This window comes from uncultured Gimesia sp. (assembly GCF_963976445.1).
GTDB lineage: Bacteria > Planctomycetota > Planctomycetia > Planctomycetales > Planctomycetaceae > Gimesia.
This window is the reverse complement of sequence record NZ_CAXBKP010000008.1, coordinates 1-115,343: the sequence shown is the minus strand read 5'-3', so window position 1 is coordinate 115,343 and position 115,343 is coordinate 1. Positions and strand designations below refer to the sequence as shown.

Below are 115,343 nucleotides of genomic sequence, written 5' to 3'. Positions count from 1 at the left end.
GCCTCTGGTGCAGATGAATGCGTTGATGGGCTTTGTTTCGAGTGCCCTGGTCAGTTCGATTCTCGGATTGAACCTTGATCGGGAAACCGAAGTGAAAACGTTAGCAGCGTTCAACAAATTGCTCTGGCTGCAGAACGATCTGATCACCCGCCACTATCAAGCAGCTTAACGGCAAGCAGCTTAACGGCAAGCAGCTTAACGGCAAGCAGCATAGAGATTGACTTCAGTTTGGATTACAGCCGGAGATCGACGCAGGCAAGATTTCCGGCTGAATCCCGACAATAGACAAGTCCATTGCATAACACGGGAACAGTCCAGCATTGGTGGTCGAGGACTTTGAACCGGGAAATTTCCTGGTATGAATCGGGTGTCGCTTTGGCGGTCACCAGTGTGCCTTCATCCGACAGAATGATCAGTTTGTCATTTGAGATCAACAGCGAGCCGCAACCGAAGCCGGCTTCGCGCCATTTGATTTTTCCCGTTTCCTGATCGAGGCACGTTAAGCGAACGATGCGTCCCAGGTTCGAGTTGCCATCCATGCCATAATAATGATTTTGATAGAGCACGCTGTTGTTAAAATGATTTTTCAGATCACGATTCGTGTAGCGTGCTTTCAATGTCTGGTTCTCGAAATCCAGTAAGGCACAGCCTTTTCTATAACCGGATGAGATAAAGATGGTCTTGCCATCAATGATCGGCGTGGTCGAGTTGGTATCGAAGGGGGAAGCCCACTCGAACTTCGCGACCTCGGTGCCGTCATCCGCGCGGGCCACTGTCAGACACTCGTTATTCAACAGCGCCAGATAAACAGTCCCCTCTATTTCGAATGCGGCCGGCGTACCATAACCGGGCATGTAGGGCTTCGAGTTCCATATCTCGTTCCCTGTCTTTTTATCGAGGGCCACCAGACGCCCCGCTTCAATGAATAATTTGTCACCCAGAATCAGCGGAGAGCAGGTAAAGCCCCACTCGGGGACTTTCATCTGATAGGCTTTCGTCAGATCTTTCTGCCAGACGATCTTGCCGGTTTCGATCTCAAAACAGATCAGTCTGCCGTCGCGGCTGTTGGTATAAAGGAATTCCCCGTCGATCGTCGGAGTCGCACCCGGGCCACCCGCATTCAGACGACTCACGATCTGTGCCGGATAGGACTGCTTCCAGATTTCTGTTCCGGTTTTGGCATCCAGGCAATAGACGGTTTCGTCGCCTGCTTTGTGCCCCATCGTATAGATGCGGCCATCGGCTGTTGAGATCGAGCTGTAGCCCGTGCCCACATTACCGCGCCAGAGAACTTCGGGCGGTTTGTCCGACCAGTCAGCACGCCAGCCTGTTTCCGCAGAGATCCCGTTATACTCGGGCCCCAGCCAGTGCGGCCACGTGTGTGGCTTCACCGCTTGCTGCTTCACCGTCTGTGCATCGTTGAATGAAACTTCGACAATCTTCGCAGGGGCTGTCTCTTCCTGGGAATTATCCTGCGGCGCAGAACGCATCTTGCCAGCCTGTGGCGTTGTTTCACTGCAACCAGCCTGCAATAGACCTGTAACCAAAAACAGAAATAGAGTGACGGATTTCATTCGTTTTTCCTTAATGGGTGTCACCCTATTATGCACGCCCTTTGCTTATTTGGGAATGTCTACTTTGATTTTGAGGTCGCGCAACTGGTGCGGATCGACTTCAGAGGGGGCACCACTCAGCAGATCGGCGGCTTTCTGCGTCTTGGGGAAGGCGACGACATCGCGGATATTATCGTTCCCACACAGCAACATCACCAGCCGGTCCAGGCCTAAGGCAGCGCCGGCGTGAGGCGGAGCCCCGTATCGTAGTGCCTGCAGTAAAAAGCCAAAGCGTTCTTCTGCTTCCTCTGCCGAAATCCCCATTAAATCGAAGATCTGTTGTTGCACACGCTGATCGTGGACACGCAGACTGCCACTGGCGAGTTCATAACCATTGATGACCAGGTCGTACGATTGCGCCCGCACTTTGGAAGGATCGCTTTCGAGGTACTTCAGATCTTCTTCCACCGGCTGGCAGAACGGATGATGTTCGGCATCCCAGCGTTGTTCTTCTTCATTGAAAGACAGCAATGGGAAATTGATGACCCAGCAGCATTTGAAGTCTTTGGGATCGTACAACTCCAGTTCTTTGCCCAGACGATTTCGCAGTGCAGATAAAGCCGCTGAAGTCACAGCACACTGATCGGCGACGAAAAATAGCAGGTCGCCGACTTCCGCATTCATAGTTTCCATGATCTTCTGTTTGTCGTCATCAGAAAAGAACTTGGCGATCGGCGAGTGCAGGCCTTCGTCGGTGACTTTGAAGAATGCCAGCCCTTTCGCACCATATTCGCCGACGAATTCGGTCAGGCCGTCGATGTCTTTGCGGCTGAAGCGATCGGCGGCACCTTTGGCATTCAGCCCCCGCACGCGACCACCCGATTCGATTGTTTTCTTGAACACGGCGAAGTCACAGTTGGCAGCGATCTCGCCGATGTCTACCAGCTCCAGGCCAAACCGCAAATCGGGTTTGTCAGAACCGTATTTTTCCATCACCACATCATAGTCATAACGTGGCAGAGGCAAAGCAACCTCTTCGTTTCGTAGTTCTTTCAGGATCGTGGCGATTAAGCCGTCAACCAGTGTGAGAATATCTTCCTGATCAACAAACGCCATTTCCAGGTCGATTTGAGTAAATTCCGGCTGGCGATCAGCACGCAGGTCTTCGTCACGAAAACAACGGGCAAGCTGGTAGTAGCGGTCATAACCAGAGATCATCAGGATCTGTTTATAAATCTGGGGCGATTGTGGCAACGCATAAAAGCTGCCTTCGTGTACGCGGCTGGGAACCAGATAGTCGCGGGCACCTTCCGGCGTACTACGGCCCAAAATGGGAGTTTCAATTTCCAGAAACTCGTTCTGATCAAAATAATCGCGGGTCACTTTGGACAGGCGATGTCGTAATTTTAATGCTTCCTGCAGACGCTCACTTCGTAGATCGAGAAAGCGGTAAGTCAAACGCAGCTCTTCGTTGGGCAGTTCTGATGTGCCTGGCTCGAACGGGGGCGTTTTACTTTTATTAAGAACTTTCAGTTCATGCGCCCGTACTTCAATTTTTCCGGTTGCCAGCTTTTCATTCTCGCGATCATCACGTAAGACGACTTCGCCGGTCACCTGGATCACGTCTTCCGCCCGCAGGGAACGTGCCAGCTCATGCATGTCGGCATCACGATCGGGGTTGAACACAATCTGCGTGATGCCATAACGGTCTCGCAGGTCGATGAAAGCCAGACCTCCATGATCGCGGCCTCGGATCACCCAGCCTGCCAGAGTGACTGTTTGCCCAACATGGTCTGTTCTCAGTTCGCCACAAGTATGTGTTCGTAACACCGTAATAAGTCCTTGGTTAGAAAGCTTCTTTTCTAATTCACTATTCGTATCTGCAGATCGTGTGAGGGCGGCGGAATCTTCGCTGGAAAGATTCGAAATCCGTAGCCCGTAACGAGAGAATTGGTCCCTCATCAATCATTTCTTTCGGTATGGTTCAGATCCGTACTGATCAGCCGGGGTTTGCTATCAGCGCCTCAGTTCAAAACAATGGTGCTGATCTTATTGGAGCAGCCTGTTGCTCGCAATGAATAGAACGTCAGAGCACTCGCTCGGTTGGTATCTTTTCGGGGATTTACCGATTATTCAGACCGAGGGTACATCTAACATCCATGTGGGTGGCTTCACGTACACCTATCTGCGGCCGCGGATGCGCCGAAACAGTCCTCGACGCCTTTGTTGCGGAGCGCAGTTGCAGTCATCGCTGGCAGTGGCCGCGGCCGCGGAGGCAGGAATCGGCTCAAGAGCCTTACTCTTTTCTTCGTATGGAGCCGCTGCCACTTTTTTCGCTTTGGTTTGCTGCTTGACCGGTTTTTTTTGCGAGACTTTTTTGGGACTGGCTTTTTTCTTACTGACGTTCAAAAACTGTTTGTAAGCATCAGCGACTTTCCCCTGCTGGGTATTGCCAGAGTGAATGTAGATCCCATACTTCAGATTGAACTTTTCACCCGCATTCAAATGTTTTGGGTCAGCAGGCTGTTTCTTATTCGTATAGGAATGATCGCCAAACGGGCTGATAGTAAACAGACCATAATTACGCACATGGTACCGTGACTTTTTGTAGTTCTGAGGCGAGTCCATCAACGTGACGCCATAGACTTTGCCGTTCAGAGGGCCGTAATAGTCAATCCATTCAGTTGGTTTGCCCCAATTGTCTTTGGTCCCTTTGATGCCCGTGTTGTTCTCCACGCTGCCTTCTTCTTTTTCACGCATTCCGTTTGGCAGACGAATTCCAAACAAGCCTTCTTTGGTGTCCTCAAACACAACCGGCTTAGATCCGGCTTTAAAGGTGATGTTGTAAGTCATCAAGCGGTTGGCATAAATCGAAATGACCGTGTTTTCTGTTACGATCGGCTTCTTATCTTCACCCAACCATTGATTGGTCACCTTCAGCACGGCCGGGTTACCAGAGGCTTTGATGATTTTCACACTGCTGTTTTTGATCTTGCCTTTCTCGGCCCAGAAATCGACTTCATTCACTTCATCGACGGCGACCCAGATCCCCTTGTGATGTGGGTGGTCTTCGGGATCAACCAGCGAGCGGGTGATGACCGTACCATCGGCGGCACGCACAGGAGAGAAAAACGGCTTCGGCAGACTGCCGCCGGTGTTGTAGGTGGTAAAAGGCTTGCCGTCGATAGAAACATTGACTTTCGTCCCTTGTTGCTTCAGTTGAACGGTATCAGCGTTGGCTACGGTAGAGAAGCCGACAAACAGGCAGATTATACTGAACACGATTTTCACGGCGAAAATTCCTCGAAAGTGATCGATCGTAAATGGTTTGCGAATAACGATCGGATATTGTGTGCTGAACAGTGCCACTGCGCCAAGTCGCACAGACAATTTCAGCAGTTTTTTCTTGAACTGAGCTAGAACACAGTTTGCGAACAGGGCTTTTGATCTGTTATTCTAAACAGGTTCCATAATGAGTTACTGCCGGTCATCAGCACAAAGATATAGCCAGAAATAATGAATAAACGACGACGATTGCGAACCACTTCTTCTCTGAAATCCTATCCCGAGAAATCCGCTTCGTTTCGAAGCCACTCCGTTTCGGAGAAAGAACCGGACTGGGAAATTGCACTTTCCGGTGATCTGGGCGAAAAAGAATCCGATCTGGTCTCGCGGCTCGTTGATTTGCCGCGAGGCAGTCGCGGGACGATCTTCTTCGATTCACCAGGCGGGTCTGTCTATTCCGGGCTCACGCTGGCCAGTCTGATCCGACTGCGAAATTTAAACGTGGCTGGCATCGCGCTGGGTGAGTGCTCTTCTGCGGCCATTCTGCCGTTTGCCGCCTGTCAGCATCGTTTCGTCACCAGTTATACCACGCTGTTGTTCCACCCGGTTCGCTGGCAAAGTGAAGATGATGTCCGTTTCGAAGAAGCCGTCGAATGGGCGCGGCACTTTAAAGTCATGGAAACCGACTTTGATCGCCTGCAGGCACAACTGTTCGGCGTCGAACAAAGTCTACTCGATAAATGGACGCACCCGGGAAGATTTGTTTCCGGACAGGAACTGGCTGACGCTGGCCTGGCACAGTTGATCGATCCCTTCTCAACAGAAGACCAATGGAAGATGATTGAGGCAAGATAGCCAGGATTTAAGGGGGCTGTGGTTCCCCTTTTTTTGAAGATCCTGTATTTTGGGAACTGTTGCGCACATCGAAGCGTCTGTCGGTTATCAGACAACACTCGTATCTCTCTGGTCCACGAGTATTTCTGCCGTCTTTTTGAGTTGAAAAGGTGTTCTATGAACCGTTTACCACAGATCAGATATGTCCTGCTTGCGATGACTTTGAGCTTGAGCAGCGCGATAGTGCTGAAAGCCGACGAAGCAAAATCAAAACCGGTCACCGTTTCCAAAATTCTTAAAGTAACCCATCAGATTGAGATTGAAGAATCCTTTCCGCCGAATCTATACGTCAAAGCCATCGGTGAAGTTCCGACCGGCGGTTACACTAACGTCAAACTGGAGCGAGCCATCTATGTCACGCCGCCCAAAGACGGAATTCAGGACTATTTTCTGAAAGCCATCCCCCCCTCAGGGCCAGCAATCACTGTAATCTCTCAAGTCGAAGCGATTGATTTATGGCACGGCTTTCCGGGTTGGGTCAAAGGCATTCGTATGCATGGTGTCAAAGACGGGATTGTTGTGATCAAATTTGAGCCAGATCAGAAGCCCGTGCGTCGCCGATTTACGGGGGGACATGTGGGAGACTTTGCTCATCCTGCTTCTTTTGAGAAAGCATTACAGGCAGCCATCAAAAAACTGAATGAGGCACTTTACGCCGGAGGTGTTAAGGATGCGTCAGTCAAATGGAAAGTGGTGAAGACGTCAGGACAGATCGGTGGCATTGCTGATCTGAATCAGATCACTGTGACGATTGTCGCAGAACGACAGCCAGCCTGGCCTAAAAAGAAACAACCCCAAAGAATACGGCAGCAGAAAAAGCCGGCGGTCAGCAAATAACCGCTTAACCTTTGGGTGCGATCACGCCGGTTTCGGGGCTCGAAGCAGTTGCGTATAACTTCTTCGGAATCCGGCCGGCGAGATAGGCATCGCGGCCCGCTTCGATTCCGTTTTTCATCGCCCGCGCCATACGAACCGGGTCCTGTGCACCGGCAATTCCGGTATTGAGCAACACGCCGTCACAACCCAGTTCCATCGCAATCGTGACATCGCTGGCGGTGCCAACGCCCGCATCCACGATGACGGGGTAATCGGGATCGTTTTCTTTCAGATATTCCAGACAGATCCGAATGTTATTTGGATTCAGAATGCCTTGACCGCTGCCAATCGGACTGCCTGCGGGCATGACGGACGTCGCGCCGGCTTCTTTCAGACGCTTCGCGGTAATCGGATCGTCGGTCGAATAACAGAGGACGGAAAAGCCTTCGTCTACCAGTTGTTTCGTCGCCTCCAATGTCGCCATCGGATCGGGGAGCAACGTTTTGGTGTCGCCCAGCACTTCAATCTTGACCCAGTCGGCGCCCGGGTTTTCCAGACCGCGTAAAATCTCGCGACCCATGCGTGCCACACGGACAGCATCTTCTGCAGAAAAGCAGCCGGCGGTATTGGGGAGAATGGTATATTTATTCAGATCGATGAAATCCAGAATGTTGCGGCCATCCGAATCAATCAGACGTTCCCGCCTGACAGCGACGGTAATTACGTCGGCTCCACTGACTTCCAGGCTTTCCTGCATCAGTTCGTACGTCGTGTACTTTCCGGTTCCCACAATCAAACGTGAGTTCAGATGGTGTGTTCCCAGGATCAGAGACGATTCTGTGCTGCCGATTGTTGCCATAATTCTTATCCACCGCCTACCAGCGTTACTATTTCCAGGCGATCCCCCTCCTGCAGAGTACAGGCGGAATGTTCTTCGCGCGGAATTAAAATTAAATTTCGTTCAACGGCCAGATATTTTGGCTGCAGTCCCAGTTGTGCCAGAAGTTCAGCCACTGTGAACTCTTCGGGAACCTCCTGGGCTTCACCGTTCACTTGAATTTGCACCACTGAGGCTCCTTGGAAATGTGTATCATCTGACGAAGCAAACCGTCACAAAAACAGATCAAAGTAGAAACATTTGACCGTGGGCTTTATGATTGTCTGCCAACAGCGAGTTTAGAAGTGAGACTCCCGATCGTCAAGGAATGGCCGGGATGCCAGAAACACAATTTCAAACGGGTTTTACCGCTTGTTGTCTGAACAAAAGGTATCGGCGAGCTTGTTTAGACGCTGTATTTTAGCTTTCACCTTTTCTTTACAATTCGTTAATATGCTTCTATATAACACAATACAAAACAGAAGTTTGCCACAGCCACCAGGATTCAATACCAGGGATCAGCAAAGATGTCGTGCCTTCGTTTACCACAGTTCCTCTCTTTTTTTGCAGGTTTAGCCATCGTGTCAGCGACCTCATCGCTTCCTGCTGTCGAAATCATTGGTCATCGTGGTGCATCCTATGACGCTCCCGAAAACACATTGGCGTCTGTGAATCTGGCCTGGAAGCGAAATGCAGACGCAGTCGAGATCGATATTTATCTCAGCAAAGATGGCCAGATTGTTGCCTATCATGACAAAACCACCAAACGCATCGGCGGCCGCGATCAGGCTGTAAAAGAACAGACTTTTGCCGAGCTGCAAACGCTAGATGTCGGTGCGTGGAAGAATGCGAAATACAAAGCAGAACGCATTCCGACGCTGACTCAGATTCTGGAGACCATTCCGAAACAGAAACGACTGTTTATTGAAATCAAATGTGGCCCCGAAGTTCTGCCGCGACTAAAACAGGATCTGGCAGCCGCCGGTAAAACGGCTGATCAGACTGCCATCATCGGCTTTGATTACAAAACGATGCAGCAGGCCAAGCAGTTAATGCCCGAGCTGGAAGTCATCTGGGTCTTCAAAGTCAAACAGAACAAAAAAACTGGTAAGTGGGAACACAACGCGGATTACTATATTCAAAAAGCCAAAGCGGCCAACCTGGATGGTCTGGATCTCGGCTATAATCAATTCGTCACCAAAGCGTTCGTTGAACAGGCCAAAGCAGCCGGTTTGCCCGTTTATGTCTGGACGGTCAATAAGGTGGCGGACGCGTTAAAACTGGCTGAAATGGGGGTCGAAGGCATTACCACCGACCGGCCCGGCTATTTAAATTCCGCCCTAAAACAGAATGAATAGCGAGATTTCCCGCGTTCCTCAATCAGTCTCGTATTGATTTAGAGGCACGTTTGTCTGAAAATAGGGGGAAGTCGCCTGACTGAGACGAACTTTTTTCTTAGAGGGATAGATCCCATGCTTTCTCGTTTGATTTCGATTGCCGGATGCGCTCTGCTGGCAGCATCAGCCTTACAGTGCATCAGCGCTGTTGCCGCAGAACCAGAAAAACTTCCTCAGCAAGTCGTTGATTATATTCTCGACCTCGAAAGTGACAGCTATCAAAAGCGTGAAACCGCGACCAAGGCTTTGCCCGAATATGGGGAACTGGTCATTGAGCCGCTATTGAAAGTCACGCGCGGCGACAGCCTCGAAGCCTCTGTCCGCGCGATTCTGGTCATCGAACAGGTTTATGTCACAGGCAAAGAAGCGTCCGTCACTAAGGCAGAAGAGGCCCTCGAATCGCTCACCGGTTCCGCGAACCCTTCTGTCGCCCTCCGTGCAGAAGAAGCCATCGATCGACATTCTGACATTCGAGAAAAACGGGCGATACGCGAAATCAGAAAGCGGGGCGGTACCATCAAATTGTGGACGGCAGAAGAGATCGCCAAATACCCACAGAATGAGAACAATGCCCCAGGGCGAGTACGCTATGTCGCGCTCGGCGCACGCTGGAGCGGCGCCGAACTGGGCCTGCGGTTTATCAAACGGATTCGAAAGTTTGATACCTTCTATTTGATCAAAGGGCATCCGCTGAATGAGCTTGCATTAGACGATTTGAGAAAAGCCATTCCCTCCACCCGCTTCCAGGCACGCGACAGTGATGCAATGCTCGGCATTTCAAGTGGTGACGTCAGTGGCAGGGACGGCTGTCTTGTGGGGGATGTCTCAGAGGGATTAGCGGCACAAAAAGCCGGCATTCGATCGGGCGACCTCATTGTCAAATTCGATGGAAAGGATGTCGAAAGCTTTCAGGGGCTCGTCGATCTGATTGGCAAAAAGTCAGCCGGCGATACCGTGGATGTCGAACTCAAACGAAATGATAAGCTGATGACCTTAAAGGTCACGCTCAGTAGCTGGCTCGATAAATAAACGGGCCGTTTCTCGTGCCAATCGAGTCAACTGGTAGGGGTGGGACCCGTGTGTCCACCCGCGGTATCGACGTAGTTCACACGCAGAAGGCCGAACATTCTAACTGATCCCAACCTATGTGTGATAAAAATCATCCCTTCGCAAGGCGGGCGGACACATGGGTCCGCTCCCTACGAAGCTTACTTTGATGGTTGTACTCTTACTTGTCTGTCTGCACTAAGGCTTGGCTTGCCAACAGTGATTGAATCAGCGACGATTTTTACCCAAAATGCAAGATAATCAGCCGTCCAAATTGATGTGTCATCAATCCAGTTTCTGCTGTTCGGCATTTTCCCGTTCATTGAGCCACTGAGCCATTTCATTGGAAACCAGAAACGCCATCGCTCCGCCACGCGAATCCATTCCCAGAATCGCCATGCGGTCGAAATAGCCGCGAACACTGGTCTGTTTCCCGGTTCCCGTGCAAACATCAACGAGCGAGCCATCAAAGGCGACGCGGGTTTTGATCGCGTTCCAGGCCCGTTCAATGATCGGCGTGTACTGTTTTTCATCGAGCCAGCCTTCCCGGATGCCGCGAATCATCGCAAACGTAATCATGCAGGTGCTGGTCATCTCACGATAACTTTCGGGATGATCAATCACCTGATGCCACATGCCGGTTGGGTCTTGATGCCGGGCGAGTGCTTCCAGATGCAGACGATGCCCGTCAATGAACTCTTGTCGTAGCGGAGAATTCAACGGCAACTCAGAGAGTACCAGTGCCAGACCCAATGCGGGGAAACCGTTTCCGCGTCCCCACGCTGCATCACTGAGCGGTGAATTGCGATAAATGCCATCCGGTCGCTGATCCAGTTTCTGAATGAATCGCCAGTGACGCAAAGCCATTTCGTAATACCGTGGTTCTCCCGTTAAACGGCCGACAACGGCGAGAATCGGGCACGACATGAAAACCGCATCACTCATTTCCACATGATGCGGCATCGATTCACGAAAGTTTCCCTGTTCGTCAAACCCCAAATCCGCAGCCTGTTTGGCGAGCTCCAGATACTGCTGATTGCCGGTCGCTTTGGCCAGTTCGGAAAACAACAGATGCCCGGCGATCACACCGCCTCCTCCGCGGCTGTTGAGTGGGTTCGGATTTTTAGCAAGATACTTCTGCGTGATCTGTTCCACATGAGGCAGTCGGCTCTGGTCGCCCGTCAGTTCGCCGAGACGAATTTGACTGATCAGCGAGACCACAGGCAGGTAGGAAATTCGTCCCAGGTCGTTGCCATACACTTTGGAAAGTTGCGTGGCGACTTGAATCGGCGTACGCTGCAAACGGCGCATCAGTTCCAGCCGCGCTGGAGAAGGACCTTGGAATGGACTATTCTGGATTCCCGTCAACAGAGCCGGAAGAAACGCGGGTGCGTTCTTCGGGGGAACTTCGAGTGCGAGTGCAGGTAAACGTCCTGTCTGCGAAGGTGACTTGTAAGCCAGGCTGGAAACCAGTTCCCAGCCAAACACCGGTCGGACTTGTGGCTGCAGTTGTTTACCCAGTTTCCGCGCCGAGGAAAGGGCGTCAACAGGAATCACCCACTGAAATCGATTTCCTTCCCGCACATCAATCACGAGATCGGGGGCGTGCATACCAATCCAGCGCCACAGATATTCGGTTTCGGGTTTTGTCGGGCTGTGATAAGAGGAACCCAGTGGCGGATAGCCGCGGGTCGGGTTCCCGTGTGATGCATTTTTCGGGCCCCGCTGTAAAACCCAGCCATCCGGATTCGCAATCGGAACCGCTGAGAGTGAGAACTTTTCTCGCAGAGGTTTTGCTGCTTCCGCACCATAAAACCAGTCGACGGCATTAATCACCGCATCGACGGACGACTTCGATCCATCCAGGCCACCAATCAGCAGAATTCGTATTTTCCCGGTATTGAGATCCAGATCCTCTTTTGAAAAAACACAGGGGATCGGGGTTTCTTTTCGGGTCACACCAATGGCGGAGTGAATCAGTGTGGACTGTTTTCGCAAAGGCTGCAAGCGAGTTTCGACGGGCGTTTTGAAATCGATCGACAAATCCGGCTTGCGGGCTTCAATGGGCGCTGCGGAGAGAGAATCGAGCAGAGCCGAATTTAATAAACAGAGTGTCAAACAGGACGTCAGCAGCGAAAATTTCATGGAAGGCAAATTCCGGGCAGGGAGAACAAGCGAGATTCAGATTTCGTAGAATGTACGTGGTAAAGAAACCATTGTAAAACCGCCGCTGACCAAATGCCAGCAGAGAATTCGCCAGTACATCCGTTATAAATCGCGAAATGTGAACCGGTTTCGCGCGCTTTGCTATTACGGTTCGACCCGCACATGCAACCGTGTGGTTGCTGGCACGCCATCTTCGCGGCTGCGTTCCACTTTCACCAGATAATCGCCCGGTTTCTGAAACGTGTGCTGGGTGATCGCGTAACCATCTTCATTCAACGGTTTCACATTACCGTCTGATTTCACACGGACGGTCGGGCTGCCATCACCGAAGTCCCAGATCTCGTTGCCGCTGGTGTTGCCAAACGTACGGACTTTGAACGTGATCGGTTCGCCGACTCTGTTTTTAAGCGAAGGCCAGTAAGAGGCATGAATCCGCGGCACATACAGTTCCATGTTCTTTGGATCGAGCACATGCACTTCAGCGAAATCGTAATCGACGTTGCCCGCTTTGTCGGTGACTTTCAGAATTTCACTATAAGTACCCGGCTGATTGTAGGTGCGATTCACTTCCGGTCCGGTCGCGGTTGTGCCATCGGTAAAGGTCCATTCATAGCTCTGGATGCTGTTGTCGATACTGTAAGATTGTGTTCCTTTCAGAACCGTGGAATCACCGGCTTTGAGAAAATGTTTGCGGCGGCTGTTGGCGATCAGCGGGGGATGATATTGAGTGCGGTACGCTTCCCACAGAAAGGGGTACCCGGCTTGCGTGCCCCATTTTCCCGAAGGTTGGCGGCTCTTGATTTCAAAATGCAGATGCGACCAGCCACCACTGGCGCCTTTCTTGCCAAGCACGCCGATCTCTTCTCCCTGCTTGATTAAACGTCCGGGGCGAATGTGATCGTTGATTTCGTGCAGGTGGCTATAACGGTAATACCAGCCTCGCGCATCCAGCAGATAGACCACGTCATATCGCTGCGCGACCGGCGTATCCTTCTTGTGTCCGTCCAGCACATCATTGCCCGAAGAAACCACAATCGCATCGGTGGCGGCGATGACCTTTGTCAGTTTCTCTGCACCGCCGATATCGAGGCCACTGTGATAATAAATTTTCGGAAGAATTTTCGTGCCACCGTCGACCGGTTCATTGTCATACCAGGTGCGAGTCGCGAACCAGCGTTGATCGACGGGATAGATAAACGAACCGGGTTTGATCAGCGGCGAACCGGCGGGCCAGAAACGGAGACGAGCGTCTTTGTCGAGTCCCCAGAACGCCGGCGTGCCGTTCGAGTTGTAACCGCCGGTAATGGAGCAATCGATCTGCACGCGACCAATTATTTGTGGCAGATTATACATGCCCGATTCGAGTGCAATTGTTTTTCCGTCTACATCCACGGTGACAATCGCACTGCGTACCGCGTTGCGAACCGGATCGCGGGTCTCTTTCAAGTCCAGCAGTTTGACATTGACCTGTGCGCCATTACTGAGCGTGACTGTGGTGGATTCGCCGACATCTAAATCAACAACCCGTACGATTGGTTGTAAGGCTGGTTTTTCTTCAGCAGCTTGAACTGAATAAGAAACAGAACAGACGGCGAAGAAATTCAGTAGCAAAAGACAGAGCACAAAACGCAGGGAGGATTTTTTCATGGCAGGGCTCTCTATTCGTCGGTAGGTCAAAGTCTCAGGAAGTCGAGCGTTTCTGGTCGGCGATCAAGCCGGCGATGAAGCCCGCTTTGAAGCCTGCATTAATATTAACCACGGTTACATTGGCGGCACAAGAGTTTAACATGCCTAACAGTGCCGCGATGCCGCCCAGACTCGCGCCGTAACCGACGCTGGTAGGAACTGCAATCACGGGGCAAGAGACCCAGCCTCCGACGACCGAAGGGAGCGCCCCTTCCATGCCGGCGGCGACAACAATCGCGGATACATTCTGAATACGCGGCAGTTGTTCCTGCAGACGATGCGGGCCCGCGACGCCGACATCCAGGATGAAGTCGGGTTGATAACCCATCCAGATCAAGGTTTCAATGGCCTCTTCCGCCACAGGTTGATCACTGGTGCCCGCGGTCAGAACGGCGATTTCGCCGGCGATGAGTTCTTCATCAGAGGCCGCATCTTGTTTCGGAATACGAATCGTCCGCGCTGTTTGATTGTAAATGGCCTGCGGAAATTGTTTGAGGACCGTTTCCGCCTGTTCTTCCGAAATACGCGTCCCCAGACAACGCTGTTTCGATTCCAGTAACAGTGTAAAGATCTCGACAATCGTGGTCGGCGTCTTACCTTCGCAGTAAATGACTTCGGGGTAACCGCAGCGCGAACTGCGATCCAGATCGATATTGGCTGAAGGCAGAATGGCCGATTTATGATGCTCTTGAACCTGGAACTGTGTCATCGCCTGTTCCACGGAAAGCGCCCCTTCTCGTACCTGCTCAAACAGTTCAGAGAGTTGGTCATCGGACATCAGCGCACCTTAATCGACTTGTGATAAAGAACAGCAGGATGGCCAGCAAACGGCCATCCTGCGAAATTGCTGTTTGTGCTCACGCACTACATTTCATTGTAACACTTCTGAAACGAGTTACTCATCACTCTGTTTCAGACTCGCGAGTACGTTCAAGTCTTCGAGAGTCGTTGTGTCGCCCACACTTTCGCGGCCAGCAGCGATGTCTCTTAACAGACGTCGCATAATTTTACCGCTACGCGTTTTTGGCAGGGCGGCGGCAAAGCGAATCTGATCGGGAGTCGCGACGACACCAATCTGGGTTCGCACGTGTTGTTTTAGTTCCTGCTTGAGTTCTTCGGGACCGTCATCGGTAGTCAAAGTCACAAAGCAGCAAATGCCTTCCCCCTTCATTTCGTGCGGGTAACCCACCACAGCGGCTTCCGCCACTTTCGGATGAGAAACCAGCGCACTTTCCACTTCCATGGTACTCAGACGATGGCCGGATACATTGATCACATCATCGATGCGGCCCATGATCCAGTAGTAACCATCTTCATCGCGGCGGGCACTGTCACCAGCCAGATAGCAACCTGCAATCGTACTGAAGTAAACTTCTTTGAATCGATCGTGATCGCCGTACAAGGTTCGCAGCATATGAGGCCACGGTTGCCGTACTACGAGCAAGCCGCCCTGATTGTCGTCCAGGCTTTCGCCATCGGCACTCACGATATCAGGCACCACGCCGGGCAGGGGAGTTGTACAACTGCCGGGTTTGGTTGCGGTCACGCCGGGCAGTGGGCTCATCATGATGCCGCCGGTTTCTGTCTGCCACCACGTATCGACAATCGGGCAGCGTTCCTGTCCAATGACCGTGTGATACCACATCCAAGATTCAGGATTGATCGGCTCACCCACGGTTCCCAGCAGACGCAGGCTGGAGAGATCGTATTTGTTCGGCCATTCATCGCCCCATTTGATAAACGCGCGAATCGCCGTTGGTGCGGTGTAGAAAATATTGACCTGATATTTTTCGATGATTTCCCAGAAGCGTCCTTCATCGGGCCAGTTGGGGGCGCCTTCATACATCACGGTGGTTGCACCGTTGGCGAGAGGGCCGTAAACGATGTAACTGTGTCCGGTAATCCAGCCGATGTCGGCGGTACACCAGTAGGTATCATCTTCTTTTAGATCGAAGACCCACTGGGACGTCATCATTGTGCCCAGCAGATAACCGCCGGTTGAGTGTTGTACGCCCTTGGGCTTGCCGGTACTTCCCGAAGTATAAAGAATGAATAGCGGGTGTTCGCTGTCGAGTTCGACAGGATCACATTCCGCGGAAGCACCATCCATCAGATCGTGCCACCAGTAATCGCGGTCGGGCACCATGTCGACTTTACAACCGGTGCGACGGTAGACGACGACTTTCTCGACGCTGGGTGATTTTTCCATGCTGTTGTCAACGGCTTCCTTCAGCGGAATATTCTTTCCACGTCGCCAGCCTCCATCAGCGGTAATGACCAGTTTGGCCTGGGCATCGTTGTTACGGTCGGCGATTGCATCGGCACTGAATCCCCCGAAGATGATCGAGTGCGTCGCTCCAATGCGCGAGCAGGCAAGCATGGCGATAGCCAGTTCCGGCACCATCGGCATATAAAGTGTCACACGGTCACCAGTCTCGATGCCCAGTTTTTTCAGGCAGTTCGCAAACTTACAGACTTCACGGTACAGGTCCTGATAACGCAGCACGCGTGAGTCGCCGGGCTCGCCTTCCCAGACGATGGCGGCTTTGTTTTTGCGCCAGCTATCCAGGTGACGGTCGATGCAGTTCACCGACGCATTGATCTTGCCACCCGTGAACCATTTGGTCTCGGGCATTTCTCCTTCGAGAACGTTTTCGTAAGGCTGAGACCATTCCAGTCCCTGTGCCAGGTCGTCCCAGAAGCCAACGGGATCTTCCTTTGCACGGTTCCACAGCTCCTGATACTCTTCCATGCTGGAAATGTTGGCTTGTTCGGCAAACTCGGCTGGTGGCGGAAATGAGCGAGTTTCATGAAGAACACTTTCAATGTTTTCGTTAGCCTGGTCACTCATCGTTGTCATTCCCCTTTAGTTTTATTTGGCGAGCGAAATAAGAACCGAAAAATGGTGATCTACGACCTGATCTCTCAGCCACGCAGAATCGATTCTCTCCCTGTTCTTTCCGTTGAATTATTAAACAATGCTAAGTTAGCGATTTTAGGACACTATTTTTTTGAAGTCAATAAACGGACAATTGCTTCCTATCAGAACCCGAAAGGCCCGTTGATTCAACGTATGTAAGTGTCAAAAGAGGGAAAATCAAGCAGAACGGGGTACTCAAGCTGGTTTAAATCACGGGAAAGTAATTCTGTTTCCCGAATTGGTCTGTTTTCGCACAGAAATGTGAACACTTGATATAAACAGAGTCTGTCAGGTCAAGCAAGCATCGCGGCTCAACTCTGACTCGATTCCAGCAAAGCCCGCGCCCGGTGATAAGCGTCTTTCATCTCGGGAGAGTCCTGTGTGTGGTCGCCACGAAAGACCATCAGCAATCCGAGCCGCGGCTGGTCGCTCACATTCGGGGCGCTGAAATGAATCGTCTGACAGTGATGAATCAGAATGTCCCCTTTCGTTAACAGGGCGACTGAGGCGCTCGCTTCATCCACCGATTCTGTCAGCCCGAACGAATTTCCTTTGACACCAGAGGGCGTGTGCTCCCGCAGACCATCCAGATGAGACCCAGCCAGATATTGCACCGGTCCATTTTCCGGCGTGACATCATCCATCGCGACCCAGACGGTGAGCACATCCGGCGGTTCCTGGCAGAAATACGCGTTGTCCTGATGCGGGGGAACGCCCGAGCCCACTCGCGCCGGCTTGTTGAAGGTTTCCACTCCCTTACAGAGCGGCGTCCCCTTCACCAGCGCGGCGATCAATGTTTGCAGCCGTTCTTCCGCGGGGAGTTGTGCAAAGAAAGGATCGTGAGTGTGCATCCGCCAACAGTTACGAATCGCCTGGCCGTCGGCTTCAAAGACGACATCACTCTCGGGAACGGTGGGAACAACGGCCTGATTATAGTGCTCAATGGCCGCCTTAATTTGAGCGAGTTGCTCTGCCGAATAGAATGCGGGGACATGCACAAAACCTTGTTCGCGATAGTCTTGGACTGTGTCTTCCCAATGCATATCAATACTCCTGTCAGGTCTGATTGATACAAAGTCGTGAAACAGGAAACCTGTTGTTCTTGACGATCAATCTACCTGCATCGACTCAGGATTTCATCATAATAACAGGAGATTGCCAGCAGATTGAATATATTTTCAGGCGTCCTGAAATAGGGGCAGCCAAACTCGGGAGTTGATCGGTAACTTCAGCGACGCATCAGCGTGCGTTGGTTACTTTGCTGGCGGAGCGGGCGGCGGGAAATTTCCTGCCAGTGGCGGATGTCGATTTCATACGGGCCATGCGGACGATCAAAGCCGCCGTAGTCGCGGTAATATTTTTCCAGCTTGCCGATTTTCTGATCGACGCGTAACTCGCCGCGCCGTTGACTCTTCGGCGAACGGCCCCAGACGATTTCCGAACCGCCGGTGGTAATCAAACGGTAAATCAAATCATCCAGAGAAAGCACGGCTGTCGTGCGCGGCGGCGCTTCGATGGAAACAATTTCGAGTTCTTTCCAGTGCGGGCCGAGTGCTTCTGCCAGTTGTGCGGCTCCCGTCACTGTCAGATCACCCCAGAACGTTCCCGCAGGGCCCTCAGGCACCGATTGAATTCCTGTAATGACCGGGTAACGTCGGGCATCGGAAACCGAAAAATCTTCGGGCGGCAGCAGAACACCTTCATTGTCCACCGGAAACATTCCCTGCTTGCCTTCGACCATCGCCGCCGGCTTGCGGAACACGACTTCCACTACTACCGTATTCGTCTTGCGTACCGAAACGACATTCTGCACCCAGGGGTGTTTCTCAAATGCTTCGGCGACTTTCAGGACGAGTCCCTGGTCCAGCAGCGAGACCTGCTCGGGCAGCGGGCCCCGTTTGATGACCTGATCGACAATGTCAATCGGAACATAATGGGGTGGCGCAGGAATCAATGCAAGATCTTTGGTGGCAATCTGATATTCTTCACGCTGCGATAAATCGGGAATGTGCTGTTCGAGTTTCTGGTAGAAAAACAGTCCCGAAGCGATACCCGCCAGCGCCAGTAAAACCTTGGGGCGGAACAGGGCATGCAGCAGACTAGCGGGGCTCAGCGCAAAAGCTTCTTCTTCGAGCTCTTCCTCTTCTTCCTCAATCTCTTCGACCTTTGGTTTCACAGGCCGTTTTTTTCTTGGTTTTTTAGGACTCATACGCTCTTGTTGATGGTGTTAACTTCTGATCAGAAATGAATTTCTTCCCGGACACTGCACGCGAACTTGTTCGCAGCAGTGTCAACACAGAGCGCGCAACCGGGGGCGAGCGCACCGCTCCTCTAGTATGGTTATCGCAATCTCAGACCACTCGAGTTGTGGCGCTCCGCAGAAAAGTCGCGATTCCTCGTCGAAACGAGCCACTTAGTGAGGCTGTATCAATTGTGCGGCTTGTGGGCAGCCTGCGTCAGGCATTCGGCGAGAGCACGTTCGCACAGTTCGCCAAAATCGATGCCCGCTTGCGCGGCTGCTTTCGGGACCAGGCTGTGATCGGTGAATCCGGGGATCGTATTCACTTCCAGAACCCAGGGTTGTTGAAAACGGTCCAGCAGGAGGTCAACACGGACAATGCCCGTCGTACCCAACGCTTCACAGGCATTGACGCCCGTTTTGATGATGGATTGAATCACGTTCGTGGGCAGGTCGAATTCAAACAGGTATTGCGTCGAATCTTCGTGATACTTGGCTTCATAGTCAAAGAAGTCGTGTGGTGTCTGAATCTGGATCAATGGCAAGACCTGACCGTCAACGACGCTGACCGTCCATTCGGTCCCTTTGATGGCAGATTCAAGAATGCCGAACGAGTCATAGTGGAAACATCGTGCCAGTGCCTGCGGCAGTTCTTCGGGAGTTTGTACAATCGAGACGCCTAGACTGGAGCCTTGTGCGTCGGGCTTCACGACGAGGGGATAACCCATACTGCGGGCATGCTGTGCGATGCGCTTGGCATTATCCGATTCGTGAATCAGAACATACGAAGGAGTGTTCACATTGTGTTGAATAAACCGCTCTTTCGAAGCCGACTTACTGAAAGCCAGTTTGGAAGTCGCCGCGTCACAACCGGAATAGGGAATTCCCAGCCGATCCAATGTGGTTTGAATCGTGCCGTCTTCTCCATAGGTTCCGTGTAGTGCGATAAAGACAACATCACAGTCGCCCCAGTCGTAAGTGTCGAGATCGATCAGAGACGGATCGACGGTTTTGACCTGATGCCCGCGTGACGACAACACGTGTGACACTGCCTCGCCACTCTGCAGACTAATTTCGCGTTCAGCCGATTCCCCACCAGACAGAACGACAATCTTCAAAGAGGGAAGGGGGTTGTTTTGTGAATCGGTCATCGGGAAGCCTCCATGCCGCCGGACTCAGTTTAGATCGAGTTTTATAATGAAATATTCGTGATTTACAGTGAATCGGAGAATTCTAGCAATTCAGCACCAATCTGGAAATGTCGATCTTGCACCCAACATTAATATTAAAATAAGAAGTCTGCAAAGTATGGGTTGAGGTGTTATTGGAACAGGCGAATGGTTTTTCTGAGCTGCCGATACGTTTTTTTCCCCAGCGATTCCGGCGCGACTGCGATTTTTGCCTGCCCCGACGAGTGAATCAACGGTTGTTCGGCAGGAGCCTCCAGGGTGACTCGAGCCAGATACGAGGTATTGCTCAATTGTCGTTTGCCCGCGGGATCGAGTTCCGTGGTGATTTCTTCGCGATGAATCAGATTCGGATGTAAGTCTTCAATGTCGATTTCTGCAATTTCCTGAATGGTGCCCTTAAAAATGCTCCCCGGATATTCATCCAGCAGAATGCGCACGGACTGACCAGGAGCGATAAACTCGACATTTTCCTGATCGACAATCAGGCGCGCCTGAAGCTGATTGGGATCGCCGACCGAGCAGAGCCAGGTTCCCCGCTCCAGAAAACAGTTCCGATTTTCCAGATCCAGCGGCGAGCCCGACCAGCTGGAAAGTGAGCCCTTTTCTTGCGAAGCCGGTTTGGGGGGCGCGGGAATCAAGGTGCCAGCGATGGGGGCTTTCAAACTGAGCCGCCGCTGATCTGTCTGCCGTTGCTGGAGTTGCTCTTTCAGATCGACCAGATGCTCTTGCGCAGTGGGGAGTTCCTGGGCGGCTTCCGGATCATCCAGTTGGCGTTTCTTCAGTGTGGAGATGCGGATTTCCTGCTGATTGATCAAGCCTGTCAGCTTGAGAAGGTCCTTCTCGATTTGATCATTCTGCAGTTCGGCAATCAAGGAACCTGGCTTGAGTTCCGTTTGAGCCGCCGCTGCCGTTTTGAGAAAACCGGGAGCCGTCACATACACGGGCTTGGCATCTTTGAGTTCGATCAGTGCGGGGGCGGTGATTCGATGAGGCACGGGAATGAAGATCGCGCCAGCCAGCAGAATCAGGACAATCGCGGTACGAATCAGAAAACGCTGCCAATGAATTTGACCTGCTTTGGAATACGTCTGAATTTCGTTGAGACCGGACTTCAAAGGCACGAGTAACATTCCCATCAGAACAAAGGCTCCCATGACCTGCGCGATGATCTCCAGACCATACGGTTCCAGCACATAATAACAGACGCTCAGAATTACGATTACAATAAACCAGCGATAGATGATCGAGGCAACCCCATACGCAAACAGAAATCGTCGTAGCCGTCGCGGTTCTTTGAGCAGAATATCGGCCTTGTGTCCGAAGAACCAGTGATGCAGTCGGTTGGATACGATCGATTGTGCGCGTTGCCTCAGGTTCGGAACCTCGATCAGGTCCAGCAGGATATAGTATCCATCATAACGCAGCAGGGGGTTACCATTCAGTAACAGGGTACTCACCGAACAGACAAAAACAATGTTCAGACACAAGGAGTGAAACAGGCCCGGATAGGAAAACCACCACAGAAACACACAGACAGACGAGATGACCAGTTCGACAAAGATGCCCGCCGAACTCACCATGATCCGATGCCATTTATTGGGCATCGTCCAGGCGTCACTGACATTGACGTACAGGCAGGGAATGAACGCCAGCAGCATGACACCCATTTCATGACACTCTCCCCCAAACTGTTTGCAGGCGAGCGCATGCCCCAGTTCGTGTACCATTTTTACCAGCGCCAGACTGAAGCCGAGCAGCAGTAGATTCTTTGCTTCAAAAAAGGTCGTGAAGTCGGGCAGTTGTGTGGCCACTGTGTCCACGTGTGTCAAAATTAAAGTGGTCGCAGCGATCATCAGTACGAGTGACGCCAGCAGAAACAGGGGAGTAAAACAGAGCGCCGCCCAAGGCTGCAGCCAGTTTAAAAAACGGTGAGGATCGATGCCGCGAAAACGAATCGCCAACGGGTTCATCCAGCGGGACCGGAGTGCCCGTCGTCGTTTTTCTGTCTGCCGCTCCAGCAGAATTTCACCCTGGCCAATCGCATCGGCGATGATCAGTCCCGACTGATGCAGACGCGATAAAAATCCCTGCAGATGTGATGCATCTAGTTTTTGAGGCAGAAAGCGTTGTTCGTATTGTCGTCGAATCGCCTCGAAGGAAGCACAGCCGTCCAGCTGTTTCAGGATGAAATATTCTTCGTCGCGCAGTTGATAGTATTGCAGCGAGATCGGATCTTTGATGCCCCAATAGGTCGAGCCGCCGAACTGCAACGGCTGGACCTGCAGATCCAATCGCATTCGTAGACGCAGTGCCTGGTTCGAAAAATCTTGTAGGCCGAACGACATGATGGCGGCAGTGGCTTTCTCAATCGAAGGAAGTTTATTTGATGATCAGGGAAGCCCGCATACCCGGTTTGAGCTTCAGCTCCGGGTTTTCAATCTCGGCCCAGACACGTGTCTGGTTATTGACCGGATTGACTTCGGGACTGATAAACGAAACTTTGCCTTTGAATTCGATCTGCTGTTTGGTTCCCGGATTGACGAGCAATACCACGGGCCGATTTTTCAAATCCCGCTCCTGCAGCCGCGACGCATTGATCAGTCCTTCTGCACGCAGACGATCCAGCTTTAAGATTCGCAGGACCGTATCGCCGGGGCGGACCCACTCACCCTCTCTGGTCATAATCTGCACGACCATTCCCGTGATTGGCGAGATCACTTTACGTCGCTGCACGGCCAGCTCTGCAATCCGTTCGGCGTTTCGTTTGAACTCGGCTTCCAGTTTTACGGTCTTGGCTTCTTCGGCCGCCTGTTCAATTTCCAGCTCCGCTTTTTCTGCCGTGAGCTTCAAACGGTCCAGTTCGGTTTTGGAAATGCTCTTGGGGTATTTCTTGATCGAATCTTCCGCCCGCTGCAGTTCCGCTTTCGCCACTTCATATGACTTTTGGGCAAAACGAAGATTCACGTCATTTTCTACTTTGAGAAGCGCCATGTGAAATTCCAGTTTTGCCTGCTGCATTAACAGCACCGCTTCGGTAACTTCAATCTGTGCCAGAACGTCCCCTTTTTGAACTGCCATGCCTTCCTTCACCCGCATTTCATTGAGCTGACCAACTTCGCGCGCGGGCACTTCGACCTGCTCAATTAAGCTGACCAGAACTGAGTCGATGCGCAAGTCGTTTGACCCGGTGGATTGATCATCGGCAGTAACTGGCCCACCAATGGTTAACAAAATCAGGGCACTGGTGGTGAACAAAAAAGTCAAGATTCGCGTTGTGTACATGGCGTTCCATTCCTTGTTACGGGCAGTAGCAGGAATTGATGAAGTTAAAGACAGACCAGAGTCAGGTCATCTAAGCTGTATTTTTCTCGTACTTTATCTCATACCATAACCGTTTTCCAAAGACCATCTTAATTGCGAAGACTCTGCTTGCGCAGCCCGAAACAGGGACGAACGTGCGGAGAACATTGTCAGAATACCCTATTTTTTGCGATCCACAATTGAGAACAGGGCAATGTCTCCGTTAAGATCAAGTTAACAATGCGATTTCGCTTATTGTGGATTATGGAAACTTGTTTGAAACTTTTAATACCAGGTCAATTTTATGGATCAGCGTTCCTTGCAGCATTCGCACCCTTCCGACTCTCGCCGCCACTTCCTGAAAACCGCTGGTAGCGCGGTCGTGGGAAGCTTTTTCGCGCCCGCAATTCTCGGTGCGGAAGACAAAGCCGGTGTCAAGAATCCGGTGCTGGGTGAAGGCGCGTTCCAATACGAGGCGATCCATGGTTGGGGTGACGTTCCCAAACACATTCAGTGGGGCGAAACGCACGGCGTGTGTGTCGACGAAGCCGGCTTGATTTATATCAAACATCGCGCACATTCAAAAACGCCCATGGATGCGATCGTGGTTTTTGACCCTGATGGAAAGTTTGTGCGGTCTTTCGGCAAGGAATATCATGGCGGCGGACATGGCATTGATGTTCGCAAAGAAGGCTCTGAAGAGTTTCTATATCTTTCAGACACGAAACATGGAGTGGTCGCCAAGACGAATCTGAAAGGGGATGTGGTCTGGACGATCGGCCGTCCTGCGGCTCCCGAACATTACAAGGACGACAAAGTTCGCTACAGCCCCACAAACATCGCCTTTGCCCCCGATGGGGGATTTTATGTCGGCGACGGTTATGGCTCGCATTACATCCATAAGTATACGAAAGACGGCAAGTTCGAATTCAGCTGGGGTGGCAGTGGGACCGAGGCCGGCAAGATGAAAACGCCTCATGGTATGTGGCTTGATCAGCGGGATGGCACACCCAAAATCGCCGTCTGCGACCGGGCAAACCACCGTTTGCAATATTTCACTTTGGATGGAAAACACGTGGGTTTTGTCAATACGGTCAGCTTTCCAGCCGATATTGATATTCAGGGTGAGACGATGGTCGTTTCCGATCTCCATGCACGGGTTACCCTGTTTGACAAAAACAACAAAGTCATCACTCATTTAGGTTACAATCAGGACTGGACAAATCGAGTCCTGGATGGCTTTCAAATTCGTAAGCAACCCAAAACCTGGGAAGCCGGGCGATTTATTCACCCACACGATGCCTGTTTTGATCACGATGGCAATCTGTTTGTCACCGAATGGGTCTCAGTCGGTCGAGTCAGTAAGTTGAAAAAGCTCAGCTAACACACGCCTTTGATCAAGAAGTTCAAACCCTCCGTTTTTTCTCTTCACCCCGGTTGGAACCTGATGAATTTTTCTCACGAGTTCGATGAACAGCGTTTCTTCGAAATATGGACAGCGGTACGGGTTGAACGTCCCGTGAATTTTTCTCTGTTCACGTTCGGCGATCAGAAGCTGCCTTATTATCTGGTCTGCGGCGCTTCGGAAGCCGGTTCGACGGTCACGATTCGGAAAGGGGAAGTCAGCGTCACCCGTCCGATGATCATCAGACCCGATCATATGGAACCGGAGTTTAGCAACTTCTTCGAAGAACAGGAAGAAGCCGACTTAGCGGCGTTTCTACTTTCCCGCACCGCCGGCTTTTCGAATCTGAAGTTCTCTAATACCAGCGGCCCCGAACGTATCGTCAGCGACAGTATCGAAGAGGCGGTCGCCAAATTAAACAAGCAGCTTGACGACGAAGAAGAAGAGCACACCGCCATTCTGAGCGCCCCGCCCGGCATGGGGGGCATCGCCATCATGCGCTACGCCGCCGAACGCGTCTGGGAAAGTGCGCCCGGCAACATTCAGGAATTACGCGAACGTGGCTTTTTGAATTGATGCATCTCTTACCGTCTGGCTCATTTTGGAATGCGATTCAACGTGTAATACGCCTGCGGGTGCAATAACGGCTGCCCGTCTTTATTTTTCACGCCGTCGGCAAGCAGTTCATGAACGTAAAGGGGCCGCAGTCCGTTCGTTTTCAATTGGACTCTTAATCCGTCATCCGAGACTGTGATGGCGTCAATCTTCAACTCTTTGTTGAGAATCTCATCACTGCCGTAGGACGAGTGATAGGTGTAGGTATAACTTTTCAGCTTGTAAGACTTCGGGTCGACCGCGGTTTTTAGATCCACGGGTTGTGTGAAAACCAGTGCAAAGCCGTCCGGCTGTGCTCGCATCTCTTTGATTTCAAACGGCGTCTTACCCGTCCAGATCAGACGCTGCAGTCCGTAGGATGCCGTTCCCAGACTGCTCCAGCCGCGATTTGTCAGACCGACAAACACGCTACCGTCGGTTCCCTGATCCATCCGCAAGACCGCTGATGCGAAGCCTTCGCGAAACGGAAAACAGGCGCCCTGGTATTCGCCATCCACTTTTTCCAGGAAGACACGATGCATGGCTGCTTGTGTGAATTCGCCGACAAAAAATTGACCGTCGAACGGACCGAACTTACCGCCGCTGTTATCCAGCATGATGTCCGTCGCCGACTGTCCCGCTTTCTTATACGGAAACCAGACAGCGGGCGGCTTCAGTTGCGGCATGCGTTTGATCGCTTCAGGAAAAGGGAGTCCGTTCGGAATCGTTTTGATGCCCTGAATCGGAGAGCCTTCCAGGTTCATCGAAGCCAGCGCTTCGACATGATGGAAGAACGCTCCTTCGCGCATGTGATGCAGAGTGTTGGTGGCGACCCAGTTGCCTTGCTGATCGGTGTAGAACATGTCACCTTCGCGATTCGCGCCCAGTCCGGAAGGGGAACGCATGCCAGCGCAGACGGGAATCAGTTTGCCCTCGGGCGTGCATTTCATGCCCCAGCCACGCCAGCGACCTTGTGAAAATCCGAGTGTCGGGTCGGTCACAGCTCGTGCTTTGTGTTCCTTCTTGAGCCCCAGGCCGATATTTAAGGTGAGCCACAGATTCCCATCATGGTCGAGTTCGGGGCCGTAGGCGTATTCATGATAGTGGCCTGTCACACCCCAGCCTTTGGCAACGGTCAGATATTCATCGGCGGTCCCGTCGCCATCGGTATCACGAATTCGTGTCAATTCGCTGCGCTGCACAGTATAAAACGCGCCGTCTTTCCAGATCAGTCCCAGCGGTTCATGCAGGGCGGTGGCGAAGCGTTTGTAAGTCACATTCTTCGGAGGCTCGTCATACACGCCATCCAGAATCCAGATTTCCCCTTTCCGAATCGCAACGGCCACACGCTGATCATCGAGTACGGCGAGGCCGCTTACCTCAAGCACCAGATCACCAGACGCGGGTTTCCAGTTCTTTGCCCGCGATTCGGTCTGGGCTTTCGGCGTCATAATCGAAACGAGGCGATAGTAATCGTCTTCGCTCTCGGCGCAGACCCGTTCGGTTCGGGCTAGCGTTGTCGTGACTGTGGCCAGAACCAGCGTCAGCAGGAATAAATGGGACTGTTTTACCATTGGTATGTCACCTCAATTGTGGTGGTTTCAGCAGCGGGAACTGGAATGATCCAGTCGAGTTCGCCCTCAATCTCGCGGAGTTTACTCGTCTTCGGTGACGCGTTCGCAACAGAAACCGTCAAGCCAGCCTGATTCGTCACCGTAGCGGGATGGAACCGTTTCAACGATTTCCCTGTTAAACCGCGGAACCAGAGATTCGTCTGTGCCCCGGAACTGGGGCCGCTTTTGATCTTAATGGTTCGCTTCAGGGATTGCTTTTCCCCGGGGGCGATGCGATCTTCAATCTCATATTGTCCGAAGCGATACAGAAAGGTGGGAACTCCCCCTTTGTCAACGCGATAGCCTTGAAATTGATATTTGTTGTCTTTCGCAGAGAATTCGGGCCACGGCTGGCCTGGTTTATTCAAGAGTGCCAGCGGCGCTCCAGCGGGCAGGAGAACGGGATTTTTGTCCAATGGAATCGCCGGCGGTGCGAAGCGAATAAACCAGGTTCCTTGTGCATCGAGGAACCGTCCTTTCCAGGCGATCGCTGGCCGGACCTGTTCGGCATCAAAGGCGATGTGTACTTTTTCCGGGAAACCCACGGCAATCGCATGCGTTCCCGCCTCCTGCATAAAGGTCCGTAGAATGATCGGCCGCGTTTCAGGAACCAGCTCGTAGTTCTTTGATTTCGCTTCCAGGATTTTTTCCGGCAGCGGCTGTTTTGATCCTGCTTTCAAGTAGGACCAGAGAGACGCGATCTGTCGATCCACGTTGCCGTCGAACAGTGTTTTATTCTGACTTTTTCCATCAGGGAAAAACGTCGGCATGCGAGTGCGAGGTTTCAAGGAAGCCGGATCGAGCAGAAATTCGTGAAACCACTGTGCATGCACACGGTTGGTCACATCACCCAGATCAGTGCCCACCACGCCCGGCATGCTTTCGCCGCGAATCGGATGGCATTGAATGCAGCCGGTCTCCAGCATCACGCGACCTGAAGAGGCCAGCTTGCCATGATCGGGGAAGACTTGTTTATCTGATTGCTGTTTCTGGCTGTTGTCCGCTTGTTCGAAATTCACCGGGAGCGAACCGACAGTTGATTTAGGAAAGACCGGCATACGGGCCTGCATGTGAAATCGCAAATCGCCTTTGCCGCTCAACACTTTCGCCAGCCATTTTTTCTGCAGCTTAAAGCCGATGCCTGTTAGCGTGGGAGGAATCCGGCCTTCATCACCGAGGTCCACACGGCCGACAGTTTCGAAATAAGGCTTGCGATTGAAGCCGACGCCCCCTAGTTTGTCCCGTTCGTGACAGGCATAACAGTTCAGTTGCAGCAATTGAAAGGCCAACTGTTGTTTGGGTTCTGGTTTCTGTTTCTGGGACAGGTGGGCTAATGCCTGTTGAATCGCTGCTTGCTGCTGTTGATCCAAAGGATAGTGAGGCAGGCCTTTCTGGGACTGACCAATGCAGCTTGTCGACGCTTTCGCGTTTAACGTCGCCAGCGGTTTCGCGAACTGTTCTGGTTTCAGGTTTTGTGCCGCATGACAATTCACGCATTGCAATTGAACGAACAGTTTCCGCCCTTCTGCCACCAGAGCGGAATCGTTGTCGGCAGTGTTCTCTGCGGGTTGAGTTTTCTGATCGCGGAGCAGATACGCGGCGATGTCGGCGGCTTCGACCGCTTTCAATTTCAATTGCGGCATGCGGCCTGCGGGGCGCGTCTGTTCCGGATTCAGTAGAAAAAACGTCAATACTTTTCGCGTGTACTTAGCGGGCAGATCACCGTGTGGCACCGATTTGACGGGACGCATTTTCGCCGCCAGGCCCATTTCGATGATATCTTCCGGATCGAGTTGTGCCAGCATTTGATCGGTGGGAGAAATTTTGGTTTCACCGGGCTCGTACGTTTCATCAGGTTCGTGGCAGGCGACGCAGCCGATCTTGTGATACAGCTCCTGCCCCCGTTCGACGTTGCCCTTCTTCCAGAATTCATAAGGCACCGGATTGGCACCGGTCGCTTTGATCGTGGGGAACTCTGTTTGTTGTGACATCAGAAATGCCGATAGTGCTGCAATCGTCTGACGTTTTTCTTCCGCCGGTAAATGCTGCAGCATATCGGGCATGGTGGAGCCCGGTTTGACCGCATGGGGTGCCGTCAGATACTCCTGGAGCCATTGCTGTTGCAGGCGGTTCCCGACGCCCGTCAATCGCGGTCCCCCTTTGGGTGCCAGGTCGGAACGGTCTGTCTGATGGCAGGCGGTACAACTGAGTTCACTCAGTAACAGTTTGCCGCCGACCTGGGGTTCGATTTCTGCGTGCCGGGCAAACCGGTCAAAACCGGAGACAAACGGAGCCGCATCCGTTTCAGCATAGGCAGACGTCCCGGTGAGCAGGAGTAGAATTCCTGACCAACAATATATCAGTGACCGATGCATGATCGAGTTCTTTCTTCGCGAGCAGCCTGGCAGAACGAGTTCTTCATGAATACTAATAACAGTAGAGGATCAATCGATCATAAAGCCGCATTCGACATGAATCAATCCGCTTTTGCGTAGGATTATTGTGTGAATCAGTTGATTCTGGTGGTCCAGGCGATCGTCATGGCTACCCGAATGAGGCATAGAGAAACGGAGAGCGGCCCTTCGTTCGTGAGAGGAGCAAAAAAAACAGGTGATGCATGAAAATAGTGCATCACCTGTTGGCTTGTTTTGAAAGCCGCAAAGCCGTTTCGAAAGAAATCAATGCTGCTTTATTGCATGTCGATATCGAATGTGTTTTCGCCTGCTTTGATTTCGATGCTCAAACCGCTGGTCTTGGGATAATGATATTTTTGCGGAATGTTGGGCATTTCTTTCGGAACTTCGGAGGGAGGCGTGTCTGGGCCAAACGACTTTTCAATCATCGGCGGAACAACACTCACCTGATAGGTTCCCGTCACCAGACCACCGACATTGTTGGTCACGGTATAGGTTCCCTCTTCACTGATTACGGCCTGACCGCCAAAACCTTTTTCGGGGTTGTTAAATTGAACCATGCCTTCTTTGACCGGCTCGCCTTTATAAGTCACTTTTCCCGATAACGACCCGGTAGGGCCGTGTTCTGATGTTCCACCCTGGCAGCCGGGCAGCAGCAAGGCACTCAAAACGAAAATCGGACTGATCATTCTTAAAACAAGCGGCCCCAGCGTCACGAAAATCAGCGTGAACCCAACGGGCGTATCAAATAATTCAATCAGTTTGTGAATTCGATACCGCATCATTTCACACCCCCTCTGAACGGCATCAACAGCGGCTTGCGATCAATCGGGTGATAGCGATGACGTTCGCACTGCGAAATGAAACGATGAAGCTGAAGGATCTGTAGGGCCGTTACAACTGCGGTTCGATTATGGTTGTAATAGAGGCACAACGACTCAAAGGTGATGTCGTCGCAGGTCGCGTCGAAGTGCTCTTTTATCAGCTCGTAAACTCGATAGTTTCTGGGGCTCACAATTCGGATGAAGTGGGGCATATTAACTCTCAGCGCGCAAGGGTAACTGATCAACTCAGAGCGCACACATACGTTAAATTGACTTCCTTGGATATTTTGGATGACCTGGATTCCAGACGGGTCAAAGAATTTCGCGGGTAGTAATCGTGACCACTTTCAGCGGGTCACACGCGGCCGCCATCGGGCGAACTTGGGAATCAAGAACAAAGTGAAGCAATTCACCGTCAAGTGAATTGCTTCCTGCATAAAACTCTATTCTTCTCAATTGAATAGAATATCTTCAAACATGATTAAGGAACAACTGAAACTTCGGCTTCACCTGTTACCTCACAGCTACCACCCAACAGGAGCATTTGATGGGCCTGTAATGGACCTGATTTAGATACCCCCCCCTCCGCACTCACTGTCCCGGTAATAGTATAATAGTCACCGTGAACTGCAGCTGGATCGATGAATGTCACTTCTCCATCAGAAGAAGATGTTAATGACGCTGTCGATGATCCGTTTTTATAAATGGAAAAACTATGCGAAGGGACCCAAAAAAAATCAGGATCATCCGTGAGTGAAATACTCTGTCTGATTTTTAATTTCACTTGTGTCGGAGGTGCGTTAGTTTGCGAATTTTTTAGTGTAAACTTAGCCGAACATATCGCTCTTGTATTACTACCAGTAGAACTTAATATAGCAAGACTACCTTCATAAGTCCCACTATCCAATGCAGCGATCGCTGTGTTGATAGCAAGAGCAGAGACCTGACCATTGGCAACTAAGTCAGGGTTGAACGTCATTTGTGTATTGGAAGACGCTGTGACATAGCCTATTACAGTAGAGGATGTACTCACTGAGCTAGTTAACGCAGCGATCAGGGATTGCTCTCCTGTATCTGAATTGTCCACATCTAGATCGTTGAGATACGGAATACTATTGTATGGAGGAATAGTATTCCATAAGTCGTATCCAATTACAGCGGCTGCCATGTCGTCGACTACCCTTACGTAACTCGTTGGATCTCGTTCAAAATAATATTGTGCGAGAGCGCTTTGAGCACTGGCTAGTTGGACAAAAGTAACAAATAGTGCGGCATAAAATACTTGTTTTGTATTCATCTCAAACTCTTTCCTAAATTAGAATTTTAACAACACGCGAATTCTGAATCATCATTTCAGAAAGAGGGAGTGTTTTTCTCCCAAATCGCTAACAAAAATGGCCCCTATTTGCATGTTCTTCGTTCTTGAGGTCATGTGTTCCCGCGTATTACTCATTCATAGAAAAGCTCTTTAATTGAAATTGTTTCGAGACGGACTACATGCAATGAAACATTCATCAAAGATGATTTCTGAAAGTACTAGGGAGCTCCCTGGGGAATGTAACATCAAAAGCCAAAAGAATGCGGTCAAAATCTAAAGGGGTGTGTACATTATAGTTAACATAAAACGGCATGTTTGTATAGTTTATTCGTGTTTTATTATCCGAAAAAAGCAAATGTTCTGTATGTTTCAGTAGCCTTCGATTTCTGAGATCATTACTAAATCGTCAGGTCTCTCATGCCGGTTTCCCAGTCGTAGCTCAGCTCCACCAGGATCGCGGTCACCAGTCTCAGTAACGATGCCTCTTTGGGCGACATGCCCGCCACGCGGGTACGCCGTCTTAATTCCTTATTCTGACGTTCCAGCATGTTCGTGGTTTGCATCCGCTTTCAGGCCTTCGTGGGCATTACGGACGATCAGCTTCACCCCAGCTCAAAACACACTTCCACAGCCCGAACCGCCAGCGATGTAGCACTAGCTTAGCCTGCTCATCAACGGGAGCTTTCACGCAGTTTATTATTTTGTAAGTTGGTGAGTTCGCGGGGAGTTCAATAGCTTCGGCGATCTCGCAGAGCCTTTGATGGTACTTGTTCTTTCGGTAACCGTCTTCGGCCCAGAGTTTGAACAGGCCGATAACATTGTGGAACACGTCCCAGTTGGGTTCTATGTCATCCACGTGGTTATCGGACTTATGTCAATTTCACTGGTTGGCAGGGGGCGTATTGAGAGAGAAGGGAGCCGGAGGACAGCAAAACCGTGGGCAATATTTTATTAGGAATGCTTATTTAGTCTGCAGGCTGAGAGCACGTTCATCAAGGGCTTTTTGCAGCGCTGCCGAGTAGGCTTTGTACTCTTGATCCAGCTCACTATAAGACTGGCCGGTCAGCTCATCCAGCGTATTCGCGTTATTACGAACGCGGGAGTTGAAGCTGTAAAGCTGTGACATCTGATTGATAAAGGCGTCTCGGTATTCCCCACGTTTGGCGTGCATGAAGAAATGAGACAGCCCGGATGCCTGACTATAGTTGGGGCTGATGTTCGGACTGGTTTGAAAGGCCTGGCGGCCCATGGCGGCGTACGTTTCCAGGGGAACATAATATTCGTCTTCCAGCAGCCGATAGCGGGCCGCGTTGAAGCGGATATGATTCGGGTTGCCGGCTCGAAAAACATTGCCGTCCTTCTCAAACGATTCCATGTAGCAGGCGATGCCTTCAATGGCCCAGAAATGATTTTTCTCGCCGACCTGTCTATTGCTGCGCAGAGAACCGGTTTCATAAAACAGCTGATGCGTGGCTTCGTGATACAGGGTTCCCAAATCGCCTGCTGCATCGGGGCGATGATAAAAGTGCGAGATCCGATCGCCGAACAGGTAGATGCCATGCGTTAGTGCAATTTGCGGAATCTCTTTCTGTAACCGCTGCAAATATTCGTTGCGGGTCCGGTAGTAGTGCATGACGTGTTGAGAATTGTTGTTTCGTCTTTGAAAAGGGTTTCTGGCACCTTCAAATAATTTTCGCAATTGCTCCGGTGTCTTAAAGAAGCCGACGAAGGTTTGATGGAAATAGCGATGAAAATCTTCCATTTCTGTCGCCAGTTTCACACCCATTTCCAGACTGTGATTGGTTTTGATCAGAAAGTGTTCCGTCTTGATTTGCCAGGCATTTCGAAAGTCGCGTCTGATTTCTGCTTCCTGAGCGGCCGACTTCCAGCGACCGTTCACATAACGTTCTCCCCTTTCATAACGGGCGACGTGTGCTGCCGGCAACCAGCCATATTTTTCGTGCCAGACCTGTTTCCGATCCTGCATCTCTTTTTCAAACGGGGTGACCCATGCGTCGCCATTACGTACATAACCCAGGATCAGTCTGACCGAGCGATGGTCTGGGTTATGATAAGCCGTCTCCAGAATCATATCATAGGCATAGCTGGGTAAACCCGCGTGTAATACATTGCGTGAGAAGACAAACAGAGTGTTCGCCTGCTGGTCCTGCAAGTTGCGCAACTTCAATCGCCAGTTACGTTCTGCCGGGGGTAGATTGAGTGGGATTTCCGCACGCACAGCGCTGGGCAGGGAATTCGATTGCGGATCGAAGTCTTCTAGTGCTGTCAGCAATTGGGAAATCGTCTGCAGGCCTTCCAGCTGCTGTTCCTGCTGGCAATTGGCGGCCAACTGTTTCAGTTTGTTTTGAAAGTTGTTTTGCAGGGTTTCGTATTGTCGCTGGTAGGCTTCCCGGGTACGCGGGTTCTGTGCGAAAGTCGGTTGAGACAGGCCAACCATCAAAGTGATGATGAGCAGCCAGTGATACCCGCGGATAAGACCACTCAGTCGTCCTGCGCTAGTCAGTTGCTTCACAACAGAAGCTGCCGACTCGGATCGGAATCGTGAAGGTTGATCTTTCTGGACAGACATGGTTACCGTTTCCCTGATAGATATCTGGCGATGGAAGCGCTGAAACAGGCAGCAAACTTCCTACGTTAATTGTAGGCGAGATTGACATCGGAAAAAAGAATGATTCTATAAATTCAGCCTGAAATCGGGTCAGGGCAACCCTTGTATCCCGGTTACGCCGTGTAATGTGACCCGGTCATGAGCAGGAGCGAACTCGATTTGCTGGGCCACGCTTTGGGTGGGATCGCTGCCCACACGTGAAAACCGGCGGAGGGTTGCCTTGCGATTGCCGAAGGAACGCAACATGTACAGGTCTTTCGATTCATCAAAGCTGATGGTATCGGCGCTGGCACTAAAGGATTGACTCGTCGGAGCCCTTTTATTTTTGACGAGCGCGTTCCCCTCAAATTCTGCATTCCCTTTTGCCAGCATCGAGATAAATTTTTTCTTCTGGCCATTGATTTCATGCTGAATCAGTTTCAGGCTGTTGCTCCGCATCCGGCCGGCATTGGGAGGCAGTTTGTCAGGATCAATAGTGTCTAGTGGACGTTTCACACTGCCGTGGGTAATCTGCACGCGATCATCAAACGTGGTGCTTCGTTGTTCCACATTGCCGGCCATCTTGCCGTTAAAATCGATTCGCGTGTAAGCCCAGCTGTCGGAGTCTGTTTTTTGAGGCCGGTTGGCTTGTGATACGTTGGATTCTGAATTCGATTGGTCTGTATTTTCTCGTCGCCACAAAATCAACCAACCCGGGCCGCGGGCTTCCGCATTCCCGGTTTGCTGATCGACGTTCATTTGCCAGAAGCTGGCGCGGCGGATACCGACCAATCTGTTTTCCAGATACTCGTTGCTTTCCACTTCGACGCCGTCCCGACAGGTGATGAAATGGACGTTGGGTTTTTGATCTTTCGGTTGTTTTTTCGTAAACGAGACGCGGTCGGACAGAATGACTTCCATCTCCTGGCATCGCAGGCGATTGTCTCCCATATTGGTTCTGACTTTGCCGAAGAAATTCGCCGTCAATCCGTCGAAGACCATTTCCTGATCCCAGTGAATTTCCAGAACTTGATCCTGGTCATTTTCTTCTTCCTTGCCGGGTTTCGTCAGGCTGTGTTCCTGAGTAATGCCATCAGCGCCTGATAACAGGCCGGCTGACGACTTTTTACCGCCACGTACCGGCAACAGTAACAGCCCTTTCCCTTCGACCTTAGCTTTGTTTTCCAGGCGGTAAAGAAAAATATTTTCGCCCTCAATCTGGGCCCCCTGTGCGTTGATTTTTGCCGGCTTACCAATCACATGCAGGATCTGGTCGTTCTCACCTTTGTTTTCAATGTGGAGCTGGTTTCCAGTAATGTGTAACGGCTTTTCCGTTTTGCCCTGCAGCTGCTGCACCGAAACATTACCTTGGGTCCAGACCTCTACCACTTCTGCTTTGCCGCGTGTATTTTTCGTCACACGCAATTTCATCAGATCGGCTTTCACGATCACCGGCTCGGGTGGTTCTTCTGGTTTTTGATCATCCATCGAAAACACGGATTTTCTACGAGACGGGAGAACCGTGCGCCCTTCCGGGGAATCCGCTTGTAACCGTTGATTGGTGGGAAGACGCCTTCTTCCGGGATCAGAAAACGGTCCGCTCACATTTCTCGTGCGCGCTTCGCGCGAAGGGATTGTATCGTTAACAGCAAACGCAACCTGTTTGACAGGGGCGCGCCTTAACTGCGGCTGCTGGCTGAGTGGGGCATTGGGAGCCGACTGCGGTGACGTCGCCTGGTCAAACCAGATTTCGAGTCGTTTGGTAGTTCCGCTAAGTTGAGGACTGGAGATGTCCACATCGCGTACCGCAATCATTTTATAGGGATCAAGCTTGCTCTGTACGTCACTGTTGTCAGCACTGTCTTCAGCACTGTCTTCAGCACTGCCGTCAGCAGACGGGTGTTGTTTTTGTTTGAGCGAATCAGACTGTTTCAAGGAAGGTAAATCTCCTTTCAACCACAGTTTGATATTTTGCGCCCGCAGTGCAAATTGTTCGTTGGGCTGTCTGACAATACACTGCTGCTGTAATTCGATCATCTCCAGTTGGGTTTCCGGGTCGATCGATTTTTTCATCAGTTTGGCCCACTGCGCCGCCATCGAAATTTGCCCGGTCTTGGAATCAGTGTGTATGATCCAGCCAGCTCCGTTACAGAGAATCGTTTCCAGGCGGCCCTCTTCATTCTGCTGGACGATAATCTCGGGACATTGGAGTTTCGATGATTGTTGCTTAACACGCACATCGCGTTCGTCTGTGAGGACGATCGTCTTCGTCTGTTCATTATAAGAGAATCGGGTCATCCTGCCTGAAAACTGGTTTTCTTCGGAAATCAGTATGACGTTCGTGCCTGTTGCCACCAGTTCCGCAAATTCCAGTTTGCCACTACTATGGTTGGATGGTCGTCTGTTTTCTGCTTGCTCAGTTACTGTTGCTTCATTCTCTGCATTGGATTCTGCTTTGCGAACGAACTGTAGTTGTAGTTTGTCGCAATCCAGGGTATCAGCCTGGTAGGCATTGGTCGGATGATGTACGCGTACGGTATCTGTGAACGTGCCCTGATTCGTTTCTAAATTAAAGGTGAAACTGCCCGTGCTTTTGACCGTGGCAAAACGTGCGATACCAGTCTCAGAAGCTTTTGCTGCCTCCTCTTTCTTCAATGCCAGTATCATATGGACGTCGCGGCGAAGCACAATTTCACGAATGCCGTCCGCCGCCGGCTTGAGTTCCTTTGGTTTCTCGGCAGACGGAATCAGTTTCATTTCGATGCCACGGGCGCGTCCGCGATGATCTCCGTATGCGAACTGGACTTCATGGTCGCTCCAGATATTCATTGACGATTCGTCATAGAAGAAATTTCGTCCATAAATGATCAGCCCGTTGGGCCCTGTAATTTTTACATCGCCTTCCAGAGAGCCGGCAATCATCCGACCGGGGTCGGTATGTTTGATTCCAAACGGTTGTTCAAACCGGACCAGCGCTTGTTCACTCATCAGGGCAAACGGAGCTTCAGATTCCCCCTTTTTTTTGTCGAACATCAACATGGCAAACGGCTTTAAGCGGGCCGCTTTTTTTTGCTCTTCCTGTTTCCAGCTCTCAGTATAAATGAAGACGTTTTCGTCCTTGAACTGATAGCGGGCATCGGCGGCCCAGGGGATTTCAGGCAGATAGGTCTTGGCCTTTTCGTTACTCCCCGAAGAATGGGCGGGAGACGTGAAGACCTCTTTCGGAAATTCACGTCGAATGATTTTTTCCTTGATGACATGCTGCAGCGCCTGCGCATACACCAGATACGCGCCGGTCAAAGAGAGTGTTGTCACCCAAGTTAACAACAGCCGGTTTGCGATCAGGCGATCGAATAATCCATTCCTGTTATATTGAATGGCTCCGGTCATGGAATTGGAAAAGTCGTTTCTATTGAAAATGAAAGAGTGAAAATGAAAGAGAGGAGTGTCAGAAAGGAAAATCGAAAGCGGGTTAGCCCGCCTGTTTGTCTTCGGTTGGTTCCAGTTGAGGCTGCCAGCCGATGACGTCGGTAATATCGATCAAACCAGCTAAATGCTGACGTTGATCAACGACCGGCAGTTCACTGAGTTTGCGCGTTTTTAACAGCGTGACTGCTGTTTCCAGAGAAGCATCGGATTGAATGGTGGTCGGTTGGGCTGTCATAACTTCAGAGATCGGTCGGTCCAGTTGCACATCGCGGCGTTCTTCCAGCAGTCGGGCAAGGTCACTGTCGGTAAAGATACCTGCGACTCGATCGGAATCATCGACAATAATCACAGCGCCACTGCGACGGCCGGGGCAACTCAAGCTGACAAAAGCTTCGCGGATGGAACTGGTTTCATGTGTCACACGCACTTCGTCTCGCGGACGCATGACTTCATTGATTTGAGTCAGTTTTCGTCCCAGATTTCCTCCGGGATGAAAAGTGGCAAATTGTAGCGGTGTGAATCCGCGGGCTTTGCTGATCACCAGCGATAAGGCATCCCCCATCGCCAGCATCGCAGTCGTTGTTGTGGAAGGTGCCAACTGATGCGGGCCTGCTTCTTCTAAATTTCCCAGGCACAACACAACTTGAGAAGCGCGGCCGAGCGTACTTGTCTTGCGAGCCGTGATGCTGATAGTAGGCAGGTTCATTTTTTGAAAGAGCGGGAGCAGACGCCGTAGCTCTTCTGTTTCACCACTGTTGGAAAGTGCCAGCACGGTATCATCAGAATGCAGGCAGCCCAGGTCGCCGTGAATGGCTTCTGCTGGATGCAGAAAATGGGAACGTGTGCCCGTTGATGAGAGTGTGGCGCAGATTTTTTGTGCGATCAACCCTGCTTTACCCATGCCGGTTAAGATGACAGCTCCCTTGCGGGACAGAATTAAATCGACGGCGTCGCAGAGTTCTGTTCCCAGGGTGTGACCCATCTGGCGCAGCGCATCAGCCTCGCTGAAAATGATATCGCGCGCATCACGTAACTGATCAAATTGGGAAAACTCGATTACCGACCTTACAGGCAGGGAACTCATCACGTCATTCCTTTGTCGCATCCTTGCGGGGAAATTCAGGGGAGCGGGAGTATAAAAGGAGGTCGAAAGCGGGTCAATCCGAAATTAGGGAGATGGAAATGTTGTAAGTGACTGCCTGGAAAAGGTTTAATGAACATGTTTGCCGGAGGTTTGTTTCAGAGAAAGTCAGGAGAATCGTTGCGGCTCCCCTTTCATAGCTGGGATTGTATAAGAAAGCACGAATCGGCTCTCGTATTTTCAAGGAGACCATCTACAATGGATAATCCCTGCCGTACTTTGTAGCAGGTTGTCGTCGAGACGATCTTCGAGTTGTCATGCTGGAAAATGCAGGGTTGTTCGTTTCCACAAATCGAAAACAAAGTGCGAAAAATGAGGCCAGTGGTTGACTCTTAAGTCAATGAAATCAAAGAAGATACGAAGTGTATTCCTTCTGACGTGTATGACGGGCGTCGCAATTCCCCGTTCCCCCAAATCAGTGCCGGAATTGTTTTCGGGGCCGAACGCGTTTCAGAGCGGAATACGTAGCATTCAAAAGTGACAGTAGACGGAACATTATGTTTGTAGATCGAGTTGATATTTATTGTAAAGCGGGCGATGGTGGAGATGGGTCTGCCAGTTTCCGAAGGGAAGCCCATGTGCCGCGCGGTGGTCCGAACGGGGGCGACGGGGGCAAGGGTGGTGATGTTGTCGTCCTGGCTGATGTGAACGTCAATAGCTTAGCCAACATCATCGGCCACAAGCATTGGAATGCCGATCCCGGCGGACGCGGGGCGTCGAATTTGAAGAGCGGGAGATCTGGCCAGGACTTACTCATTATGGTCCCGCCAGGAACGCTGGTATTGGACAGTAAACGTGGGCATCTGTTACGCGATATGAAGAAGAGCGGCGATCGCGTGGTCGTAGCCAAAGGGGGAAATGGGGGCCGCGGCAATCGTCATTTTGCGACCCCGACCCATCAGGCACCTCGCGAGTTTGAAAAGGGAGGCCTGGGAGAACTGCGTGATATTTCACTCGAACTGAAACTGATCGCCGACGTCGGACTGGTCGGGAAACCCAATGCCGGCAAATCAACGTTGCTCAGTCGGCTGTCCAAGGCGCATCCCGAAATTGCAGACTACCCGTTTACCACGAAATATCCTAATTTAGGCCTGGTTCGAGTTGGTTTTGACCATCAATTCGTGATGGCGGATATCCCCGGCCTGATCGAAGGTGCCCATGCAGGCGTGGGGCTGGGTCATGAATTCTTGAGGCATGTCGAGCGAACACGGGTGCTCGTGCACTTGGTCGAACCTTCACCCATGGACCAGACCGATCCGATTCAGAACTACCGTCAGATCAGGGAAGAGATGCGTCTCTATGATCCCACACTGATGGAACGCCCGGAAATTCTTGTGGTCACCAAAAGCGAACTGCCTGATGCGGAACCGATCGCCGAGCTGCTGGAAGAAGAGTTAGGACATCCGGTGATGCAAATCTCTTCTGCTACCGGCAACAATCTCGAAAAACTGGTCCGGATGATTATCAATGAACTGCAAGATCTGGAAGTTGAGGCCTGATCGTGAAGCCGGAGAACCCTTCCCCGTCAGACGATCCTAGTCAGGAACCGGCTTCTCCAGTGCAGGCAGGTGAACCGGCAGAGCCACCGGGAGAAGTTCGGGTTCGTTTTGGTAAATATGGTGCGGCGCTCTTCATGGTGCTGGGGTTTGCCTTTCAGGCGTTTTTCAATGCGACACAGAGCCAGACCCAGCGGATTACCGAGCTGGGAATTCTGATGCTGGTCGGCTTCCTCTTAGGTTGGGTCTTCGCGCGACTTCGTTTCTAAACCTTGCGTCTGCGTCGATTTCTGAATTGTAAAATTTGCATTCCCCTGCGTGATCGGGGCCGCTTTGCAATTTCTACAATCCCGTTTGGGATCAAATTTGACAGCAGTCATTCTTACAATATTTGCAGCAGAAATCTGTAAGCCTTGTGTCTTCTATGGCTTATGGCATCTACTTCTCTGGTTCTGAAAACAAAACGCGTTATTTTCGAACCATTGGCCTCACGTTTGCATTAAGCATCCCTTACCTGACTCACTTTGTTTTGTGTGAATGGAATTCACCGACAATCGATTCAGGCAACAGGAACCTCAGGTTCTTCCAACGATCATATCTCAAAAACCCATTTCGAGTGATCGACCCAAAAACTATCCCGTTACAATCAATTGAGAGTGTGTCAGTCGAAGACCCGCATCTTCGGCTGCAACAATAAGGAACAAGAGGGCATGGAAGCTCAACTTTGTCGCTGTTTCGTTTTATTCCTGGCTGCATTCTTTTCGCTGGGAGCCTCTTACAAAACCTCTAATTTCGTCACCCACGCACCAACGCCGGAAATCGCCAAACAGGTGGGCGATGCTGCTGAGATCTATCGCAAAGAACTGGCCATCACCTGGCTGGGACATGAGCTCCCCAAGTGGTATGCCCCGTGTCCGATTAAAGTCAAAGTCGGCAACTATGGTGCCGGCGGAGCGACTACGTTTTCGTTCGACCGAGGAGAAGTCTTTGGTTGGGACATGCAGATCCAGGGATCACTGGAACGCATCTTGGATTCGGTTCTCCCGCACGAAGTCAATCATACGATCTTCGCCTGCCACTTTCGTCGACCGCTGCCTCGCTGGGCCGACGAAGGGGCAGCGACTATCGTCGAACATGAATCAGAGAAGAAACGCCAACGGTTATTGAATCGTCAGGTGATGGGAACGAATAAACGGATTCCCCTCAGAAGCCTGCTCGCCATGACCGAATATCCTTCGGAAATGCAAAAGGTACTGACACTGTATGCGGAAGGTTATTCCCTGGCCGACTTTCTGCTGCAGACCGGCGGCAAAAAACGCTATCTGATGTTTCTGGAAGACGCCCATAAGAACGGCTGGGATGAAGCCATTGCCAAATTATACAAATACAAAAATGTAGAAGCCCTCGAACAACAATGGGGCAGTTGGATTATGGCAGGCAGCCCGGCATTGAATCTTCCCGCAGGTCAACAACTGGCCGCCAACGCACCCAAACAGCAGCCAGCGACCGAAAACAAGGATTTTGTGATTCGTTCACAGAGTCCTGATGACGGTCCTGATGACGGTCCTGATGACGGTCCTGATGACAGTGAAGATGAATTCGAAACGGCGATGAAAGAGCAAACCGAGTTGGCCAGTCTGGATCAAACTGACCGAGCCAGCCGTAGATCACGGCCGCTTCCCATTAAGTCGCGTATTCCATTCAGTGGACGCCCAACAGAGAGTCATCAAGTCAACGAAACCGTGGCCTTTGCTCCCGAAGCACAGCTAGCATCCCGAACATCGCTGCCACAGGAAAGAGAGCAGTTTGCTCAAGCCCGTCCCCAGACGCGGCGTGCTCCCCAACGTAGAGCACAACAGCAACCCACCGGTCGATATGGTCGCGTTGCCAGTCCTGCACGTGGCATCGATCTGGGTCAGTCGGCTGAAATCGATTTTTAAATCAGTTTGATTGATGTGGCAGAATCGCCACGCGATACGAACGATGATTGGCAGACTCGGTAAACGCAGCCGGGACTTCATCCAGAGAGAAGGCATGTTCGCTGAGTCGCTGAAACGGATACCGGTTCTGATAACGCTCGAGAAAGTTCAATGCGTTTGCCAGGTCGAGATCAATATAATTATGGATGCCTTCCAGCCTGAGTAACTTGCGAATCATTGTTTCTGCTGAGAGCTGAATCGGACGGGCCGGGTAAACCGCACCGACGAGAATCATACGACCGCCTATCGCCAGCGACTCCAGACCGCTTTCCATTACTTCCGGAACGCCTGTCATGTCGAACACGATGTCAACGCCTCGTCCGTCTGTCAGATGTTGAATTTCGGCATGCAGCGGCTGTTCTTTTTTCGCCAGGACCGTGTGAGTCGCGCCAAATTCAAGACTGCGTTTCACACGCGCTGGTTCAATGTCTGCCACAATCACCGATGCAGCGCCTTGCGCATGAGCGACGGCAGAAGCGGTGACTCCCAGCATGCCCGCACCCAAAATCAGTACGGACTGGTTCTGGACTTCACCGGCAAGACGAAAGGCCGCCATCACAGTCGCGGTCGCACAGTTCGCAGGGCTGGCGACCTGGTCGGGCAGTGATTCCGGTACTTTGAAAATCGTCGTCCCTTTGACCAGATGACAATGGCTGGCCAGGCCGCCACTCAAATAATTCTGATCGGTTAAACGCTGATGCCCGTATTTGAACAGTCTCGTACATTTTTGAGTGAGACCGCGGCGACATTGTTCGCAGTCTTTACACGAAACTGCGACGGACCACGTGATGCGATCACCAATTTGAACGGGGCGATCCAGATAATCCCGTATCGGGAGTTCGGAATTCAGGTCAACCACGCGCCCAATCATTTCATGTCCCAGAATGGTCGGGCAGGGGGTAGACCGTGTGCCTTCGTAGGTATGCAGATCACTTCCGCAAATCGTACAGCACAGAATTTCAACCAGAGTTTCTCCCGGTTGCAGTTCGGGTTGTGAAACCACGGTACGCTGTAATGGGGGATCATCGCCCGTCAGGACAATCGAGATACATTGATCGCTCATGATGTGATACGACTTACTATGATCTGGTTAACACGGTCTGAATGAATGGCATTTCAGACAGTGAGAGATTGATTACCACAGAGACACGAAGATTGTGAATCAGTACAGAAAAGTGACCTTTTTTATAAACGCCTTTTTCAAAAACCGAAAGTGTACTTTTATCTGCTGGATATTTTTATGCTGTCTTGCCGGAAGAAATCGCCATAGTATCTAACACCTGTTCAATCTGTTCAACCAGATTCTGCATGTCAGCAGGAACGACATTGCCGATATTTCCGATACGGAAAGTCTCTGCCTGGCTGATTTTTCCCGGGTAGATCACATACCGGCGTTTTTTTAGTTCATCATAAAACTGATTGAAGGAAAAGAGCGGCGAGTCGGGATAATAAAACGAGGTGATAATGGGGGACTGTAATTCGCGCGGCAGAAGCGTTTGCAGCCCCGCCTGTTGCATTGCTGTGACTAACGTCGTTTGGTTCTCCACATAACGTGCATGCCGCTGAGTGATGCCCCCCTCTGCTTCCAATTCTTTCAAAGCCTGCAGGAACGCACACACAACATGCGTGGGGGACGTGTATCTCCATTTTCCACCTTTGTGTTCCATTTCATTCCACTGGTCAAACAGATCCAGACTCAAGGAGCGAGCGTAACCCGCCGTCTGTTCCAGTTTCTTTTGATTGGCGACCACAAATCCAAAACCGGGAACACCCTGAATGCATTTATTGGCCGACGAAATCAGATAATCGACATGGAACGCTTCCATCGAAAGCGGAATCCCGCCGAAGGAAGACATCGCGTCCAGAATATATTCTTTGCCCGCCTCGGCAACGATCTGCCCGATTTCCGCCGCCGGGTTCAACATGCCGGTGGTGGTTTCACAGTGGACCATCGCCACATGCGTGATCGCCGTGTCGTCTGCCAGCGTGGCGCGGATCTGATCGAGATCGGGCGGTGTCGTTTCCGAGTACGAAAGTTCCACAAGTGGAATTTTCAAACAACTGGCAATTTGTGCGATGCGATTTCCGTAGGCACCGTTGGAAATCACCAGCAGTTTTCCGTCAGGCGGAATCACCGAACCGATGGTGGCTTCCACGGCGAAGGTGCCGCTTCCCTGCATCAGGACAGCCGTGTATCCGGGGGCGTTTGTCGCCAGTTGCACCAGCCGTTCGCGAATTTCGACGACGCGCTGGTTGTAGTCAACGTCCCAGGTGGAATAATCGACGCCCATCGCATCACGCACGCTCTTTGTGGTGGTCAGCGGGCCGGGGGTCAGTAATAAATAAGGAATGTCAGCGTCCATATCAGTTCTCGCTTGCTTCAATTTGTTCGATGATTTCAGGAAGTGTCTTCAATGTGGGAATCACAAAGTGTGCCCCTGCGTTTTTTAGTTTTGTTTCTGCGGTTTGCAACACGTTCGCTTTTTGATCGCTGTCCAGCGCTTCAAATTCAGCGACCGTCAGACCGACTTCACTGCCCGTTTGCGTCAAGCCCACGGTCCACGTGCCCGCATTCAAGCCGGCTTCGATGTCGGGAACCGTATCGCCGACTTTCACTACCGACGTGGGAGGAAACACATTCAGTGCTTCCATGTTCCGATAAATCATCCATGGTGCAGGTCGCCCCGCGGGAACTTCGTCGGCACACATAGAAAAATCGGGCGCATATCCCTGTGCTTTGGCTGCTTCCAAAACGGGTTTGGCCACAATGCGCGGATATCCGGTGGTCGAACCGATTTTGATGCCGCGTTCTTTCAGCCGCGAAAGAGTTTCACACAAGCCAGGCACCAGATCGGTATAGTCTTGCGCTTCTTTCACCTGCAGCGGCATAAACGTTTCATAAATGTGTTCGACATCCTCTTCCGACCAGGGGCGTTCGTGGATTGACTTCCACTGGGCGGCGATCTCATCCAGTTGAAACAGGCTGCGAATATGATCCTTTTTATGCAGCCCCATCGGCCCACGCGCCTGAGCGGGTGTCAGTTCGACGCCACAGGCTTTGAAGGCTTTGATGAAGGCAGCAATCGGCGCAAAACAACCATGATCGATTGTTGTTCCCGCCCAGTCGAAAATAACGAGTTGGATTTTGTTGGAGGACATAATGGCTTTCATTCAGTTTGTTTCCAGGGCCTGTTGTTTCAGGACGCGCTGGACATAGGTTAAAAAATACTCAAGTTCCGGTGTTTCATGGCCGGGGATTTTAGCCGCTTCATCATAGGTTCGCAGACGCAGGGAATCTTGGGAGAAGGGGTTCTGTTCGAACACCGCTGATTCCAGTTCATCAAACGGCCCTCCCTGCAACTGGAGACTTAAAACGGAAGCGGGTGACAAGCGAGACGCATATTCCGCGTCTGTCGCACAGCGATAGCGTTTCGCATCGACGTGCAGACGAATCGGTTCGGTCACAGCGGGGGGAAAATATCGAACCAGCCACTGGGCGCCGATGTTTTCATGTAAATCATCAATGCCCTGTGTCGCACAGTCTGCATCGTGTTTATGTAGTAAATGACCGATATCATGCAGGAGCGCGGCCACGACTAACTCTGGAGTTTCGCCTGCCTGCTCGGCAGCAAAAGCGGCTTGCAGCGCATGCTCTGTCTGTGAGACCGCTTCTCCGACGTACATCTCACTTCCTTTTTCACTGAAACGTTTTCGGATTTCCTCAACAATCAGATCAGGTTTCACCTCAGGCATCAGGAGACTCCTTTTCGGGTTCAGATGAGAGTGCTTCTGCCAGATTCATGTCCCGTTCCTGAATCCGCCAGTAGACTGCGCCAGCGATAATCGCCGTACAACAAATGCCGGCCAGACCGCCAAACGCCATCTTCCAGCCGTAATACTGGGCAATCATTCCGATCGTATGACCAGATAAAATCGCACCCAGATAACCGGCGGAATCGACGAGCCCCGCCACCGTCGAGCAGCCACGTTTGCCTCCCAGGTCAATGGCCATCACGCCGGACAGAAACGAATAGGGGGCCATCAGAAAAAAGGCGACCAGTGACAGCAGCGTGAGTGCCAGAACCGGTTTGCCGGAGACATCAATAGTGGCCAGCAAGCTCAGTGCAATTACCAGTAGAATTAAACTGGGAAGCACGACCCGACCATGTCGGCCTCGCAAACGGTCCGAGGTAATTCCCGCCAGTAAAGTCGAACAGCCTCCCACCAGGGGAAACAACATACTGCCGATTGCCGCCTGGCCGATATCAAACTTGGCGACTTCATTCAGAAACGTTGGCGTCCAGAAATTGAATGTCTCCCGCACGAGCGTCAGGCTGAAATTCATGATGCAGATCAACCAGAATAATGGACTGGCAAACAGGGGCTTCAGAACATCTTTGATGGAGATCCGTTCGGCATGATTTCCTTCGGCCCCAAACACATTGGTCGGGTTGGCCTCGGGTTCCTCCAGCCCCACATCATTCGGACTCGACTTTAAAGTGAAAAACACAAAGAGAGTGATTAATGTTAACGAGCCGGCGGCGACAAAAAATACGGTGCGCCAGTTTGCCAGAAAGTCGAGCGAGGAATAGGTCTCTCCCAGCAAGATCAGGCCGCCCAGGTAGAGGCGCGCGAAGGCATCTCCGAACAGAAAGGAGAGCGACAGAACCGCCATCACGGTTGCGTGCCATTTGACGGGATACCAGCGGGACGCCGTCTTCACCAGCGCCACCCAGCCCATGGACTGAAAATACCGGTTACAGGCCCAGACAATGATAAATGCCACGAGGCCTGAAGCCAGACCGAACAGAATCGAAAACACAATCGAGCAAATCATGCCTGTCAGAAATAGCAAGCGGCCGCCGAGGAAGTCGGCCAGATAACCATTGAAGATTTTCCCAATCGCGTACAGCATCACCCCGACGGAAGCCACCGTGCCGATTTGAATTTTTGTGATCCCGATGCCGCCGTATTCTTTCAACAGCAGCGGCGTTGCCACCGCGAGGTTGGAGCGGCAGATATAATAACCGACGTATCCCAGAAACAGACTCGCCAGAGTCATCAGCTGCCAGTTTCGATTCCGATTGTTTGACATCAGGTTTTGCTTTATTAAAGAGAGAGTCGGCCAATATTTTCTTTAGCCAGCCCCGGCCCTGTTGTCATTCCCTTACTGCCGATGCCTGTGACAAGTTGCACGCGATCACTGACATTGTGCTGGAACAGCCCTGCTGACTTTTCCTCAGTATAAATACCACACCAGCGATCTGTGACATGAAAATCCAGATTCACAAACATCTTTCGTGCATAATTGAGAATCAGCGATTCAATTTCCCCAGACAGAAACTCAGTTGGTGGTTCGTCCGTGTATTCATGCGAATCACCGAGAATAAATTCGTTGTTTTCATTTTGGCTGATCCAGATTTGAATTCCCCGATCCAATAATTCCTGAGCGGGCAGCGCCAGCGAAATACCTTGCGAGAACTGGGCGTTCAGAAACGCCGGATAACGCGTCAAGGCGATCGGGGATGCAATGTTCGTTCCCAGCGTACGGTTTTCGGGATTCGACAGCTTGAGCATCTGCAGCTTGCAGTACTGCAGGTTTCCTGCTGTATAGAGTTCCGGATAGAGAGTCTGCAAATCAGCTCCCGAGCAGACAAAAACCTGTTTCGCCTGAAACTGGCTGCCATCAGCGGTGGTAACCTGACTATGACGGGCACTTTCTTTAATCGAGATCGCCGTGGTTTTCGGAAGATAATCACAATCGGATGCAGACGTGATCCAGTTGACGAACGCGCGGAAAAACTGACCCGGATTCAACTGCAGGTCTTGTGGATACAAGAGGCTCCCTTTGCAGAATTCCGGATTCAGACAACAGCTCGTGCGGATTGTTTCTTCCGCGTTCAAAAATTTTGTCGGGCAAAGTGGATCATTCTGTTCTTGTACCAGTCGTTCTAAAAAAGCCGCTTCCTCGTCTGTGTGTGCCAGATATTGGGTTCCCACGCGGCGGAGAGGAATTCCCAGCAACTCGCTTAATTCAGAATAGATCTCGCAGGACGCCAACGCACGTTCGCGCCAGATCCCCGCGGGCATTGCGCTTGGAATGATCAGGCCGAAATTACGAATCGACGCCTGTTGGGGAAACAGATTTCGTTCGATCAACAGGGTTTTGAAGCCCCGGCGCATCGAAAAGAGGGCATGAAACGCGCCCAGCACGCCGCCGCCAATCACAATGACGTCGTATTTCGTTTGAGAGGTGGCTAAAGGCATGATTCGTTCTTGAAACGCGAAATGGGAGAAACAGAGAAATCCATCCTGGCTGTATTCAGACAGCAATAACACACCAAAGAAGTTCGTAGCCTGGCGGAAAAAACAGGAAACTTTCCGCCAGGCTACGGTCAAACTTCATTGTGCATTGAAAAGTATCGGGGTTTCAGGCCAGAATACAATGACAAAACGCGCAGTTAAATTAACAATATTTACATGGCCTTCATGGCTTCTTTACCAAAAACGCACAGAGTTCCTGTAGGATGACCTACAGAGGCACAGGCTTTTTTCAGATTCACGATACAGAACAGGTTGAATAGTGAGGTTTCCCGAACGTCGCAAAATTGCTTTGTTAGTCCAGACTTCCAGCGACTGGAGTCGCCAGGTGATTCAAGGAATTGCCGATTACGCATTCGAACAAGGGGGCTGGGATTTCTGGATTGAGTTCCGGGGATTGAAAGAACAGCTCCAGTTTCCCGCCTCTTGGAATGGTCATGGCACCATTTGTCGGCTGACGGATGCCCGCATCCAGCACTCGATCATCAAGCGGCGCCTGCCTGCGGTGAATGTTTCGTGGTTGGGAAAGCACTCATCCAAAATTCCCAAAGTGGTTTCCGATGAACGAGGCTGTGCGAATCTAGCGGCTTCGTTTTTTCTGGAGAAAGGCTTCCGCTCGTTCGGCTACATCGGTCCCGATCCAACGTTGCATTATCCTGAAACCATCATGCAGGAGTTTCAGACTGCGGTGGAACAGGCAGAGGGAGTCTGTTTTGATTTTCCGTATTATGAATTGACGAAAGAGGCCGACTATCAAAAACAGCAGCAGCGATTGAAACAGTGGCTCTGGGAGCTTCCCAAGCCCGTGGCGCTCTTGGTCTGGACGAGTAAAGTCGGACGTGAGGTGGCGACCGTCTGTGTGAATCATCATCTGGAAATTCCGGATCAGGTTGCCATCCTCAGTATCGAACACGATCCTCTGATGTCGGCACTCTCTCCGGTTCCGCTGTCCTGTATTAACCAGGCGTCGCATGTGGTTGGTTATGAAGCGGCCTCATTACTGGATCAGATGATTCAGGGAAAACCTGCGCCAGACGAGCCGACTCTGATTCCTCCGTTATCGATTGAAGAACGGGCCTCCACCGATACGCTGTTTGCTGCCGACGATCTCGTTCGAGAAGCAATTCAATTCATCCGCCAGCATGCGCATGAAGCCATCCAGGTGTCAGATCTGACTCAACAATTGAATGTCTCCCGTCGGATTCTGGAGCACCGCTTTCAAAAAGCCCTGCATCGATCACCGGCGAGTGAAATTCGTCAGGCGAAATTAAAACGCATCACCAAATTGCTGCAGGAAACCAATTTGCCCATTTCCCAGATCGCCGCTCGCTGTGGCTTTCAGCATCAGGAAGCGATGATTCGCATGTTCGGCAGGCTGATGGGCATGTCGCCGCGGGAATATCGACAGTCGAGTCACGCTCTGAAATAGCCCGTTGAAGTAGAATGCCGTATTCCAATCCGGATTGACCCGTTTGTGAATAGAAACGGCTGTGCTCCAGTGGTACGATCAAGGTAGTTGAGATGACTCTCAAGACGGGCCTTACTGACTGAGGAAGACGACCATGAATCAAATCTGTTACCGGGTGTTGTTGGCTGTTTGCGCGATTGTTCTGTTTACATCTCCCTCGTTCGCTGTGGATGATGATGCGGGTTCGATTTTTATCGAAGGTTATACAAATCTGTTGAGTTATCAACCGGGAGACAAAGTCGCCTTTCATCTTTCCAGTTCGGAGCCGGAATATTCTGTCGAGATCACGCGGCTCGGTCCTGAAAAAAAGACGGTCTTCAAGGAGTCCCGTAAAAATGGTGCCGCATATCCTGTTCCGGAGAATGCATCATCGCATGGCTGTCACTGGCCGGCAGCCTTTCAGCTGACGATCCCCGATTCCTGGCAGAGCGGTTATTATCAAGTCCGCCTGGCGGTCCGCGATCGGGGCGGCAAGTTCATCCAGCGGAATTCCCGAACAGCTGAGACGAATCTATTTTTTATCGTGCGTCCCAAACAGCCGGGCAGTCAGACAAAAATTCTGATTCAACTCAGCACGAATACGTATAACGCTTACAACAACTGGGGAGGCTCCAGCCTTTACAGTTATCATGGCCGGGCGAACCTGCAGGGGCATCGTGTCTCCTTTGATCGTCCGCTGGCCGGACAATTTGGGAACTGGGAATATCCTTTCATCGTCTGGGCCGAAAGCAACGGATATCAACTCGACTACGCCGCCAACAGCGATCTGGAATTACATCCCGAACTGCTGCAACATTATAAACTGGTACTGAGTGTTGGCCACGACGAATACTGGTCGGCACCGATGCGTGACCATCTGGAGAGCTATATCAAGCAGGGAGGCAACGTCGCCTTTTTCAGTGGGAACTCAGTCTGCTGGCAGGTCCGCAGTGAAGAGGGATGTCGCGCGCTGACCTGCTGGAAGCAAGGGTATAACCAGGACCCGCTGTTTCCGGAAGGAGATCATCGTCTGTTATCAACACTCTGGAGTCATCATCTGGTGAATCGCCCCGAGAATCAGTTAACGGGCGTCGGGTTTCTTTATGGCGGCTATCACAAAAGTCATGGTCAGTTCATGGATGGTTCGGGAGCCTATCAAGTGCATCGTCCCAAACATTGGATATTTGAAAAAACGGGCATCAAACAGGGAGACGAATTCGGCGGCAAAGATACCATCGTCGGTTATGAGTGCGACGGTTGCCAGTTTGAAATGAAAGAGGGGCTGCCTGTACCAACATTTAAAGACGGCACGCCACGCACGTTTCAAATTCTCGCTTCCTGTCCTGCGAAATGGGCCCCGGGAGACAGTCTGTGGTATGCCCGGTTTGACAAAGACCGCGTCGGTGCGGCGATACTGGGAATGTATACCAACGGAGGCACCGTCTTCACGGTCGGCAGCACTGACTGGGCGCACGGCTTACGGGGGAAAGATCCGATGGTGCAACAGATCACGAAGAATATTCTGGATCGGTTATCGCAATAAGCGTCAGTTGGGCTGTCGGGCGTCCCAGTCTGTCTTGCAAAAGCGATACAGCACGTGGCGTTTGAGCGGATCGCCATCTTCCAGGGCAGGGTGATCAAAGTTGTCGATATAGGACATACCGATTTTTTCCATCACCCGTCGCGAGGCACGATTGGCGGGAACTGTGAAGGAAACAACCTCGTCCAGATTGCATTCATTGAATCCAAATTCGAGTGCGGCTTGCGCGCCTTCACTGGCATAACCCTGATTCCAGAACGGGACCGCCAGCCGCCAGCCGATTTCGATGCAAGGAGTAAAATAAGCCGTGAACCGGGGAACCGCCAGGCCGATGAAGCCTACGAACTGGGCATCCTCTTTAAGTTCAACGGCCCAGAGACCGAATCCATATTCGTCAAAATGCGTTTTGATACGTTCGACCATCTGCGCAGTCTGTTCGTAAGAGAGTGTTGCAGGAAAATATTGCATCACTTTCGGATCTGCGTTCAGCTTTGCAAAAGGATCCAGGTCGGATTCACACCACTGTCTGAGAATGAGTCGGGAAGTTTCCAATTGCTGTTCCTCTGGGAGGTAAACGTATCTACTTAGTATTGTTTCCATTCATTACGAACCTAACGAGAAAATCCTCAGATTATTACAGAGAATTAAAACAAAATTCAAATTCAAAGTGTGGATTGTAGCGATATGCAATTCTGTCAATGTATCTGGTTAAATATGTAAGCAGCGCTTAAATATCTGATCTGTCGAAAACTCAGTTACTGCATTCATTTTCAGCGATTTTTACACGGACGAATTCAGGAAACCAGAGACCGTTCATGTTGCCAAAAAACAACATTTTGAAACAGCATGCATGCACTGATGCTGATGTAATCAACAGCGGCTGTTTTTAGGAAGCGGGATTAAGCAGACGCACGTTCCCGTTTTATGTCGGAACCGAAGGCTGCATCGAACTCAGTTTGAAAAGCGGTCGAGAATTTGAGCCGCGTAATCGAGTTCGGGGATCAGGCAAGGGTGCTTGTATTGTTCGATACTGCCCCCCAGTTTCTTCTGTCGTTCCTGCGCGAAACGTTGCCAGGTCCCTTTGGCAAGTGGGCAGAGTTGCAGCGGTGCGAGGCGCCCCGATTGGCGCTTCTCTTCATACTCACAATTGGACTGTTGCAGCAGCGTATCAATCTGATTCAGCAACTCGGGCAGTTGTGTTGCAGCCAGAGCAGCCCCCTCTTCAACCAACAGTTGATAATGGGGCGGTTCGTCCCATTTGGGGATCAGTGAATACTGACCAATTTCCAGTGACGTTATCTGAACCGCCTGGCGAACGGAATCGACCACCTGTGATTCCGTAATTTTCTCACCGGTCAGATTAGAAATATGCGCACCCTTATGCAGAAATTCCAGCAGCGGTGTCGCTTGATAAAAGCCCGTACAACGCACGACATCACAGATGTGATAACGATACAGGCCCGACAGTGTCGTGAGGAGAATAAAATAGTTTCGCCCGGTCTCTAGTTGATCGGCGGTGAGCACATTGGTTGACGTCAGCGGGTCTTCATCTTCCGGAACGAATTCGAAAAAGTGTGAGGTGATATCCAATACGCCGGTCGACGTGCCTGACTCTAATGGAATTGTCATGCGGCCTTCACTGGCAGAGAGACCATGATCTCGGATCGGCAAGTCGCCGTAGTAAGGAGTGAGCTGTGACAGATAGGCCCCGGCACTGCCGCCCATCCAGACAGCCAGCAAGGAGAGACCGGGCCAGAACTCGCGCGGATAAAGATGCCCCGTGCGTTCGATAATCGATTCCAGTTCCTTCGCCCGCTGTTTCTGCTTGCGTTGTAAGCGTGGTTTCAGTTTCTGATAAATCGTCGCATCAAGCTCGTCGGCTCCCGTCAGTGTGCCATCGGCGATATCGCGGACCAGTGATTCCCGATGCTGGTCAGTGAATCGTGCCAGATGTAACAGCGTGCTCGGATTCGCCGTCGTGATCATGCCCACGTGGCGGTCGGCCAGCGAGAGACGGATCGCCGTGTAATATTTCAACTGCGCCTGATCAATCTGTGAGACTTCACTGGGAACGGTGTAAAGTAATTTCACAACCGGGCTCTGCATGGCGGCAACCAGCCCGCTGATATTTCCGCAAGGCGTTCCTCCCGGAGTGCGAAACTTATCGAAATTACTCGAGAGTTGAACGATGTTTTGGTATTTGAGTGAAGGGAAATCGTCGTACGCCAGAATGCCCCAGTTCTGCCAGCCCTGACGATAATCTTTGAGAAACGGTTCGGTAATCGGAATGAATTTGGAATCGGAAGTCGTGCCGCTGCTCAGCGTAAACATCAGCAGTCGATTGGCCGTTCCTAATAGTGCCGAAGTCTCACCGTTTTTGACACGATCAATATACGGGCGGAAACGTTCGTAGTCAGAAACCGGAAAGCGGGACTGGAACTCTTCGATCGTGCAGGAGTCGTCCAGGTTCCATTGCCGGCTGAAGTCACTATCGGCATTCAAGCGCAGAATACGGCGCAGCGTTTGTTGCTGGACCTGGCGGCAGTCTTTTGTAAGAGCGAGAAAAGAATGGGCGGCACGACGATAGCGACGTCGTGTGAAAGTGCCTCCGGCAGCCCGTAGCAGATACAGGGCGTGCATTCCTTGCTCCCCGGTTGAATTGTACTGCGCTTAAGTGAAGGGTTGGAGTGAAGGAGAGTTGTCAGAACCAGAGAACTCTCCTTCCCCTTACGCGACCAGACGATTAATCATCTTCGCCGTCTTTCTTCTTTTTCTTCTTCTTGCCGAGCGAAATTTTTTCCACACGAACTTTAGGCAAACCAAGGGCGCCCTGTCCTTCGACCCAGCGATCTTCGAATTTCAATTTTTCAATACGCTCTGCGCGCTTCAATACGTTACGTGCACGAACCAGCGTACTTTTGCTCTTCAAACTTTTGTCGAGTGACACGGTGTCATCCCCTCATAATAGATGTTATTTCGAAGCCAGTCAGTTACTCTAGAAATTGACTGTCAAAATTGGCATAGTGGTGTCTCGTTCGCAAGATGGGCTGAATCAGCCTGCTGGTCAAACGGTCATTGAGCCGTGACGATTTGCGAAGCGACATATGGTAAAAGGAATCGGCTTTGATTGCAACCGCTGCTAAATGAAACCTTTCCGCTGTTTTCCGTGAAATGAGGAAATTCAGCTTCGAAACCAGGACCAAGGGGAGCAGACCATTTCTCTTTACGATACAAATTTCACCTGGATGGACTGGTCGATCGTCGGTTGCTACCTGCTAACTTCGATCGTAATTGGTTTGTGGGCCAATCGTTACGTCGGAAACCTGTCTGATTATCTGGTGGCAGGACGAAAACTCCGTATCAGAATGGCTCTGGCGACAATGACGGGCACCGAACTCGGGCTGGTCACCGTGATGTACATGGCCGAACTCGGTTTTATGCAGCAATATGCTTCTTTGTACCTCGCATTTCTGGAAGCGGGGGCCGTGTTAATCATCGGTCTGACCGGATTTGTCGTCTATCGGCTGCGCGATTCCTCGATCATGACGATCCCGGAATATTACGAAAAACGTTATTCGCAGAAGGTGCGCGTGGTGGGAGCGCTCGTAATGGTGGTTTCCGGCGTGTTGAATATGGGACTCTTTCTGAAAGCCGGTTCCCAGTTCCTGACCGCGATTTCCGGTCTGCAGGATGAAATGTCACTCAAGCTGATCATGACAGGCCTGTTGTTACTCGTGCTGTTCTACACGGTACTCGGAGGCATGGTCTCGGTCGTGATTACCGACCTGATTCAATTTTTGATTCTGGGAACCGGCATGGTGATTGTGACCGGCGTTGTTTTCTGGAGTATTGGCTGGGACGGATTGGCGGCGATTACCACACAACAAAATGGTTACTTCAACCCGTTCAATTCTGAGAATCCGTCGGGGAAAGGGCCGGGCATCGGGTGGTTGCAAATCATCCAGATGACGATCATTATTGGATCGGCGGCCATGCTCTGGCCGACCAGCGCAGCACGAACGCTTTCCTGTCAAAGCGCTGCGGTGGCGCAGAAACTGTATGCACTAAGCTCCGTTTCCTTCCTGGCACGACGTGCCTTGCCGGTGTTCTGGGGTATTGGAACATTCGCGTTTTTCGCTTCACAACCAGAACTCTTCGCGGAATTTGAACACGCGGTCGAAACCAATAGTTCGATTACTTCGTTGTCAGCGATGCCGCTTTTCCTGGCGAAAGTGGTGCCGACCGGATTACTGGGTTTGGTCACCGCGGGTATGATTGCCGCCTTTATGTCGACACACGACAGCTATCTGCTCTGCTGGAGCGGCGTGATTACACAGGACATTGTCGCACCACTGGTTGGTCCCATGAGTCAGCGTTCACGGATTTTAGTCACACGAATTGCTATCTTTGTGATCGGGGCCATGCTGTTGATCTGGGGGCTGTGGTATGAAGTCAGCAGTGACCTCTGGGGTTATCTCGCGGTCACCGGAGCCGTCTATCTTTCGGGTGCCATTCCCACTGTTGTCGGTGGTTTATACTGGAAACGGGGCAGTCAGATCGGCGCACTTGGCGCCATTCTGGGTGGCTTGCTGGGACTCTCGGCGATGGGGCCTTGCGTGACAAGAATTAATCAATGGTTCTCACTGGATGTCAACGGGACCCACCTCACACTGCTGACGTTTCTATTTTCCACTGTTGTTTATGTCGCCGGGTCGCTGGCATTTCCTGATAAAACCACACAACCGAATTCCATCGATTCAGGCACTCCCTCCTGAAGTTAGTGAGAGTAGAACATGTATGTATGGATGACGATCTGGACGATCTTGCTGCTGACCAGTGGTTTGGCATTTCTGGTGGTGCTGGTTTACGTCTCGTTTGGTGTCAAAGCGGAACTCCGTGACACATTAAACGACTTGAAAGCCGACGTGGACGAGTCGCGGGCGCATGAAGAAATTCTGGATCGCCCGATCGAATAGCATGCTCATTTTCAAACGATGTTCATCGAAGTTGATTTTCGTAAACCCCTAAAAATTCTGGATTTCTGAACAATTGACTGGTGAATCGGATACGATCATGCTATTTTTAAATATCAATAGGCAGACTTTCCCGGAATGTGAAGGGGGGGTTCTGTTGTTTAAGTACCAGGAGTCGCGTCTTTATGATGTGCCCTTTTTGTCGTGATGGTGAGACGAAAGTAATTGATTCACGTTTGAGTCAACCTTTTAGTGTGCGCCGACGACGAGAGTGCCTGGCCTGCGGAAAACGCTATACGACTTACGAAAAGATCGAAGAGTCGCCGCTGAAAGTCATCAAGAAAGATGGCGCCCGTGTCCCCTTTGATCGCACCAAGATGGTCAAGGGAATTGAGACCGCCTGCTACAAAAGACCGGTCAGCCCCGATGAAATTGAAGCCATCGTTTCACAGATCGAGGCCGAGATCTATGAGAATTTTGATCGCGAAGTTCCGTCGCGATTTATCGGCGAGCATGTTTCGACTGTTTTGAAAGACGTTGATGGGGTTGCCTTTGTGCGATTCGCGTCGGTCTATCGCAACTTTACCGATGCCAACGATTTCGTGACCGAAGTCCAGCCGATGCTGCGAACCGAAGACTGACACGCGTTTCTGGTCAGGCAAGAATCTCAGGAACCACATTGCCGGCAACACCAGTGACCCGCATGTCGAGTCCCTGAAACTTGAAGGTCAGCCGCTCATGGTCCATGCCGAGCAGATGCAGCAACGTGGCATGAAAATCGTTCACGTGCATCGGGTTTTCCGCAACATGGAATCCAATATCGTCGGTTTTGCCAAATGCAAATCCGCGTTTCACACCGCCGCCTGCCATCCAGACCGTGTAGGCATCTTTATGATGATCGCGGCCGGGTGCTTTGCGGTCTCCCTGCACCATCGGCGTGCGGCCGAACTCAGCGCCCCAGACCACCAGCGTATCATCCAGCAGTCCGCGCTGTTTCAGGTCTTTGATCAGCGCGGTGATCGGCTGGTCGACCTGTTTACATTTCCTTTGAAGGCCTTTGACCAGACTGCCGTGATGGTCCCATCCCTGATCAAACAGTTGCACGAATCGCACGCCGCGCTCGACCAGTCGTCTGGCCAACAGGCAGTTATTCGCGAAGCTGGCTTTGCCCGGCTGGGTGCCATACTGTTCGTGAATGTGCTTCGGCTCGTTGGAAATGTCCATCAGCTCGGGAACGGCCGACTGCATGCGGTAAGCCATTTCATATTGATTAATCCGGGTCGCAATTTCAGGATCGCCGATGTCGGCCAACTGGACTTTGTTTAAATGATTCACGCTGTCAATAATCCGTTTGCGATCTTCACCCGTCATGCCTTTCGGATTCGACAGAAACAGAACCGGATCTCCCGAAGAACGAAATTCGACACCCTGATAGATGCTGGGAAGGAAACCGCTACCCCACAAGCTGTTGCCGGCTCCCGCGACGTTGCCCGTAATCAAAACCACAAAGCCGGGCAGGTTACTGTTTTCCGAACCCAGACCATAATTCACCCAGGATCCCAGAGAAGGGCGACCAAAGCGTGAGAAACCCGTCTGGAAAAACAGTTGTGCGGGAGCGTGATTGAAATGATCGGTTTTCAAGGAATGGATCATGCAGAGTTCATCCGAAACCGAGCCCAGGTGCGGCATCAACTCGGAAATGGAAAGGCCCGCTTCGCCTTGCTGGTTGAAGGCAAACGGACTGCCCATCAGCTTGGGTTGCTCGCGAATGAACGCCAGCCGCAACCCTTTCCAGAGTTTGTCGGGAACCAGTTGACCATCCAGCTCTTGCAGTTTGGGTTTCGCATCGTACAGATCGAGATGCGAGGGCGCTCCTACCATGTGCAGGAAGATTACATTTTTCGCCTTGGGTGTAAAATGCGATTTGCGGGCCGCCATCGGATTGGCGCCAGTGGGAGTTTTCGCCTGCAGATCATTTGCCAGGAGTGAAGTCAACGCAGCGCCGCCGACCCCCATGCCGGCCCGTTGAAAAAATTCACGACGGGTATAATTCAGCAGCTGTTGCAAATGCTCGTTCATGATTAGCCCTTCGTAATTGTTTCATCAAGATTCAACAGGATGTTTGCGACATACAGCCAGGCTGCCATCCGCGTAGCACCGACGCCTTCCGGGCGGTGATCGGCGGAGATCAGTTTTTGAGCCGCCTGTGGATGCTCCTGGAAGTATTTTAATTCCTGCTGAAAGACTTTTGTCAGGTGATCGACTTCCACCTTCTTTGGTTCACGGGCCACACACAGACGAAACGCATAGGCGATTCGTTCGCGGTCACTCAGCTCGGTTTCCATGCCTTTCGTTGCCAGTCGTTTCGCGAGACCAATACCAATTTCCACATAAGCGGGATCATTCAACAGCGTGAGTGCCTGCAGCGGCGTGTTCGTGCGCGAACGATTGATCACACAGGCACCCCGGTCCGGTGCGTCGAAGTTGGTAAAGCTGGGATAAGGGGCACTGCGTCGCCAGATCACGTACACGCCTCTGCGGTAGCGATCTTCTGCAGTCGACGTGAGATACTTGGGGGCATTCCGACCAACGTGCCGCCAAAGTCCCTTCGGTTGCGGCGGGTAAACGGGCGGGCCTCCCATTTTCGTGGAAAGCAGCCCGCTGATCGCCAGGGCATTATCGCGAATACTTTCGGCTGACAAACGGAGTCGGGGGCCGCGGGTATACAGCTTGTTGTAGGGATCGGCTTCTAATAACTCCGGCGTGACTTTCGTCGACTGTTGATAGGTGTCTGACATCACGATCAATTTGTGAATCCGTTTCATCGACCAGTTATGTTCCATGAACTCCACCGCCAGCCAGTCCAGCAGTTCGGGATGCGTTGGTGCATCGCCTTGACTGCCGAAGTCTTCCTGGGTCGCGACAATGCCCTGGCCGAAAAATTGAGACCACCAGCGATTGACGGTCACGCGGGCCACCAGTGGGTTTTCTTTCGCCGCCAGCCATTTCGCAAATTCCAGACGGCTTGGCGTCGCTTTTGTCTTGAGAGGATGCAGGGCGTCCGGCGTTTGCGGTGTGACCTCGGCGCCTTTGCTCAGAAAATCGCCTCGCTTGAAAATGTTGTTCATCCGCGGCTCGGGCATCTCGACCATCACCAGTGTAGAATCTGGTTCAAATGCTTTTAATTCGTGCTTAATTTGATTGAGATCTTTTTCCAGGTCGGCATAGGTTTGATCCTGCTGCTGCTGAAACTGGGTGAGCGATTTGGTCTGTTTGCCCGTTCGCTTTTCGGCTTCCGTTCGTAATATCTTTTGTAAGGCAACGGGGACTTTGGCGCTTTCTTCGCTGTTCTCCAGTAAAGCGAGCGTCGTCTGTTCCCACTCGGACACCGCTTGCGCCAGTGCTTTCTCGCGGGCCTTTAATTGCTTCTGCAGGGCAAGTCGCTCGTTGGTGAGTTCGTCTTTCGTCTTGATTTCTTTGGGGTTCAAAGGTAACGCCAACTTGGGGCCGGTCACTTCAAATGTCACACTTTTACCGACCTGTTTGACTTCCAGCGGCGTGTTGTTGAAGAACGCAAAGATCTGGTAATAGTCCTGCTGTGAGAAGGGGTCGTATTTATGATTGTGACACTGTGCACATTCAAACGTCGTTCCCAGCCAGACCAGACCGGTGGTATTCACCCGGTCAAAGATCTGATTCACGCGGTTCTCTTCTGGGTCGACGCCCGCTTCCACATTACAGGTGGTGCAGCGATGAAAGCCGGTGGCAATTTTCTGGCTGAGTGTGGCTTGGGGAATCAGGTCGCCGGCAATCTGCTGAATCGTAAACTGATCAAAGGGGAGATCCTGATTGATCGAGTTGATCACCCAGTCACGATAGAGCCACATCTCACGCAGCTGGTCCGCCTGAAATCCGTTCGAGTCGGCATAGCGGGCGAGGTCGAGCCATTGACGGGCCCACTTTTCTCCGTAACGCGGCGACTTGAGTAGCGAATCGACATACTTTTCATAGGCGGCCGGTGAAGGATCTTTTTCAAACGCCTGAACATCTTCGGGAGTTGGCGGCAGGCCGATCAAGTCGAGCGAAACACGTCGCAGCAAACGGGCGGGGCTGGCCTGGAGCGCTTGTGTGAGAGGCGGTGTCTGCTGATTCAGTTTTTCGACAACATACGTGTCAATCGGATTATTAATGCGAGCCGATCCCTGGATTTCCGGAACCGGGCTTTTCACGGGTGGCACGTAAGCCCAGTGTTTCGGTGCGTCTGATTCGGTGGGCCAATTCGCGCCCTGATCAATCCACTGTTTTAGAATCTGGATTTCCTGTTTGGTGAGATGCTCGCCGACATCCGCGGGCGGCATCTGTTCTTTTTCATCTTGTGTCGAAACGCGATGGATCAGAATACTCAAGTCACTTTTCCCCACCACAATCGCCGGCTCGCCGGAATCGTTGCGGAGCAGAATGTTTTTGCGGTTCGTTAAACGCAGCCCCCCTTCGCGGGCATCGGGGCCGTGACAGTCCTGACAATATTTGGTAAACAGCGGCCGCACCGATTTTTCAAAATCAACCTGGGGAGCCGTTCCCGGTTTCTGGGCAGGAAGCGGCGCTGCCTGGGTAGCGGACGGGACTGTCAGAATCACCGAGCAAGCCGGAGCAGCCAGAGTGACGATACTTAAAACCGAGAACCCGACGATGAGAGTTCGTGGAACGAAAGAACCATACATACGCGTTCAATCCCTGTCAGGCCGCAACCGTAAGACTGCAATAATCTCGTGGGGTTACCTGGTGAGACAATTGAAAGTATTGCCGGTCCGTCGGAACCGCCGAAATCGGGGGACGGTAGCCAGACACCACTGTCTGACGGGCTGAATTTCGCTGGGAGAGTTTGTGTGGTTGACCTTACTCTAGATCGCATCGCATTTTACCATAGCGTCTCTCAATCTAATAGACTCGGTCCAAATGGCCTTGGAGACGTTACAGTAAAACTAGACACAGTCTAGAGGAGAAAAATCAAGGATTCAGGATAACCGTAATTCGCAGGAATTTCAAGTTTTTCTGTCAAAGCGGCCTAGTTTGATAGCTGGTAAATCGGCGTAACGTGATATCTGTTAATAAGATAGAAAGAGCCCCGTTGGTGCGGGGCTCCGCAGGTTCGACTACGATTTCTTTTTGGGGCGTTTCTTTGCCGGCTTCTTCATCTGTTGCGCCGACTTGCCGGCTTTGAAGATATCGACCGCGCCGTTGTTCTGTTGTGGCTTGCCGGGAGTGGAGCGGCCTTTGTCGGCGTAGCTCTGTAGTAATGTCGTTAATTGTTTGACCACCTCCGGGTGTTCGGCCTGCAGATTCTTCTGTTCTCCCACATCGTTGTTCAAGTCATACAACTGAATCGCCGGGAGATCACTCAGGTTATCCTTACCCGGCTTGGGAAAACTCCAGCCCCCCGAACCCGGACAGAGTTCCAGCTTCCAGTGATCTTTGCGAATCGAAAACGCGCCGCGAATCGAATGATGGACGGCGGCTTCGCGGAGCGGCGTGTCTGCCTTGCCTTCCATCGCTGATAGAATGCTGACACTGTCGACGCCCGCTTCATCGGGAAGCTTCGCACCGACGATGTCCGCCGCGGTGGCCATGAGGTCGGTCAGGCACGTCAATTGATCCGAGTGAGTTCCCGCTTTAATGTGGGCGGGCCAGTTGGCGATGAACGGAACGCGGTGTCCGCCTTCATAGATGTCGGCTTTGTGGCCGCGGAAATGATAACTGGGATGGTGATCTTTGTCGGTGATCTCTTTTAAGTTGGCGGCAGGCGAACAACCATTGTCGGCAGTGAAAATGATCAGCGTATTCTTTTCAATACCTTGCGCTTTGAGGGCACGCATCACCTGGCCGACCGTGTCATCAACCTGCATTACGAAATCACAGTAGGCGTTGATGCCGCTTTTTCCCTGCCATTCGGGCGTGGGTAGAATCGGCGTGTGCGGTGCATTGAGTGGAAAATAAATGAAGAACGGTTTACCCTTTTTCGCAGCAGCGGCCCGTTGATTGATAATCTCTACTGTTTTGTCGGTGGTGCGAGGCAGCACGTCGATGGCTTCAAAGTCTTTGTGCGCGGGCCCATCTCGAAAGAAGGCTTTGGTCACAGTCGGAATGCCCTGACTGCGGTTGTTTTCAATATAAACATAAGGTGGCATGTCGAGCGAAGCGCTGATGCCGAAGAAGTAATCGAAGCCGACGCTGTTCGGTCCATTCTGAATCGGCTGAGAATAATCGACTTCCCAGCCGGGATTGGTTTTTTTGTTATATGATTGTTCGGTCGCGATGCCTCCCTGCTTGAGCGTCCAGTCCATGCCCAGATGCCATTTGCCTACACAGGCAGTATAGTAACCATGCTGCTTCAGCATTTCCGGAACGGTCAACCGGTCGGGTTCAATTAGACGACGGGACAATCCCCAGAGCACGCCACTCTTCAAACGCGAACGCCAGTTGTAGCGGCCCGTCAGAATTCCATAGCGGGTCGGAGTGCAGACGGACGAACTGGAATGGGCGTCGGTAAAAATCATGCCCCCCTGCGCCAGTTGATCCAGATGCGGCGTCGCGATTTTACATTCCGGATTGAGCGCCCGAATGTCACCATAGCCCATATCATCGGCAAGGATGTAAATGATATTCGGGTCGCCTGTCTTCTCAGCCGCAGACACCGTTGTTTGTGGAACGAGGATCAGAGCGAATGCCGCTACAGTCAACACGAGCGTTGTGATTCTCTGAAGCATCGATACTGTTCGTGATTTTAGTTCAAACGAGGGAAGCGCTGTCGCAGCTGGCATGATGTGACCTCTGAGCGAGTAGAGTCTAACGGTTTGTAAAGTGGTTCCCGTTAGTATCAGCGACGTGAACGGTCGGGTCAAGCAAGACCTGACCGGAATCCATTTCGATTGACTGAAAACGATTATGGAAATGCGTTGATTACAGGCCCGGGTCTTGTTTTAGTGAGATCTGCTCTCTTTACAGGCCTTGTGTCGCATCCTGAGATTGTTCTGGGCTCATTTTCGTGCGTGCGATATAATCAGCAGGCGCTCTTCAGTCCAATACTCAGGGAGTGAATTTTACAATGACTGATCAAGAAACAGAATCGAAAAATGAAAAAGAGTTCTGTTCCAGGCGTGTATTTCTTGCTTCTGGAGTATTCGCATTAATCAATGTTCCCATGATTGATTTGCCACTCATACGCTTTCAACAGAGACAGACATCCATTTCTTTTGATGGCCCATTTAAACGGAGAGAAAAATATTTCTTTGACGAAGCGACGCGGAAGAAACTCCCGTTTATTCCAACAAACTTACAAGTGGGCAACAATGACATTGCTATCTGGGGTTATCCTGGAAAGAGGGAACACAGTATTACGATGATTGTAAGCCTGGACTTATATGGCGAAAATGATCATGTGTTATCCAGTCAGAGCGCTCCAATGAGAATGGAATGGAATAAAGGTAAGTTCTTTACCGGGTGTAATGTCCGTTTCCAATTCCCAAAGTCCACACTTTCAAAGGCCCAAAAAGTAACTGTCACATTTTGGGAGTTTCGCTAGACAATTCTGAATGTTCTCGATCACCTGATCCCTTTGTCGTCTTCTTGAAAACACTCAGGTTAATCTTCGCTCAAATCTTCTACGATTTTATCCAAGTAATTTCTTAATTGAGTTTCAGTCATTACAAATTCTGGGCCCATTTCCATCATCATTACACCTTGAATGCGATAAAAAAATTCAGTAGAAGAGTCAACATCCAGTTCTTCATAAATGCCTTGGGCAAATTCCGCAATTCGAACTGGGGCATATCCTTTTTCAATTTCTTTAAGAACATCGTTTTTAAAATCATTTGGTGTATATGCCATCGTAATTCAGTTCCAATTGGCGGGAAATGTGGTGCAATAAATCTTTCACCATTTAATTTAAGAAGTCACTTTTAAGGGACAGATCTCGATTATTCTGGCCCCGATCCCTTTATCGTCTTCGTTCAATAGATTTCGGTTTAATTAGAAGTCATGATTTTGACTGCTTCAGCATCGTTCTTGTTTTTTGCTAAATCAATTGGTGAAATACCATAATTATTATTTTGGTAAGCTAGCTCCGGACTACAGAAGTCGGCTAACAACTTTAAAAATTCATAGGTTCCCTTTGGTTCTCCAACAGCATCCAACAAAGGGGTGTTTCCATTTTGGTCTGCTATCGAAGGGTCCCCACCATTCTCCAGGATTGCTTTCGTTAATTCGGTGTTCTGATAAATGGCACAAAAATGCAGAGGGGTTAGACCTTTCTTAGTTATTGCATTCACGTCGATACCCTTTTTAATTAATTTAAGCCCAATCGGAGTATTGTCATAAGCAATAGCGGAATGTAATAAAGTTGCCCCCAGCTCATCCCGGAGATTAATATCGTCAAGGGAGTTTATGATTTTCAGAGCATCAGATTTCTTGAGTTCAACGGCATGAAATGGATTTGTCGTCATAACTTCAACCTTTATAGTAGTTCTAATTTGAGCCGCATTTAAGTGGGGCTGGTTTCGGATATTCTGGACAGGTCTTTATAGCCCTTTTGTAAAGAAGCATCTAGCTGATTGGCATTGGAATGGTTGCGGGAATTTCAATCGCTCGCCACTGTTGGTTCATGGCGACAACGAGGGCACGTCAAAGCCGAACGGCATCCGCGCACAGTCTGGATCACGCTAAGAGTGTTCGGCCTCAAATTGATCTCATACCTTGCAAAAACGTGATTCTCATTTGGGGAGTCTTTAACCGGGCGATATTCCCAAATTTGACGCGAGCCTGGTTTTCAAACAGGTCACTCAGGATCGTGTCGTCATTGCTTTTTGCGGTAGAACTTCAAATGGATGAAGCACAGCTGTAGTTGGCAAGTCATTGTTGTAGAACAGGTTAGGGGTTTTTGGGGTCGTTTTGATGAGGAAGAAAATGAAACGAAAGCGAAAAAAACAACGCCTGTCACACGGCAACACCTGCTGACTGGCGGGTAACGTATTGGGTTTCATCCATGCTTTCGGTGCATGGCAACCATTACAAGAATGCATTGGAACTATTAGGTGGAAGTGTCCATAATGTATAAAGAGGATTAATGAGTCCACATTAAAAACCGGTATATTTCAACCACAATCCGAGGAGAGACCATGACCACGCCAAGACACTTCGCTCGTGTAATATCGGGCTGTGCGGTGCTCTGCATCGCTACGGTCGCATTCGCTCAGAATCAGCCCCCCCTCATTAAAGATGGCGGGAAACAGGCAGGCGACAAACAGGATATCAGTAAGTGCCCGGTGATGGGCGGACAAAAAAGTCCATCGCAAAGGCACACCGCAGCGGGGGGGATGTCGAATGGGGACTGGTGGCCGAACCAGTTGAATCTGGACATGCTGCATCAGAATTCACGCAAGAGTAATCCTATGGGCGAGGGTTTTAATTACGCTGCTGAGTTCCAGAAACTCGACCTGGCTGCGGTGAAGAAAGACATCAAAGAGTTGATGACCACATCACAGGACTGGTGGCCCGCCGACTACGGACACTATGGTCCGTTATTCATTCGAATGGCCTGGCATAGTGCAGGAACGTATCGCGTCTCTGATGGTCGCGGCGGTGCATCGGATGGCACACAACGCTTCGCACCACTCAACAGTTGGCCCGATAATGCGAACCTGGACAAGGCGCGTCGATTGCTCTGGCCGATTAAACAAAAATACGGCCAGAAGATTTCCTGGGCCGACCTGATGGTCTTAACCGGTAACTGTGCTCTGGAGTCGATGGGGTTCAAGACGTTTGGATTTGCCGGAGGTCGTGAAGATGTCTGGGAGCCACAAAAGGATGTTTACTGGGGACCGGAAAGCGAATGGCTGGGTAGCAAGCGTTACAAAGCAGATAAGAAACTCGATAATCCTCTCGCCGCAACTCAGATGGGTTTGATCTACGTCAATCCGGAAGGCCCGGGTGGCAAGCCGGATCCGCTTGCTGCAGCGCAGGCCATTCGGGAAACCTTTGGTCACATGGCGATGAATGACGAAGAGACTGTGGCGCTGATTGCCGGCGGACACACCTTCGGAAAAGCGCATGGTGCTGCCAGTCCAAAAGGGAACGTGGGTCCCGAACCTGAGGGAGCCGGTCTCGCAGAACAGGGACTTGGCTGGAAGAACAAATATGGAAAAGGTAATGCGGGCGACACGATCACCAGTGGTCTGGAAGGGGCCTGGACATCCACCCCAACCGAGTGGTCAAACGGCTATTTCAATAACCTGTTCGGCTACGAATGGGAACTGACGAAAAGTCCGGCAGGTGCGCAGCAGTGGACTCCGAAAGAGGAATCTGCCAAAGGAACCGTACCGGATGCGCACGATTCATCCAAGTCTCATGCCCCGATGATGTTCACGACCGACATGGCATTGAAGATGGATCCGGCCTATGGAAAAATTTCAAAACGTTTCCATGAAAACCCGGACCAGTTCGCCGCTGCCTTCGCCAAGGCATGGTTCAAGCTGACACACCGGGATATGGGCCCCGTTTCAAAGTGCCTCGGTCCTGAAGTACCTGCAGCACAATTGTGGCAAGACCCCGTTCCGGCTGTTGATCATAAACTGATCAACGCGCAGGATGTCACTGCCCTCAAAGCCGAGATTCTGGCTGCGGACCTGTCGATTCCCCAACTGGTTTCGACCGCGTGGGCATCGGCGTCTACCTTCCGTGGCTCCGACAGTCGTGGTGGTGCCAACGGGGCACGCATTCGCCTCGCCCCACAGAAGGACTGGAAAGTCAATAATCCGGAAGCACTGGCGAAGGTACTGCCGAAGCTGGAGCAAATCCAATCGGATTTCAACAGCGCACAATCCGATGGCAAGCAGGTCTCACTGGCAGACCTGATCGTGCTGGGCGGATGTGCTGCCGTCGAGGAAGCTGCGAAGAAGGCCGGGCACACGGTTCAGGTTCCCTTCGCGCCAGGACGCACCGATGCATCACAGGAAATGACCGACGTCGCGTCCTTCGCCGTGCTGGAACCAAAGGCAGACGGATTTCGTAACTACCAGGATCATGGTCTCGATTTCGATCGACCTGCGGCAGAGATGCTGGTCGATCGATCCAACCTGCTCACGCTGACTGCTCCGGAGATGGCCGTGCTTGTGGGCGGCATGCGGGTACTCGATACGAATGTCGGAGTTCCGGGACTGGGTGTCTTAACCAAGCAACCGGGAACGTTGTCTAATGACTTCTTTGTGAACCTGTTGGACATGAACACGAAGTGGCAGAAGTCTGCCATGTGTGACCACTTCTTCGAAGGTCGGGACAGCAAGACGGGCCAAGTCAAATGGACTGCCAGTTCCGTCGATCTTGTGTTTGGTTCGAACTCACAACTGCGTGCGATCGCAGAAGTGTATGCCAGCGAAGATGGTCAGCAGAAGTTTGTCAATGACTTCGTAGCTGCCTGGAATAAGGTGATGAATCTGGATCGATTCGACCTTGATCCCGCTCTGAAAAAAGGAGCTAAGTCTGTAGCGCTTGGCCAGCGCTGATCTTTTGAGTGAGTGATTGATAAATGACGATTCGAGTGGAAACTCGAGACGGTCAATGAAACGAGCCCCTGGTCTGAGAAATCGGACCAGGGGCTTTTTGTTTCTACATGTGTGGTCATTTAAGGCTTGTTTTGTAGATGTAATTACCGTGTCGTGTGTCACTGTCGGCTGGCCCGACAGTGAGAAAACAGACTCAAACTTGAATCGAAATCACGATTGGACATGCTAACCGTAGCACACAACGCTGATACCTTGTGTGAGTGATTTTACCTCATCCCTTTTTTTATGCCTCTCCTTTTCCGACATCGTCGCATGCTGATTCTGCGAAACTGACAGAAAGATTTCTGAAAGGTGCGAACCGCCGGCGATGGTGCACTGTCTTTCATCGGCAGCCAGCGATTGTGATTTCGTTGGTTCTTAATAATGGGATGCCTTGCGAGTGTGATGGACGCACGGTGGTCTTCTAATCCATAAGACGGGGTTCAACTCCCTGGCGAGGTACTGAGAATATGAGGTCCCTGGAGTGTGCCGGATTCGCACGCGAGCCCGCGAAGCTCGTAGATCAGGTTCAATTCCTGACGGGGGCACTTCACTGACGCTGGAACCTGATGGTCGGGCGGCTGCCTGCAAAGCAGTCGGAACTGGGTTCGACTCCCACTGGCGTCTTAAACCGACCAACTGCCGGCTCGGACTACATCTTTCTGTAAAAAAGAACCCGTGTCTGAGCAAATCCTTCGTTGGAAGGTTGTAATAAAAATCCAACAATTCGTTGGGATAACATGATCACTTTCAAACAGGACCGACTGCCGAACTGGAGTACATGGTTTAGATCCCGGTGGTTGTGGGTTCGAGTCCCACCGGCGCTATTTCACAAAGCGTGTCGCGCCGTAGCTCAAAGGTTAGAGCACCGTAAAAACTCTGGTACACAACTTCGTCGGTCTTTTTTGAAACTGAAATATTGACTTTCTGAGAGGACTACAACGTCACTTTAAACAGGATCGACTGCCGAATGGGAGTACATGACTATTGTGGGTTCGAGCCCCACCAGCGTTCCCTGTTTAAGCATGCCACGCTGTAGCTCAATTGGCAGAGCATTGGAAAAAAACTCTGGTTCAACAACTTCGTCGATCATTTTTTAACAAAACTCACTCGACTGCCGGAGTGGAGTACATGGCAAAGCTGGTTCAAATCCTGCCCGGCCCACTTAACTTTTCAATTTGGTTCGGACCTTGTGATCCGCGCGTGCGACGTCACAGGGAAAACTCTGCCCATTACTTCGTCGAGTGCTGCTTACATGGTTCGACTGCAGTCAACGTTGACTGATCCTGTTTTCGTCGGACCCCTATTTTGAAAGGAGGCTATGATGGCCAACAAAACGTTATTTTCCAGTCGCAAAAGTAACCTGCCACGCGCGAACGCGCGCAACGAAGCGGGAGGCCTGGCATACAAGTTCACACCGAAGCAGGCACTGGCACAGATGGCGGCCACCGGCTGCTTCAACGGCGTGTTCTATGCGAGCGCGCAGAGCCAGCTGGATGAGATACACAAACTGATCGATCAGGTCGATGACAATCGCTTCCTGGCGCAGCTGGCGGTTTACGCGCGTGAGCGTGCCTTCATGAAGGATATGCCGGCGGCGTTGTTGGTGGTTCTGTCGAAGCGGAATACCGAATTGCTGCACCGTGTGTTCGATCGGGTGGTGGACAATGGCCGCGTGCTGCGCACGATGTTCCAGATGATCCGTTCGGGGCAGTTCGGTCGTAGCAGTTTGTCGTCTAGTCTGCAGCGCGCGTATCAACGCTGGCTGAACGAGGCATCGGTGGGTAAGTTGCTGTCAGCTTCGATCGGCAACGATCCGAGTCTGCGCGATGTGTTGCGAATGGCGCGACCAACGCCAAAAGACAATGCGCGACGTGCGCTGTTTGGTTGGCTGACGGGTAAGGAGCTTGAAAAGTGGGCTCCTGCAACGGAAGCTGACCTGCCAGCACAGGTGCAGGCGTTGATCGCATATCGACAGGCAGAAACGGACGCAGCGCAGGCGGAGATTGTGAAAGATCTGTCTGTGCGTTGGGATCTGCTGGCCGATGCGGCCAAAGGTCCGTTGGTCTGGAAGGCGATTGCCCGACAGATGGGACCGCAGGCGCTGCGGATGAACCTTAACACGCTGTTGCGTCACGAGGTGTTCAAAGACAGTGCGCTGGTGGATTACGTGGCCGAACGATTGACGGACGAAAAGGCAATCCGTCGTTCACGGCAGTTTCCGTACCAGTTCCTGGCAGCGTACCTGAATGTGGCGTCGGAAATTCCGCACAAGATCAAAGCAGCCCTGCATACTGCAGCTGAGATCGCCTGCGGTAATGTGCCGGAGTTGGTGGAGCCTGTGGTCATCGGTTTGGATACGTCCTATTCGATGAGTTCGCCTGCGACGGGTTGGCAGGGCCGTGGTGCTGTCAGCAAGATGCGCTGTGTGGATGTGGCGGCGTTGTTTGCGGCGGCCATTCTGCGGCGTAATCCGGACAGCGTGGTGATTCCGTTCGATACCCGGGCGTACGACGTTCGCTTTGATGCGTCCGACTCAATCCTGAGTCTGTCAGAGCGACTGGCGAAGTTCGGCGGCGGCGGAACCGACTGTTCGGTTCCGCTCCGCGAAGCCAATGCACGATTGAGCAAACGCGCGTTTGCCGGTTGTGTGCTGGTGAGCGACAACGAGAGCTGGGTTGGCGCGGGCCACTATGGTTCGACCGGTGTGATGGCCGAGTGGCAGACGTTCGTGAAGAACCAGAGGCGGCTTGGTGTGGTTGATCCGAAGCTGGTTTGTATCGACATCCAGCCTTACGGTTCAACGCAGGCTCCGGAACGAGACGACATCCTGAACATCGGCGGCTTCAGTGACGCCGTGTTCAACGTGGTCTCCTCGTTTGTGGGTAAGGATGCAGGTCGGTTCGTATCGGAGATCGAGTCGATCGAAGTCTGATCGACGGTGTCGTTGAACAGGGGGCTTTTGTGTTTTTCCAGATGTTATTGTTTCACACTTGTTTTATAGTGTATTTACTGTGTTGTGTGCCACTGTCGGCTTGCCCGACAGTGAGAAGACTCACTTTGATTCAACTGTATTTTGACAGTCATTGGAGAGCATTTAAATGATGTTGATTGAAATCACGATGATTATCTCGTCTTTAAGATTAACAAATTACTTACCTTCACCCGAGCAAGGAAAAACCGACCTGAACCATAAAGCGTAATCACTGTTGAGCAAGCCACGGTGTCACCCGACAAGCTAAAAGGATGAGTAGGGCGCATTATTAATGAGACCTGCCTATTATTGTACCCCTACTGAAATCATTCAGTCTAACTCAAGTGATGCTTTATGGATTTGACAAAGCTACAACATGAATTCCTCAAGCAATTGCTGTCTGCGCTGGCAGGTGAGCCGTCGCGACAATTCACGTACGTTACTGAGTGGCTGGGGTATCTTCCGTTTGGGCAATATCACTGGATTGAAGTAGCCGGCCAGGACTTATCAACGACATTTCCAGCGAAGTGGCAGCTCTCTGATCTAGAGACTCTGGAAAGGGCAGGCCACGTGCGTCGGGTCAGCGAGTGGCAAAATCCAAATGACGAACTGCACCGCAAAATTACTTATGAGATTCGAAAAATCTAGCCAGCGGTTCAAGGTGCTACAGCAATCGCTCTGATTAAACCGAACTTGAGACCGAACGCCACAGAAGAGGAACTGATTTTCCGCCAACTGTCCGCAGTGGTGAATGGACAGGAAGCCGTCTTAGCGAACAGAGATCAAAGAGATCTGAGCCTTTTCCAGCTCACTTAGCCCTTTCCTCAGATTTCGCTTGACAATTCATATCCTGTTAAACAAAATTTCACCAGCTCTGCCGATAATGGGTTCTATCGAAATATTTCAGTCTAATTCAAGGTGTTCGCCTAAGATATGACGCAATGTTCGCTACATTCCGTGCTTTTATTTGCCTTGTCTTTTTCCGCTTTGCCGGGTTGTGATCGCATGGAACCTGAGGGTCAGGCTGTTGAACTAATGCAGGAATTCACGTTTTCTCAACTTAAGACTGCCGAGGATGTGCAGCGTGCTGTAGCTGAGGCAACTTCTCACTCTGAAACGATTTTCCTGGTCCACGTCGATTGGGCTTTTATGGTTTTTCAGCGTAAACGTTTTGCTGAATTTGAACGCGACTACAAAACCCGATACCCGAAGAGCGACCTCGCATTTCGCTACATTGACTGCACGCCAGTTACTCAAGGCTACAAACCACTTCGCTCACTGCCCGGCTGGAAAAAACTTGAGGAATTGAAGAATGGGGCGTCCCTCGTTCACGGATATGGAGAACTTGTGTGGTGCAAAAATGGCCGAGTACTGCATGTTGAGAATTCACTAAAATTTGACTCTACAGATGAGCTAATCGCAAAAACCAAATCACTCGGCATGGTCAGTATCGTCGAATAACAATGGCAGGAAAGCGGAGCCGCGAGCGGCTCTGTTAGCTAAAACGTCTGGGATCTTGCAACACATGGACTACGAAATGATCGACCGCGCATTGGGAAGGCTCGGTCAACCACCTCAGCCTCTCGAGACAGGACTTTCACTGACAGAACGTGACGCAATGTTGGTGGAGGCTTTGTGTTTCCCGGAGCGCGCCTTGCCAACGGGAGAGCTGGCCGACTGGGCGATCATACTGATTGAGCTAGGGAAGGAGCCGGCGGTGATTGCTGCCGTAGCCGTAATTGAAGCTGCCCTGAGTGAAGCACCCCCGGAACGTGCGGATGTCGAGTTTGTAGAGAGGGTACTGGCAGAATTACACATCTGGCTGGAGAGTGCGCAATCGGTGGACGACTTGCGACGCCTCGGCGATCTGTGGTGGAGCCTGGTAAGAAACATGCCGCAGTCTGCTCATACGCCACTGGGGGACGCTGCTTTCATGGCCTGGTTTCTCGCGGGATATGACCCCGAGGGTTGGGATGATCCCCCCGAGGACTCCGAGCAGCTTCGCGACTGGCTGGCGGAAGCGGCCCAGAATGTGACGGCTGTTGTAGATGTCTTCAGCCTGATGCAACAAGCCGTAGGACCGGAACGACACGACTTGCTCGTCAAAGGTGTCCGTAGTGCGGTGGAAACATGGCGCGACATGGATTCTGGGATGAGTTGACAATCCGATGTATCCGAGCGGCGAAGTTCACAAAGATGTCATTTCTATTCTGACGATTGGCCCAGTTCATGCCTGACCGGCGTAAGCATCGTGGTTCGCATCCGCAGGATCGGTTGCTGTTTGATCTCGATTCGGAGCCCGTGTTGCGTCAGGCGACCAGTGACCTGAACTGGCTGTTGACCCGCGTGTTCACCCGCTGTATCGAGGTGGTTTGCGTGTTGATGTGCGGAGTTGATTCTGGTTCCATTCCGCGCGTTCTACAAAATGGTATGTCGCCAGGCGGGCGGCCACATAGGGCCGCACCCTACGACAGAACATGCGGGACGTGTTTTATTGTTGTTAGGTGTCGCTCGTTAGTCGACCGGTAAGTCTGGTGCGTACTGAAAGAACTTTGCTTTTGAGCAAAAGGGTGAGGCGGGCAGACCGTCGCGATTATAGAGATGGCAGTGCTGCGGATCGATGGCGCAGGCGTAACGTACTGCCGCGGGATCTTGTACCTGACTGCTGGTGACGACGATGGTTTTTCCGTTGATGATCGCTTCCGCCGGAAACCAATGACCGGAGGCGTCGGCGAGTTCAAAGTGGGATAACGCTTTGTCTGGTGTCTCGCGTGGTGGTAGTAATCCCTCTTTGACGGCGATCATCAGGCCGCTGTCTGCATACGAAAAGTGCACGGTGATTTTTTCATTTTCTATTGTGGCTCGCTGGAACAGGGGGCCACTATAGGGAACTGGTTTTTCATATTCTTCTGCCAGTGCCCAACGTGCGAGACGGTCTCCAACGTCGATTTTGTTAGGGGGATGAATATCTTTGTCGAGCAGATCGATGGTGACCACCATGCCCGTGTGTGGCAGATTACTGCTCAGTCGTTGCTGTTCGCGCAGGTAAGGCCAGCCGGGGCCCGCGCCGCTGCCGGGAAGCTGCACGAAATAAACGGGCAGGCTGTCATCGCCGAGTGCCTTCCGCCAGCCGGTAATCAAGGCCCGCATTTTATGTTGATAATCGCGCGGGTCTTCCCTGTTGCCGCAGTTGGATTCTCCCTGATACCAGATCAGTCCCCGTACGGGAAACTCGGTGATCGGTGCGAGACGCGAATGAAATAAGCGGCCCGGCAGCCAGTTCGCATCGCGGGCATACACGCCGCCGGGTAGTTTCCAGATGCCGCGCAGGTCTTCCTGTTCTCCCAGTTTCAGTTCCTGTTTTAATGTTGGATGAGAGGTAAACGCGTCACGCGGAATGAACGGTTCGATGGGAGTGCCTCCCCGCGATGTGTCGATGACGCCAATCGGGATGCCCAGTTCGTGATGTAGTTTGCGAGCAAAATAGAAAGCAGCCGCCGAAACGTTCGGAGCGGAAGCGGGCGAGCAGGGGACCCAGCCGTTTCGTAACGGCAGGTCAGTTTGTGGAGACGCGGCTTCGTTTTCAGAGATGCGTCGAAATCGAATGGCGGGTAAATTGGCATCTGCGATGTGTTGTTTGGCTTCGGGGATTTTCTGAGCAACCGATCTGACGGTCATCGCCATATTGGACTGGCCACTGGCGTGCCAGACATCGCCGACGACGACATCACGAATGATCAATGACTCCTCGCTACTTTGCACGAAAAGTTCCTGCCCTTTATTGTTGTGTTGCAGGGGCGGTAATTTCACCTGCCAGAGGCCATTGTCGTCAGTAGTCGTGGAAACGGTCTGTCCGTTAAACGTCACGGTGACTGTCTGCCCTTTGTCAGCCCCGCCCCAGACGGGCAGACGTTGATCGCGTTGAAGCACCATGTGATCGCTGAAAATGCCCGAAAGTTTTAATTCGGCCTGTGCAGGAGCGGGGGTTCCTATTCCGATGAGTAGCAGGAGTCCGATCAGAGAATGTCGAAATGGTGTTTGTATCATGGATCGCACTTTCGGGAGTTTTTCTGCTTGACGGGCTGTGATGATTTAAACCTTGTTTTATAGTGTTTTCTCACTGTTGGGCAAGCCAACAGTGACACCTCGACGACAAAGAAATTATTTCCAAGAAGGATGTCAGAAACAGTTGTAAATAAGAAAGTTAGAAATAGCTAGAGTGATATTAATGCCGTAAGGCCATTTGTAATAATGACTTAGTGGTAACAGGGCGGCTGAGAGCCCGGCGTTTGGTATTCACAGCATAACTTCAATCTACCATTGTTTTTATATCAGTCGCGGAGCCGCAATTGACGGTCCCCTGTATCCATCGGTATTGTAGAGTTTGGCGTATGACATGGTGAAGAAGCTGGTAATCGGTCACGGTTACCTCGCGCCGATACTCAACGGACTGGTTTTCGTAAACCAAGAAAAGCCTGCCACTTTGTGTCGTGATCATCACGATGCTGATCCCCCCACGCGAACATCAATGAACTAAAAAGGATACTGGAATGCGACTTTGTCTTGTGATTGCTGCTCTCATTCTGTGCAACTTGCATTCGACTGTGAGGGCTGCTGAGCCTTTCGAACTGAAAAAAAATGAACGCATTGCCGCCGTTGGAAACTCGCTGGCCGAACGGATGAACCTGTTCGGGAATTTCGAGACGCTGATGCAGACGCGCTATCCCGAGAAGCAGATTATTTTCCGCAACTTCGGCTGGCCGGCAGATGAAGTTGGCATTCAGCAACGTCCCAGTAATTACACGAAGATTGACGATCCGCTGGAAGTTTACGGGCCGGAAACGTTTTTCTGTTTCTTTGGTTTCAATGAATCCTTCGCCGGCGATTCGAAAGATAGTCTGGACGCATTCGTCACGAAATATCGCGCGTATATCGCAGAGCAAACCAAACGCTTTACGAAAGAAGGCCGCAAGCCACGTTTCGTGCTGATCAGCCCGATTGCCTTTGAATCAACGGGGGACCCGCTTCATCCAGCGGGAGAAGAAGAAAACAAGAATCTGGCCGCGTATACGGCCACGATTCAAAAACTGGCTGCAGAAGACGGGCATCGCTTCGTGGATCTGTTTACCGATACAAAACCTCTATTCGCAAAAGAACCCGGCAACCAGTTTACTTCAAACGGCGCACATGCCAACGAAGCTGGCGACCGGGTGATTGGGGAAATGCTGGACGCGAGCCTGTTTACCTCGCAGCATCCCTTGGGAACAGGGACGTCGAAATTCGATGCGGTTCGCAAATGGGTGAATGACAAGTCCTGGTTTCACGCGCAAGACTATCGAATGCTGAATGGCTGGTATGTCTACGGCGGTCGTCGCACATGGGATACGGAAACCTTTCCCGGCGAGTATCAAAAGATTCGCAAGATGGTGGCGGTTCGCGATCGGTACATCTGGGAGATGGCCGCCGGTGGTGACGTGCCGAACAAGCCGGACGATTCGAAGACGGGGGAAGTCTTCATTCCCAAAACGATGTTTGGCAGCCGCAGCGAAGGGTTTCGCGAAATGCGTGAACCCAAGGATCTGAAATATCCGACGCCGGAAGAGTCGATCAAGATGATGACGGTTCCCGAGGGCTTCAAGGTCGAATTGTTCGCTTCCGAGCGGGAGTTCCCTGAACTGGCCAATCCGAATCAGATTGCCTTTGATAACAAAGGCGATTTGTGGGTTTCCTGTATGGCGAATTATCCGCAGTGGATGCCCGGTGCAGGCAGACCCAGCGACCGCCTGTTGATCTTTAAAGATACCGACAATGATGGTCGCGCTGATAAATGTATTACGTTCTACGACAAGTTGATTTGCCCGACCGGTTTCGAATTCTGGAACGGTGGGGTGCTGGTGGTTGATGAGCCTCGCATTCTGTTTCTGAAAGATACAGACGGCGACGACAAAGCCGATGTGGTGGAGCAGATTGTGGACGGCATCGCGACCGATGACACACATCATACCGTCGGTGCATGGGAATATTCTCACGGCGGGCTTTTGCATATGCTCGAAGGGGTGGCGCTGTCTACAACACTCGAAACACCACGCGGCGCCTTCCGCAACTCGGGGACGGCCGGCTGTTACACGTTTGATCCACGCAGCCTGAAATTTCGTCACTTCCGAACTCCCGGCTACGGAAACCCGTGGTGCCTGGTATTCGACAAGTGGGGCAATGGAATGGTGGGTGATGGGACAAACGCCAAACAACACTGGACGAGTCCGTTATCCGGCTTGGAAGTCAATACGCGGCGGACACTCGAACCGAACTTTGATAACCAGGGCATGCGTCCTGCCGTCGGGAACGAATTTTTAATCTCGCGGCACCTGCCCGATGCGATGCAGGATCAGTTTATCTATGCCTGCGTGATCAACATGCATGGCATGCCACGCTTCAATCTTCGCGATCAGAAGGAAGGTGCCGGCTTTGAAGGCGAACGTGTTGACGATCTACTCTCGTCAACCGATATGATTTTTCGCCCCGTGGATCCGAAAGTCGGTCCGGACGGAGCCGTCTGGTTTGGTGACTGGTGTAACGCGTTGATTGGTCATATGCAGTATTCGCAACGTGATCCGAATCGCGACCACAAACACGGTCGCGTCTATCGACTGGTCAATACAAAGAAACCGCTGTTGCAGCCGATCACTCAGGCTGGCAAATCGATTGAGGAATTGCTGGAGCAATTGAAGACCTACGAATTGCGGACACGCTATCGTGTTCGTCGTGAACTCTGGGATCGCGACCGGGAGCAGGTGCTGGCGGCTGTCAATCAATGGGTTGATGGTGTGAACGATCCGATGCAGTTGTGCGAAGCGTTGTGGGTTCAGGAAAGTTTTCGTGCGGTCGATACCAAACTGGTCGATCGGATTCTGGCTTCAGACGAATATCGTGCCCGGGCGGCTGCGATTCACGTTCTGGTCAATGAAATGGATCGTCAGCCGAAGCTGAAAGACTACCTCGCGAAAGCGATCAGCGATCCTCATCCGCGCGTGCGTCTGGAAGCGGTTCGCGGTTTGAGTTTCTTCCCCTCGGTTGAAGCGACGCAACTCGCGTTGCAGGCCGCCGACCAGAAACGCGATTACTGGATTGATTACACGCTGGAACACACACTCCACGCACTCAAACCTGCCTGGGAAGCGGCAGAAAAGAAACCGGACTTTCTGGCTGGTTCTTCTGAAGCGGCGAAGAAGTATCTTGCTCACTATAAGAAAATGACCGGTCCCGGTGGTGCGGCGGTGAAACCATTGCAGATTGCTGAGGCTGAAGATGCTTCAGACAGCAAACGTAAAGCGGCCATCAGACAACTGGCGAAATTGCAAGGCGGCAACGCCGATCGGGGTCAAGGCGTGTTTAAGCAGGTCTGCTCGGCCTGTCACAAGGTCGGTGACCTGGGGAAAAAGTTCGGTCCCGATCTCAGCGACATCGGTCAGCGGGTCAGTAAGATTGAAATGATGACGTCCGTCCTGATGCCCAACGATAAGATTTCGAAAGGGTACGAAACCGTCGCGATTCTCACAGAAGAGGGCGAAGTGCATACCGGCTTCATTCTCTCCGAAACCGATGACACGATCTCACTGGGACTTGCCAAAGGGAAAAAAATCGACATCCCGAAAGACCAAATCGATGTGCGCAAGCCGATGAAATCCAGCTCGATGCCTGAAGGCCTGATTAAAACCATCGCCCCGATCGAATTTCTGGATCTGGTCGCGTATCTGTCGAAGCAACGTCAGATTACCGCGGTACAGGATAAAGAGGGTTGGATCAGTGCGCAGCAGAAAACGATCAAGCTGCGGAAGCACAACGGATTCAATGAAATCTCGCGCGGCGCTGCGATCAAATTTGGCGGTAAGTTTGGGAACGGTGGCTGGAACAAAGACGCGTACCTGTTTCTGACGGAAGTTCCCGCGGAGTCGTTTGATTTCGCTTTTCATTCAGACCTGGATACCGATTCGCCGAATGTCACCATTCGACTGGATCAGGATTCTGAAGTCCGTTCCATCTGGCTACGGAATCGGGGCGGCTTGCAGGAACGCGCCAAAGGTCTGACCGTCTGGATTTCGTCCGATGGCACCAACTTCGAAAAAGTCTGGACAGCCGACAAAGTCGCCCCGCAATGGACGATCGAACTGCCTGCAGGAACGCGTGCCAAATACGTCCGACTCGGCCTGGAAGGCAAAGGGACATTCCACCTGCACCAGGCCGCGATCTACGGCAAGTAAGCTGAGCCGCCTTTGAGGGCCTCTTCTAATCTTAAGTGAAAAACACCCTTGGTCTGAGCAATCAGATCAGGGGTGTTTTTGTTTCACTGTTTTCGATATTAATATCACAGGGAATAATTCCTGTCTCAGACTACTAATTTTGTTATGATTGTGGCAGTCTAGCAGAAAAAGGTTCCTAGTATCTTGCCTACGAGCACCATTGTGGTCTTCGGACCATTCATGCACGTGAATAGAAGTTAGAAAGCGAAGAACGATGCTCACACGAGTGGTTTACCCTCATCTGTTTGTTGTTGCGTGCCTGGTTTTGTTGACTGGTTGCAAAGACACTACCACGCCAGTAACAACAACCGCTGACGCGAACTCAGCTCCTGACGAATCGAAATCCAGTAATACGACACGAGCTGATATTCGTCCTCCAAGAGATGAATCGCTATATATTGGTGACTACATTGTTATGGGGGTACCAGACGAAGCGGACACTTGGTCTGGTAGTGAGATGAAACAAGCAGAGGCTGCACTTCTTAGAATATCATTGCAGGAATTCAGTCACCTACCTAGATACCAGAGTGAAAAATCAGGTGAAGTATTCGAACGTCTCACGGCGGATGATAACCTCGACATGTATCGAAACCTTGCCCTGTCAATAGATCAACGAATTCCGGATGCACTGAATTATCTGCAATCAAGCAGTCAGATTTTGGGGCTTTATCTGGAAGCATTCGACCAGCACGCGGTAGGTGGTATTGAAATCGTTGAACTTCGAGGCGCGAGTCTGCGGTTGTGTGTCGTGATTTTGAACTTGTTCAACGAATTCTTACCAACGATTGACAAGGGGGATCCAACCTACCTTGTTCGCATGAATGGTCTAAAACAAATGAGACACGGTACCGCTCTCATGGTCGAAGATCACTTTCAAGTTTTGACAGAATCTCAGATCTACCGCACCTCAGAAATCAAGAGATTGGTAGGGTACATGCAGAATACACTACCAGAAATAATACCCGAACTCTCCGAGGGTAGTCGCTCAAAAATATTGACCCGTTTACATTCACTCTTGGATGATCCGAAGATGCAACATCTGAAACCAGAACTCGGTGCTCTCGTTAGTGCCATCGAGAATTCCACTCAGCCCGACACGTCGCCCTGACGCCTATTTATTGGTCTCAAGTCAATATTACGGTGCGATAAACCCTTCGTCTTGACGTACGCAAAATTGACTGTTAAAAAGTATAGTCTCTTGAAAGCTGTGCAGCAAAGGTGGCAAATGCGGAATGAGGCTCCTTCTATCCGGCATTTCTTTGAATTGTCAAACCCCCGTAGAGCGCTACGAATACGGATCTTTTCATGAATAAACCAAGCGACTTGCAACGAGACGGCAGCATGTCTCGTCGGCAGTTACTACAGTGGGCAGGCTTCGCAGGTGTGGCTGGAATTCTTCCCGGCGGTTGCGCATCCGAAACAGCCGAACAAAACACATCTCCTTCGTTCGATCAATCGATTGCACGCTTCCCGGAGAAAGTACCGATGCACATGATCAATGATCGTGCGCCGCAATTGGAAACACCGCGCGCGTATTTTGCCGAAGATTTGACACCGAATGAAGCGTTTTTTGTCCGCTGGCATTTGCAGCCCATTCCGACCAAAGTCGATTTAAAAACCTGGCGACTGAAAATTGGCGGTCATATCGATAAGCCACTCGCATTATCGATGGACGAGTTACGGAAGATGGAGCCGACCGAGTTGGTTGCCGTCTGCCAATGTTCGGGCAACTCGCGAAAATTCTTCGAACCACGCGTCCCCGGCGGTCAATGGGCTGATGGCGCGATGGGCAATGCACGCTGGAAAGGCGTTAGCGTGCGAGATCTATTGCAGCGGGCGGGGGTCAAAGCGGGCGCCGTCGATACGACATTCAACGGCCTCGATACCGGGCCGCTTCCGGCCACTCCCGACTTTATCAAATCATTGGAAATCGAACATGCGCTGCAACCCGATGTCATCGTCGCATACGAAATGAATGGTAAACCGCTGCCGCTACTGAACGGTTTTCCGGTTCGCTTAGTCGTGCCCGGGTGGTATGCGACGTACTGGGTGAAATCCCTTTGGGAAATCAACGTGTTGCCTGAAAAGTACACCGGCTACTGGATGGCTAAGGCGTACCACGTTCCCGATAATGCAGATGGGTCGGAACAACCGGATGATCATGCCAAGAAGAAGATCCCGATCAGCCTCATGAATGTACGGTCATTGTGGGTGAATCCGAATCCGGAAGCCGCTATGGTCCGGGTTCCGGCTGGCAAGCCGGTTCCATTGGAAGGGATTGCCTTTGATGCAGGGGCGGGGATCAAACAGGTAGAGTTTTCAGCGGATGGAGGGAAGACGTGGACCGCGTCTGCTCTCGAAGCCGACTTGGGGCGTTACTCGTTTCGTCGCTGGCGTGCGAATTGGACTCCTGTCCAACGTGGCAGCTATCGTTTGCTTGTACGCGCAACCAACAATCAGGGCGAGACACAGCCGATGCAGTCCAAGTGGAATACCGGCGGTTATATGCGTAACGTGATTGAAGAAGTGACAGTGGAAGTAAGTTAGTGGAGTGTCATTTTTAAATATTGGGTTGATCGATATTACGAGAGTGCGACAACGGAGCACGTAAACAACACCCTCATCCCTCAATTTCTAGCTTGACAAAGCACTAGCACGACCGAGTATTTACCGGATAAATTAATGGCAGAACCAGAACCAAAATCTGAACAAACCGAGACACATCAGCAGCATCGTGCGCAACGAACCACGGTGATTCTGATCATTGTGCTCGCAATTACAGCCGGCGCGATCTCGTGGTATGGAATTCGCCCTGGTAACGAGATGGTCGTGACCAGCAAATCGTCCGTCATTTCATCCAATAAAGAAGTAGAGACGATTAGAAAAATTCCTCTGGCTTCGATTGCCGTAGATGAAATCAGACTGCCGCATTTTGACCCCATTATGCCGCTGGGACCGCACCGCGATGTGTTCATGACAAATTGTATTACCTGTCATTCGCCGCGTCTTGTCATTGACCAGCCACACTTCCCACAGGAGAAATGGGAAGAGATCGTGAACAAAATGGTCGTGACGTTTGGCGGACATGTTTACAAAAAAGACCAACCAAAGATTGTCGAATATCTCGTTTCGATTCGTGGCAAAACAGAATCTGCTCAGAAGAAACTACAACGACCATGAATATCATCCCCAACGAATCGACAACCGATCTTTTAACGCCGCGCGTTGAAAATGGATTGATTCGAGCCCACGGTTATATGGCGCTGATTATGGTTGTCATCTCCGCGCTGTTTGGCATCGCGGTGTCGATTAAATTTAACTGGCCCGAGTTTCTTGGTGGCTCGTCTGTGATGACATGGGGTCGCCTGCGTTATTGTCACACTCAAGGCATTTTCTTTGGCTGGTTGGGTAACGCGTTTTTGGCGTTTCTCTATTATGCTGTGCCACGACTGGCAATGAAGCCGGTGAGCGGTCGTTCGCTTGGTTGGCTGATGTTTGTTGTCTGGAATTTTGTGATGGTGATTCCCGGCTGGATGTTGATGATGCATGGATTCAGCCAGCCACTGGAATGGGCAGAATTTCCAATCGTCGTCGATATTGTTGTCATCGCTTGCTTTGTACTTCTCAATTTACAGTTTGTGGTGCCGTTTCTGCGAGGAAAACTATCTGACTTGTATGTCTCTGGTTGGTACTTTCTGGGTGCGATCACATTTACCACGTTGGCTTATCCCGTGGGTAATCTGGTTCCTGAATTCGTTCCTGGTGCCCGGGGTGCCAGTTACAGTGGATTATGGATTCATGATTCGATTGGTTTGTGGGTCACACCTCTCGCTGTTGGCATCGCTTATTTTGTGATACCTGCGTCGACGGGCCGGCCGATTTATAGCCACTTTCTATCGATGATCGGATTCTGGCTGCTGTTCTTTGTTTATCCACTGAATGGTACGCATCACTACATTTTTTCCTCGATCCCGATGGAAGCACAAATGGGTGCGATTGTCGCGTCGGTTTATCTGGGGATGGACGTCATTCTTGTCGTGACCAATCAGTTACTCTCGTTGCGGGGTAGTGCGGGCAAGGTTGCCTCGAACGTGGCTTTGCGGTTCATATGGGCGGGCATCGTCATTTATCTCATCGTCAGTTTGCAGGGAGCAGCCCAGGCTTTGATGCCGGTTAACAAACTGGTGCATTTTACCGATTGGGTCATCGCGCATTCGCATCTGGCGCTACTTGGCTTTGCCAGCTTCGTGGCGATTGGGGGGTTGCTGCATGTGTGGAAGGACACGGCAGGTGTTCGATATAGCCCGCGTGCGGCGAACTGGTCTTTCTGGTTGCTGAGCATCGGTTTGTTTTTGATGTTCATCGACCTGACAATCGGTGGGCTCGTACAAGGTCAACTCTGGGAATCTTCGGCTACATGGATGGAGTCAGTCAATGCTTCACGTATTTTCTGGATGACGCGAACGCTGTCATCGATTCCAATACTGGCGGGCTTTATCTGTTTATGCTTGGCGATGACCGTCGGTGAGCGAGTTGGTGCAGGCCAAGCAGAGGATACGTCGGATGAGTCGGTAGAAGCCGTGAATCTTGTGCGACCAGTAGAAGTGCCGGCTGATGTGGCAGGCAAGTTTGCATGGTTGAGGAGTGCTTACGTCCTAACAGGAGTCGCCGGAATTGGTTGTTTTGCGATGTCGTTTTTAGTGTTAGCTGTCTGGCCAAATCAAGAATTGGCTCGAACGATTGCTCAAACCAAACCAGCCTTCGCCGTTCCGATGACAAAGAGTGAACTGCGCGGTCGCGCGATCTACGCACGTGAGGGTTGTGCTTATTGCCATACGCAAATGGTACGCTCAACCGAGTATGATACGCGGCGTTTCGGTCCCGTTAGTCGTGCGTGGGAGACAGAGGATGAGTATCCACAAATGTGGGGTACGCGACGTGTTGGTCCTGACTTGGCACGAGAAACGCGGCGGCGTCCGGCGGACTGGCAACTGACGCATCTCTACAATCCGCGTTATGTCGTTCCTGAATCGATGATGCCAGGTTATCGATGGTTGTTTAAAGGTTCGCCCGACGCACCTACTGAGGACGCACTCAATTTGGTCGCCTACCTGGAGTCGCTTGGTCGCAACGGCGTGCTCGCTGGCCTCGGTCGCAGTCGGCTTGAGTCCACTTCCTCGATTGAACTGACCACTGGCGAAGTCATCGCGGCAGGCAATGCTCATACGGGTGGTTTTGATGAATCACTGATTCCCATGGATCGGGGCCCGGCTCCGATGCTGGCCGGCCAATGGTCAGATCGCGAGAGAGCATCGCTGGCAAATGATGGACACAATTTATTTATCGCGAACTGCTCAGGCTGTCATTCTGACTGCGGTTGTAGTATCGCACCGGGAGCAGCCAGTCTGTTTCCGAAACCAAAAGATTTGACCGTTGTGATGCTGTCTGACAAGCATTTAAGTAGCGTGTTGTGGAATGGGATCGAGGGTTCGTCAATGCCTGCGTGGAACGAACTTCCCTTATCCGACTTACGCGCGCTGGCCGCATTCGTGAATCAAATATCCAAACCAAAATATAAACATCCCCAACCATTGCCGGCTGACGAATTCGTGACTGCGAGAAAACTCTATCGTACACATTGTGCGTTGTGTCACGGCGAGAAGGGGCAAGGGGATGGTATTTCAGCCGCCGCGCTCGCTCCACGACCAACCAGTTTCTATGACGAATTACCGACGGTCAAATATGCGACTGACGCACTCAAAGCTGGTGTTCCCGGCACTGCAATGGTCCACTGGAACGCTAAACTAACCGAAGACGAGCAAGCTTTGTTAGTAGGTTACCTGCGGTCGTTTTACCAGAATGATAAAATGACAAGCAACAGCCCACAGGAGAATTCAAAATGATCGTCAACCTGATTGTCGGCAGCGTGACTGTGTTGATGTTGCTGTTTGTACTCGTCTGGATTTTCTTTCCCGCAACACGCAACTGGTTCGAGCGGCCCAAACACCGCTTCATGGAAACAGAGCAGTTAATGAATCAGAAACGCAAGCTATAAGCTGAGGCAGCCAACCCAGACCCATTGCTGAACAGGCTTTGGCACGCAGCATCCAGCGCGGCTTACCATTCGGCGATGATGCATGGACCGTGCAAACTGTCAAACAACTGGACCTGGAAAGCACCATCAAACCGCGAGGCAGGCCTCGAAAAGCAGAAAGCGGTTCCGGCACATTTTCTGTCTGCGTTAATTTACTTTTCGGAGCATGTCCCAATTGGGAACCTGTAGATTGGGATCGGGATGTGGGGCGTCGACTCCGGATTCGGGAAGGAGAGTACAACAGAGTAAGTTGAGTGTGAATTCTTCCCCCAAGTCCTCTACCAGAGCACTCAATCGCGATCTCCATGCACTATTCAGTTTCAGCCAGCGGCCGGTGGACATGTCCATCACGAAACACATCAACTTGTCATCCCCGGACAAATTGATGTCTGGTCGAAAATCGCCCGGCCCTTCGGCCTCTTCAGAGCTGACATAGTTGGGGATTTCTATTCTCAGTTGTGCATCGGTCACCGTCGGATCACTGGTCAGTGTCGCCACCAGACGTCGTGCCGCTGCCCCCGACAAGAGTGAACCAAAATTTCCGCGATAAATGACCGTTTGGCGATCCTCGAGATGAAAGCTTCTATCTTGGTTTAATCCACCGTGGCAGAGCAAGATGTAGTTGCACATGGAGCCTCCTGTTGTGAAAAGTTCGCTTGGTTCAACGCGCATGATTGATTCTGTCGTCTTAGAAAAACGACCGATTGCCTCTGCATTCTGTCGGGAGGCAACCGGTCTTCAGACAAAACAGTCTCAAAATCACTAGGAGCCAAACCCGCTATCAAACCCTGCAATAAAACCATAAAGCAAAGCATTTTCACCGCTGGGATCAGCGACATCTCCATACATCACTGCCCAGCAAACTGCCTGATTGTTATTCAGATAAGTTTTTCCAGCACTCTTTCCTGTGATACCTTGCCGGGCTTTCATCTGAGCCTTGATGGTTTGAGCCATCTTGGCCGCAGGGTTGTTGGTTGTGGGAATATTATTGCGAGAGAAATAGTCGTTCATTTGAGTGATCGCGGTAGAAATATCACCATTGACATCGAATTTTGCTGCGAAGCCAGCATCGGCCGGTTGTGCAGCAACTTTGGAAAACTGCGTTTGGTAATACTTCGTGACTGAGCTGGTTGCCGCATCCAGGGCCGCCGAGGCAGCCGATTTCGCATCTTCTGGAGTATCCAGTTCTGTGGCAAAATCGATGACAATGGGGGTTCTGGAAACTGGCAAACCAGCCAATGCAAGCATGGCATTCTGCTCGGCATTCGCCTCGCTGGTAAAACTGTCTGCCATTTTCTTCATGGTGGCAATGGTCTGTGGATTATCTCCGATAAACCCCAAAACACTGGACAACACGGGAGCCACGGCCGAGGCTGCTGCTGCGATAAACTGTCCCATCTGAATCTCCTTCTCGCTCGGAAATGTAAAATGAAGCCGGTGGATGCTTCTAAAAATGAACGACGAAACGGTACAAGTCAACGTCGATGAACAAGAGTGTTTATCAACCATGCCAGAATTGAACGCAACGTGCGATCAGAGATTGGTCAGGTCTTGGTTGAGGTGGGAACGAGTCGCGATGAGGGCGAGATCACCCCCTGTGGGTCGATAAATTCAAGCGTCTTATTCGTTTCCAGGCGAGCTCCAGAAGATTTTGTCCCCACCACAAGTGTGGAAGCGAATCCGACCTTCCGCCTGACAGCGGTTGAGTGATTTCACCGTCGCCTGAAGTCGGCGGCGAGGGTCGATTTTGGGATCTGAAGGAAGTGGATCATCAATAAACTCTGGCCAACTCTCTTCCTCGAACACAGTCAGCACTAAAACCTGATTCTGGGCCGGTACGCGAAAACGTTTTACCAGGCGTTCCTCATACCAAAGTTCACGATGATCGGCAGACCAAGTGGGGCAATTGCGATTGCCTGATGGGAGGGGCCGCGATACCAACTCCCGAGAGGAAAGATCTGGGGGAGCGATCTCCTCATTCATCAGGCGTTGAGTGATTTTGATTCCACTTTCTGTTAGTACATAGGCGGCATCCTGAGTGATTGATGTTACGCTTAACCGAGAGAATGAACGTGTCGGATCACCAGGAGCAGTAATCTCCTTACGATGAATGACGAACTTTTTGTGGATCAACCAGCGAATGTCGCTCACCGTTAATCCCATCTCTCGAAGAACCTCATGTTCAATAGCAAACTGCCACACATCGACACCCGAGTCATGCGCGTACTGCAACGATTGAGACAAGGCCGTCAGCGCCTGGAGAACTGATTGACGAGGAATCATCTCAAGAGACTTCATTCCAGGATCGCGAATACCGATCGAGATATCCGCAGGGAAAAAAAGTAAACAGATAGTCACAGAAAGTTATTTGTATAACATTCGATTGTACTGAATACCAGAAGTCTTACTAAAAACCTAGCAACACTTTATGACGCAGTGGGCGGGCACGCAGAATTAACGCCCTAGATTGGCGAGTTTATCACAGAATGGAAACAGCAAAGAGGCCGCGCCAGGTTGGAGGAATCAATCTCCACATGGCGACGGATTTCCGAGGCGCTATGTGATGCGGGAGTTGTCAGACCATGTCACGGATGCGGGATGGGCCGAACATGTCAGTCAGCGACTGACCGACCGAGAAGAACAGGCTTTGGCACGCAGCATCCAGCGCGGCTCACCATTCGGTGATGATGCATGGACCGTGCAAACTGTCAAACAACTGGACCTGGAAAGCACCATCAAACCGCGAGGCAGGCCTCGAAAAACAGAAAACGGTTCCGGCACCTTTTTCTGTCCAGCGATCACAGGCGGCCTAACAGCACCAGAATGATGATGATGATCAACACCAACCCGAGCCCACTACTGGGAGCATAACCCCAGTTGCGGCTGTGTCCCCAGGTGGGAATGACCCCCAGTAACATCAGGATCAAGATAATGATTAAGATCGTTCCCATAAGTGTCGCTCTCCTGTGAATTAGAGTTCATCAGCAAAATATTCTATCGCATTCTTTGCTGTATGATACTCGTCCCAAGCGGCTTGAGAGACGTCACAGCAAACTTGAACAGAGATCAAGTCAAACAGAAAATAATTTTAGTTCTCTTTTGTGAAGGAACAGTTTTCTCGACATTGTGTAATTTTAACTCAGATTGTTGTTCCGTTTGAGGTACCGGCTGAAAAGGTCCCCAACACGAATGACACTGCCGCAGTGCTATTATAGCACGAAGGGAAAAAGTTCCTGACAATTCTTTCTTTCCTCTCAGCGCAACCCTGGTTAATTGAAATACTAAGACCTGATAGTGGAAAGGGACACGGATGCCATTCGGGATTGTTGTTCTTCACTACTGCCGGAAATTCAGCTCGGGTTGTTCGTGGCGATGGGGTATGATTTGCCTTGTGATTTGAAGTCTTAACGGCGGCTCGTGCTTTGTCAAGCTAGAAATTGAGGGTTGGGGGTGTTGTTTACGTGCTCCGTTGTCGCACTCTCGTGATATCTATCAACCCAAATTTGAAAAATAACACTCCACTCGTGCCGAGCCGCTCAGTTTGTGGTAGGTGACCCGCTAACTGCGGGCGGACAAGTGGGTTCCGTCCCGACTATTTTTGTGGATGAATTCATGTTCTGTTTTTGTAAGTCGATCTGTCAGTTTCCTGCTCGCTGCGCTCGGCCCGGATGTGCATCCGGGCCTACCCATGGTTGGAATGCAAATGCAATATTTGTGATGCAGATCATCGTCTGGGGCGTGGGGGCGTCAAGAGGAAAGCAGGTTTTGATGTGGTGCGGACTGTGGTTGAGCCTGTGTCTGATCGGGCGGGGAGTTGACCTGACGGTGTCGGGAATGCGCGGATGTGTGTCGACCCGCATAAAAATGAAGCGTTTCATTTTGAAAAAACGCTCTGAAACAAGCGGGTTTTGTCAGGTGAGTTTGAGACTGGTTTCAGTTCTTCACCTGAACCAGCAGTCTTCTCGCGCGCGACACACAACAGGGGTTATCGCGGGTGGCGTGGGGCGGTCAAGTGCAAATTGTGTACGGACTATTTTCGAAATCCCTGTTGCCTGTGCTGAATTTCGGTGATCCATTTCTGGATTCCTGCCGTTACACTTTGTAGTATATACTTGTATTGTTCTGTTTCGGAAAATGGGATAAACAGGGGAAAAGTCGATTCTCTCTGATTAAAAATAGAGAAAGCCGTTTCTTCCCGTTAGAATATAGACTAAATTCAAGTCCTTATCGTATCACATTTTAAACAGGCCTGAGTCTGACACTTCGGTCAATTCATTTGATGAATCAGCTCCATTTTGAGGAACAACAGCGTGAAATTTTTCTGGGCGTGTCTTTTCGTAATGCTCTGCATTATGGGATTCTCAGCAGATATCCAAGCGCAACGACCTGATCCAGATGGCGGCCGCGAGACTCAAGAGACGAATCGCGTTGTCGCTGTTTCGAATGCAGGAGAATATCCGCCGCTACCGGTCCCCTTTTATCGCGGCAATGATCACCGTTTTGCCAGCTCACAGGGGTTTTATCTTCATTTCTGGAAACTTCTGCTGGTGGTTTTGTTGTTTCTCCTCTGGGCAAAAACATCGTATTGGGTTGATGAAGACAGTCGTGGTTTGAAAACCGATACTGAGTTCTGGAGTTCCATCGTTTTAGTTGCTGGTGGGCTTGGTTTTCTGTTTGTCTTCTGCATGCCCAGCTTTTTGCTTGGCTTTTTTGTTCTGATGTTGGCATATGGCACGCCGCTGGGGATGTATATTCGTGAGCGGAATGCCAAGGTCCCTGCTTCGAGCCGGGTGATGACGCCTGATCATATTCAGAATTTAACCCTGCGTTATCTGGCCCGTATGGGAATTCGGATAGGAGGCACGAAGACACAGCAGGCGGCGGTCGGCCCTGATATCCGCTTTATTGGCAAATCGTCGACGGGGCGAGGAGATGATCCTTCAAGTTCTCGTCGGGTTGAAAATTCACGTGGTTTTCTGGCAGCCAAGGAACTGGTTTATGATGCAGTCATGCGTCGTGCGACTGACGTGCATCTGGAGCCTAAAGAGGATGAAGTGGGTGTGCGGCTGCGTATTGACGGTGTGATGTACCCCACAGAAGGATTTGACCGTTCGATTGGTGACGCGGTACTGAATATTCTCAAAGTGCTTGGTGCGATGGATATTACCGAGAAGCGTCGTCCACAGGACGGCAGTTTCCGCGCCATTATGCCCGATCGCGAAATTGATTTTCGTCTTGCCAGTCAGGGGACCCGGCACGGTGAGAAAATGAGTTTGCGTATTTTGGACCAGACGAATTCGATTGCTTCATTGTCAGAACTGGGAATTCGAAAACAACTGGTCGACAAGCTCTGTTCGATTGTCAAACAGCCGCACGGTCTGTTTTTATGCTGTGGTCCGACGGGTGCCGGTAAATCAACCACGCTGTTTGCTGCTTTGCATGAGATCGACCCTTATCAGCGGAATATCATCACCGTTGAAGATCCGGTCGAATATCGGATTGATAATGTTTCCCAGATTGAGATCAACCAGAAGGCTGGCCAGACATTTGCCGAGTCTTTAAGAAGCATTTTACGTCAAGACCCGGATGTGGTCATGATCGGCGAAATTCGCGATGCCGAGACAGCACGCATCGCCTGTCAGGCAGCGAATACCGGTCATATGGTGTTCTCGACGATCCATGCCAACGATACGTTTACCGCCTTGTATCGGTTGCTTGACCTGGAAGTTGAGGCGTTTATGCTGGCCAGTTCGCTTTCGGCGCTTCTGGCACAACGACTGGCCCGGCGGCTGTGTCCTGAATGTAAGGAAGCATATCAGCCGAATCCGGAGTTTTTGAAGAAAGCGAACCTGCCTCCCGAGAAGGTGAAATGTTTCTACAGGCAGCCTAAAAATCCGGAAATTGTCTGCCCCACTTGTGGTGGCTTGGGATATAAGGGCCGGATCAGTGTTGTCGAACTGCTGGACTTTAACGAGCGGATGCGCGATATGATTCGCGATACAACCGGGATGTCGCAGCTCAAGGCGCAGGCACGAAAGAACGGCATGCTGTATATGAAAGAGGAAGGTCTGCGGCTGGTGGTCAAAGGGGTTACTTCCATCGACGAATTATTGCGGGTTGTGAAGTGAAATCGCGTAAGAGTCATCTTACATCTGAGCTGGTTTTCATTGAGTTATAAACTATTTTGTATTTGATCTGATTCATTCTGGACATCGACTATGATCGACATTTTGTTACTGGCAATCTTAGGGATTGTGACCTGGTGTGTTGCCAGTGAAGGGGCCTGGGGCGCCGCGTTTATCTTTGTCTCTGTGCTGCTCGCCGGGTTGCTGGCGATGAACTATTTCGAACCGCTGGCAACGTTTTTGACCGACAATGTTGCCGATTCTGGCGCCTGGCGCCTGCGTTGGGATAGCATTGCGCTGGTTGGCCTGTTTGTGGGATTTATTTTTCTCTTTCGCGAAATCACGGTTCGGATTGCGCCGACTTATATGCAGGTCCATCCGCTGGTCCATGAATTGGCACGCTGGGGATTTGCAGCGATGACCGGTTACATTGCGATGGCATTTTTGCTGACCGCGTTACACACGGCTCCTTTGCCGCGTGAATTTGCCGGGTTCACTCCTGAACGCGATAACTTTTTTGGAGCCGTCGCCCCTGATCGTCAATGGCTGGGTTTCACACAATATGTTTCTGAAAAATCGATGCGTAATGGTGCGATGGGGCATATTTTTGACGGCCCCGAATATTCTGTTCCGCAGCAGCAAAACAGCATCTGGCCTTCGTTTCCGATTCGTTATGCGACACGCCGAGGACAGGGAGCCGCCGCGGGAGCACCAGCCAAACCCGCTTCAAAAGAGAAAGCAAGCCGCTCTTTTTAGCTCGTTAGACACTCGCGCTGGAACAGATCGACCAGCTGCGGGATGAATCGTTCAAAGGCTCGTGCGCGGTGGCTGAGATGCTGTTTGACAATCGGTGCTAATTCACCGAATGTTTTATGCAGCTCAATGATCTCGAAATAGGGGTCGTAACCAAATCCGTTCTGGCCGCGCGGTGATTCGGTCATGCGACCTCGGCAGCGGGCTTCCACCTGCAGGCAGATCTCGCCTACTGGATTCGAGAGTGCAACATTACAGACATAAGCGGCGGTCCGCTGTGCCAGGGGAACGTTTTCCAGCTCTTGAATCATCTTGGCGTTATTCTGCTCATCGGTGGCATCTGCACCACTGAAGCGGGCGGAATAAATTCCCGGTGCACCGTCCAAAGCGTCGATCATCAAGCCACTGTCTTCGCCAATCGTCCATTGAGAAATCGTGCGTGCGGTCTCTGATGCTTTTTTCGCTGCGTTCTCTGCGAAGCTAGTGCCATCTTCCACGACTTCAGTCGCTTCAGGATAGTCGGCTACACTTTGAATCTGGATGCCATGTGGACTAAGTAGCTCCGAAATTTCGCCTGCTTTATTTTGATTACGACTGGCCAGAACAATGACGGGGTGTTGTGACATGAGCGCGTGGAATTTCTAGAGAACTGATAACAAAAATACCGAGTCAAAGCAGGCGGCGCTCTCGCGCAAAAAAGAAGCCTTCCCGACTTCAGGCACTGTAACAGGCCCGATTGACAGAGGGAAGGCAACCATAAGTATCTGGTTCAGCCGGCTTTGGTTTATCTGGATTTGGGGGTTTGCATCAAAGTTGGTTTGGGATCAAATACCCACGATGCGGCCGGTGGTGACTGCCGCGTTTTACCGGGAATTACGAAGTATTCAGCGGTCATCGTTTCCACGCCCGATTCCGGATGCGGTTTCAATTTTGCACCAAACAGCTTGGCATATTCGGCAAGCCGAGGATCATCTGTCGAATCAAAGGAACCGACGGCTACGATAGAGCGGTATTTTTCATGCAAGACATAAGCGTCGATATTTCGCGGGCTCCCGGCTGGGAAGCCATAACTTTTCGCGTTGCGTAATGCTTTCGCCAGAGTCCAGGCATTTTCTGCTGCCTGATCCAGACTGTTGCTGACTTTCAAGTTGCTGGAGGCGTTCTGGAATCGAGATGTCGCGGTCTTAGTAACGGAGTTACCATAAAATGATGCGATCACCAGAGAATATTTTCCTTTGTTCTTCAGCAGAGAATATTCAATTCCGGAGTTCAGCTTGACGATCAGCGGATCTTGTTTTCTTTGCGCGACTTCCTGTGGAGAGAGTTGCGGGTTGATAGTGAGAAACGCGCCACTTAAGGGACCTGGTTGTCCGGGTGTTTTTTTATAGACGCCGTTTTCGGTCAGCACTTTAGGGTGGAAGTTTTTGACATATTTCAATGTCTTTTGGGCGACCTTGTCCTCATTGTCGGAGTAATTGCCCGCGATCACGGAAATCATGGCGCGTTGTGCTGCATAGCTGCGGCGTTCTTCTCGCCCCAGACGGTCCAGTGTATTAAATCGTTGAATGACTGAGTCCTGGCTAAACGTGTAAGCAGGAATGCCTCGTTTACGGAGTTCGTAAACCAATTCATCGGCTGCATCCTGGGCGCTCAAGCCTTTTGAACGTCGACTTTCAGGAATGTCTCGCAGACTGGCGACCATGATCATCCAGGGGCCGTGCCGTTTGGTGAGTTTGTATTTCTTACCTTTGACGGCTTCAATTCTGGCGTCTGCTTCCGGCAAAACTGCCGTCATGCAGACGACGATTGCGAATGTGATGATCAGACTTTTTTTGAACAGTTGCAGGGTCCGCATATCAGTATCCCTTCTGAAAGCGTCCGAACCGGATGGTTTGAATTAGAGTGAAGAAGCGCTGTTTCTCCCGACATCCTGTTGGGAAAACGACCTCAAAATAGACTGTATTAGTAGTGGTGATGTTGAGCTGCCTCAGACATGTGGCGGGAGTCTAGCACTTCTGGAAAAATGAGTCTATAGATGATTATTCCTGTCTGCTTCTGAGTCAGTTTTTGCGTAACAGGAATCGCATGAGTCATAGTATTTCCAATATGGTTTCCAAATGGTGGGGATGTTTCATACAATCTAAGTGATTATACAACAACAGGATAAGAATGGTTCTCGCTACCCGTTCCGGGAGCAGACAGAAATCAGGGCAAGAGTGTATGCGTGTGCTTGTGATATCGGATATTCATTCAAACTGGGCGGCGCTTTCTGCGATCCAGGAAGAGTTTGATTACTGCCTCTGTATCGGTGATCTGGTCGATTACGGTACGAATCCATTACCCTGCATTGAATGGGTCAAGCAGAATGCGAAAGCCTGTGTAAGAGGGAATCACGATCATGCGGTGGCCCAGCGCGTGGAGGCCAAAGGGACAACCGGATTTCGCAGGCTGGCCTGCGTGACGCGGCCTCTGCATTGGAAGCTACTGGATCGCGTCAGAATGAAATATCTGGCGCGGCTACCAATTTCGCAGCAGATCACCATCGAAGGCACAACATTCTATCTGGTGCATGGAACGCCCCGTGATCCCCTGGATGAATATCTCACCGATAATGAAGCTGCCTGGAAAATACGGTTGCAGGGCATCAATGCTGATTTTATTTGTGTCGGCCATACCCATGTTCCCTTTCACCTTGATCTTGGTGAGAAGCATGTGGTCAATCCGGGAAGTGTCGGGCAGCCTCGGGATGGAGATCCTCGTTGTTCTTACGCCATTATCGAAGACGGAAAAGTCACACTGAAGCGAAAGGAATATGACATTCAAGCCGCCATCCGTCAGATGGAAGAAGCAGGACTGACCGGAGAATCGCTGGAAATGGCTTCCAGCGTTCTCCTGAATGGTCGTATGTCCTGAATTTCGTCTGAGAATTTCGTCTCAGGCCTGTGGTTCTGTCATACTCATTGGGTCGAGCGCTTCCTTGAGGACTTCCTCAGGCAGGATTTTTTGCTCGGTACACAGTTCACGAATTGTCTTGCCTGACTTGAACGCTTTTTTGGCAAGCGCCGAGGCTTTCTCGTAACCAATATGCGGGTTCAGGCTGGTCACCATCGACAGGCTGTTTTCAACGGCCGCATTGCAGGCTTCTTTGTTTGGCTCCATGTTGTCACAGCAGAGTCTCACAAATTCATTGCTGGAATTGGCGAGCAGATGAATACTTTCCAGAGCCGCGAATCCCATGAGGGGCATCATGATATTCAATTGGAATTGTCCGCCTGCGGCTCCAGACATGGTCATGGTCTGGTCGTTGCCCATCACGCGGGTGCTCGCCTGCATCATACTTTCGCACATCACCGGATTCACTTTACCAGGCATGATAGAGCTGCCGGGTTGCAGGTCAGGGATTTTGACTTCATAAAAACCACAGCGAGGACCTGATCCGAGCCAGCGGATATTGTTAGAAACATTGAACAGCGTAGTCGCGATCGTTTTCAGTTCGGCATGGCATTCCACCAGACCGTCTCGTTGAGCATTGGCTTCAAAGTGATTGGCCGCTTCGACGAAAGCAATGCCCGTCAGTTTTGCGAGTTCTACACTCACGCGGTGACCAAATTCTGGATGGGTATTAATACCCGAGCCGACTGCGGTGCCTCCTACGGGTAATTCATATACGGCAGAGGCAGCTCGCTTCGCGCGATCCACACAGAGTTCCAGTTGACGGGCAAAGCCGCCGAATTCCTGTCCCAGTCGGAGCGGAGTCGCATCAGCCAGATGAGTACGACCGATTTTAATAATCTGGTCCCACTCTTTGGCTTTTTGTGCCAGACTGGCGGCAAACTTTTCGAGTCCCGGGATCAAATGATTGTGAATACTGGAAGCGACGGCGACATGAATGGCCGTCGGAAAGGTATCGTTGGTGCTTTGGCCCATATTGACGTGGTCGTTTGGATGTACTGACTTTTCGGGAGCAAAGCGGTCTTCTCCCAAAATCTCAATCGCACGATTACTGATGACTTCGTTCACATTCATATTGCTCGAGGTTCCCGAGCCCGTCTGGTAGACGTCAATCGGGAACTGGTCGTCATATTTGCCTTCAGCCACTTCAGTCGCAGATGAGATCAGCGCTTTGATTTGAGTTTCATTGAGCGGATTTTTACCAGTGCCCGCCAGTTTTCCAAGATCACGATTGGCATGAGCGGCCGCCAGCTTGACCTGTCCCATTGCATGAATCAGGCTGGGGGGCAGCGTATTGCCGGAGATTTGAAAATTCTCGACAGCCCGTTGTGTTTGTGCGCCGTAGTAGGCGTCTGCTGGAACCTGCACTTCACCCATTGAATCACGTTCGGTTCGAAACCCGGACATTGGTTTATTTCCTGTCTCTGCTAGAGTTGCCATGTGGAAAAGTAAAAAGAGCCGGCCCTCAAATGGTTTTGAAAGCCGGCCTCAATTCTAGCAAGTTGTCCTGTTTTCTCAATCGCCGTTTAGCATCAGATCAAAAATGCTTACGGCAGAGGCTGTGAACTCCTCAGGTAGCTGAACAGGTCGCGGACTTCTTTTTCAGAGAGTTTGTCGAGCAGACCCTCTGGCATCAACGATTTCTTCTGAGGCAGCATTTCGTCGATGTTATTACGTTCGACGGTGATACTCTGGCCGTCGGCACTGCGGATCACAATCACATTGTTGTCCTGGTCAGCCAGGAATCCGTTGACGGTTCGCCCATCCTCAGTGATGATGAGGAACGTTTCAAATCCTTCGCGGATCTCTGCAGAGGGATTCACAATATTTACCAGCATCCGATTTACATCATCGCGTTTGAAGGCGGTCAGGTCGGGGCCAATTTCTCCCCCTTCGCCGAATAGTTTATGGCATTTGCCACAGCTCTTCTGGAAGAGTTTTTCTCCCGCATAACGGTCTGGCTCTTCTTTACTGTTTTGCAGCAGTTTTTGATTGGTGGCGATCTGCTTTTGCATTTCTTCCGTGGTGGCACCGGCGATGGAGCCGAAGTGTTTCGCGATCAGATCTACGATACCTTCATCACTGTAAACGGTCATCTTCCGTGCTGTTTCAATCGAGACTGTATCTTTATTGATTTTTCCGGAATCGATGGACGTCAGAAATTCAAGCGACCACGGTTTCCGAATCGACACTAGTGTCTGGGCAGCACTCCGTAAATCGTCTGACATATCCGGATACTGGGTACTGATCACTTTGCCGATGGTCGCATCCGGGTATTGCTGCAGGGCATTGATGGAGGCAATCTGCATTTGCAGGTCGCTGGAGTTTTGAATGATCTCCAACAGCACCGGCACACACGCGGGGACTTTCACTTCACCGAGGATCTGAATCAGGTCCAGTCGTTTTTGATTGTCGGCTTTGGTATCGGCGACGATTTTGAGTGCTTTGGCGATGGCTGTTTTGTCGCCTTGACGAATTCCCAGGGACATGGACTGACCACCATATTTAGACATCGCCGTGATCAGTTCCTGGGGGAAACTGGCTTGGGAGCGACCCTTCATCGCCGTCTCAAAACCGGACATCAGGATTTCCGCATGCGATTTTTCGGGTGCTAATTCCAGAAGCCTGGCGCAGACCATCAGGTCGTTTCGAGAACCCGTTGAGGCATACCGCCGCATGATACGTTCCAGGATGTATTTTTCGACGATCGGATACTGCCAGACTTCTGCTTTCGAAAAATAGGCCAGTAATGCGTCGCGGTTTTTATCGGCCCGTTTTTCCAGTGACCACCAGAGAATTAGCGGCAGATGTACGTCGTCAAGATCTTCGGAGCGGCTTAACAGATTAAAGGCGATCGGCAGACCGATTTCTGCTGAAATACGTTTCGAGGAACTGGCGAGCTGGCTGCGAACCTGCACGTGCGGTTCTTTTGACGCGAGGTCGATCAGTTGCTGCCCGATTTTTGCAGGCACCCGGTTTTCATCACACAACAGTCTGATGGTCCAGGCACGAACGAATGGATCTTGATGCTGTAGTGCTTTCTCTGCTGCAGTTTCATCCAGGCCGCCACTCAGATTTAGCGCCCAGAGTGCTTCCAGCGCCGATTGCCCCTCTGAGGTAAACAGTTTTTGTTTCAAAGCCGGAATGACTGACGCATCTTTACGATCGCCGAATAACCGCAAGGCTTGCTGACGGTACCATTTGTTAGGGTGGTCGAGAACTGCGATTAATTCCAACGAAGATTTCTTCCCCAGATCAAAGGGCGCGACTGGTTTCGCATCTTTGGCTGTGATGCGATAGATACGACCGTCCTCTTTTTCCACCTGACCTGCGTAGTGTTGTCCGTGAGCGATTTGATGTTCGTACATGTCACAAAAATAAATCGCGCCATCGGGGCCGACCTTGATATCGACGGGCCGAAATCGTTTGTCGGTTGTCGCCACCGGTCGCTGCAGGTCTTCGGTTTGATAGGAAGAACCGTTTGCGGTAAGTTTACTTTCGACCACGCGGCCCTGCAGCGGTTCGATACCAAACAGGTGCCCCCAATATTTTTTGGGGAGCGTATCTGCTTCATAGATGATGAAGTTATGTGTGAAGCGTGGAACCTTGGCGTGTTTCATCGCCGGGAAATAACCAAAGGCATACGGATTGGAAAGCGGGCCGTGCTTGCCAAAGCCTTTCTGGTAGTAGCTACCTTGCGTGTAGTGAAATCCGCGTGTGTTCCCGCCGTTGTGTCCAGAATAGAGTCGTCCTTTATTATCAAACTCGACACCGAACGCATTTCCGCCCCCCTCGGCGAAGACTTCGTAAATTTTCTTTTCAGGATGATAGCGCCAGATCAACTGACCAAGCGATTGGATGGCTTCACTGTCTTTCTGCCCCGGTTTTTTTACTTTACCGGAGACAGTGCTTCCCTGTGATGAATACAACCAGCCATCCGGTCCCCAGCGCAGGCTGTTGACCACCGAGTGCGTATCTTCCATGCCGAACCCTTCGAGATGCACGACAGGATCGCCATCAGGAACGTCGTCATTGTCTTTGTCCGGATAGAATAGTAGATAGGGAGGATTCAATACCCAGACGCCGCCACGCCCTTTGACAAACGAAGAGGCAATGTTCAATCCATCAACGAATGTTTTATGCTTGTCATATTTGCCATCGCCGTTGGTATCTTCGTGAATCGTTATTTTATCTGCCCCTTTTTCGTGATGCGGCGGAGGCAGTGGTACTTTGTCATAAACAGAGCGGTGGTGTTTATCCTTGCTTAGAATCCTTAAACCTTCGGGGTAAGGATACTGCAGATAGTTGATGACCCACATGCGGCCGCGTTCATCGAAATTCTGAAAGATGGGTTGCTTCACAAAGGGTTCGGCAAGTACCTGCTCGATTTTAAGATCAGCGGGTACTGTGAATTGTTTCAACGAGTCGGCGGGGCTGAAGAATTCACCGCCGGTATTGTTCGGAGGGGGCACTGGTGGCGCAGCCTGGGCTACGGCCAATGAAGTCATTGTGAGTGTGATCGTCGCCAAAAAGAACAATCGCTGGTTCATTGTTCTCGATCCTTTATTTCTATGATTCAGAGAATCTTTTTCAGATAAACAGGTGGGGATTTTGTATGATATTTCTGGTAAGACGATTCCGAGCTATTTTATAAAGTAAATTCAGAATCTTATTCTTAGTCTGTAGAGAGCGTGTGGCAAAATCAAGGATCAAGCCCTGATTCCCTGTTGGTTTCTTTGATTGTTCCGGCCTGTCTCTTGCGTGCTGAGACGGAAAAACGGAACTCGATGGTAGCTATTGGCTACTTCCTTTCTTTACGATAAGGGAAGGCGTTATCCGCAATCACAAAACGAACTTTTCCATTATTCGTTCAAAATCAGGATCATTTCCGATGTTAAAACACTCTGCGATTACCTTCGCCATGATTTATTTGTCTATTTGCTCTCCCGGGGCCTTTGGTCAGGAGCAGAAGCCAGAAATACATCCCTTGCCGCCGACTGTGGCAGAGAACGCCAAACTGCAGGAAGAGTATGCGGCCAAAGCATTTTTTGAAGGCCCGATCTGGGACCCTGTGGGACAGAAGCTCTACTTTACTTCGTTTGTCGATAAAGACACCAAAATCTTGCGTTTGGACGAGCGAGGGCAAGCCAGCATCTGGCTTGATCAGACGAAAGGCATCAATGGAACGTATCTCTCCAATGAAGGGCGTATGCTTGGTGCGCAGGCCTATGGTCAACATGTAATGAATTACGGCTTCGGCGATTCCGGTCCGAGTGACACGATTATCGTGGCTCAGAATCCCCAGTGGAATCAGCCGAATGATGTGTGTCAGACTCCCAATGGGAATATTTATTTCACCGATCCTGATTTCAAGAATCGCAAAACAAGCGCCGTTTATGTGAAGACAATTGATGGGGCCGTTAAGAAAATCATCACCGAGATGCCGGTCCCCAACGGCGTGATCGCCGCCAACGATGGAAAGACGCTTTATGTGGGTGACAGTCACGAAAAACTCTGGCGGAGTTATTCGATCAAAAAGGATGGGACGGTAGGGACCGGGGAAATCTTTTTCAACCCCGATACGCAGCGAAAGGATTCCCCGGATGGCATGAGCATCGATGCGAATGGGAATCTGTATCTGTCAGGGCGGGGAGGCGTCTGGGTTGCCAGTCCCTCGGGGAAGTCGCTGGGTTTAATTCCGATTCCAGAATTCTGCTCGAATGTGACGTTCGGCGGAGCAGATGGAAAAACCTTGTATTTCACTTGCGCAAATAAAGTTTACAGCTTGCAGATGAATGTGAAAGGGGCTCAGTTTCGCTGAAAAAAAGAGGGAGCAAATCAGAAACGAATCAGCTCCATTTCAAGTTCACAGCTTGAACGATCTATCACAAAAAAACGGGCGACGTCTTTTGATGACGTTGCCCGTTTGAGAGTGCGGAGGTTGTAGAAACCACGCTTACAGAATCGCGGCCCCTTTGACGTTGATTCCTTTAAGGACCATTTTCAATTCTTCCACGTTTGGTGAAATTTCGAATGCATCAGCGCGGCTGATAAATTCACGGTCAATGAAACCTTTCAGGCTGTCGTTGAACTGCTGCATGCCTTCATCTTTACCAATTCGGATCGCGGCTGCCAGTTTTTCATCCTGCTCTTCAAGAATTAGTTTTCGCACGGTGGGGTTGAAACTCATGATTTCGATAATAGGCACGCGACCCGGTGCATCGACGATTGTCTTCAACAGTTTTTGCGCAACAATGGCGCGCATGTTAAACGCCAAACTGCTTCGCAGTGCTTTATGCATATCCTGCGGGAACAAGTCGAGAATACGGCCGATACAACTGGGGGCATTGGAAGCGTGAATCGTTCCGAATACAAGGTGGCCCGTTTCTGCAGCGTGGATCGCGGTAGAGAATGTTTCCATGTCACGCATTTCGCCCACCAGCATGATGTCGGGGTCCTGACGCACCGCATGTTTCATCGCAATTTCAAAGTCTTTCACATCAATCCCGACTTCGCGTTGATTGATCAGACATTTATTCTGGGTGTAAACGAATTCGATCGGGTCTTCAATCGTGAGAATATGTTTGCGATAGTTGTCATTGACCCAGTTCAACATCGAAGCAATCGTCGTACTTTTACCACTACCGGTGACCCCCGCCAGCAACACCATGCCCTGGTCGAATTTACAAAGTGATTCCATGACGGGAGGCAGGTACAAGCCATCAAAGTTGGGAATCGAGCGTTCGATTTTACGGGAGACCATTCCGGGAACTCCCAACTGGATAAACAGGTTCACACGAAACCGCCAGGGCACGCCTTCGTATTCCACCACGTAAGAAAAGTCGGCTCCCCCTTCATCGACGAAAATTTTCTGGTTTCGCTCATCCATCATAGGTTCAAACAGTGCCATCATCTGATCCCGGTCGATGGGGTCCATCTGCAGTTCGCGCAGGGTCCCTTTCACTCGTAAGATCGGCGCTTTTCCGACTTGCATATGCAAGTCGGAACCGCCATGCTTGATTAACTGGCGGAATACTTTATCGACTTCATTTTCAGCATGCCCGGTTAAAGGAGAGATATCTTTCGCTTTCGCTGGAACGGTTGTCGCCATAAACAAACTCCACTTATCAAATAATCTGTTCGGCTACACGACCCTGTAGCAGAGTAGAAATGAAATACTGACTGGATTCAGGAAGCAGGATCCACATGGATGGCCTCGCTGGTTCAACTGGTCTAAATTCGACCGCTATTACTATTTTGATTACTCTGGAAGAACATGCAAGGCCCTTTTGACACGACAGGGGTAAATTTGTCACTCTTTGGGCATTCAATCCGGTTGTGTGAGCCTGTTATTTCGGAGTCAGGGAAACCGAACTTTTGAATCGAATGGGAATGCCACGTTCTGCTAAATACTGTTTTGTTTCATCGACAGGATGGGTGCCATAATGAAAAATACTGGCGGCTAATGCGGCGCTGGCTTTGCCTTCAGTGAGCACATCATACAAGTGTTCGGGGCAGCCGGCGCCTCCGCTGGCCACGACCGGAATCGTAACGGCCTCGGCGACAGCTTTCGTCATCGGCAGGTCGTAACCATCTTTGGTGCCATCCGCGTCCATGCAAGTCAAAACAATTTCCCCTGCGCCCAGGTCTTCTACTTTTTGAGCCCATTCGATGGCCTGCAGGCCGGTGGGAACACGTCCGCCATTGACGTGCACTTCCCAGAATTCTTTTCCGTCTTTTTGAACCCGCTTCGGATCGATATTCACGACGATACATTGACTGCCGAAACGTAAAGCGGCTTCCTTGATCAAATCTGGATCTTTGACCGCGGAAGAGTTGATCGAAACTTTATCACAGCCGGCATTCAACAAAGCGCGAATGTCTTCCAGCGTTCGAATCCCGCCGCCAACAGTGAGAGGCATGAAGATCACTTCGGATGTCCGCCGGACAATATCCAGGATGATCTCGCGTTCTTCGTGGCTGGCAGTAATATCCAGAAAAACCAGTTCATCAGCGCCTTGTTCCTCATACCGCGCAGCGACTTCGACGGGGTCACCGGCGTCCTGCAGATTGACAAAGTTAACCCCTTTGACAACGCGGCCCTCATGGACATCAAGGCAGGGAATGATTCGTTTTGCCAGCATTTATCAAAACCTCAGAGTGGATATTAAGAGTTGTTGAGCTCACTTAAATCGGAAACACAGAGCTGATGGGATTATAGCTCCCAGCATGACCAGATTAAACCAAGGTGTGCTGAATAGGGAATGTCCTCAGGGCTGAGTGACTTACTAATTATGAAGTCCGAAGATTCTGAATGCTACATGAGTGGCCCTGTGTGCCAGTGGGTTATTGTACCTATTTGTACGCGTGTTTTAATTTAAAAACTAAGTATATTCATTAATAATCTTGTTGACAAATAAGAATTATCACATGCATAATTAGAGTTGTTGATTATTTCAACACATAGTTTTGCATCCCGTCTTTTGCTGAATTACTTAGTAAGTCTAGATATTAAATTGTTTGTGATTATTTCGAATCCCGCAAATTCTTCGTGGGTGGCACTAACGAATTTAGACTGTGTCTTTGAGTTAGATTCTTAGAACTGTGTTTCACACTATTTGTTTTAAGATCGTTTCAAAAGCTCGTTTTCTTTTGTTTGAGCCAAAACACGTCATAGTGATTTTATTTCATTTCTTTCAAATATTTTCCGGAGGTGGAAGATGCAACGACACGAAAAAAGACGCGGCTTCACATTAATTGAACTCCTGGTTGTTATCGCCATTATCGCGATTTTGATTGCGCTCTTATTACCGGCTGTTCAACAGGCACGTGAAGCAGCAAGACGTTCAACCTGTAAAAACAATCTGAAGCAAATTGGACTGGCTTTACACAACTACCATGATGCCCATTCTGCTTTCCCGTATGCAATATCCCACAGTTCCAGTATCACTGGGGATTCGGCCAATCATACAACAGCCCTTAATCATAAAGGATGGTTGTTAGTATTGCCTTATATTGATCAGGCCCCTTTATACAATCAGTTTAATTTCAGCCTGGCTGCCAGTACGGCTCGATTAAATGGTAAGACCGTTCCCGGTGGTTTGAATCCAGGGGATCCAGGAAATGCCAATGATTTGGTAGTCACTCGAATCATTCCGGCATTCATGTGTCCTTCTGATGACAATCAAACACATTACACCAGTACCTCTGACGCAAACTATTCTGTAGCAAGTGGAACCTCCACACAAACGGGAGCTTATACAAACTATGATTTTAGTGTCAGACGTGCTTCCAGCAGTGCCCCCATTTGGGATCGAGATTCACGGTCGAGCCGCCGAATGTTTGGATTCGATTCCTGCAGTAGGATCAGGGATGTCAAAGACGGGATGAGCAATACCGTTGCGATCGGCGAAACTCTGCGTTGGACCTATAATGGAGTTTCGCAAACCTGGGGTTATTCCAAATGGGTAGGAAATGGTGTTGATTTAACCTACTCACGTGGCATTAACTGGTGGCCTTGTTGTTCCTGGGATTCACCGCCATTTCAACGTGCTACAGGTCCGGGAAGACTCGGTGACTGGTCTACAGTCGGTAGCTTACACACAGGTGGCGCTCATGTCTTAATGGGCGATGGTGCGGTCAGATTCATTAGCGAAAATATTGATGCAACGACTCGCAATAACCTAGCCTACATTTCAGATGGAAATCCAATTGGAGAATTCTAAACTCTGATTGAGGGGCGTTGTTGAGGTACCGCGAGGACCACGGGTGATCTGGCTGCACCCGTGGCCCGTTTCTATTTTTCCGATCTTCAAGTCTGCATTCATTTTTTGATTTATCTGGTAGGACAGGATATTAATTCAATGCGTTATAATCGATCCCTCTTAAGCTGTTTGCTTTTTTGTTTGGTGGGTTGCGGTGGTGCTGCTGTCGAAAATACACTAGAGGTCTATCCCGTGAGTGGTATGGTATTAGTGGATGGAAAGGCCTTACCTGCTGTTTCAGTCACTTTTTTTCCAGAGAAAGCGACGAAAGGCAATGGTGGATTTGGTGCCACGGATGAGTCTGGAAACTTTACACTTAAAGATCGTGACCAACGCGAAGGTGTTTCAGAAGGAACCTATCGTGTATTGTTTACTCGTCTGGTGAAACCCGATGGGAGCCCCATTGGAAATGATCAAATGGCGGCTGATGTCGGCGCTGTGAATCAACTCCCGGAAATTTATAACGATCTGAGTCAGTCTCCAGTGACAGCGACTGTGGGAAAAACAAATGAACCATTCAAGTTTGAATTGAAATCAAAGTAGTTTCGCATTTCATTCAAAGAACCCCCATGCCTGACCGTCTGCATTGAGAAATGGTTTTAATTACTGAAGTCAGTCATTAAAAGTACGAATTGCACTAGTCCCTGGTCTCTAACAAGGGCAGGTCTCTCTTGAGATCTGCCCTTGTTGCATAAAATCTTGGTGACGCAGGCGACACTTGCTCGGCAGTTCCTCGCATTCTGCCTCTGAGCAAAAGTTGAAATCGCCGCTCACGTCTTTGCTATGGCGCTGTTGAAGATATTTCCGAAGACGCCCGAACTCATTTTAAATGCTGTTCGGTCCTTCACTTCTACAACCAATGGTGATGACCTGGCAATTTCAGATCGGGCCAGCCTCCCCTTATGCTAAGAATAGGGGAAAATACCTAGGTTTCGGTGTCCGTATGACCAATTTCATGATTTCCAGTATGGACTGTTGACATCGTAAAGGAGACCTCTGTAAACTGCCCATTAATCGTTTGTATATTAATGCACGAATGTATTAATCCGGCTTAATTCCTAAGCAGCAGGCACAAATACTCTCAAATTGGATCCCACTTCAATCATCTATCAATGAGTTCGTTCAAGAGCTCTTTTTATCGATGGAATATAGCAGCTCATTTCTATCGCGAGCTGCTTAGTTGCGACTGTCATTTCTTATTCTTTTTTCTAAGGAGCAGGAACGTGAAATTAAATCCTTTACAGAGGCGCGGATTTACGCTGATTGAGTTGTTAGTAGTGATTGCGATTATCGCCATTTTAATTGCTTTACTATTGCCTGCAGTGCAACAGGCACGGGAAGCCGCACGTCGAACTCAGTGCAAAAATAATTTAAAGCAACTGGGTCTGGCATTGCACAATTATCATGAAACCTACGGTTCGTTTCCGCCAGCACAAATTCGTGGTTGGAATGGCACAAATGAAACAGGAAACGCTGCAAGCTGGGGGGCCATGATTTTACCATATATGGATCAAGCACCGCTCTATAACCAGCTTAATTTTAACATCGGCATTTTTGAGGGAACAAATAAAACAATCATTCAGGGATTGAGTGGCATTCCCGGTGTCTTGTGTCCCAGTGATACCGATCGCGCTCCAACGCGAAATGTCCACGGTGCAACTACTCCCAATTATATGAGTTCCATTCCCAGTACAAGTTATGCGGGGAGTGCGGGAGGATTTCAGAACGCAGATAGTACTACCGCGATTGTGTCAGGTGGATTTTTTACAATGGATCCCGCACGTCCCTCCAAAATCGCCAGCTTTAAGGACGGAACTTCAAATACGATTGCCGTCGGTGAAAGATCGTACCAGGTCTGGACCGGTGGTTCCTGGCTGGGACTGCAACACAGTACCTATACCACATCCAGCCCCGGAAATGATACTGCCTGCTGTTGGGACTGGTTCATGGCAGCCGGTTTATATCCGATTACCAACGAACTCAAGCCAGGAATGACTTCTCAAAACTGGCGGTTTGGTAGTCCGCATACGGGGGGGGCTCAGTTTCTGATGGCAGATGGCGCTGTCCGATTTATCTCGGAAAATATTCAGCATGTCGTTTCAACAAGAAGTGCTTCGACGTGTGCTGTTCAAGGCTGTGGCTGTGAATGGAGCAATGACGCGAATGCCTGTGCGACAGGTGTACCCGGTGGCGGGTGGAATGATAAAGCCTATCTGGCAAATCATTTTGGCGTTTATCAGCGGTTGCACCATCGAAACGATGGGTTAACGGTCGGCGAGTTTTAAACGAACTGCTGTTCTTTGAGCCAAACCGACTCAGCGAGCAGCCCAGAATGGTTTCTGCCTGCACTCTTCGAAGCCGGGGAGTGCAGGTTTTCTGAATAACATGCAATCCAGAGCGATGTTGTTTTTAGTGCAATGCAATTGAAACGCTTTTAGTCCGAAAGGAAGGAATGATGAGTCAACTTACAAACAAATGGATACGCAAGGTAGTGGGTGCCTGTTTTCTGTTTCTTTGCCTGATTGTATCAGCTTGTGGAAATTCCAATAACGCTGAATCGACTCAACCCGATCCTGGTTTGAACGCGGAAGAAGGCACAGCAGCCGTGGATCAGAATAAGAAGTAGCTGGGCTATGGTTTCCTGAAAAACAGGGCTCTTAAAAATGAACAAAGCCGACTGCTCATAATAAGGAGCAGTCGGCAAAGAGTAAGAGCAATTAACAAATGGTAGAAGCGAGAAAAACGCTTCTCTCAACCATTTGGCGGAAGAGCCAGGGTTTCCTCATCTCCCACTTCGATGGGGGTTTCACTATCATCTGAAGGGCCTTTCGAACTCCCGGTGCAAGCAGTGATTGAAAATAGGAATACAAGGCTTAAGAAAAATGGCAATAGTTTGTGAAACGGTTTCACAATTCTCTCCTTAACGTGATCAACAAATGATGGCTTAACCAAACTGAGGTCAAATAGTAATACAGGAATTCCCAGTGTTGGGACCAGGATCGATTAATACTCGCCTAAGACTTCACCATCGTTGATCCGCGTCAGCAAAGCGTAAGTATTCTTATCCATGTTTTCGCTGAGGAACCGTACGGAGCCATCTCCCATCAAAGTATGAATGCCCCCTTCATGGACACTGGATGCAACGCCCACATGATGTCGTCTGTCGGCAGTGGTTCCGGAACTGGTCATTCCAGGTACGTGGTAGGCACCATTGATGTGATACCGTGCATTATTGATGTGGTTGGCATCGATGTTGGGGTGGTTGACTGCAAAAGTACCATAGCGGCGGTACCCGCCCCAAATTGGAGTATACGCATCATGTGTACGGCCATTGATGGCGCCTTCACAGACAGCGATAGTCACGCTGGTTCCGTCCTTGATATCTTTGATCTTCGCAGCACCGTTAAAACCAAACATTCCGCGATAGCGAATGCCTGTGCGTCCATCTGCAAGGTTACTGGAACTGGTTTGATAGATTGACCAGAGTCGTCCTCCCGACCATCCATTTCCATGTCCACCAGCACAAAACAGATAATTCGTTCTAGCATGATTGGCAATATAATTGGCTACGTCAGTCCTGTCACTCTCAAGTGTATCACCATCATCAGACGGGCAAATCAGGACAGGCAGGATCGTCTGTACCAGAGGGCTATTCGCATTCGGCCAGCCGCCAACGACTCCTGTAATTGAATTTGAAACGGTACTCGAAGGGGCGGCGTAATGGCCGTTGGTAGCGATGTTTAAGTTGAGCTGGTTATAAAGTGGTGCTTGGTCCATGAAAGGCAGTAACATCAACCAACCTGTATGATTTAAAGCAAGGGTCGGTTCAGGAGAGACATCGCGAAAGTCTCCACTCCCAATCTGATTGGCGCCGAACGGAAAAGTCCGGTGAGTCTCATGATAGTTGTGTAACGCCAGGCCGATCTGCTTCAGATTGTTCTTGCAAGTGCTTCTGCGGGCTGCTTCACGTGCTTGCTGCACTGCTGGTAAAAGTAGTGCAATTAGAATGGCTATGATCGCAATCACCACCAGGAGTTCGATTAGGGTAAAACCCCGTTTTGTTGTGAGCCGTCTCATCTTCACCTCCGGAATATAGAGAAATAAGAGAAATGATGACCATTTCGAACTCTCATCCGGCTCTCAAGTGAATTGAAAACGGAAATACACACAGCATTTAGAGATGCAAACAAAGAAAAAGAAACTGTGCGCAAACAAAATTCAGTTAACTATTATAGAGCGACGAAATCTTTTGATAAGAGGACGAAATTTGTACTTATACGACAAATTAACTGCCAGAACTGACAGGGTAATACTCACAATGTTTAGAGGCGAAAGCCTGATGGATTTGTTGCATTAATAAACTTCATTAAAAGTCAGAATATGAATTTGTCAATAACTTAATTGGTGCATTTATTAATTTTATAGTCTTGAATACCTACTAGAAATGCGTATCTACTGTTGGTTGTTATTGTTATGCATATTAATGAATTTACTAATAAATATAGGTGGATTCATTAATTTTATGTGTTGGTTTCTGGTGGCGGATGTCATTCTTAGGTCTATCGTGCATCCAAATCCGAACGCATCCCATCTGGGTATGATCTGTTTTCATTGGAAAAAATGGAAAATATGATAAGTCAACTTGTGATATGGCTATTGTCCCGGTTCAATCGAACTGATCCGGTAGTAAAGACCTTATCAAGTCAGATGCGCAATGATTCGAGCGCGCTCCGATTTTTGTCATATCATTCACCCGAGGAGAGAGAGATGAAATGTTTGATTACCTGGAAGTTGTTATTGCTCTTTTCTGCTTTGATTGGTCTTTGCAGTCAAAGAGATCTCCTCGCCAGCGAAAAAGGCCAGAGCCTTGTTCCGGTCACCGCCAAAACAGAGCGCGTCCTGCAATTGCCGCCACATGGTAATAATCCCCGTAATAGTGAAGGGGACTTTATTACGCTCAAGGACGGTCGCATTCTTTTCATTTACACGCACTTCACCGGCGGCGCCGCCGATCACTCCTCTGCGTTTCTGGCAGGCCGCTATTCGTCTGATGGAGGAAAAACATGGACTCAAAAAGATCAGACGATCATTGAGAATGACGGCAAGCAGAATATCATGTCAGTCTCACTACTGCGGCTGCAGTCCGGTCAAATTGCTTTGTTCTACGCCCGTAAAAATTCGATTCATGATTTACTTCCCGTGATGCGTCTCAGCAACGATGAAGGAGCACACTGGAGCGAGCCGGTTGAAATTATTCCTGCAGAGCAGGGGGGCTATTATGTTCTGAATAACGATCGGGTCATTCAATTAAAAAACGGCCGCATTGTGATTCCTCTGGCGTTGCATCAAAATCTGAAAGGTTCTGATCGCTTCAATCCCAATGCCCGATTTGTATGTTACTACTCAGACGATAACGGCAAGACCTGGCAGCGCGGCGAAGAAGTGACCGTCGAAAAACAACCGGGCAGCAAACAACCCTATATGCAGGAGCCCGGCGTAGTCGAACTCAAAGATGGCAGGCTGATGGGATTCTGTCGCACCAACGGCGGCAGTCAGTATGTCGCGTATTCACAGAATGGCGGCAAGTCATTTTCCAAACTCAAACCATCTAATATCATTTCACCAGTGTCACCCGCTTCGATTGAACGTATCCCTGCTACAGGTGATTTACTGTTGGTCTGGAACAATCATCGCGACATCAGCCCACAACTGCGCGGCAAGCGAACACCGTTAACAATCGCTGTCTCTAAAGATGAAGGCAAAACCTGGGAACACATTCAGAATATCGAAACCAACCCGAATGGCTGGTATTGTTACACCGCCATCGAATTCACAGAGGACGGCGTTCTGCTCGGGCATTGTGCCGGTGATCGGACTAAAAATAACGGCCTGGCAGAATCACAAATCACTCTGATTCCGCTCACAGCGATCTATGAAAAGTAAGCCGGCATCAAACTGACGATCACAGAAAGGTCCCTGATTAACAGGATTTAATCCAATAGTACTCGAAAAAATGGTCTCAAGTGGTCTCATTCAGAAAATGACTTGAATTGCGGTGCGCGATCAGACACACTGATTTTAAAGAGTGTTAAATAACTCCCCTGTCCGATCATTCTGGAGTCCTGATATGAGACCGTTTTCACTATCCCGCCGACAGTTTTTAGGAACCACGTTCGCCAGTAGTCTGGGATCACTGGTGCTCCCTGCGTTTGCTTCAGGACAGACGCCGAAAGTGAAACAACTGCGGGCTACTGACGGAGATCAGCGATTCGAACCAGACTGGGATGAGCGGCTCTCGATCTCGGTTGGCACTCAAACAGGCGACATTGTCGGCAGTAGCGACAAAGCATTGCAGGCCGCCATCGATTATATCGCCGGCAAAGGAGGCGGCACGGTCCGGATTCTGCCGGGAACGTTCACGCTGCGACATGCTCTATATCTTCCTTCCCAAATTCGTCTTCTGGGGAGTGGTCCCGAAACCATCATTACCAAAGGTGCTTCTGAAACCATCGCACTCTCGGAAGATTCTGACTGGTACGATCAGGAGATCACGCTTGAGAAATCAGCCGGTTTTCAGGTGGGGGATGGCGTCGTACTGATCACCAAAAATCCGAGTACGGGAAGCCAGGATGTGATGAAGCGTACGCTGGTTGCACGCTCAGGAAACCGATTCAAATTGAATAAGGGACTCCGTAAAAATCTATGGCTTTCCGGCAAGCCGACAGCGTCGTCTCTGTTTCCACTCCTGACCAGCGAATATACGAAAAACGTGGTCATTGAAAATCTGACGCTGGACGGCAACCGAAAAAATAATACCAATCTGAATGGCAATTATGGTGGTTGCATCTTCCTGCAGGACTGCAATCGTTACACCATTCGCAACGTGACCACGCGCAATTACAACGGCGATGGAATCAGCTTCCAGATTTGCCACGATGTGAAAGTCGAGAATTGTCACAGTCACGACAACGCCGACCTCGGCGTGCATCCGGGCTCTGGTTCACAACGACCTCAGATCGTGAACAGCCGCTTTGAAAACAATCATATCGGCCTGTTCTGGTGCTGGGGAGTCAAATACGGGCTGGCGGAAAAGAATCAGATGACGGGAAACAACTTCGGTATTTCGATCGGCCATAACGATACCGATAACGTCATGCGCGAGAATGTGATTTCCAATAGTGGAAAAGTAGGCATCTTGTTTCGCGATGATGCCCGCGGGAAAAACTTCTGGGCCAACCGCAATACGGTGGTGAAAAATCAAATCATCAACAGCGGTGCAGAACAGGGAGTCGCCATAGATATCACCGGAAAAACATCAGACCTGATCATCACCGAGAATACCATTGTCGAACAGCGAAAGCCCATGCAGCGCACGGGCATTCGCATTGGACCAGATGCGGGAACCGTCAATCTGGCTGATAATCTAATTCAGGGATTCATAAAATCCATCGACGATCAACGCAAAAACAGCTGATGTGATCTGAAACTCTCAAGGCTTCAGATCGCATTGGCTATTCCGCGGCGATTTCTTCTGACTTCATGCATTTTCCGATTTGCTTGACTGCCTGTCTGAGGCGTTGCGAATTTTCAACGATGGCCATTCGCAGGTAACCTTCTCCATCTTCGCCGAACCCACGACCGGGACTGACCGCGACACCCCCTTCATCAAGTAACTTCATTGCAAAATCAATTGATCCCATTTGAGCCCAGGGTTCGGGAATCTTCGCCCAGACAAACATGCCGGCTTTGGGACGTTCGATTTCCCAACCCAGTCGTTCCAGGCCGCTACAGAAGACATCGCGTCTTTGCTGATATTCCGCGGCGATACTATCGACGGCGGCTTCACAGTGACGCATGGCGACGATCGCAGCAATTTGAACTGGCTGAAACAGACCGTAGTCGTAGTAGCCTTTGATGGTCGAGAGGGCTCGCACCATTTCCGAGTTGCCCGAGCAAAAGCCGATTCGCCAGCCGGCCATGCTAAAGCCCTTACTCATCGTCGTGAATTCCACACCGACTTCCGAGGCACCAGGGGTCGCTAAAAAACTGGGGGCTTTGTAACCGTCGAAACAGATGTCTGCGTATGCAAAGTCGCTGATCACCAGGAATGAATATTTTCGCGCCAGGCGGACCAGTTCCACATAAAAGTCCTGCTCGATCACCGTGGCGCTGGGGTTGTGGGGGAAGTTCACCACAACGACGCGCGGCTTCGGGTAAAGATGTTCGCAGGTGTAAGCGATATTGGAAAGAAATTGATCGGGCTCGCGGACGTCGAGTTCAATCACATTTCCTGCAGCCAGCATCACCGCATAGACGTGGACTGGAAACGAGGGGGAAGGCACAATGGCCGTGTCGCCGGGCCCCATCAGTGCCAGACACAGATGGCTGAAACCTTCTTTGGAACCGATGCAGGTAACGACTTCCGAATCGGGATCCAGTCGCACCCCATATTTTTTCCAATAACGGGACGTCACTTCTTTTCTCAGATTTGCAATTCCGTTGGCCACTGAATAACGGTGGTTTCGGGGATCAGCGACCGCCTCGGTCATCTTCTCCACAATCAACGGATCGGGTGGATCGGTTGGGTTACCCATCCCCAGATCGATCACATCAACACCCGCCACACGCTTCTCGTATTTCAGCTTGTTGATTTTTCCGAAAAGGTATGGGGGTAAACGCTTTACTCTCTCTGCAACGGGGATGGTGAAACCATCGTCTGAAGAGGGAACTTCCGATTCGCCACGCATAATTGAAACACTGCCTGTATAACTAGGAATATTTGTCGACTATCTGTCGGTAGCTCAGATTCCGCCGCCTTTACATTGAGCAGGGGAAGCACACCCGACAGAGACTATTTTACGCGATCGCCCCGAAAAATGCGCCTGCGGAATACGAGGAATTTTTCGCAGATTTTATCAGGACATGAAAAAACGCGTGTCAGTAAACCAGGACTGACACGCGTTTTGACTATCTGGTTCTCTGTTTCAGAGAAATAAGACTATCTACCAGACGGGCTAAGTCCCTGGGTTGGGTTAGGAATCGCTTGTTTCACTCGCCCTTTCGAGAAATTCGTCCCCGAAGTCTGGGAGACCCCACCGGTTGTGGTGTTCGTGATATAATTGTCCACCCTGGTTTCTTCTTTCAGTTTTGCAAACACGCGAGCAACCGCTTCCTGTGTTTGTTCTTCTGTCAACTGTTCGACCAGTTGATTTTGCACTTGGCTGAGGTCCGTCACGACTGGTTCTGTGCGGCCTTCGCAGAGTAGAATCGCATAGCGACTGGGCCCAATCTGAATGATCCCGGAGACCTCTCCTTCTTTCAGCTTGAAAGCGGCTTTCCAAAGGCTCTCATTATCAGAGTATTGGGGAATCGGCTGAATGGCACCACCCAGAGCACGACTGTTCGGCTCAATTGAGTAGTCGCGTGCAACTCGCTCAAACTCAGCGGGAGTTCTTTTGACGTCATCCCAGGTTTTCTGAGCACGATGCAGGTTGTCCAACATGATCATCCGAGCTTTAACACGCGGGCCGTAATCACGAATAAAAGCTTTCTGGACCTGATCCTTAGTCAAATTGGTTTGTTGACCGGCCAGTTTTCGTAAAGCCAGCATCGGCCAGATCACATTGCGGCGATACTGATTGGGATTCATTTTTCGTTCTGCCTGCAACATGTCATACCAAGTTTTGGTATCCAGATTGAAGCGTTTTGCGATCTTTTCGACTTCGGAGTGAACTTCAGCCTGTTCGACTGCTACGCCAGCTTTCTGGCAAGCCTGCTGAATGATGGCGCGGTTCACAACGTTTTCCAGAACTTCTGGTCCATACAGAGCCACGCATTCACGAGCCAGCTCATCTTCGGTAATCACGACACTGCCCACTTTTGCAACCGGCTGGCTACGGAGCGTTGGTTGTGAACCGGAAAGGCGTACTTTACCAGCTTGTTTCTCTTCACCGGCAGCACCGTCTTTGGCGTTGAAGGTCTGGAAGAAAAGAATGCCAGCGAAAAGAACCAGCCCTGTACCGGCTGCGAAAAAGAGTATTTTTCGTTTCGAGTTTGTCTTGGCGTTGGTCGCATGCGGGTTTGGGGTTGGGTCGCCCATTGCTTAAAATCTCCATGTTTTGTATCCGACGCGAGGGGATCATGTGATTGCCTGTTATCAGCCCCACCAGCATTTAAACTGGATTCAACAATCCTTTGGGTCCTGGATCGTCGGGAAGCGGTTCCGGATCTGTCCTGAATCAGGCAGTTCCAGAGCCACCAATCACGTTGATACTTAGTCGTCAGAAGATTTACGAAACTTCCTTGTCTCAAGCTCTACCAT

The 115,343-nt window shown here is 50.8% G+C and carries 88 protein-coding genes, 1 tRNA gene and 1 pseudogene (1 of these 90 running past the window's edge); 39 read left to right on the top strand and 51 right to left on the bottom strand.

What is annotated here, in order from left to right:
* Positions 1-169, top strand: partial view of a protoglobin family protein gene (locus tag AAC022_RS11195; RefSeq protein WP_339730951.1) — the end only. The gene continues 407 nt to the left of window position 1, outside the view; the window shows 169 of its 576 coding nt (coding positions 408-576); its start codon lies off the left edge, out of view; it ends in the stop codon at positions 167-169.
* 64 nt (positions 170-233) lie between these two features.
* Here AAC022_RS11195 and AAC022_RS11190 read toward each other — a convergent pair whose 3' ends face one another.
* The 3 genes from AAC022_RS11190 to AAC022_RS11180 all read right to left on the bottom strand — a co-directional run bounded on the left by AAC022_RS11190 (position 234) and on the right by AAC022_RS11180 (position 4,844).
* On the bottom strand, positions 234-1,574 hold the full coding sequence (locus AAC022_RS11190) for a PQQ-binding-like beta-propeller repeat protein (RefSeq protein WP_339730949.1): 1,341 nt from the start codon (positions 1,572-1,574) through the stop codon (positions 234-236).
* Between the two features lie 45 nt (positions 1,575-1,619).
* A complete protein-coding gene (aspS, locus tag AAC022_RS11185; protein ID WP_339730947.1) occupies positions 1,620-3,515 on the bottom strand; it encodes an aspartate--tRNA ligase in 1,896 nt (631 codons plus the stop codon).
* A 219-nt stretch (positions 3,516-3,734) separates the two neighbouring features.
* Complete coding sequence (locus tag AAC022_RS11180) at positions 3,735-4,844, bottom strand: PmoA family protein (protein WP_339730945.1); 1,110 nt, start codon at positions 4,842-4,844, stop codon at positions 3,735-3,737.
* A 225-nt stretch (positions 4,845-5,069) separates the two neighbouring features.
* Between AAC022_RS11180 and AAC022_RS11175 the strand changes: the two genes are divergently transcribed.
* Positions 5,070-5,693, top strand: a complete 624-nt coding sequence (locus tag AAC022_RS11175) for an ATP-dependent Clp protease proteolytic subunit (RefSeq protein WP_339730943.1) — start codon at positions 5,070-5,072, stop codon at positions 5,691-5,693.
* A gap of 156 nt (positions 5,694-5,849) precedes the next feature.
* Positions 5,850-6,569 (top strand): hypothetical protein, encoded by a 720-nt coding sequence (locus AAC022_RS11170; RefSeq protein ID WP_339730941.1) that lies wholly within the window; start codon positions 5,850-5,852, stop codon positions 6,567-6,569.
* A 4-nt stretch (positions 6,570-6,573) separates the two neighbouring features.
* On the opposite strand, the gene AAC022_RS11165 is transcribed toward AAC022_RS11170, so the two are convergent.
* Complete coding sequence (locus AAC022_RS11165) at positions 6,574-7,407, bottom strand: thiazole synthase (protein ID WP_339730939.1); 834 nt, start codon at positions 7,405-7,407, stop codon at positions 6,574-6,576.
* 5 nt (positions 7,408-7,412) lie between these two features.
* Positions 7,413-7,613, bottom strand: coding sequence for a sulfur carrier protein ThiS (thiS, locus tag AAC022_RS11160; RefSeq protein WP_339730938.1), 201 nt, complete (start codon positions 7,611-7,613; stop codon positions 7,413-7,415).
* Between the two features lie 339 nt (positions 7,614-7,952).
* On the opposite strand from thiS, the gene AAC022_RS11155 reads away from it, so the two are divergent.
* Entirely contained in the window at positions 7,953-8,783 is an 831-nt protein-coding gene (locus AAC022_RS11155; RefSeq protein ID WP_339730937.1) for a glycerophosphodiester phosphodiesterase, read from the top strand.
* 114 nt (positions 8,784-8,897) lie between these two features.
* Positions 8,898-9,851 (top strand): PDZ domain-containing protein, encoded by a 954-nt coding sequence (locus tag AAC022_RS11150; protein WP_339730935.1) that lies wholly within the window; start codon positions 8,898-8,900, stop codon positions 9,849-9,851.
* Between the two features lie 303 nt (positions 9,852-10,154).
* Here the strand turns inward: AAC022_RS11150 and AAC022_RS11145 are convergent, their stop codons facing one another.
* The 9 genes from AAC022_RS11145 to AAC022_RS11105 form a co-directional block, all read right to left on the bottom strand.
* Entirely contained in the window at positions 10,155-12,014 is a 1,860-nt protein-coding gene (locus AAC022_RS11145; protein ID WP_339730932.1) for a glycoside hydrolase family 88 protein, read from the bottom strand.
* 165 nt (positions 12,015-12,179) lie between these two features.
* A complete protein-coding gene (locus AAC022_RS11140; RefSeq protein WP_339730931.1) occupies positions 12,180-13,682 on the bottom strand; it encodes a PKD domain-containing protein in 1,503 nt (500 codons plus the stop codon).
* 34 nt (positions 13,683-13,716) lie between these two features.
* The gene (gene larB, locus AAC022_RS11135; RefSeq protein WP_339730930.1) at positions 13,717-14,499 is read right to left on the bottom strand and encodes a nickel pincer cofactor biosynthesis protein LarB; all 783 of its coding nucleotides are present in this window, start codon (positions 14,497-14,499) and stop codon (positions 13,717-13,719) included.
* 117 nt (positions 14,500-14,616) lie between these two features.
* Positions 14,617-16,572 (bottom strand): acetate--CoA ligase, encoded by a 1,956-nt coding sequence (acs, locus tag AAC022_RS11130; RefSeq protein ID WP_339730929.1) that lies wholly within the window; start codon positions 16,570-16,572, stop codon positions 14,617-14,619.
* Between the two features lie 380 nt (positions 16,573-16,952).
* Positions 16,953-17,684: a phytanoyl-CoA dioxygenase family protein gene (locus AAC022_RS11125; RefSeq protein WP_339730928.1), complete on the bottom strand. Its 732-nt coding sequence runs from the start codon at positions 17,682-17,684 to the stop codon at positions 16,953-16,955.
* A 185-nt stretch (positions 17,685-17,869) separates the two neighbouring features.
* Positions 17,870-18,850 carry a hypothetical protein gene (locus tag AAC022_RS11120; RefSeq protein ID WP_339730927.1) on the bottom strand — a complete coding sequence of 327 codons (981 nt, stop codon included), beginning with the start codon at positions 18,848-18,850 and terminating at the stop codon, positions 17,870-17,872.
* 218 nt (positions 18,851-19,068) lie between these two features.
* On the bottom strand, positions 19,069-20,031 hold the full coding sequence (locus tag AAC022_RS11115; RefSeq protein WP_339730926.1) for a D-alanine--D-alanine ligase: 963 nt from the start codon (positions 20,029-20,031) through the stop codon (positions 19,069-19,071).
* Between the two features lie 170 nt (positions 20,032-20,201).
* Entirely contained in the window at positions 20,202-22,367 is a 2,166-nt protein-coding gene (locus AAC022_RS11110; RefSeq protein WP_339730925.1) for an HlyD family efflux transporter periplasmic adaptor subunit, read from the bottom strand.
* Between the two features lie 82 nt (positions 22,368-22,449).
* Positions 22,450-23,352, bottom strand: a complete 903-nt coding sequence (locus tag AAC022_RS11105; protein WP_339730923.1) for an HlyD family efflux transporter periplasmic adaptor subunit — start codon at positions 23,350-23,352, stop codon at positions 22,450-22,452.
* Positions 23,353-23,674: 322 nt separating this feature from the next.
* On the opposite strand from AAC022_RS11105, the gene AAC022_RS11100 reads away from it, so the two are divergent.
* Both AAC022_RS11100 and AAC022_RS11095 read left to right on the top strand, forming a co-directional pair.
* Positions 23,675-24,754: a peptidase gene (locus AAC022_RS11100; RefSeq protein ID WP_339730922.1), complete on the top strand. Its 1,080-nt coding sequence runs from the start codon at positions 23,675-23,677 to the stop codon at positions 24,752-24,754.
* 63 nt (positions 24,755-24,817) lie between these two features.
* The gene (locus AAC022_RS11095) at positions 24,818-25,351 is read left to right on the top strand and encodes a hypothetical protein (RefSeq protein ID WP_339730921.1); all 534 of its coding nucleotides are present in this window, start codon (positions 24,818-24,820) and stop codon (positions 25,349-25,351) included.
* Between the two features lie 20 nt (positions 25,352-25,371).
* Here the strand turns inward: AAC022_RS11095 and AAC022_RS11090 are convergent, their stop codons facing one another.
* The 9 genes and pseudogenes from AAC022_RS11090 to AAC022_RS11050 form a co-directional block, all read right to left on the bottom strand.
* Positions 25,372-26,943 carry a hypothetical protein gene (locus AAC022_RS11090; protein WP_339730920.1) on the bottom strand — a complete coding sequence of 524 codons (1,572 nt, stop codon included), beginning with the start codon at positions 26,941-26,943 and terminating at the stop codon, positions 25,372-25,374.
* Complete coding sequence (locus AAC022_RS11085) at positions 26,937-29,357, bottom strand: c-type cytochrome (protein ID WP_339730919.1); 2,421 nt, start codon at positions 29,355-29,357, stop codon at positions 26,937-26,939. The genes AAC022_RS11090 and AAC022_RS11085 overlap by 7 nt, the downstream gene beginning before the upstream one ends.
* 314 nt (positions 29,358-29,671) lie before the next feature.
* Positions 29,672-30,181: a carboxypeptidase-like regulatory domain-containing protein gene (locus tag AAC022_RS11080; RefSeq protein WP_339730918.1), complete on the bottom strand. Its 510-nt coding sequence runs from the start codon at positions 30,179-30,181 to the stop codon at positions 29,672-29,674.
* A 520-nt stretch (positions 30,182-30,701) separates the two neighbouring features.
* A complete protein-coding gene (locus tag AAC022_RS11075) occupies positions 30,702-31,517 on the bottom strand; it encodes a hypothetical protein (protein WP_339730917.1) in 816 nt (271 codons plus the stop codon).
* 419 nt (positions 31,518-31,936) lie between these two features.
* Positions 31,937-32,107: pseudogene (locus tag AAC022_RS11070) on the bottom strand (transposase); the annotation flags it as partial.
* Between the two features lie 17 nt (positions 32,108-32,124).
* Entirely contained in the window at positions 32,125-32,394 is a 270-nt protein-coding gene (locus tag AAC022_RS11065; protein WP_339730916.1) for a hypothetical protein, read from the bottom strand.
* 105 nt (positions 32,395-32,499) lie between these two features.
* Positions 32,500-34,128 carry a DUF1570 domain-containing protein gene (locus AAC022_RS11060; protein WP_339730915.1) on the bottom strand — a complete coding sequence of 543 codons (1,629 nt, stop codon included), beginning with the start codon at positions 34,126-34,128 and terminating at the stop codon, positions 32,500-32,502.
* A gap of 129 nt (positions 34,129-34,257) precedes the next feature.
* Positions 34,258-37,536 (bottom strand): hypothetical protein, encoded by a 3,279-nt coding sequence (locus tag AAC022_RS11055; RefSeq protein WP_339730914.1) that lies wholly within the window; start codon positions 37,534-37,536, stop codon positions 34,258-34,260.
* Positions 37,537-37,618: 82 nt separating this feature from the next.
* A complete protein-coding gene (locus tag AAC022_RS11050) occupies positions 37,619-38,659 on the bottom strand; it encodes a KpsF/GutQ family sugar-phosphate isomerase (RefSeq protein ID WP_339730913.1) in 1,041 nt (346 codons plus the stop codon).
* Between the two features lie 554 nt (positions 38,660-39,213).
* Between AAC022_RS11050 and obgE the strand changes: the two genes are divergently transcribed.
* The 3 genes from obgE to AAC022_RS11035 all read left to right on the top strand — a co-directional run bounded on the left by obgE (position 39,214) and on the right by AAC022_RS11035 (position 42,152).
* A complete protein-coding gene (obgE, locus tag AAC022_RS11045; protein WP_339730911.1) occupies positions 39,214-40,215 on the top strand; it encodes a GTPase ObgE in 1,002 nt (333 codons plus the stop codon).
* A gap of 2 nt (positions 40,216-40,217) precedes the next feature.
* Positions 40,218-40,481 (top strand): hypothetical protein, encoded by a 264-nt coding sequence (locus AAC022_RS11040; RefSeq protein ID WP_339730910.1) that lies wholly within the window; start codon positions 40,218-40,220, stop codon positions 40,479-40,481.
* Between the two features lie 441 nt (positions 40,482-40,922).
* Positions 40,923-42,152, top strand: coding sequence for a hypothetical protein (locus AAC022_RS11035; protein ID WP_339730907.1), 1,230 nt, complete (start codon positions 40,923-40,925; stop codon positions 42,150-42,152).
* A 1-nt stretch (position 42,153) separates the two neighbouring features.
* Here the strand turns inward: AAC022_RS11035 and AAC022_RS11030 are convergent, their stop codons facing one another.
* From AAC022_RS11030 to AAC022_RS11005, 6 genes are all read right to left on the bottom strand, one after another.
* Positions 42,154-43,254 (bottom strand): zinc-binding dehydrogenase, encoded by a 1,101-nt coding sequence (locus AAC022_RS11030; RefSeq protein ID WP_339730905.1) that lies wholly within the window; start codon positions 43,252-43,254, stop codon positions 42,154-42,156.
* Positions 43,255-43,429: 175 nt separating this feature from the next.
* A complete protein-coding gene (phnW, locus tag AAC022_RS11025; protein WP_339730903.1) occupies positions 43,430-44,554 on the bottom strand; it encodes a 2-aminoethylphosphonate--pyruvate transaminase in 1,125 nt (374 codons plus the stop codon).
* Between the two features lies 1 nt (position 44,555).
* Complete coding sequence (gene phnX / locus AAC022_RS11020) at positions 44,556-45,350, bottom strand: phosphonoacetaldehyde hydrolase (protein WP_339730900.1); 795 nt, start codon at positions 45,348-45,350, stop codon at positions 44,556-44,558.
* Between the two features lie 12 nt (positions 45,351-45,362).
* Positions 45,363-45,944 carry a phosphonate degradation HD-domain oxygenase gene (locus AAC022_RS11015; RefSeq protein WP_339730898.1) on the bottom strand — a complete coding sequence of 194 codons (582 nt, stop codon included), beginning with the start codon at positions 45,942-45,944 and terminating at the stop codon, positions 45,363-45,365.
* Positions 45,937-47,286, bottom strand: coding sequence for an MFS transporter (locus tag AAC022_RS11010; RefSeq protein WP_339730897.1), 1,350 nt, complete (start codon positions 47,284-47,286; stop codon positions 45,937-45,939). Before AAC022_RS11010 ends, AAC022_RS11015 begins: the two co-directional genes overlap by 8 nt.
* A 14-nt stretch (positions 47,287-47,300) precedes the next feature.
* Positions 47,301-48,458 carry a TIGR03364 family FAD-dependent oxidoreductase gene (locus AAC022_RS11005; protein ID WP_339730894.1) on the bottom strand — a complete coding sequence of 386 codons (1,158 nt, stop codon included), beginning with the start codon at positions 48,456-48,458 and terminating at the stop codon, positions 47,301-47,303.
* A 316-nt stretch (positions 48,459-48,774) separates the two neighbouring features.
* Between AAC022_RS11005 and AAC022_RS11000 the strand changes: the two genes are divergently transcribed.
* Together AAC022_RS11000 and AAC022_RS10995 are read left to right on the top strand one after the other, a co-directional pair.
* Positions 48,775-49,941 (top strand): DNA-binding transcriptional regulator, encoded by a 1,167-nt coding sequence (locus AAC022_RS11000; RefSeq protein WP_339730893.1) that lies wholly within the window; start codon positions 48,775-48,777, stop codon positions 49,939-49,941.
* 133 nt (positions 49,942-50,074) lie between these two features.
* On the top strand, positions 50,075-51,502 hold the full coding sequence (locus AAC022_RS10995) for a N,N-dimethylformamidase beta subunit family domain-containing protein (protein WP_339730892.1): 1,428 nt from the start codon (positions 50,075-50,077) through the stop codon (positions 51,500-51,502).
* 3 nt (positions 51,503-51,505) lie between these two features.
* Here AAC022_RS10995 and AAC022_RS10990 read toward each other — a convergent pair whose 3' ends face one another.
* From AAC022_RS10990 to AAC022_RS10980, 3 genes are all read right to left on the bottom strand, one after another.
* Positions 51,506-52,051, bottom strand: coding sequence for a GNAT family N-acetyltransferase (locus tag AAC022_RS10990; protein ID WP_339730890.1), 546 nt, complete (start codon positions 52,049-52,051; stop codon positions 51,506-51,508).
* 399 nt (positions 52,052-52,450) lie between these two features.
* A complete protein-coding gene (locus AAC022_RS10985) occupies positions 52,451-54,139 on the bottom strand; it encodes a GH3 auxin-responsive promoter family protein (protein WP_339730889.1) in 1,689 nt (562 codons plus the stop codon).
* A 103-nt stretch (positions 54,140-54,242) separates the two neighbouring features.
* Positions 54,243-54,446 (bottom strand): small basic protein, encoded by a 204-nt coding sequence (locus AAC022_RS10980; RefSeq protein WP_339730888.1) that lies wholly within the window; start codon positions 54,444-54,446, stop codon positions 54,243-54,245.
* A gap of 298 nt (positions 54,447-54,744) precedes the next feature.
* Here AAC022_RS10980 and AAC022_RS10975 point away from each other — a divergent pair, with 298 nt between their 5' ends.
* From AAC022_RS10975 to nrdR, 3 genes are all read left to right on the top strand, one after another.
* Positions 54,745-56,274 (top strand): sodium:solute symporter family protein, encoded by a 1,530-nt coding sequence (locus AAC022_RS10975; RefSeq protein WP_339730887.1) that lies wholly within the window; start codon positions 54,745-54,747, stop codon positions 56,272-56,274.
* 18 nt (positions 56,275-56,292) lie between these two features.
* Positions 56,293-56,475 (top strand): hypothetical protein, encoded by a 183-nt coding sequence (locus AAC022_RS10970; RefSeq protein WP_339730886.1) that lies wholly within the window; start codon positions 56,293-56,295, stop codon positions 56,473-56,475.
* A gap of 182 nt (positions 56,476-56,657) precedes the next feature.
* Complete coding sequence (gene nrdR, locus AAC022_RS10965; protein WP_339730885.1) at positions 56,658-57,113, top strand: transcriptional regulator NrdR; 456 nt, start codon at positions 56,658-56,660, stop codon at positions 57,111-57,113.
* 13 nt (positions 57,114-57,126) lie between these two features.
* Here nrdR and AAC022_RS10960 read toward each other — a convergent pair whose 3' ends face one another.
* The 3 genes from AAC022_RS10960 to AAC022_RS10950 all read right to left on the bottom strand — a co-directional run bounded on the left by AAC022_RS10960 (position 57,127) and on the right by AAC022_RS10950 (position 63,236).
* Complete coding sequence (locus tag AAC022_RS10960) at positions 57,127-58,551, bottom strand: DUF1501 domain-containing protein (RefSeq protein WP_339730883.1); 1,425 nt, start codon at positions 58,549-58,551, stop codon at positions 57,127-57,129.
* Between the two features lie 2 nt (positions 58,552-58,553).
* The gene (locus tag AAC022_RS10955; protein WP_339730882.1) at positions 58,554-61,193 is read right to left on the bottom strand and encodes a PSD1 and planctomycete cytochrome C domain-containing protein; all 2,640 of its coding nucleotides are present in this window, start codon (positions 61,191-61,193) and stop codon (positions 58,554-58,556) included.
* A 432-nt stretch (positions 61,194-61,625) separates the two neighbouring features.
* On the bottom strand, positions 61,626-63,236 hold the full coding sequence (locus tag AAC022_RS10950) for an arylsulfatase (protein WP_339730881.1): 1,611 nt from the start codon (positions 63,234-63,236) through the stop codon (positions 61,626-61,628).
* Between the two features lie 338 nt (positions 63,237-63,574).
* Between AAC022_RS10950 and AAC022_RS10945 the strand changes: the two genes are divergently transcribed.
* Positions 63,575-64,051, top strand: coding sequence for a hypothetical protein (locus AAC022_RS10945; protein ID WP_339730880.1), 477 nt, complete (start codon positions 63,575-63,577; stop codon positions 64,049-64,051).
* Positions 64,052-64,110: 59 nt separating this feature from the next.
* Here AAC022_RS10945 and AAC022_RS10940 read toward each other — a convergent pair whose 3' ends face one another.
* Together AAC022_RS10940 and AAC022_RS10935 are read right to left on the bottom strand one after the other, a co-directional pair.
* The gene (locus AAC022_RS10940; RefSeq protein ID WP_339730877.1) at positions 64,111-64,356 is read right to left on the bottom strand and encodes a hypothetical protein; all 246 of its coding nucleotides are present in this window, start codon (positions 64,354-64,356) and stop codon (positions 64,111-64,113) included.
* 137 nt (positions 64,357-64,493) lie between these two features.
* Positions 64,494-64,970 carry an ankyrin repeat domain-containing protein gene (locus AAC022_RS10935; protein ID WP_339730876.1) on the bottom strand — a complete coding sequence of 159 codons (477 nt, stop codon included), beginning with the start codon at positions 64,968-64,970 and terminating at the stop codon, positions 64,494-64,496.
* A gap of 672 nt (positions 64,971-65,642) precedes the next feature.
* Here AAC022_RS10935 and katG point away from each other — a divergent pair.
* The 6 genes from katG (at position 65,643) to AAC022_RS10905 (ending at position 73,198) form a co-directional block, all read left to right on the top strand.
* Positions 65,643-68,024: a catalase/peroxidase HPI gene (gene katG / locus AAC022_RS10930; RefSeq protein WP_339730874.1), complete on the top strand. Its 2,382-nt coding sequence runs from the start codon at positions 65,643-65,645 to the stop codon at positions 68,022-68,024.
* Between the two features lie 594 nt (positions 68,025-68,618).
* Positions 68,619-68,690 (top strand) — tRNA-Cys (locus AAC022_RS10925).
* Between the two features lie 694 nt (positions 68,691-69,384).
* Positions 69,385-70,998: a TROVE domain-containing protein gene (locus AAC022_RS10920; RefSeq protein WP_339730873.1), complete on the top strand. Its 1,614-nt coding sequence runs from the start codon at positions 69,385-69,387 to the stop codon at positions 70,996-70,998.
* Positions 70,999-71,391: 393 nt separating this feature from the next.
* Positions 71,392-71,685 (top strand): hypothetical protein, encoded by a 294-nt coding sequence (locus tag AAC022_RS10915; protein WP_339730871.1) that lies wholly within the window; start codon positions 71,392-71,394, stop codon positions 71,683-71,685.
* 309 nt (positions 71,686-71,994) lie between these two features.
* Complete coding sequence (locus AAC022_RS10910) at positions 71,995-72,498, top strand: hypothetical protein (RefSeq protein ID WP_339730869.1); 504 nt, start codon at positions 71,995-71,997, stop codon at positions 72,496-72,498.
* A 64-nt stretch (positions 72,499-72,562) separates the two neighbouring features.
* A complete protein-coding gene (locus AAC022_RS10905) occupies positions 72,563-73,198 on the top strand; it encodes a hypothetical protein (protein WP_339730867.1) in 636 nt (211 codons plus the stop codon).
* 353 nt (positions 73,199-73,551) lie between these two features.
* On the opposite strand, the gene AAC022_RS10900 is transcribed toward AAC022_RS10905, so the two are convergent.
* A complete protein-coding gene (locus tag AAC022_RS10900; protein WP_339730866.1) occupies positions 73,552-75,084 on the bottom strand; it encodes a sialate O-acetylesterase in 1,533 nt (510 codons plus the stop codon).
* A gap of 503 nt (positions 75,085-75,587) precedes the next feature.
* Here AAC022_RS10900 and AAC022_RS10895 point away from each other — a divergent pair.
* From AAC022_RS10895 to AAC022_RS10870, 6 genes are all read left to right on the top strand, one after another.
* Positions 75,588-79,295 (top strand): PVC-type heme-binding CxxCH protein, encoded by a 3,708-nt coding sequence (locus tag AAC022_RS10895; protein WP_339730864.1) that lies wholly within the window; start codon positions 75,588-75,590, stop codon positions 79,293-79,295.
* A 496-nt stretch (positions 79,296-79,791) separates the two neighbouring features.
* Positions 79,792-80,442, top strand: coding sequence for a hypothetical protein (locus AAC022_RS10890; RefSeq protein WP_339730863.1), 651 nt, complete (start codon positions 79,792-79,794; stop codon positions 80,440-80,442).
* 197 nt (positions 80,443-80,639) lie between these two features.
* Complete coding sequence (locus AAC022_RS10885; protein ID WP_339730862.1) at positions 80,640-81,881, top strand: molybdopterin-dependent oxidoreductase; 1,242 nt, start codon at positions 80,640-80,642, stop codon at positions 81,879-81,881.
* Positions 81,882-82,016: 135 nt separating this feature from the next.
* Positions 82,017-82,514, top strand: a complete 498-nt coding sequence (locus AAC022_RS10880) for a hypothetical protein (protein WP_339730861.1) — start codon at positions 82,017-82,019, stop codon at positions 82,512-82,514.
* Positions 82,511-85,237: a cbb3-type cytochrome c oxidase subunit I gene (locus AAC022_RS10875; RefSeq protein ID WP_339730860.1), complete on the top strand. Its 2,727-nt coding sequence runs from the start codon at positions 82,511-82,513 to the stop codon at positions 85,235-85,237. Before AAC022_RS10880 ends, AAC022_RS10875 begins: the two co-directional genes overlap by 4 nt.
* Positions 85,234-85,389, top strand: coding sequence for a hypothetical protein (locus AAC022_RS10870; RefSeq protein ID WP_339730859.1), 156 nt, complete (start codon positions 85,234-85,236; stop codon positions 85,387-85,389). Before AAC022_RS10875 ends, AAC022_RS10870 begins: the two co-directional genes overlap by 4 nt.
* 186 nt (positions 85,390-85,575) lie before the next feature.
* Here AAC022_RS10870 and AAC022_RS10865 read toward each other — a convergent pair whose 3' ends face one another.
* The 3 genes from AAC022_RS10865 to AAC022_RS10855 form a co-directional block, all read right to left on the bottom strand.
* The gene (locus AAC022_RS10865) at positions 85,576-86,058 is read right to left on the bottom strand and encodes a hypothetical protein (RefSeq protein ID WP_339730858.1); all 483 of its coding nucleotides are present in this window, start codon (positions 86,056-86,058) and stop codon (positions 85,576-85,578) included.
* Positions 86,059-86,190: 132 nt separating this feature from the next.
* Complete coding sequence (locus tag AAC022_RS10860; protein ID WP_339730856.1) at positions 86,191-86,826, bottom strand: hypothetical protein; 636 nt, start codon at positions 86,824-86,826, stop codon at positions 86,191-86,193.
* A 222-nt stretch (positions 86,827-87,048) separates the two neighbouring features.
* Positions 87,049-87,711, bottom strand: a complete 663-nt coding sequence (locus AAC022_RS10855) for a hypothetical protein (protein WP_339730854.1) — start codon at positions 87,709-87,711, stop codon at positions 87,049-87,051.
* 280 nt (positions 87,712-87,991) lie between these two features.
* Between AAC022_RS10855 and AAC022_RS10850 the strand changes: the two genes are divergently transcribed.
* Positions 87,992-88,255: a hypothetical protein gene (locus AAC022_RS10850; RefSeq protein ID WP_339730853.1), complete on the top strand. Its 264-nt coding sequence runs from the start codon at positions 87,992-87,994 to the stop codon at positions 88,253-88,255.
* Here the strand turns inward: AAC022_RS10850 and AAC022_RS10845 are convergent.
* Entirely contained in the window at positions 88,227-88,379 is a 153-nt protein-coding gene (locus tag AAC022_RS10845) for a DUF3309 family protein (protein ID WP_339730851.1), read from the bottom strand. The genes AAC022_RS10850 and AAC022_RS10845 overlap by 29 nt on opposite strands.
* A gap of 1,359 nt (positions 88,380-89,738) precedes the next feature.
* On the opposite strand from AAC022_RS10845, the gene AAC022_RS10840 reads away from it, so the two are divergent.
* Entirely contained in the window at positions 89,739-91,556 is a 1,818-nt protein-coding gene (locus AAC022_RS10840; protein ID WP_339730850.1) for a GspE/PulE family protein, read from the top strand.
* 90 nt (positions 91,557-91,646) lie between these two features.
* Positions 91,647-92,309, top strand: a complete 663-nt coding sequence (locus AAC022_RS10835) for a CvpA family protein (protein ID WP_339730849.1) — start codon at positions 91,647-91,649, stop codon at positions 92,307-92,309.
* Here the strand turns inward: AAC022_RS10835 and rdgB are convergent.
* Entirely contained in the window at positions 92,306-92,932 is a 627-nt protein-coding gene (gene rdgB, locus AAC022_RS10830) for an RdgB/HAM1 family non-canonical purine NTP pyrophosphatase (RefSeq protein ID WP_339730848.1), read from the bottom strand. The genes AAC022_RS10835 and rdgB overlap by 4 nt on opposite strands.
* A gap of 158 nt (positions 92,933-93,090) precedes the next feature.
* Positions 93,091-94,161: a hypothetical protein gene (locus tag AAC022_RS10825; RefSeq protein ID WP_339730847.1), complete on the bottom strand. Its 1,071-nt coding sequence runs from the start codon at positions 94,159-94,161 to the stop codon at positions 93,091-93,093.
* A 314-nt stretch (positions 94,162-94,475) separates the two neighbouring features.
* On the opposite strand from AAC022_RS10825, the gene AAC022_RS10820 reads away from it, so the two are divergent.
* Positions 94,476-95,219 (top strand): YfcE family phosphodiesterase, encoded by a 744-nt coding sequence (locus AAC022_RS10820; RefSeq protein ID WP_339730845.1) that lies wholly within the window; start codon positions 94,476-94,478, stop codon positions 95,217-95,219.
* A 21-nt stretch (positions 95,220-95,240) separates the two neighbouring features.
* Here AAC022_RS10820 and AAC022_RS10815 read toward each other — a convergent pair whose 3' ends face one another.
* Together AAC022_RS10815 and AAC022_RS10810 are read right to left on the bottom strand one after the other, a co-directional pair.
* Positions 95,241-96,665: a class II fumarate hydratase gene (locus AAC022_RS10815; RefSeq protein ID WP_339730843.1), complete on the bottom strand. Its 1,425-nt coding sequence runs from the start codon at positions 96,663-96,665 to the stop codon at positions 95,241-95,243.
* 140 nt (positions 96,666-96,805) lie between these two features.
* On the bottom strand, positions 96,806-99,808 hold the full coding sequence (locus AAC022_RS10810; protein WP_339730841.1) for a PVC-type heme-binding CxxCH protein: 3,003 nt from the start codon (positions 99,806-99,808) through the stop codon (positions 96,806-96,808).
* Positions 99,809-100,149: 341 nt separating this feature from the next.
* On the opposite strand from AAC022_RS10810, the gene AAC022_RS10805 reads away from it, so the two are divergent.
* Positions 100,150-101,079 carry an SMP-30/gluconolactonase/LRE family protein gene (locus tag AAC022_RS10805; protein WP_339730839.1) on the top strand — a complete coding sequence of 310 codons (930 nt, stop codon included), beginning with the start codon at positions 100,150-100,152 and terminating at the stop codon, positions 101,077-101,079.
* 135 nt (positions 101,080-101,214) lie between these two features.
* Here AAC022_RS10805 and AAC022_RS10800 read toward each other — a convergent pair whose 3' ends face one another.
* Together AAC022_RS10800 and hisF are read right to left on the bottom strand one after the other, a co-directional pair.
* Positions 101,215-102,369 (bottom strand): PilT/PilU family type 4a pilus ATPase, encoded by a 1,155-nt coding sequence (locus AAC022_RS10800; protein ID WP_339730837.1) that lies wholly within the window; start codon positions 102,367-102,369, stop codon positions 101,215-101,217.
* A gap of 238 nt (positions 102,370-102,607) precedes the next feature.
* Positions 102,608-103,402, bottom strand: a complete 795-nt coding sequence (hisF, locus tag AAC022_RS10795) for an imidazole glycerol phosphate synthase subunit HisF (RefSeq protein ID WP_339730835.1) — start codon at positions 103,400-103,402, stop codon at positions 102,608-102,610.
* 576 nt (positions 103,403-103,978) lie between these two features.
* Here hisF and AAC022_RS10790 point away from each other — a divergent pair.
* The 4 genes from AAC022_RS10790 to AAC022_RS10775 all read left to right on the top strand — a co-directional run bounded on the left by AAC022_RS10790 (position 103,979) and on the right by AAC022_RS10775 (position 107,648).
* Positions 103,979-104,983, top strand: coding sequence for a DUF1559 domain-containing protein (locus tag AAC022_RS10790; RefSeq protein WP_339730833.1), 1,005 nt, complete (start codon positions 103,979-103,981; stop codon positions 104,981-104,983).
* A 138-nt stretch (positions 104,984-105,121) separates the two neighbouring features.
* On the top strand, positions 105,122-105,565 hold the full coding sequence (locus AAC022_RS10785; protein WP_339730831.1) for a carboxypeptidase regulatory-like domain-containing protein: 444 nt from the start codon (positions 105,122-105,124) through the stop codon (positions 105,563-105,565).
* Between the two features lie 680 nt (positions 105,566-106,245).
* Positions 106,246-107,307: a DUF1559 domain-containing protein gene (locus AAC022_RS10780; RefSeq protein WP_339730829.1), complete on the top strand. Its 1,062-nt coding sequence runs from the start codon at positions 106,246-106,248 to the stop codon at positions 107,305-107,307.
* Positions 107,308-107,477: 170 nt separating this feature from the next.
* Complete coding sequence (locus AAC022_RS10775) at positions 107,478-107,648, top strand: hypothetical protein (protein WP_339730826.1); 171 nt, start codon at positions 107,478-107,480, stop codon at positions 107,646-107,648.
* Between the two features lie 377 nt (positions 107,649-108,025).
* Here the strand turns inward: AAC022_RS10775 and AAC022_RS10770 are convergent, their stop codons facing one another.
* A complete protein-coding gene (locus AAC022_RS10770; RefSeq protein WP_339730825.1) occupies positions 108,026-109,099 on the bottom strand; it encodes a DUF1559 domain-containing protein in 1,074 nt (357 codons plus the stop codon).
* A gap of 690 nt (positions 109,100-109,789) precedes the next feature.
* Here AAC022_RS10770 and AAC022_RS10765 point away from each other — a divergent pair.
* Both AAC022_RS10765 and AAC022_RS10760 read left to right on the top strand, forming a co-directional pair.
* Positions 109,790-110,965: a sialidase family protein gene (locus tag AAC022_RS10765; RefSeq protein ID WP_339730823.1), complete on the top strand. Its 1,176-nt coding sequence runs from the start codon at positions 109,790-109,792 to the stop codon at positions 110,963-110,965.
* Positions 110,966-111,149: 184 nt separating this feature from the next.
* A complete protein-coding gene (locus AAC022_RS10760) occupies positions 111,150-112,496 on the top strand; it encodes a right-handed parallel beta-helix repeat-containing protein (protein ID WP_339730821.1) in 1,347 nt (448 codons plus the stop codon).
* A 37-nt stretch (positions 112,497-112,533) separates the two neighbouring features.
* Here AAC022_RS10760 and AAC022_RS10755 read toward each other — a convergent pair whose 3' ends face one another.
* Together AAC022_RS10755 and AAC022_RS10750 are read right to left on the bottom strand one after the other, a co-directional pair.
* Positions 112,534-113,769 (bottom strand): aminotransferase class I/II-fold pyridoxal phosphate-dependent enzyme, encoded by a 1,236-nt coding sequence (locus tag AAC022_RS10755; RefSeq protein ID WP_339730819.1) that lies wholly within the window; start codon positions 113,767-113,769, stop codon positions 112,534-112,536.
* A gap of 251 nt (positions 113,770-114,020) precedes the next feature.
* A complete protein-coding gene (locus tag AAC022_RS10750) occupies positions 114,021-115,121 on the bottom strand; it encodes a peptidylprolyl isomerase (protein ID WP_339730817.1) in 1,101 nt (366 codons plus the stop codon).
* Between the last annotated feature and the right edge of the window lie 222 nt (positions 115,122-115,343).

Bases quoted from the DNA above. Each gene is read 5' to 3' on its own strand.
- AAC022_RS11190 (WP_339730949.1), bottom strand. From the start codon at position 1,574: ATGAAATCCGTCACTCTATTTCTGTTTTTGGTTACAGGTCTATTGCAG.
- aspS (WP_339730947.1), bottom strand. From the start codon at position 3,515: ATGAGGGACCAATTCTCTCGTTACGGGCTACGGATTTCGAATCTTTCC.
- AAC022_RS11175 (WP_339730943.1), top strand. From the start codon at position 5,070: ATGAATAAACGACGACGATTGCGAACCACTTCTTCTCTGAAATCCTAT.
- AAC022_RS11170 (WP_339730941.1), top strand. From the start codon at position 5,850: ATGAACCGTTTACCACAGATCAGATATGTCCTGCTTGCGATGACTTTG.
- AAC022_RS11165 (WP_339730939.1), bottom strand. From the start codon at position 7,407: ATGGCAACAATCGGCAGCACAGAATCGTCTCTGATCCTGGGAACACAC.
- AAC022_RS11155 (WP_339730937.1), top strand. From the start codon at position 7,953: ATGTCGTGCCTTCGTTTACCACAGTTCCTCTCTTTTTTTGCAGGTTTA.
- AAC022_RS11150 (WP_339730935.1), top strand. From the start codon at position 8,898: ATGCTTTCTCGTTTGATTTCGATTGCCGGATGCGCTCTGCTGGCAGCA.
- AAC022_RS11145 (WP_339730932.1), bottom strand. From the start codon at position 12,014: ATGAAATTTTCGCTGCTGACGTCCTGTTTGACACTCTGTTTATTAAAT.
- AAC022_RS11140 (WP_339730931.1), bottom strand. From the start codon at position 13,682: ATGAAAAAATCCTCCCTGCGTTTTGTGCTCTGTCTTTTGCTACTGAAT.
- larB (WP_339730930.1), bottom strand. From the start codon at position 14,499: ATGTCCGATGACCAACTCTCTGAACTGTTTGAGCAGGTACGAGAAGGG.
- acs (WP_339730929.1), bottom strand. From the start codon at position 16,572: ATGAGTGACCAGGCTAACGAAAACATTGAAAGTGTTCTTCATGAAACT.
- AAC022_RS11125 (WP_339730928.1), bottom strand. From the start codon at position 17,684: ATGCATTGGGAAGACACAGTCCAAGACTATCGCGAACAAGGTTTTGTG.
- AAC022_RS11120 (WP_339730927.1), bottom strand. From the start codon at position 18,850: ATGAGTCCTAAAAAACCAAGAAAAAAACGGCCTGTGAAACCAAAGGTC.
- AAC022_RS11115 (WP_339730926.1), bottom strand. From the start codon at position 20,031: ATGACCGATTCACAAAACAACCCCCTTCCCTCTTTGAAGATTGTCGTT.
- AAC022_RS11110 (WP_339730925.1), bottom strand. From the start codon at position 22,367: ATGCGATTGGATCTGCAGGTCCAGCCGTTGCAGTTCGGCGGCTCGACC.
- AAC022_RS11105 (WP_339730923.1), bottom strand. From the start codon at position 23,352: ATGTACACAACGCGAATCTTGACTTTTTTGTTCACCACCAGTGCCCTG.
- AAC022_RS11100 (WP_339730922.1), top strand. From the start codon at position 23,675: ATGGATCAGCGTTCCTTGCAGCATTCGCACCCTTCCGACTCTCGCCGC.
- AAC022_RS11095 (WP_339730921.1), top strand. From the start codon at position 24,818: ATGAATTTTTCTCACGAGTTCGATGAACAGCGTTTCTTCGAAATATGG.
- AAC022_RS11090 (WP_339730920.1), bottom strand. From the start codon at position 26,943: ATGGTAAAACAGTCCCATTTATTCCTGCTGACGCTGGTTCTGGCCACA.
- AAC022_RS11085 (WP_339730919.1), bottom strand. From the start codon at position 29,357: ATGCATCGGTCACTGATATATTGTTGGTCAGGAATTCTACTCCTGCTC.
- AAC022_RS11080 (WP_339730918.1), bottom strand. From the start codon at position 30,181: ATGATGCGGTATCGAATTCACAAACTGATTGAATTATTTGATACGCCC.
- AAC022_RS11075 (WP_339730917.1), bottom strand. From the start codon at position 31,517: ATGAATACAAAACAAGTATTTTATGCCGCACTATTTGTTACTTTTGTC.
- AAC022_RS11060 (WP_339730915.1), bottom strand. From the start codon at position 34,128: ATGTCTGTCCAGAAAGATCAACCTTCACGATTCCGATCCGAGTCGGCA.
- AAC022_RS11055 (WP_339730914.1), bottom strand. From the start codon at position 37,536: ATGACCGGAGCCATTCAATATAACAGGAATGGATTATTCGATCGCCTG.
- AAC022_RS11050 (WP_339730913.1), bottom strand. From the start codon at position 38,659: ATGAGTTCCCTGCCTGTAAGGTCGGTAATCGAGTTTTCCCAATTTGAT.
- obgE (WP_339730911.1), top strand. From the start codon at position 39,214: ATGTTTGTAGATCGAGTTGATATTTATTGTAAAGCGGGCGATGGTGGA.
- AAC022_RS11035 (WP_339730907.1), top strand. From the start codon at position 40,923: ATGGAAGCTCAACTTTGTCGCTGTTTCGTTTTATTCCTGGCTGCATTC.
- AAC022_RS11030 (WP_339730905.1), bottom strand. From the start codon at position 43,254: ATGAGCGATCAATGTATCTCGATTGTCCTGACGGGCGATGATCCCCCA.
- phnW (WP_339730903.1), bottom strand. From the start codon at position 44,554: ATGGACGCTGACATTCCTTATTTATTACTGACCCCCGGCCCGCTGACC.
- phnX (WP_339730900.1), bottom strand. From the start codon at position 45,350: ATGTCCTCCAACAAAATCCAACTCGTTATTTTCGACTGGGCGGGAACA.
- AAC022_RS11015 (WP_339730898.1), bottom strand. From the start codon at position 45,944: ATGCCTGAGGTGAAACCTGATCTGATTGTTGAGGAAATCCGAAAACGT.
- AAC022_RS11010 (WP_339730897.1), bottom strand. From the start codon at position 47,286: ATGTCAAACAATCGGAATCGAAACTGGCAGCTGATGACTCTGGCGAGT.
- AAC022_RS11005 (WP_339730894.1), bottom strand. From the start codon at position 48,458: ATGCCTTTAGCCACCTCTCAAACGAAATACGACGTCATTGTGATTGGC.
- AAC022_RS10995 (WP_339730892.1), top strand. From the start codon at position 50,075: ATGAATCAAATCTGTTACCGGGTGTTGTTGGCTGTTTGCGCGATTGTT.
- AAC022_RS10985 (WP_339730889.1), bottom strand. From the start codon at position 54,139: ATGCACGCCCTGTATCTGCTACGGGCTGCCGGAGGCACTTTCACACGA.
- AAC022_RS10975 (WP_339730887.1), top strand. From the start codon at position 54,745: ATGGACTGGTCGATCGTCGGTTGCTACCTGCTAACTTCGATCGTAATT.
- AAC022_RS10970 (WP_339730886.1), top strand. From the start codon at position 56,293: ATGTATGTATGGATGACGATCTGGACGATCTTGCTGCTGACCAGTGGT.
- nrdR (WP_339730885.1), top strand. From the start codon at position 56,658: ATGATGTGCCCTTTTTGTCGTGATGGTGAGACGAAAGTAATTGATTCA.
- AAC022_RS10960 (WP_339730883.1), bottom strand. From the start codon at position 58,551: ATGAACGAGCATTTGCAACAGCTGCTGAATTATACCCGTCGTGAATTT.
- AAC022_RS10955 (WP_339730882.1), bottom strand. From the start codon at position 61,193: ATGTATGGTTCTTTCGTTCCACGAACTCTCATCGTCGGGTTCTCGGTT.
- AAC022_RS10950 (WP_339730881.1), bottom strand. From the start codon at position 63,236: ATGCTTCAGAGAATCACAACGCTCGTGTTGACTGTAGCGGCATTCGCT.
- AAC022_RS10945 (WP_339730880.1), top strand. From the start codon at position 63,575: ATGACTGATCAAGAAACAGAATCGAAAAATGAAAAAGAGTTCTGTTCC.
- AAC022_RS10940 (WP_339730877.1), bottom strand. From the start codon at position 64,356: ATGGCATATACACCAAATGATTTTAAAAACGATGTTCTTAAAGAAATT.
- AAC022_RS10935 (WP_339730876.1), bottom strand. From the start codon at position 64,970: ATGACGACAAATCCATTTCATGCCGTTGAACTCAAGAAATCTGATGCT.
- katG (WP_339730874.1), top strand. From the start codon at position 65,643: ATGACCACGCCAAGACACTTCGCTCGTGTAATATCGGGCTGTGCGGTG.
- AAC022_RS10920 (WP_339730873.1), top strand. From the start codon at position 69,385: ATGATGGCCAACAAAACGTTATTTTCCAGTCGCAAAAGTAACCTGCCA.
- AAC022_RS10915 (WP_339730871.1), top strand. From the start codon at position 71,392: ATGGATTTGACAAAGCTACAACATGAATTCCTCAAGCAATTGCTGTCT.
- AAC022_RS10905 (WP_339730867.1), top strand. From the start codon at position 72,563: ATGGACTACGAAATGATCGACCGCGCATTGGGAAGGCTCGGTCAACCA.
- AAC022_RS10900 (WP_339730866.1), bottom strand. From the start codon at position 75,084: ATGATACAAACACCATTTCGACATTCTCTGATCGGACTCCTGCTACTC.
- AAC022_RS10895 (WP_339730864.1), top strand. From the start codon at position 75,588: ATGCGACTTTGTCTTGTGATTGCTGCTCTCATTCTGTGCAACTTGCAT.
- AAC022_RS10890 (WP_339730863.1), top strand. From the start codon at position 79,792: ATGAAACAAGCAGAGGCTGCACTTCTTAGAATATCATTGCAGGAATTC.
- AAC022_RS10885 (WP_339730862.1), top strand. From the start codon at position 80,640: ATGAATAAACCAAGCGACTTGCAACGAGACGGCAGCATGTCTCGTCGG.
- AAC022_RS10880 (WP_339730861.1), top strand. From the start codon at position 82,017: ATGGCAGAACCAGAACCAAAATCTGAACAAACCGAGACACATCAGCAG.
- AAC022_RS10875 (WP_339730860.1), top strand. From the start codon at position 82,511: ATGAATATCATCCCCAACGAATCGACAACCGATCTTTTAACGCCGCGC.
- AAC022_RS10870 (WP_339730859.1), top strand. From the start codon at position 85,234: ATGATCGTCAACCTGATTGTCGGCAGCGTGACTGTGTTGATGTTGCTG.
- AAC022_RS10865 (WP_339730858.1), bottom strand. From the start codon at position 86,058: ATGTGCAACTACATCTTGCTCTGCCACGGTGGATTAAACCAAGATAGA.
- AAC022_RS10860 (WP_339730856.1), bottom strand. From the start codon at position 86,826: ATGGGACAGTTTATCGCAGCAGCAGCCTCGGCCGTGGCTCCCGTGTTG.
- AAC022_RS10855 (WP_339730854.1), bottom strand. From the start codon at position 87,711: ATGATTCCTCGTCAATCAGTTCTCCAGGCGCTGACGGCCTTGTCTCAA.
- AAC022_RS10850 (WP_339730853.1), top strand. From the start codon at position 87,992: ATGCGGGAGTTGTCAGACCATGTCACGGATGCGGGATGGGCCGAACAT.
- AAC022_RS10845 (WP_339730851.1), bottom strand. From the start codon at position 88,379: ATGGGAACGATCTTAATCATTATCTTGATCCTGATGTTACTGGGGGTC.
- AAC022_RS10835 (WP_339730849.1), top strand. From the start codon at position 91,647: ATGATCGACATTTTGTTACTGGCAATCTTAGGGATTGTGACCTGGTGT.
- rdgB (WP_339730848.1), bottom strand. From the start codon at position 92,932: ATGTCACAACACCCCGTCATTGTTCTGGCCAGTCGTAATCAAAATAAA.
- AAC022_RS10825 (WP_339730847.1), bottom strand. From the start codon at position 94,161: ATGCGGACCCTGCAACTGTTCAAAAAAAGTCTGATCATCACATTCGCA.
- AAC022_RS10820 (WP_339730845.1), top strand. From the start codon at position 94,476: ATGGTTCTCGCTACCCGTTCCGGGAGCAGACAGAAATCAGGGCAAGAG.
- AAC022_RS10815 (WP_339730843.1), bottom strand. From the start codon at position 96,665: ATGTCCGGGTTTCGAACCGAACGTGATTCAATGGGTGAAGTGCAGGTT.
- AAC022_RS10810 (WP_339730841.1), bottom strand. From the start codon at position 99,808: ATGAACCAGCGATTGTTCTTTTTGGCGACGATCACACTCACAATGACT.
- AAC022_RS10805 (WP_339730839.1), top strand. From the start codon at position 100,150: ATGTTAAAACACTCTGCGATTACCTTCGCCATGATTTATTTGTCTATT.
- AAC022_RS10800 (WP_339730837.1), bottom strand. From the start codon at position 102,369: ATGGCGACAACCGTTCCAGCGAAAGCGAAAGATATCTCTCCTTTAACC.
- hisF (WP_339730835.1), bottom strand. From the start codon at position 103,402: ATGCTGGCAAAACGAATCATTCCCTGCCTTGATGTCCATGAGGGCCGC.
- AAC022_RS10790 (WP_339730833.1), top strand. From the start codon at position 103,979: ATGCAACGACACGAAAAAAGACGCGGCTTCACATTAATTGAACTCCTG.
- AAC022_RS10785 (WP_339730831.1), top strand. From the start codon at position 105,122: ATGCGTTATAATCGATCCCTCTTAAGCTGTTTGCTTTTTTGTTTGGTG.
- AAC022_RS10775 (WP_339730826.1), top strand. From the start codon at position 107,478: ATGAGTCAACTTACAAACAAATGGATACGCAAGGTAGTGGGTGCCTGT.
- AAC022_RS10770 (WP_339730825.1), bottom strand. From the start codon at position 109,099: ATGAGACGGCTCACAACAAAACGGGGTTTTACCCTAATCGAACTCCTG.
- AAC022_RS10765 (WP_339730823.1), top strand. From the start codon at position 109,790: ATGAAATGTTTGATTACCTGGAAGTTGTTATTGCTCTTTTCTGCTTTG.
- AAC022_RS10760 (WP_339730821.1), top strand. From the start codon at position 111,150: ATGAGACCGTTTTCACTATCCCGCCGACAGTTTTTAGGAACCACGTTC.
- AAC022_RS10755 (WP_339730819.1), bottom strand. From the start codon at position 113,769: ATGCGTGGCGAATCGGAAGTTCCCTCTTCAGACGATGGTTTCACCATC.
- AAC022_RS10750 (WP_339730817.1), bottom strand. From the start codon at position 115,121: ATGGGCGACCCAACCCCAAACCCGCATGCGACCAACGCCAAGACAAAC.